We start from the raw sequence: 114372 nt of genomic DNA, 5'->3' as shown, positions 1-114372 counted from the left end.
CGGTTTAGCCATCAGTCACGCTCCTCACGGTCAGAGCGACGCTTACGGTCACGCTCGTTCTTGCGCATCATCACGCTCGGGCCATCTTCGTGCTCTTCGACACGGATGGTCATGTAACGGATGACGTCTTCGTTGATACGGGTCTGGCGCTCGAGTTCCTCAACCACCGAGCCTGGGGCGTCGATGTTGAGCATCACGAAATGTGCCTTGCGGTTGCGCTCGATTTTGTAGGCGAGGGATTTGAGGCCCCATGTTTCGGTCTTGGTGACCTTGCCTTCGTTCGCTTCGACGATCTCGGTCGCCGTGGCCGCCAGCGCGTCTACTTGGGCCTGTGAAAGGTCCTGACGCGCGAGGAAGATATGCTCGTACAGAGCCATCCTGCGTTCCTTCATATTGCATGCCGATCGCTGACTTCCTGCGGGATTGCAGGGCCCCTCCGGCTTTCTTCTTACCCACCGTGGAAACAGCGGATGCGCGCACATAGCTGTTTATGAGGGGAATGCAAGCCTTGTGCGTCGTGCAGCAGCGGGGCAGGCATTGCGCAAACACACCAACGGGGAACACACGAATGCCTTCAGGTTTAGCAGCGCTGCTGGATGATGTTGCGGTAATTGCGCGAGCAGCGGCGGCGTCCGCCGATGATATTGCTGTCGCAGCAAGCAAGGCAGGCTCCAAAACGGCCGGGGTGGTGATTGACGATGCCGCGGTGACGCCCAGCTATGTCACTGGTCTTTCACCAGCGCGCGAATTGCCGATTATCTGGGCGATCACGAAGGGCAGTTTGTTCAACAAACTGATCATCTTGCTGCCGGGCGCGATCGTGTTGTCGGAGTTCCTGCCTTCGCTAATTATCTGGATCCTCATGCTTGGCGGTGCCTTCCTTTGTTATGAAGGTGCCGAGAAAGTCATGGAAAAGCTGGGCGGGGCAAAGCACGGCAAGACCATTGATGACGAGATCAGTGATCCTGTGGCTTTTGAAAAGCAACGTATTGCCGGGGCCATCCGGACCGATTTGATCCTGTCGGCAGAGATTATGGCGATTACTCTGAGCGAGCTTGATCTGCCGACTTGGTGGGAACGCGGTTTGGCATTGGCGCTGGTCGCGTTTGTCGTGACGGTTGCGGTCTATGGCACTGTCGCTCTGATCGTGAAGATGGACGATGTCGGCCTGAAGATGCTGCGGGAGAGCGAGGTCACCAACGTGCGCCGGTTCGGGGTGTTCCTTTTGCGGTCAATGCCCAAGCTTCTTGTCGCGCTCTCTTTCATCGGCACCATCGCAATGCTTTGGGTTGGCGGCGGCATCATCGTCCACGGCACGCATGAGGTGGGCTTCGATCTGCTCTATGACATCGCACACGGAGCGGAATACGCAGTGAAGGGCGTGACAGGCGCACTTTCCGGTATCGCTGGTTGGGTGACCTATGCCGGTGTTTCAGCGATCATCGGGCTGGCCTTGGGCGCTGTCATTGCGTTCCTACTGCACAAGGTTTTCGGGTACGAAGGAGCGCATTGATGGCGCGTCCCACGCTCTACACCTGCGCGGGATCGAGGGGCTGCGCGCAACTTGGGCGGCGGAAGAAGCCGAGGTCGATCTGGACCTGAAAGTGCTGCCGTTCCCCCCACGGTTTAAAGCGCCGGAGTATCTAGAGATCAATCCGCTAGGCACTGTCCCCATGCTGGTGGATGGCGATGCGCAGATGACCGAGAGTTGCGCGATTGCGCATTACCTTGCGGCAAAAAGAGCCGAGGCCGGTCTGGTGGTCTCTCCGGAGGAGCCAGACTATGCGGCGTATCTCGACTATACATATCACGCCGACGCTACGATCACTTTCCCGCAAACGGTCTACATGCGGTTTGCCTTGTTCGAGAAGGACAAGGGTTGGGCGGATGCCGGCCACGCGTACGGCAAGTGGTTTCACAAGCGACTAGTGAAGGTCGAACAACGACTGGCCGGCCGCGAATTCTTGTGTGCTGAACGCTTCACCGTCGCTGATATCTGCGTGGGTTACGCGTTGATCCTCGCCGAGAAGGTTGGACTAGATGAGGGCGTTCCAGACAGCCTGAAAGCCTATCGTAAGCGGTTGACCAATCGAGAACCCTATCAGCGAGCTGTCAGCCGCGAAGAGGCTGGCTTGAAGGCGCTGAACGTCGCGCCCTAATCCACCGGTCGATCAAGCTGTTCGCCGCATTTGCCGCAGGTTCTGTTCGGCCACGGCACCACCAGCATACCTCGAAAGAACAGGTTTCTGCCGCAAGTCGGGCAATTGTACCTCAGCATCGGTACATTGGCGATCACCAGCCCGACCGTGGCGATACCGAACGCGATGAATGAGTGTCCGAAGAAATACTCGCTGGCCATGACAAATGTGATCGCAATCACGAGCCATGCGAGCATCCGCTGGGCATGGAGTTTCGCGATATTGTAGAGGCTGGCCTTCATGCCAGACGCTCGAACACGCTTTTTGCGAAAGTGCTCAGCGTATCGTCGCGCGCACCCATAATGACGATACGGTCGCCTGGCTGGGCAAGTTCGACCAGCCTGTCGCCGCATTTCTCACGGCGTGCGATGTGCTCGGCTTGCGGGGCGTTCTCACCACTCGCGATAAGCTCGATTATCCGCTCGCTGCCTTCGCTGCGATCTACCGTGCCGCCAAAATAGACCGGATCACACATCAGCGCGAAGTCATCCCGCTCCAATTCATCTGCGAAAGTTTCCGCCAATTCATGTCCCATTTGTCGCAAAGGACCATATCCATGCGGCTGAAAGAAGGCGATAACGCGGCCCGGCGTGCTTTTCAGTGTTCGCAAGGTTGCGGCGCATTTCTCCGGATTGTGACCAAAGTCATCGACAATCGTGATGTTGCTTGCCGTTGTGCCTACGACATCGAAGCGCCGAGCCAAGCCCTTGAAGGATCCGAGAGCGCTGACCGCCTCTTGCAGGCCAATTCCCGCAGCACTCGCGGCGGCAATCGCGGCCAGCGCGTTCGAGAGATTGTGCATGCCTGGCATTGGCAGGGTTAGCGGGGCGATTTCCCGACTGCGATTGTCGAGAACCACAGCGTTGGTCCCGAATGTGTCCATCGCGATGCTATCCGGCTCGACCGTGATGTTGGCATCCTGCGTCGTGATCCCAAAACTGACCAGCTGATTTGCACGATCAGCCAGGCCTCGTGCTTCTGCATTATCGAAGTTCACCACACCACAGCCGGATGCCGCGAGATAGTCGCCGAATAGCTGGCGCAATTCCTCAAGGCTTTTGTGGTCTAGACTGACATTCAGCAGCACACCGATGGTCGAGCGATACAGCGCAATCGTCCCGTCGCTCTCATCAACCTCGCTCACATAGATTTCAGGCCGCCCAACGCGGGCGCTGGCGAACGGATTGCCCTCGTCGATGAAATTTTTCATCACCGCGCCGTTCATCACGGTGGGGTCAGAACCGTGCTCGGCCAAAATCCAGGCAATCATTCCCGTGACGGTCGATTTGCCAGAGGTGCCGCCAATAGCGACGGAATAGCCCGCTTCGTTAAACAACGCCGCATTCAAGTCTGCACGGCTCATGCGCGGTGAGCCAAGCTCCTTGGCGCGCACGACTTCGGGCACCGTGTCCTCAACGGCGGCGGATGCTACAAGTATTTGCTCACCAGATGTTAGCCCGCTTCCGTCTTGGGGGTGCAGCGCGAAGCCGTTTTCCGCCAGCCATGCAAACTTCTCAGGTGTCCGCCCCTGATCACGGCTGCGGTCCGATCCGGCGACTGCATGACCTATGCCGTGCACAATTTGGGCAAGCGGGAGCATTCCCGAGCCACCGATCCCGCAAAAAAAGAAAGGGCGTCCCGAAATGTCGGGCGTATCAATTTCTGACATGGCCTATACGGTTATTGGCTTGCACTCGGGCTGACAAGCGACCTAGGCTGTTTGCATGACAAATATTGCCATTTGTGCACCGGCAACGCCGATCACGCGCGATCATGCTGCGGCTCTTGAAGCGCTTGTCGCGGCCGAATTCTCCGAGCATTCGGTTACCTTTCACGATCAGTGCTTTGAGCGGCAGGGGCATTTTGCTGGCGATGATCTGCGTCGGCAGACTGGCTTACTCGAATGCGCGAACGATCCCGCATTTGACGCGGTGTGGTTCGCAAAGGGCGGATATGGCTCCAACCGCATAGCCGAAAGCGCCATTGCCCAAATGAACGCCAGCGCGCGAGAGAAGACCTATGTCGGCTTTTCAGATTGCGGATATCTGCTGGCTGCACTTTACCGCAACGGCATCGGGCAGTGTGCGCATGGCTCCATGCCTGTCAGCGCTCGGTCTGAGGGTGGGCGGCAGGCGGTGCGCCGTGTGCTGAAATGGTTTAGCGGGGATAATTCAGGTCTAGAGCCGAGCGTCGACGGAACGACTCCGACGGTCGCCTTCAACCTCATCACCCTTTCTATGCTGACAGGCACGCCCATGATGCCAGATCTCACCGGCCATATCGTCATGGTCGAGGAAGTGAGCGAGCACCTTTATGCGATGGACCGCTGTTTCTTTAATCTTGCAGGGGCTTTGCCGCGCGCGGCGGGTCTCCGGCTCGGAGCCGTAACAGCCGTGCCTGAAAACTATGTCGAGTTCGGCCAGGATGAAGTCGAAATCGCGCAATATTGGTGTGCGCGTGCAGGCATTCCCTATCTCGGCCGCGCTGAGATTGGCCACACCACTGCCAACAGGGTTGTGCCGTTCGGGCTTGCGAGTCCCTTCGGCGGTAATTAACCGCGCCGCCAACAGGAGAAGTATTCATGCGAGCATTCGTATTTCCAGGGCAGGGCAGCCAGAAGGTCGGCATGGGCAGTGAGTTGGCCGAGGCCAGTCAAGTCGCTCGAGAGGTCTTTGAAGAGGTTGATGAAGCGCTGGGGCAAAAGCTCTCGTCGATCATGCGCGAGGGGCCTGAAGATCAACTCACGCTTACCGAGAATGCTCAGCCTGCAATCATGGCCAATGCGATTGCGACTTTGCGTGTGCTGGAAAGCGATTTCGGCGTCTCACTGGCTGACAAAGGCGATTGCGTAGCTGGACACTCGTTGGGTGAATACACCGCTCTATGCGCCGTGGGGGCGTTCTCGCTTGCGGATACTGCGCGACTGCTGAAGCTGCGTGGTCAAGCTATGCAGGCGGCTGTGCCAGTGGGGGAGGGCGCGATGGCTGCTCTGCTCGGCGCGGACATAGAAAAAGCGACAGCACTCGCCGCCGCAGCTGCGGATGGTGATGTGTGCGAGGTTGCCAACGACAATGATCCGGGTCAGGTCGTTATCTCAGGTCACAAGACCGCGATCGAACGCGCAGTCGCGCTCGTCAAAGACCACGGGATCAAGCGCGGCGTGCTGCTCCCTGTTTCGGCGCCGTTCCATTGTTCGCTCATGAAGCCCGCCGCAGACCGTATGGCGGAAGCACTGGCCGATACGCCTCCAGGTGCACTCACGTTGCCGCTTTTTGCCAATGTCACCGCTTCAAAGGTCACCGATCCAGAAGAAGAGCGCGCATTGCTCGTCGAGCAGGTCACCGGCCGTGTACGCTGGCGCGAAACTGTGGCAGCGATGCACGAAGACGGCGTTGGCCAATTCGTAGAACTGGGTGGCAAGGTGCTTACCCCGATGATCCGCAAGATAGCGGTAGAAGCGGAAACCGCCAGCCTGATCACGATGGAAGAGCTTGAGGAATTCGCTAAGCTCTGCACATGACGCTTATAGCCTTTCTTGCTGCCTCGGGTCTTGTTTTGTCGAATGCCGCGGAGCGTATTCCCGAGCCAGTGCGCTGTGTTGTTACTGGATTGTCCGAAGCGGATAGCAGCGCAATTGACGATTGGGCTTCGCGCTATTCCTTTCCCGACATTAGCGGACGTGATGCGGTCAACGCAATTCTGAGGCGCAAAGCGGAAGCGTGTGGCAAAGACGAAGGTTGGGCCGAGGATAAGCAGGCTGAAGCCTTAGCAGCCGCAATGACTGCGCTCGAAAGAGAGACGGCATTCGCGGCCATGCCTGAAGCAGCCGGTCGGTTGGCCCAATTTCAAGCAACGCTCGACGAAGATGAGCTTGAGCGATTCAGTAACGCAACGGCCTTGGTGTTCGGGCTCACATTGCTGGAAGCGATTGGGGATGAACGGTTGCCCAATGAGGACAAGGTTCTTCAACAGTTTATGACGCTTGGTTTGACCAATCAAATAAATACCGCAGCTCCCGAACTGACCGAACAGCAAGTCAATGCGGTTTTTCATCTGGGTCTATTGGACGGAGGGCTGCGCTTCGTTGCTGTGTCGTTTGCCAGGGCGGATGACATAGCGCCCGCTGGTTCCAAGAGTAGTGAAGAGCCGACTACGACGACACCACTGCCCTCCGGCGATTGAAGGCTACGACTATGGGAGGACGTCCATTGACTCAACTGCATTGGATTGGCGACTCCAACCGACACTTGCTTGACAATGTCGCACCCGGAACTTTCGATCATGAAATTAGCGCGGAGCGTCTCACGAAGTACCTCTCGAGCTCGGGAAATTGGATGTGTCTGGCGTTGCGCGACGGTCTTGTTGTGGGCATGTTGATGGCAGTCATCCACGATCATCCTGACAAGCCGACCGAGCTATTCCTTGACGAGATCGGCACAGGCGACGATTGGCGACGGAAGGGCATCGCTCGCGCGCTGCTCAAGGAATTGTTCAAGCGCGCAGACACCGAAGAGATAGAAGAGATTTGGTTGGGGACCGAAACCGACAACATACCCGCAAGAGGATTGTATGAGAGTTTCGGGCACGAGCGTGAGGACGCCGTGATCTATTACCTCGACTGGTGAGGAGACGTAACGAAGATGTTTTCACTTGAAGGAATGAACGCGCTGGTCACCGGTGCAAGCGGCGGCATCGGTTCGGCGATTGCGACCGCGCTGGCGAAACAAGGCGCGCGAGTGGCCCTGTCCGGCTCCAATGGCGACAAGCTGCGTGTCTTTCGCGAACAGCTGATCAGCGAAGTCGGCGGTGACCATGTAGAAATCACCTGTAACCTGTCCGACACCACGCAGGTCGAGGAGCTTATTCCTGCTACGCTCGATACGCTGGGCGGGATCGACATTCTGGTGAACAACGCCGGCATCACCCGCGATAACCTCGCCATGCGTATGAAGGATGACGAGTGGGATCAGGTCGTTTCGATCAATCTCGAAGCCGCATTTCGCCTTATGCGGGCCAGCGCTCGCCCAATGATGAAAGCGCGCTTTGGACGCATCATCAACATCACCAGCGTTGTTGGCCACACCGGCAATCCGGGGCAGATGAATTACTGCGCGGCCAAAGCTGGCCTGACCGGCATGACCAAGAGCTTCGCGCAGGAAGTCGCAAGCCGCGGCATAACCGCCAACTGCATTGCTCCGGGCTTTATCCGCACCGCCATGACTGGCGCGCTAGATGAAAAGCAGACCGAGGCGATCAACGCCCGCATCCCGATGGGTCGCATGGGCGAGGGCGACGAGATCGGTGCTGCCTGCACCTTCCTAGCCAGCCGTGAGGCGGGTTATATGACAGGTGAGACTCTGCATGTTAATGGCGGCATGGCGATGGTGGGGTGAAGCAGGTTTGATGAGGCATCATCATCGTTCTTGGGGATTTGTATGTTTAGATTTACGTCGTCTTTCGTCGCTATCGCGGCTTTCGCTGGAGCCCAACCGCTTATGGCACAGCAGCCAGAGGTGGTTAATTGCATAGGGAACTTGACGGATCCTGCCTTCGCTACTCTTTTAGGGGATGATGTTCTGAATGCGGCTGAGGGCGGGACCGGAATACCGGTGAGCACGTCCATATCAATTGGTTTCGCAGCCGCTGCCGCGACCTGTGTTGCAGAGCACAAGATATCGAGAGACAAGGTTGAGCCCGCCATACAATCGGCGATATCATTGCTGATGATTTTGGAGCTTGAGGGACGAATAGCCAAAACAGGCCTCGATCTCGGCCCGACGAAAGTCATGTTGCAACAGAAAGCCGCAAACCCCAATCTGGATACGACGGCGTACATGGATGCTAGGCCACAAGAGTTCGCTCTTCCTTTCAATAAGGCGGCGGCAAATTCTGGCAAATCCGCTGAGGCCATCGCCTCTATGGTTGGGGCCTATATGGGGGTGGTGCTGTTGAACAGGCAGGCCAATGCCGTGCTGACCGGCAGTTGACGGCTGCTTATCCCCAAGCGAATCCCTGCTCTCTCCTTCAGAAACTTGCCCGTATCCATCTTCGCGCTAAGGTTTTTGCCAATTCCCGAGCACTGCGGGCGACTCCAGCCGTCCGTGTGCTCATCACGATGAAGCAATAGGGCCAAGGTTCATGAAGGCTACGATCGAACGCGCAACACTCCTCGGGTGTTTGTCCCACGTCCAATCGGTGGTGGAGCGTCGCAACACCATCCCGATCCTCTCAAACGTGCTGATCGATGCGAGTGACGGCGGGACGGTTAAGGTTATGGCGACCGACCTCGATCTTCAGGTCGTGGAAACGATGAGTGCAGCCTCGGTCGAGACGCCCGGCGCGATTACGGTTTCGGCGCACCTGTTGTTCGATATTGCCCGTAAGCTGCCTGAAGGCTCTCAGGTGAGCCTTGAGACGGCCGAGAACCGTATGGAAATCAAAGCGGGCCGCAGCCGCTTCAAGCTGCCCACGCTGCCGCGCGATGATTTCCCTGTGATCGTCGAAGGCGATCTACCGACCAGCTTCGAGCTTCCGGCCAAAACGCTGGCTGAAATGATCGATCGCACCCGTTTTGCGATTTCGACCGAGGAAACGCGATACTACCTAAACGGCATCTTCTTGCACGTGACGGACGACGATGAGCCTGTCTTGAAGGCCGCTGCAACCGACGGTCACCGTCTTGCGCGCTTCACCCTGGCGCGACCTGATGGCGCAGAGGGCATGCCCGACGTGATCGTCCCGCGCAAAGCTGTCGCTGAGCTAAGAAAGCTGCTCGAGGAAGCTGACGGCAATGTTCTGGTCGATCTGTCCGCCAGCAAGATCCGCTTTACGCTGAGCGGTGAGGGCGGGGTCGTGCTGACCAGCAAGCTGATCGACGGAACCTTCCCTGATTACAGCCGCGTCATTCCGACCGGCAATGACAAACTCTTGAAAGTTGATCCAAAGAGCTTCTTCCAAGGCGTTGATCGCGTTGCGACAATCGCCACCGAGAAGACACGCGCTGTAAAGATGGGTCTCGATAAGGATCGCGTTACCCTTTCGGTCACATCACCGGATAACGGCACCGCGACTGAGGAGTTGGCCGCCGACTATGACTCGGATGGATTCGAGATCGGCTTCAACGCCAACTACCTCAAGGACATCCTCGACCAGATCGACAACGACACTGTCGAACTGCACCTCGCGGATGCAGGCGCGCCAACGATGATCCGCAAAGACGAGAACAGCCCTGCACTCTACGTGCTGATGCCGATGCGGGTCTGATCGCAGCTTCGCGGACTAATGCCTGACGTCCGCATCTTTGGCACGGTCATATCGACTTACACTCGCATTGTTCAGACCGCTTGCGAGGAAGCGGGATTAAGCCACGAGACTATCCCGACTCCTGCGCGATCACCGCAGAACCGGCATCCCTTTGGCAAAGTGCCTGTGGTGGAGGTTGACGGGCTTGAGTTGATCGAAAGCGTCTCCATCGCGAGCTACATCGACAATGCACATAACAGCGCAGCATTGCAGCCAAGCGATCCGGTTGCGCGCGCGACATGCGACAAGTGGATAGCACTCGGAAACAACTACCTCTTCCCGCTGTTCGAAAACGGGCTGATCATGCCGTGGATCATGCACCGCATGGGCGGCTTTCCGCTGGATCAGGACGTGATCGAGCGTGCTCTTCCGAATATCAGCCTCTCGCTCGGCCATATCGAGGGTGAGCTGGGCAAGGACGGTGCCTGGACGGCCAACGGCTTCACTATGGCGGATGTGTTCCTTTACCCCATCATGCGGGGCCTCGAACTGACGCCGCAGGGTGAAATGGGCATCGCGCAATGCGATCACATCAGTGCCTGGCTGAGGGGTTGCGAAAAACGTCCTTCTATCGCTGCAACACGGTGGGAAACCGAACCGGACTAGGCTAGGTCAATGCTTAAAGAGGAGGAGACACCCCGATGAGCCTTTCACAAGTCCACGTTCGCAAGAATGAACTCACCAGTGCAGCAATGGCCGAGGTACCGAGCAGCGATCTAGCCGACGGTGCCATTCGGCTGAAAGTCGAGAGTTTTTCGGTCACTGCCAACAACATCACCTATGCCGTGGTCGGTGACGGGTTTGGATATTGGAACTTCTTCCCGCCCAAGACCGACGAGGATGGCATGGGCATCGTGCCGATGTGGGGCCATGCGAAGGTAATCGAAAGCAATCACCCCGAATTCGCCGTGGGCGAGCGAGTCTATGGCTACTTGCCGATGGGCACGCATCTGGATGTGCGGCCAGGCAGCGTCACACCGATGAGCTTCTCCGATACGACCGATTATCGCCAGCCGATGAGCCCGGTCTATAACAACTACACCCGACTTGCCGCGGACCCGGAGCATGATCCGGCGCGTGAAAATGAGCGGATGATTTATGGACCATTGTTCAAGACGGGATTCATCATCGATTACTTCATGCGCTCGGAAGACTGGTTCGGTGCGACGCAGGTGGTGATGACCAGCGCGTCTTCGAAAACGTCGATGGGCCACGCTAGCTGTGCGAAGCTCAATTCCCCAAACATCAAACGGATTGGCCTGACCTCTGCCGGTAATGTCGACTTCGTGAAATCGACCGGTCTTTATGACGAAGTGGTCGCCTATGATGACGTGTCATCGATTGCCAACGAGCCGACGGTAAGCGTTGATTTCGCAGGCAATCCCAAGCTTTTGGCGAGCATTCACCAGCATTTTGGCGACAATCTCAAATACTCATGCCTCGTTGGCGCGACACATATCGAAGAACGCGGGGCGGGCTTTGGTGCAACGGGCGATCTGCCCGGGCCAAAACCGACATTGTTCTTCGCACCAGATCATTTTGTTGCGTTCTTCAAGGAGCATGGCCCGGTTGAAGGTGGCAAGCTCGCGGCGGCGGCGTGGCACAGTTTCCTGCAGTCGGTCGAAGGTGCGATCGAGATTGTGACGCTGCCCGGGCTGGAAGCGGCGCGGACGACCTATTTGGAGATGATCGGCGGCAGCGTTGATCCGGCCAAGGGGATCGTTATCGAGCCCTGAGCGCGATCAATTGCGTTGGACGGCGTAATCGAACAAGCCGTCCAATTGCGCTGCGTGCCTCTGAGCGATCTTGTCGGCCGTATCCGCTTCGGTCGGGACAATGCACCATCCGCCGCCTTTGGCGAGCGCAGCGTCCAGTCCTTGCTCTAATTCTTCAGGGCCTGGCTGCGCGCGCCAGTGATCGCCAATCTCATCCGGGGCTTGCCGCGCGCCTCCGAAACGCTCGGGCCGGGCTTGAGCCGCGTTCCAGATCTGGGTGTTGAGTATGCCGGGGCACAGAATTGTGACGCCAACCCCTTCCTCTGCCAATTCGGCGGTCAAAGCTTCGCCGATGGCTGCGGTCATCTGTTTCGTGGTCGCGTAGAGTGTGAACGGGCCACTGACCGGTGTGACCGATGCCGAACTGGCTGTAATGCCGACGTGCCGCGAACCGGTGTTGCCCTTGAGCGCTGGAAGCCATGCCTGTGCGGTGTGAACAGGGCCCATCACATTCACGCCCATGAGCCATTCCAACGTGCGCGCCTTCGCACCGGCCACGGTGTCTGCGGTTCCCACACCGGCGTTGATCCAGAGTAAGGATGGCTGGACACCCATTGCGATCATCTTTTCGGCGACGCGTGCGGTTTCTTTGGCATCCGAGACATCGCACCCATGGGCGAGTGATCCGTCGCCGCACAGCCGCGCGGTTTCTTCTGCCTCGTAAGCGTCGATATCGAGGGCGCAGATGCGCATACCCTTCGCCGAGAAATGCTGTGCCAGCCAGCGCCCTATGCCTCGGCCGGCTCCGGTTATGACAGCCCAGTCGCCTTGATTGGGCTCGAATGCGCTCATTCAGCAGCCTCAGCCAAAGCAGCCCGCTGTGGCCCACGGATCAGTCCGCCGGGCGTTTCACCGGTCCATTTGCCGTCTTCGAAAGTCACCACGCCACTCTTGATGGTGCAGGCATAGCCATCAGCCTTTTGCAGCAAACGCTTGCCACCTGCTGGCAGGTCAAAGGCTAACCACGGGCGGCCCAGTTTCAACCGCTCCATATCGATCACATTGATATCGGCGAGGTAGCCCGGCGCGATGACACCGCGATCTTCGAGGCCATAGAGCACTGCCGTATCGTGGCACTGGCGCTTAATCGCGTTCTCCAGAGTAATCCGCTCGCCGCGTTTGCGGTTCTTCACCCAGTGTTCGAGCATGAAGGTGGGCGAGGCCGCATCGCAAATGGTGCCACAATGTGCGCCGCCATCAGAGAGCGAGTTCACCGTATCATCGGCGTGCTGAAGCGGGTGGAGGAAATCGAGATTTCCCTCGGCATAGTTTAGGATTGGCAGGTAGATAAAGCCGGTCGCGTTTTCGCGGCACAGCATGTCGTAGGCGTATTCCTGCGGGTCGATACCAGCCGCCTGCGCGCGGGCGTTCACGCTGGCTGTTTCGTCTGGCTCGTAGTCGAAATCCGGGTCCATTTCGTATTGCAGCGCCCAGCCTTGGGTAATGACCATGACGACACCAATGATGTCCATCGGAGCCTCGGAATAGTCGTTGGCTTCGCTCAAAAGCTGTTTCTTGAACGCGGGATCGAGCAGCTTGGCTTTCTGCTCGGCCCAGGGCAGCTCAGCGATGGATTGCCAGCTGGGGCGATACAGGAACGGGTTTACCGTTCCTTGCCACGCCATAATGATGCCGTTCCCACGCAGCGCGATCTGGGCCACGATGTTGGCGCCATTGTCATTTTCGGCGCGCATGGTTTCGATCTGCTCTTTGAGCGGCATTTCCTTGGCAATGGATTCCAGCGCCGCGAAGGTAACTGGGATGCCGGCCTCGCGGCTAAGTTTGCCCATCCACTCAAACTCATTCCAGTCGCGCTGAAGGTCGCTCGCCATTTCGAACACGGCATATCCGCCAGCATCCTTGGCGCGGCCCATAGCGTGACCGATTGCTACCAATTCCTCCGGCGTCGCGGTGGTGCCGGGCACCAGCTCGCCATCGACCGATTTGTGCAGCACGGTGCGTGAAGTCGAGAAACCAAGTGCGCCCGCCCGCACGCCTTCTTCGACGATATCGGACATTGCCTTGATGTCGTCGGCGGTGGGAACAGCACCAGGCTGCTCGCGGTCTCCCAGAACATAAGCGCGAACCGCGCCATGAGGGACATGAGTTCCGACATCGACGGTGCGAGGCATCTTTTCGAGCGCATCGAGATATTCAGGGAAGGTCTCCCATTCCCACGTAATCCCTTCAGCGAGGGCTGTGCCGGGAATATCCTCGACGCCTTCCATCAGGCTGATCAGCCATTCGTGCCGGTCGGGCTTGGCAGGGGCAAAACCAACGCCGCAATTGCCCATCACCACTGTGGTAACGCCGTGCCAGCTGGACGGGGCCATCTCCTGATCCCACGTCGCCTGACCATCATAGTGGGTGTGAATGTCGACAAAGCCCGGGGCGACGACCTTTCCATTTGCGTCGATTTCCTGTTCGGCATCACCCCGAACAGTGCCAACTTGCGCAATCAGTCCATCCTTGATTGCGACGTCCCCGATGAAGCTATCCTCACCCGTTCCATCAACGATGGTTCCGCCCCTGATAATCAGGTCAAATGCCGGCATGGTCTCTCTCCCAGTTTTTCTTTGAAACCTGGTTATCACATCGCGCGGCCTGGTGCTATGCTTGGGCTATGGCTTCAGAATTCAGTTGGAACCCGCCCGCAGACAGCGGAGTTTCGGTCCGAATGGTGCAAACCGCAGGCTTACGCTTTGAAGTGGCGGAGGCAGGCGAGGGCGATCATCTCGCGCTGTGCCTTCATGGCTTTCCGGAAATCAACTATTCTTGGAGGCATCAGATCCCTTTGCTGGTGGAGAAGGGGTACCGCGTCTGGGCGCCCAACATGCGTGGATACGGTGCCACTGACCGGCCCCATGAGATGCGCGAATATGCATTGGACCGGCTTACGCAGGATGTCGCCGATCTGATTGATGCGAGCGGTGCCAAGAAAGTGACGCTGATTGCTCACGATTGGGGTGCGATTGTCGCATGGATGTTCGCGATCCTGAAGCTTCGGCCGCTGGAACAGCTTGTGATTATGAATGTGCCGCACCCTGGACCCGCGCGGCGGGAAATGCGGCGGTGGCGCCAGTTACGGAAGAGCTGGTATATCTTCTTCTTCCAGCTTCCGCGCCTGCCAGAGATTTTGCTGGGCAGGAAAGATGGTGCTGCGGTTGGTAAGCTCTTCGAGCGCACCTCCAGCAATCCCGAACGGTTCGGGCCGTCAGTGCAGCGAACTTACAATGATGCCGCAGCACGACCCGGCGCGCGGAGAGCAATGGTCAATTATTACCGCGCATTGCTTCGCCACAGAGATAGCGTTGAACCCGGTGAACTGAAGGTCGAGGTTCCGACTTTGATGGTGTGGGGTGAGGATGATGTCGCGATCAGTATCCATTGCACCGAAGGCACGGCGCAATGGGTGCCCGATCTGACGCTTAAGCGCTTACCCGGAGTCTCTCACTGGGTACAGCAAGACGCACCTGAAGAGGTGAACGCTATTCTGGAGGATTTGCTGAAGGGTGGTTAGGCCGCCTCTGCTTCGGCTTCCGTTTCAGGAGCGTCGTAGAAATCACGGATTGTGTCGACGCATTCATCCTTGTGACTGAGCAGGAACAGGTGCCCACCATCCTTGAACACGCGAAGTTCGCTGTTCGGGATCAGCATGTTCAGGAATTTGCCGTTTGTGAGCGGAACGATCGCGTCATCGTCGCCCATCATAATCAGCGTCTCCTTCTGCAGCAGGAAGGGTAGTGCAGGCGCGCTGGTCCAGCCGAGCATACAGAGCAGCTGATACATGTATCCACGTGGGGAGGGCGGCTTGAGCAGGGACATGTGTCCCTTCTTGCCCTTCGTTTTACCAAGACCTTCGCCGTAAAGCGTCTCAAAGTTCTTCAGCATGTAGTCCATGTCGACGTAGCGACGTGGATTGGCCATTTTGGTGAGCGCTTTCGGGCTCCCTGGCATCATCATCATGCCGGCGCTCGTCGCAACGAGAATGACACGCCGAGTGCGATTGGGGTGCTGCATGGCGAAATGCTGCGCCATACCGCCGCCCCAGCTGATACCCATCACATCGACTTCTTCGACACCCAGCTGATCAAGTAGCTTTGAGGCCGTCCAGCTCATCGTGAACGGATTGTACGGGATCAATGGTTCAGGTGATTCGCCCACACCAGGCATGTCGAACATGATGAAAGGGCGCTCGGGCAGCGCGTCCGCGAGCGGCGCAACCGCTTCGATATTCGCGCCGATGCCGTTGAAGAACAGAACAGGCAAATGCTGGCTGGGCTTATCCAGCCTCCACGTAGCGGTCCGTAGCGTCCGTCCGCCCACATTCATCATGGAAACGACGGCATTTTTCATTGGATCAGACACGTAGTTTTCGTCCTTTCAGGCACCCATGGAGGGCGTGTAGCCTGGGTGGGAAGCACCCTCGTTGATCCCTAACGGGGGTGCTTCCCATAAGCTTGTTATTCTCTCTTATTGCAGGCCTCTATCAGACTTCTTCGACGACGTAGAGTCCGGGGGCCGGGTCGCTTGGGGAATGTGCCTTGCTGCCCAATTCCTTGGGCGCGGCGACTTTCTTGCCCGCGCGCTTCTGGATCCATTCCATCCAGTACGGCCACCAGCTGCCTTTGACCTCTTCGGTGCCTTGCAGCCATTCGTCAGCGGTATCAGGCAGTTTGCCCTTCTTCTTCTGAACGAAGTACTTCGCCTTCGGATTGCCCGGAGGGTTCAGGATCGCCTGCATGTGGCCAGATTGGCTGAGCACATACGTCACGTCTTTGGAGCCGAACAGCTTGGTCGAACGGTACGTCGCTTTCCATGGGGTGATGTGATCGGTCACGCCGCCGAGGATGAAGAGGTCTGCTTTGACCTTTGTCAGATCGATCGTGTGATCTGCCATCTCCACAGTTCCTGCCTCAACGAACGCCATCTTCTCGAAAAGAGTCAGGAAGTCGCCCATCAGACTTGCCGAGAGGTTGGTCGCGTCCGAGTTCCAGTAGAGGACGTCGAATGCGGGCGGATCCATACCAAGCAGGTAGTTGTTGATGACGTAGCCCCAGATCAGGTCGTTGGGGCGCAGCCATGCAAAGCCGCGGGCCAAGTCATCTGCTTTGATAATCCCGGCTTTCTCCGCGCGCTTGCGAGCGAGCTTCATGCCGTTGTCGCTTACAAGTGACGCTGCTTCGATATCGGTGTTCTTAGGGTGCAGAACACACACCATCAGCGTCAGAGTGCCCAAAATGTCGTTCTTTGTCGCGGCCAGTTTAGAGGCAAGCACAGAAGCTGTCTGACCTCCAGAACAACCAGCCGAGACGTTGACCTTCTTGGAGCCGGTGATTTCGGAGACGACCGAGAGCGCTTCTTCGCAAGAGGCGATGTACTCGTCCATGCCCCATACGCCTTGTTCTTTGGACGGATTGCGCCATGAAATGACGAAAGTCTGCACGCCATTATCGACCTGCCATTTGATGATCGACTTCTCTGGCGAGAGGTCGTTGATGTACATCTTGTTGATCTGTGGCGGGATTGTCAGCTGCGGGATCTCATAGACCTCGTCAGTCGTGGGCGCATACTGGACGAGCTCAAACATCTCGGTGCGGTAGACAACGGCGCCTTTGGAGGTCGCAATGTTCTCGCCGATCTTGAACGGGCGCTTGTCGACCTGGCTGACCATGCCCTTATTTTTGGTCAGGTCATTATAGGCATTCTGCAGCCCCTTGATCAGAGAGAGGCCACCAGAATTGATGATCTGTTTCTGCGCGCTGGGATTACCTGCGAGCGTATTGGTCGGGGCGATGCCATCGAGAATGATGTTGGCTATGAAGTTAGCGCGGTTGCGCTCGAGCTCATCAAGCTCAAGCTCCTCAAGCCAGCTGCGCATGCCCTTTTGCACGGCGAGATAATACTGTGCACCAGCACGGAAGAATGGGTTGTACTGCCAAGCCGGATCCATAAAGCGCTTGTCTTTGGGATCGGGCGCAAGTTCGCTTTTACCGGTCATGATCTTGACCATGTCCTCACCCATGGATTGGGCGTGGCGAACGAAGCGGCGAGGATCGCTGGCCGTTTCACGCAGCAAAAGGGCGACCGCGCTTACGAAGTCTTCGCGCGCAACACCGATCAGTGGTCCGAGTGCATTGGTGGATTGTGATGCTTCGTTTTCAAGCTCGACCGGTCCGGTCATGTTCTCATTCTCCTTATCCCAGTCTTCTGGGCTGAAAGCAGCATTAGCGGCAATTGCAGCAAACGAAAACCGCCGATGTAGAGAACCAAAAACCGATCGCGGAGCAGTGATCGAACTCGTCCTTACGCTTTCGCAAGTATTTGCGCTTAAGGCACCATTAGCGCTTTTTCTTACCGGTGCACCTTAGGAGACTGATTGCGATGGCAAGCCTGCTGTCACGCTTTTCAAAAACGGAAAAGTCCGATGCCGCATTGCCAGACGCGTTGCCGTCGGAGGTGGCACCTATCCGTGATAATGATATCGAGCGCCGTGTCGAATTGCTGGATAGCCTTGAGGGTACCGGTGTAGGGACATTTTGGGCGAGCGACCGTGAAGGCCGTTTAATCTACGTGTCTCCTGCTGCGTTGAGAGAGCTTGATTTGACAGTTGATCAACTGTCCAAGTTCAACATCCAAGAGTTCTTTCTTGCCGACCGCGATGGCGAAGAAGGAGACATGGGTGAGAGCAGAGAACGCCCGCTGCGCTTTCGCCTTGCCGCTCGCAACTCAATCAATGCGGCCAGTGTGCAACTGGGGCTCGAGGATCGCGAGATCTGGTGGGAAATCGCGGCCAAGCCGCATTTCGATTCTGATGGAGAATTCACCGGCTATCGAGGAACGGCGCGTGATGTTTCCGATACATACGAAGAGAGGCGTGATAAGGAACGCCGGTCTCAGTTTGACACGCTGACCGGACTTGCCAATAGATATCGGATGGCTCGACAACTGGAGTCTTCCTTGAAAGCTTTCCAGGTCTCGAAGCGCACATGTGCTTTAATGATGATGGACTTGGACCGGTTCAAACAAGTCAACGATACCCTTGGCCATCCTGCTGGAGACGAACTGCTCAAACAGGTCGCAGCCCGCATTAAGCGGATCATTGGAGACCAAGGCGAGATTGGTCGATTGGGAGGCGATGAATTTCAGATCATCTTGCCAGATATCGACGACCGCGGAGATCTGGGTGATCTTGGACAGCGGATCATTCAGATGGTCTCACAACCGTATTCGATCGAAGGAAGTCGAGCGATCATCGGATCTTCGATTGGCATCGCCATCGCACCATATGATGGTGTCGAAGCCGAAGAACTGACCAAGTCGGCAGACCTTGCTCTCTATGCCGCCAAGGGCGGTGGACGCGGCCAGCATCGGTTTTACTCAACCGACCTAAAAGACAGTGTAAACCACCGCGCGGAAATTGAAGAGGACTTGCGCGATGCAATCGCTCGGGACGAGCTGTTCCTCCATTATCAGCCAATCGTATCGGCCAAGACGCATGAAATTGCTTGCATGGAAGCGCTCATGCGGTGGGAGCATTCGGAGAAGGGCAGAATCCCTCCAGGTGACTTTATTCCGGTCGCCGAGGAGGTTGGAATTATTCGTGAGATGGGTGAGTGGGCCCTTAACGAAGTCTGCAATGAAGTTTGCAATTGGCCCGGCGACTTGAAGGCAGCAGTGAACGTCTCAGCCGTTCAATTCGCCGCAGATGATTTCGTGGAAATCGTTCGCAAAGCCCTAAACAACTCTGGAGTAGAGCCAGGGCGCATTGAGCTCGAGATAACCGAAAGCGTTTTCATAGGTGATGTCGAACGTTCATTGCGGGTTTTCAGAGAGTTGAAAGATCTCGGTGTTCGCCTCTCACTGGATGACTTTGGTACTGGTTATTCGTCGCTAAGCTATTTGCGCGACGCTCCTTTTGACAAAATCAAGATCGATCAGAGTTTTGTCAGAGGGTGTTCTGCCCAAGACTCGAATAACCTAGCGATCGTCGCAGCTGTCGTTAGCCTCGCAAACGCCCTTGGCATGGAAACGGTAGCTGAAGGCGTTGAAGCAAAAGACGAGCTTAAGCTCGTGACGAGCCAAGGTGCCACGCATTTGCAGGGTGTACTCTTCTCGAGACCTGTCGCGGCACAAGAAATCATGGACGAGATTGCAAAAGGCAAACTGCAACTGACCCCGAGGGGACCAGAAAAATTCCGCGACGACAGATTTACCCAATTCCGAAAAATCAGCCTGATACACGGCGATCATCGCTACAGCGTTCGGCTCCGCAATCTCTCCAAATCAGGCGCAAAGATTGAAGGGCTGGTTGGGGTGCCTTTGGGCGAACAGGTTGTTCTCGATCTTGGCGGCGGGCAACTGGCTGTTGCTACGGTGCGCAGGAGCGAAGGAAGCAGTCAGGGCGTCGAATTCGAGACTGCATTGGTAAGCGACGGAGCGGAGGGCCTTTGCACTCGTCACCGTGTTTCGCCTTACCAGATTGAGATGGCGGGTAGGCCGCTTAGGTCGCTTGGCGAAGATCCATATGCAGCATTAATGCATGGTCAGACCAATTCATCACCTCGCGCTTTCTCGGAAGTGCAGCTGTCTCGCTAGGCGATCTATCCCTTTGCTTTAATGCGGATAAATCTAGCCGGCTTAGGCAAGCATTAACGGTCGGATAAGCTCGATCGGTAGGCAAAAAATTAACCAAAGCAGCCTAAACCTTTAGCAAGACGAAATTACTCGTCGCGCAGGTGAGGAGGGCTGGCTTAAGTGCCGCTCAGAAGTCTTTTATCGTCAAAGGGAGCCGGTCGCCAGTCGAGCGGTCCGGTGAGTGACGCCGCCACGGTTTTGTCCGATGGTGAGAAGCTCGCCATGCTCGCAGATCTTGAACAGTCCGGTCTTGGATGGTTCTGGGCGAGCGATGCTGCTGGCAAATTGACTTACGTCAGCGCTGCGATTGCAGAGCGCCTTGAAATCGAAATGGACGATTTGATCGGGCATCAACTCGCTACCCTTTTTGAACCTATCGAAGGGGACGGGCGCACAAAGTCCCTGGCGTTAAAGCTGGGAGCACATAAGTCATTCACTGCCTTCGACGTAATGGCGACGAAACGTCCAGAGGGCGCAGTTCTTCGGCTTTCAGGGCAACCGTGCTTTGATGGCGAAGACTTTGCCGGCTTCCGCGGTACCGGCAGCGATATCACCCAACAGTATTATCGCGAAGCCGAAACCATGCGGCTGGCCAAGTATGACTCGTTGACCGGGCTCTCGAACCGTCATCGCATGTCACACGTGCTGGAAAGCACTCTCACTGCGTTCAAGACAGCAAAACGCAACTGCGCTGTCATGATGCTTGACCTCGATAAATTTAAGCAAGTCAATGACACCATGGGCCATGCCGCCGGTGATGAGCTGCTCAAGCAGGTTGCTGATCGGCTCGGTCGAGCAATTGAGCGTGAGTGTGAGATAGGGCGTTTGGGCGGTGATGAATTTCAGATTATGATCCCAGATCTCGACGATCGCGGTGAGCTGGGTGAGATTGCGATGAAGATCATCACTATGCTTTCCCAGCCCTATTCGCTGGATGAAGGCAGAAGTGTGATCGGCTGTTCTGTCGGCATCGCTGTGGCGCCTCACGATGGTGTGGATCGTGAAGAGGTTGTGCGGTCAGCCGATTTGGCTCTCTATGCAGCCAAAAACGGTGGGCGAGGACAGTTCCGTTTCTATTCTGGCGATCTTGAGAATGAGGCAATTTTCCGTCGCAGGCTGGAAGAAGATCTCGGAGCGGCGGTCCGCGAAGATCAGCTGTTTCTGAAATACGAGCCAATGATCGACGCCAAAACTCAGCGGGTCCGCGCATTGGAAGCCCATGTTTGCTGGCAGCATGAACAACGCGGAGAAATCGACGAGGAAGAGTTTGCCTCGATCGTTGATGGTTCTGCTCAAGCAGTCGACGTCGGAAGATGGGCCATTTCGCAAGTCTGCGAGCACGCTGCTGACTGGCCAGAGAGCGTTCGGGTATCTGTTAATGTACCGGTTGAGCTCTTCAGGTCGCCTCAATTCATCGATGTGGTGTCGGCCGCTCTGCAGAGCGCAGAATTGCTTCCTGACAGGCTAGAGCTGGAAATCAGCGAGGCTGTATTCTTCGGCGATTCCAATGACGTTGATCGCACGCTCGCCCAACTCTTCAAACTAGGCGTACGATTGACGCTAGATGAGTTTGGCAGCGGCTATTCATCGCTTGCCTATTTGCGCCGCGCGCCTTTCGACAGCATCAAAATTGATGGGACGCTGATCGAAGAAGCGGAGCGCTCAAGTAAAGGTGATCTTGGTCTGATCAAGGCCATCGTCGCTCTTTCCAGCGCCCTTGATATGGAGACAATTGCGAACGGCATAGAAAGCTCGCAACTCTTATCATCTCTCGCGAAATGCGGTGTGCAGGTAGTCCAAGGCCCCATTTTCACAGATCCGCTTACATTGGATATTGTTGCCAAAGAGCTGACCGGTGAAGCATGGAGAATATCACCGAATGAAGGACGTGAGAGACGCGCTAAACGCCGCACGGTATTCCGTAGCATCCAGGTCATTCATGATGACCATTCATATGAAGTCACACTGCGAAATCTCTCTAAGACAGGTGCCTTGATCCAAGGCCTTACTGATGTTCCTAAGGGCACGCAGTTTGTGGTCGATTTGGGAGGTGGGCAGTTGGCCGTTGCCACTGTCATCCGGACAAATGCAGACACGCAAGGCTTAGAGTTTGAGCAGTCGCTCGTCGAAGACGGTTCAGGCGGTCTTTGTACGCGAAACCGAGTTTCACCCTATGCTCTGGCATCGGCTGGCGCTCCATTGGCCGCATTGTCTGCCGGAAGTTATAAAACTATGGAAGGAGGGACATTGGGCGAAAGCGGTAGCGTTCCGCAATTCGCCTATGTCAATAGCGCGATCAACGAAGTTTCATGAGCTACTGATCAATACCGTCAAACAAACTGTGGCGGATGTTGCGATTTTCGCGAATGACATTGGTGTGAAGCATCGCTAAATCGCGGTGCAAATGACTGACCTTTCCAAAATTCGTAACTTTTCGATCATTGCTCATATCGATCATGGCAAGTCGACGCTCGCTGATCGGTTGATCCAGTTCACGGGCGGCCTCACAGAGCGTGAGATGACCGAGCAAGTCCTTGATAACATGGACATTGAGCAAGAGCGCGGCATCACCATCAAGGCCCAGACGGTCCGGCTCGACTACACCGCCAAGGATGGCGAGACGTATCAGCTCAACCTCATGGACACGCCCGGCCACGTCGACTTCGCCTATGAGGTCTCCCGCTCCCTCGCCGCATGCGAAGGCGCGTTGCTGGTTGTAGACGCCGCACAAGGTGTCGAAGCGCAAACCCTCGCCAACGTCTACCAATCGATCGAGCACGACCACGAAATCGTCCCCGTCATCAACAAGGTCGACCTGCCCGCCGCCGAACCCGAACGCGTGCAGGAGGAGATCGAAGAGGTCATCGGCCTCGACGCATCCGAAGCCGTCATGACGTCAGCCAAAACCGGCATCGGGATCGAAGACGTGCTCGAAGCCGTCGTCGCCAAAATCCCGCCGCCGAAAGGCGAACGCGACAAACCGCTCAAAGCCTCCCTCGTTGACAGCTGGTACGACCCGTATCTCGGCGTCGTCATCCTCGTCCGCGTGGTCGAAGGCGTCCTCACCAAAGGCCAGCAGATCAAGTTCATGCAGGGCGGCACACAGCACCTTGTCGACCGCGTCGGCTGCATGCGCCCCAAGATCGAGCAATTGCCCGAACTCGGCCCCGGCGAAATCGGCTTCATCACCGCGCAGATCAAAGAGGTCGAACAGGCCCGCGTCGGTGACACCATCACCACGGTCAAGAACGGCGCCAGCGAAGCGCTCACCGGATATAAGGAAGTGCAGCCGGTGGTGTTCTGCGGCCTGTTCCCGGTCGACGCCGCCGACTTTGAAAAACTGCGCGAGAGCATCGGCAAGCTGCGCCTGAATGACGCATCGTTTAGCTTCGAAATGGAAAGCTCCGCCGCACTCGGCTTCGGCTTCCGTTGCGGCTTCCTCGGCCTGCTTCACCTCGAGATTATTCAGGAGCGCCTGTCTCGCGAATACGATCTCGACCTCATCACCACCGCGCCATCGGTCGTCTACCGCGTCCACCTCTCCAAATCGAAGACCGAGGACGCGACCACGATCGACATTCACAACCCCGCCGATTGGCCCGATATCAACCGGATCGAGACGATCGAGGAACCGTGGATCAAGGCGGTGATCTACACGCCCGATGAATATCTCGGCGCGATCCTGAAACTGTGTCAGGACCGGCGCGGCATCCAGACCGACCTTACCTATGTCGGCGGCCGCGCACAGGTGACCTACGAATTGCCGCTCAATGAAGTGGTGTTCGATTTCTACGACCGCCTGAAATCGATCAGCCGCGGCTATGCCAGCTTCGATTACGAGCAAGTGGGCCTGCGCGAAGGCGACCTTGTGAAGATGAACATCCTCGTGAACGCCGAACCCGTCGATGCGCTATCGCTGATCGTCCATCGCGGCGTGGCGGAAGAGCGGGGCAGGGGCATGTGCGAGCGCCTCAAAGACCTGATCCCGCGCCACCTGTTCAAAATCCCCGTCCAAGCCGCCATCGGCGGCAAAATCATCGCCCGCGAGACGATTGCGGCGATGCGCAAAGACGTAACTGCGAAGTGTTACGGCGGTGACATTACCCGGAAGAAGAAACTGCTCGAGAAGCAGAAGAAGGGTAAAGCCAGAATGAGGGAATACGGTAACGTCTCGATCCCTCAGGAAGCTTTCATCGCTGCGCTGCGGATGGGTGAGGAATAGCGAAGGCGCCTAACGCCGGCGCTTTCGCAGAAAGCGACAAGTTAGAAGCCGGTGCGCGCAAGCGCATTCCGGGCGAGCTCGGCGCGCAGTGTCGAGGATCGACGGCGTGGGCCTTCGGAGCATTTTGCCAAAAACAGAATGCGGAGCCGGGCCGCGGCGGCGGAGACGCAGCAACCGGCAAACCATCTCGCAACCTAATCGAACAGGAAAGAGAAGACGCCTCCCCGGGAAGGCTTCGATGGCTTGTTCGTAGACTTTGTCGCTTGCTTTTCCGAAGCGTCGAAAAAGTCGGGCTGGTCGGTTGCTGCCTGTTTGTGGGCGCCTCTGCCGGAAAAACGTGCAGCAGCTGCTTCTCGTTGCTTCTGAATCAACAGTTCGACTTCTTCCCGGTATTTTGACTTAAGGTAAACCCAGTCACGACCGAGAGCTGTACGAACCTTTGCGACAGCTCTCACGGGGTCCAAATTGAAGTGTTCTTTCTCAATATTTAGCCGTGCGAGCTTATCATGAATCTTCTTCTCGTCTTTGCGCGGGTTCCGCGAATGGAAAGCTGCCACGACGTGGAAGTTTCCTGGAACACCGGTGCCACTAATCTGCTTGGCTCTTACGAAGACATCCCCGTTGGTCATGCCAATTTTGACACCGTCAACCTGAGTATTTTTTAAGACGTATACGCAGCCTGCAAATTTGTGGAATGTCAGAAGAGGTGCTTCGCATTCTTCACAATGTGCACTCTTGATGCTGTCTGTGAGTATTAGCGTGTTCTGAATGCCACATGCTGAGCAATTCAAACCGACCTGGTATACGTTCACACCCAAACTCCCAATCAATAAACAAGTCGAAAGCGTGACTGAGTTGTGTTGAATATTTCGAGGCATCCACACGTACAAAGTCTAGACGGTCGACAGTTGATGGTTCATATGTTCATCGAAATCAAGGCGAGTTCTCAATGACCTTCGGCGTTTTCATGCACAAGGACGGGTCGATCTACGACGACATTCCCGAGGTGCATTACCAATTTCCGAAGATTTACCTTAGCCGCGCTAAGAAGATGGTGGGCGACTGGATTGTCTATCGTGAGCCGGTCAAGCTTCCCCAGTCAAAAGGCTTCTTCGCTGTCGCAAGGGTGGAGAAGATTATCGAGGACCCAAATGTATCTGACCGATTTCGAGCTCTAATCGAGCCGGGCAGCTTTTTGCCCTTTGAGCCTACCGTTCCGCATGTAGTCGATGGTCGGCCAGTCGAACGCGACCTCGCCAACGCGCAAGCCGCCGTGCGCCCGCTGTCGGATTCAGACTTTGCACGCATCATAAAACTCGGACTTACTGACGAAGACACGCTTCCGCGTGTTGACGATCCTGAAAGCGAGAACCGCGTTCGTGACGAACAGACGCCTTTCGAGATAGACCGCCCACTCGTCCAATCGCTCATGTTGCGTCCATTCCGCGACAAGGCGTTCCGCCGCGCTGTGCTCCACGCCTATGACGGGCGCTGTGCCGTTACTGGCTGGAAGCTGGTCAATGGAGGAGGGCGGCTTGAAGCCGAAGCGGCACATATTCGCCCCGTCGAGCATGGCGGGCCGGACTCGATCCGCAACGGATTGGCGCTGTCCGGTACCGCGCACTGGATGTTTGATCGTGGCTTGATCGGCGTTTCGGACGATCATGACATCTTCATCCATCGCAAGGTAAACGACCGAGAAGGTGTCGAGGCGATCATCAATCGCAGCGGCAAGTTGATAGCGCCACAGCGCGAGGCCGACCGACCTCATCCGCAGTTTCTTGGATGGCATCGCGAATTTCATGGGTTCGCTGTTTGAGACGGCTACTCCCCTCCCGCAGGCGGGAAGGGTTTTATTTCTCCCAAGATTGATCCTTGATCGAATGCCATTTCGGCCAAGTCTCCGGCTCCACCACCACAACCTTCTTCGGCGGCGGGGTGGCGTTGACGAGTTTGCGCGGACCTTGCGCTAGCCTGCGCCGTTTCTCCTCATCCGCCTTTATCGCATCGAGGTCGCGGTTGCGTAGGGTCTCGAAGTGGTCCCATGCTGCGCGGGTTTCTTCTGACAAGGTTTCCCATTCGCGCTGGCGCCGCAATTCGGCTTCGCGGCGCAGGCCTTCGATCTTGCGGTCGATGCTGGCGCGCACCTCTTGCGGCGAAACGCGCCGCTGCTCCTTTTCCCATTGCTTCCTGAACTTCTGGCGCCACTTGGCCTTGAGCCGCCGCTTCTCCATATTGCCGACCGCGTTGAGGCCTTTGAGGCTACCCCCGTTTTTGGCTCCGTTGACGCTGGCGCCGAAGCGTTCGGGGGAGCGGTTGCGGAGCATGAACATCAGCAGCCGGTCGTTGACCTTCTTTCGCACGCCGACCAGCTCGCCATAGGAATAGACCGGCTCCTCCACGCCGTTCAGCGCGCGGTCCATGGCGACATCCTCAAGCCTCTGCACGCCTAGGTCGAGCGCGGCGGCCCATGCCTTGCGAAACTCCTCGGCACCGGGCTGGCGGCGCAATTGGTATGCGCCCACGGTGCTCATATCGACCGCTTTGCACGCGGCGGCGACGGAGCCGGTGTCGGCGAGCGCTTCGATAAAGCGGCGTTGGCGCGCGGGCGTCCACCCGTCATGCCGCTGTCCCTTGCGCGGGACGGGGGTGAAGTCGGGGATCTGCGATGCGGGAACGGAGAGGCGGGTGGTATGGGGTTCTTTCTGGCGGGTCATGGGGGAGCCTAAGTCAGAAAATGTGGGTGTAGGACAGGATTTGCGTTTCTGTTCATTTTTACGTCAGGTTACATGAACAATTGTACTCGTCATCGCGGTGCAATAGAGTCGCGGCATTGGGGGAAATGTGATGAAGACGGTGGCAATCACGGGCGCTCTGGCAGGGGCCTTCGCAGCAATGGCGAGCGGTGCCTCGGCGCAGCAGATTGGTGAGAACCCGCCGGTCGAGGTGCGGAACAACAGCGATGAAACGCGCAAGATCTGCTTCCACAAGCCGAAGCGGGTGACGTTGCTGCCCAAGGGGTGCGTGACCTTGAAGGCGGGGGAGCGGATTTTCTGGGATCGCAAGCAGAGTTTCACGCCGTTCAAGGTGAAGGTCTACAAGAAGCGCAAGCTGGTCGACAAATATCTCTACTCCCGCGATCTGCCCGGTGACACGGGGAAGATCATTGTCAGCGAGGGCCAGCGCTTCGGGTGGTCGCGCTTCAAGAACATCGGGAGAAACTACACGGTCCGCGCGTGCAACACGTCGCAGCCGGTCGATGTGTGGTTCTCTCTCGGGATGGACTCGGACTACGGCATGCTCAGCGAAGGGTGGTGGAGTATCCCGCCCGGCGAATGCCGCAACATCGATGTCGGCGAACGCATGCTCAAGAACTGGAACCTCGGGATGAGGCGGCTTCCGCGCATGTATTACTACGCGCGCACATACGGCGATGATCCGAAGTTCTGGAATAAGGGCCGCTCAAGCAAGACGTTCTGCATCAACAAGAACAAACAGTTTGCAGCGAAGTTGCAGGGCCAAGCCGACTGCGAGAATAACCAGGTCAAAAGCACCTATCGGCGGCTCGGCCTGTTTACCCCGCGAACCGTCGAAACCTTGAAGGTCGCGTTCTAAGCGATAACACCGCGCGGCAATTGCCTGTGTGCATCAAGTGAAGCTTCACTTGGCGTTCACGAAAGCGGTGGCTATACGGCGAGCCATGACACGCATGTTTCGTTCAAAGATTGTTCGCTCCGCGCTGATTGGCGCCGCTGCCACCGCCACCGCCGCTTGTGGAGGTGGTTCGGCCAACGAAGACGTCGCCTATGTCGCGCGCGATGTTGAGTCGCTCTACGCAGAGGCGCAGCGCCGGATGGACCGTGGTAACATCATCCTAGCGGCCGCTTTGTTTGACGAAGTGGAGCGCCAGCACCCTTACTCGCCATGGGCGCGCCGGGCGCAGTTGATGAGCGCATTCAGCTATTACATCGCCCGCGATTACAACAAAGCGATCCAAAACGCGCAGCGCTTCCTTTCGATCCACCCGGGTAACAAGGATGCGCCTTACGCCTATTACCTGATCGCGCTCAGCTATTACGAGCAGATCAGCGACGTGAACCGCGACCAGAAGATCACCGAGCAAGCGCGCACCGCTCTGCAAGAAGTGAACCGCCGTTTCCCGCAAAGCGAATACGCCGCCGATGCGCGTCTGAAGCTTGACCTTGTCGCCGATCACCTGGCTGGCAAAGAGATGGAGATTGGCCGCCATTATCAGCGTTCGGGTCAGTGGCTTGCCGCTTCAATCCGGTTCCGCAACGTGATCGACAAGTTCGACACCACCAGCCACACGCCAGAAGCGCTTTACCGCCTGACAGAAAGCAACTTGGCGCTCGGAATTCCGAATGAAGCGGTGAAATACGCCGCCGTTCTGGGTGCTAACTATCCCGGCGATGAGTGGTATGAGAAGGCGTATAAGCTTGTGAACAAGCACGCGTCCGGCGTCACTGCAAACTAAGCTTCGGTCACTGCACCAACAACTAGGCTAACACTGCGCCGCTCTGGTGATACACCTGTGCGGACAGGGCCAGCCACGTTGTGAACATCACCATATAGGTCCATCGGCGCGGCCATTGATGGACGACAAACAGTGTCGCCGCTGCTGTTCCCATCAGGGCCACCAACGGTGCCCATGCTGCCCCGAAACCAGCCCCGACCAGCGCTGATTGCAGCGCAATGCTTGCCCATTGTGCGGGGAGAAGGGCGAGCAGCCACGCGGGCAGAGCACCCGGGTCCGCCAGCGCAGTGAGGACAATCGCCGCCTCACCCGCAACGACAAACACTGCAATCCACCAACCCTTGTTTCCGCCGCTGCGGGCAAACAATACGCCGCGCGCGGCAAAGCTGATGCTGGCGGCAATAATGGCGATTGTGAAATTTAGGACATTGGGCGTCCCTATGCTGCCCAAGACAACGGCCAAAAGGGTCAGGCATCCCCCCGTCGCCACGGCCCGCATCACGCCCTTCGGAAAACTGCCATCGATCGAGCCGGTGATCATCCCCGTTGCCATCAAACCGATCGCGAGAATGAGCGCGCCTGCGCCATCAAACGGCTTGGCATCCGGACCAAAGAACAACATCACCATCGCCACCGCAGGCGCGAGAACGCCGGTCAATAGAGCGGTTGGCCAAGCAAGTCGTGGCCAGATCGGATCAATGAGAGTGTCGGATTGCATCGCGATAGCAATGAAAGACGCGAGCGTTCTTGTCGAGGCGGAGAATGGACATCCCAAGGGTTGGCTGGAGTACGTAGCCAGCGGAAATGCGGGCGGCGGCATTCCCACGCCGCCGCCCGCATACCTTAGCTTCAGAAGCTCTTCTGTAGCCCTGCGGTCAACGTATAATCCGTTGGCATCTGCGGGCCGTTCAAGTTTTGAAGGAGAGGAATTCCGCCTTCAATTCCAAGACGCCATCCTTTGAGAGTGCCGCCGGTGACGGCGAAGTTTATCCCGCCAAATGCTGTCACGGTTTCACCACCTTGAAAATCCGGATTGGCGGTTTGCACCGGGCCAGCGATCAGAGGGTCTTGCCCATCAATCCGGCCGATGGTCTGGGCTTGGAGCCTTCCGGACACCGCCACGCCGGGGGTGATCGCCGCTTGACCCCAGATAGTCGCCATGCCGCGATTGCCGAACGAATATCCTTGATCATTGTCGCCCAAGCGCACGGTTCCTCTGATCTGTGCTCCCCAGGCAAAGCTATCGTCCTGATCGCGATAGGTGATGCCTGGTTCCAGATCCCATGTGCCACTGCCGATTTGCATCGGATAGGGCGTGCGCACTGTGGGCTGCATGCCCATTGGTGTCAGGATCTGTGCCTCTTCGGTGATGGTGCCGGTCGGGACAGAGATTCCGGCATTTATATGGACCGTATCGGTCAGGCCAATCAGTGCTGAAACCTTGGTATCGCCAAGGTCCGCTGTTGTCGTGCGGAACTCACCGAGACGCGTGCTGCCCATGCCCCCTTGGAAAGTGATGTGGTCCATTTCTTTGGTGATGTAATTGCCCATCACCATCAGCGTGACCGCGTCGCTAAGGCCGTACATGATCCCTGCCATATGCATGTCCATCCGCATGCTGGTGGGGACGATGCGCAAGGTCGGGGGCTGACCCGGCGCGCCAAAGAAGCGGTTTGGCACGGTGGTGGCGACCTGTTCCGGTGTCACATCATCACGGCCAATCTGAATGCCGGCCATGTCCATATGCATCAGACGATAACTGACCATCCATTCGCCAGCGCCATGACGATGGTCGCCCATTACGCCGATTGGGGCATGGTCAAGCGCGTTGACGCCGCCGGACGTGTCATCATGCCCTTCATCGGCATAGGTAGCGGTTGCGCCAAGCATGGCGCCGGTGAGCGCGAGCATCGAGCCCGCTTTGAAAAGCGATTTCATTAGAAACTCCAATTGATCTGAATTTTGTGGGGAAGTCAGATCAATTGAGGTGGGCCTGTCGCCTCATAAGCAGGGTAAGGAGGTCGGGTCGCGAGGGCAGCAATTTCCTCGGGTGAGGGTGGACTGCGGGGTGCATTTGTGCCGTTCAATTGTACCGGATCAGCGGGCAGGGTTGGCCCGCAAGCCGCGCAGCACGGGTTCGCTGAATTGCTGTCTCCATGATCCGAATGCTCATCGCCATGATCGGCTATGGCATGATCCATGTCATGTTGCATCGGCATTGCGCCATGCTCCATCGCCGGTGACGCTGCTTGCGCATTGTCAATACAGCACGGCGCGCCCAGCACGGTTCGCAGGCCGATGGCCAGCAAAAGAGCAACCAATAGAAAAGGACGCTTGCGATGATACACTGTCACTTGCCTTAAAGTTCCAAAGGCACAGCGCAAGCAATTGTTCCCCAGCTGTTCAAATTCTGCGTGCATTGTCGTGACCTGCGCCAATGAGTGAGTTAGAGCTTGCGGCGATGCTCACCCGTCTATCCATCCGCAACATTGTCCTGATCGAAGCGCTCGACCTTGAATTCGGGCGCGGGTTGGGTGTGCTGACGGGTGAGACGGGCGCGGGTAAATCGATCCTGCTCGATGCGCTGGGCCTGATTTTGGGCGACCGCGCCGAGACGCGTTTGGTACGTGCGGGTGAGGATAAAGCCAGCGTCACCGCCAGTTTCGAATTCGCGAATCTGCCTGCGAGCATAGCTGAGGCGCTAGATGATGCGGATATTGAGCTTGAGCCGGGAGAGCCGCTTTTGCTGCGCCGGCAGGTGAAGGCCGATGGCGGTTCCAAGGCGTTTATCAATGATCAGCCGACCAGCGTTGCGTTGCTGCGTGAGCTCGCTCCGGCATTGGTCGAACTGCACGGTCAGCACGATGATCGCGGCCTTGTGAACCCGCGTGGGCACAGGGCTTTGCTGGATCGGTATGCGGGCACCGATCTCGATGGATTGCAGCGCCGCTGGCACAGCTGGGCCAAAGCTGAGGCGCAGCTATCTGAGGCGCGCGCCGAGGTTGAGCAGGCGAAGCTGGATCAGGATTTGCTGATCGCGCATCTCGCCGAACTGACCGCGCTGGAGCCGCAGGCGGGTGAAGAGGCACGCCTCGCCGCGACGCGCTCTGACATGCAGAAGGGCGAGAGGCTGGCGGGCGACCTCGAAGAACTGCGCCATGTCTGGGAAGGGTCGGACTCGCCGCTCGCGTCACTTCGTGTGGCCGCGCGCAAGCTTGACCGGATTGCTGAAGAGCACCCTCTCCTCACCGAGGCTCTGGCGGCGCTCGACCGCGCCGTGATCGAGGCAGGCGAGGCGGAAGAAAAGCTTGAAGCCGCGGGCGAGGCTTTGGTGCACGATCCGCAGGCCTTGGACGCTGCCGAAACGCGTCTGTTTGAACTGCGCGCGCTGGCTCGCAAGCACCGCTGCGAAGTCGACCAATTGCCCGAAGTGATGCGTGATATGCGCGCGAAGCTCGATGCGATCGAAGGCGGTGAGGCGACCCTCGACGCTTTGGAAGCGGCGGCGAAGGAAGCGCGCGAAGCTTACGTCACCTTCGCCCAGAAAATACAGCAGGCACGGATCAACGCGGCGAAGAAGCTCGACAAGGCGGTTGCGACCGAACTTACCCCGCTCAAGCTTGATGCCGCGCGGTTCCAGACCAGCATCACCGAGTTGCCGGAGGACAAGTGGGGCGCGCATGGAATGGATGGGGTCGAGTTCCTGATCGCAACCAATCCCGGCGCCGACTTTGCACCGCTGGCCAAAATTGCCTCGGGCGGTGAACTTTCGCGCTTTATCCTCGCGCTTAAGGTCGCGTTGGCGGAGAAGGGCGGAGCGGCGACCATTATTTTTGACGAGATAGACCGCGGTGTCGGCGGCGCAGTCGCAAGCGCCATTGGCGAACGTCTCGCGCGCCTCGCAAGCGCCGAAGGTCAACTCCTCGCCGTCACGCACAGCCCGCAAGTCGCTGCGCGCGGCAATCAGCACTACCTGATCGCAAAATCGTCCAAAGGCACTGTTACCAAGACGGGCGTTGTTGAGCTTGATGCGTCAGGCAGGCAGGAAGAGATCGCACGCATGCTGTCTGGCGCGGAGATCACGTCCGAAGCACGCGCGCAAGCGGATCGACTGCTGGAGGGCGTGTGATGGAAGTAATTGGCGGATTGATCGCATCGTTGGTGGCGATGACGCTGCTTGCAGGCGTGGGTTTGATGACAGTGGTCGCGCTGGCGCTGATGGCGATTCTGGGTCTGGTGACCGAGCTGAGTTTTAAGCGGGTGTTCTTCATCTCGTTCGGCGTTGGCCTGCTTGCGCCCTTATTGCTCGCAATGGGCATTGGCGGCGCGGTTGCCGATGGTTCGCTTCAGGAGGAATTGGGCAGGGAACTGGCAGACGTTGTCGACATGCCCGAAGGGCTTGGCGACAGGTGGGGCGAAGCGTTGCCCAAGCTGCAAGAGATTTCGCAAGATCTTGAGGCGGGCGATATCACTGAAGAGGAAGCCGAAGCCCGCGCCAAAGCAGTGCTGAGCCAGTTTGAAGGCTTGAAAATCAGCGTTGACGTCAACGGCGAGAACTTCGTGATTGGCGATGAAAGCGGCGCGGAGGGTGACACAGAAGAGGGCAGCGGCGTTCCCTTGGAACTGCCCGAAGCGGTTGAGGCAAACAAATCCGAAGGAAACGAAGGACAATGATCGAGTATGGGCGTGGGAATAGCTGAATTACGCCCCATGCTTGCAGTTTCAGCGCTGGCATTGGTCATCGCAGGCGGTGTTTGGCTCTCAACTCGCCTTTACGAGCATCCAGAGCCCGCAAGCCCCGAAGAAGCAATCGCTGTGGCTTTGGTGGCGGATGCCGATGAATATCTTCGAATGCTCCCTCTGGTCGACGAAGAAGACGGCAGCACGATTACTGAAATTTCGACGTGTGTGAAGTCGGAGTTCCCGCTCGAATATCCCGCCCTCAACGAAGCCCTTCGCGGGAAGAAGCTGCGTGCATATCCGAAAGAAGATTGCTCCTTTGAACGCGATTACGGTCCCCATGGAATGTTCGTCTATGTCGACCACTTCTCCGATCCTGGGGGTGAGGCGGCTATGGCTGTCGATGTGACGTATTCGTGTGCCAGCAAGACGCGTTGCACCGTTCAGGTCGAATACCACGGTGGTGGGCGAAGCTACGAAGTAGCGCGTACTCCACGTGGTTGGGTGGTCGAGCGGAGCAGGACGGAGTGGGTGGTTTAGACCGCACAGGGCATGCCTTCCAATCTCCTCTCCCGTCCCGTTTGGTCGATGCTCAACAATGGGCAGGCGTCACTGGCGATTTCAACCGGCTCAGCGCTCAGGATTGATCCGCGGTATGGCCCATTTGCAGCCGCTCCTGATCACAGCGCCTCTGCGCAGTCTGATCTGGCCGAAATTGCCCGATCTTCCCCGCATCCGATCTGGATTGTGGAGCCCGAGGAATGGCCCGCGCCGCCCGGCACCACAGTCGTACGCACGGCACCGCTGGTGCAGATGGTTGCGGATGGTGCCGCATCGCTATCGGAGCCCGACCCCGAGATTGTTCCGCTGGGCGACGTAGACGTTCCCGAAATGACCGAAATCGCGCTCGCGACCAAGCCGGGGCCGTGGGGCGAGATGACGCATCGATACGGGCAGTTCTTTGGCATTCGCGATGGTGGAAAGCTGGCCGCGATGGCGGGAGAACGGATGCGCCCTGCGCCCACCTTTGCGGAGGTCAGCGGCGTGTGCACATGGCCTGAATATCGCGGCAGAGGCTATGCCCGCCGCCTGATCGCGCATGTTATTCAGGCACAGCGCGCGCGGGGCGACACGCCGTTCCTCCATTCCTACGCCCATAATGACACGGCCATTGCGCTGTATGAAAGTCTGGGCTTTCGGATCACGCGGCGCGCGATGGTGACGATATTGTCCGCTGACTAAGCCTGTCTATTGCCCGTAAATGCGTGCCGATTGGCCGAGGCGCTGCTTTGACGTGTTGGTTGGCACCGCGACGGTGTCAGCCGGGTCATAACGCTTGCCGACGGCTTCTGCTGGCACGTAGATCTCAACCTTGGTCTGGCGGTAACCCGATGGGTCAAAGCGCACCCAATACCCATCAGGATGGCGGCTCCAGCGGTTGGCGGGGATATTGGTAAGGCTGCCTTCGCCAACGGGCGCGACTCCTGCAAGCACGGCAACCCGCTCAAGATCGGAATAGCTTGAACCACCCGACAGCATGCGCCTCATATCGGCCTCTGCCTGAAGAACGGCGCGCACCGGACCCGGCGTGCCGCCGATCAGCCCCTGAACTTGGTTGTTCGTGAGGACATCGAGCGCGTTGCGATTGAGCGAGGCGAGCTGCTTTGTTGTCAGCAAGCGAGCGGCGACGGCCTTTGACTTCGCATTGAGGTTTTCAAATTTCGCCCGCGCGATGATTGCCCACAACAGCACCTGAATATCGCGCTGGGCGATATCGGGATGATCGACCGAGTTGCGCAGAATCGCGTCCACCGCCTTGCGCTGCGGGCCTTTGAGCGGCGCGTAGAGATAGCCGTCGCCGCCCTTCGGACCATAGGTGCCCGCTTTCAGGCAATAGCTTTGCGCGGTCATGGTGTAATACCCCGCGGCGAGCACGAAGCGGTTTTTCTTATCCAACGGCAGGCTGGCGAGATCCTGCGGTGTCCCCGGATCAAATCCGTCGCGGTTAGGATCGGCGTAGATCGCATCCTGAATGCTGGTGGTTATCGGCGGCTTACCCTTGAGCAAGTTGGGCAGTTTCACCTCTGGAGCCAGATCGCGGATCAAGCCGCGGAATTGCGCCTGAGCTGGTTGTATCGTCACGAGGCTTAAGCCCATAGCGGCGACAAAAAGCATCAAAATGCGTTTCATTGGATCATTCCCCCATGAATGTTTGTGAGGCCGAGCTTACACTTGGATTGAACAATATGCTTGGCGAAACCCGACACTTTCCAGATGACATCTTCCTAAGGGTCTCTGGTCGAGATCGCTTTGAGCGGGTAAGGCTATATCGATGTCGAAGAATGCGCCTGTATCCGAATTGACCGAAGCTGACGCAGCCAATGAACTGATGCGGCTCTCGCGGACGATTGCAAAACACGACAAGCTGTATCACGCGCAGGACAATCCAGAGATTTCCGATCAGGAATATGACGCGTTGGTCCGTCGTAATGCCGAATTGGAAGGGGCGTTTCCGCATCTGGTTCGCGAGGATTCTCCTTCGAAAAAGGTCGGACACGAGGTCGCCGCTTCGCCGCTGGGCAAGGTGACCCACGAACAGCGCATGATGAGCCTCGACAACGCCTTCAACCGTGAAGAGGTGGAGGAATGGGTCGCGCGGGTGCGGCGCTATCTCAATCTGCCAGAGGACGAGGCTGTCGCGATCACGGCAGAGGACAAGATTGACGGCCTGTCCTGCTCGCTGCGTTATGAGCAAGGGAAGCTGGTCCGCGCCGCGACGCGCGGGGACGGGCAGGTGGGCGAGGATGTCACCCCCAATGTCCGCCACATCAGCGATATCCCGCAAGAGCTTTCCGCCAAAGGCGACAGAGGCGTGCCCGAGGTGTTTGAAGTGCGCGGCGAGGTTTACATGTCCAAGGCCGACTTTGCCGCGCTTAATACGGCGCAAAAGGAAGCGGGCGGCAAGCTATTCGCCAACCCGCGCAACGCCGCCGCTGGGTCTTTGCGGCAAAAGGATGCGAGCGTCACCGCCAAGCGTCCGCTAAAATTCTGGGCCTATGGCTGGGGTGCGGCCTCGGACGTGCCCTGCGACACGCAGAACGCTATGATGCGAATGATCGAAAGCTGGGGCTTCCCGCTTTCGCCATTTCTCACACTGACGCAGGACACTGACGGGCTGATCGCGCACTACGAAGAGATTGGTCGGCAGCGCCCTGATTTGGGCTACGATATTGACGGCGTTGTCTACAAAGTCGATCGGCTCGATTGGCAGCAGCGGCTCGGCTATGTCGCCAAGGCTCCGCGCTGGGCCCTGGCGCACAAATTCCCTGCCGAGAGGGCGCAAACGACGCTGGAAGCGATAGACATTCAGGTCGGGCGCACGGGCAAATTGACGCCGGTGGGCAGGCTGGCGCCAGTACTGGTTGGCGGGGTGACCGTCACCAATGTGACGCTGCACAACCGGGACGAGATCGAGCGGCTCGGCGTGCGTCCGGGTGACCGCATCGTGATCCAGCGCGCGGGCGATGTGATCCCGCAAGTGGTCGAGAACCTCACCCGCGACGAAGAGCGCGAACCATTCGTGTTCCCCGAAAAATGCCCCGAATGCGACAGCGAAGCGGTGGCTGAAAAGGGCGAGGTCGATGTTCGCTGCACCGGCGGGTTGATTTGCCCTGCACAGCGCACCCAGCGGCTCGAACATTTCGTCAGTCGAAAGGCGCTGGATATCGAGGGCTTGGGCAGCAAGACCATCGCGCAGTTCTTTGCGCTGGGATGGCTCGAAAGCCCGGCGGACATCTATCGTTTGCGCAATCGCCGTGAAGACATTCTCGCGTTGGAAGGCTGGCAGGAGAAGTCGGTCGACAATCTCCTCGCTGCCATCGAGACGAAGCGCGAACCCGATGCCGCGCGGCTGCTGTTCGGACTGGGCATCCGCCATGTGGGCGAGGTGACCGCGCGCGACTTGCTGAAGCATGTCCACGAATTGCCAGCTTTGCGCGACCTTGCCGCGAAAGCGCGCGACGGCAATGAGGAGGCCGCGCAGGAGATCACATCTATCGATGGCGTGGGTGAAACGGTCGTTACCGCGCTGGGTGATTTCTTCCACGAACCGCATAACGTGACCGTGTGGGAAGACCTGCTGAGCGAAGTCAGCCCACCGCGCTACGAAGTCGAAACGCTCGACAGCCCCGTCGCGGGCAAAACGGTGGTGTTCACCGGCAAGCTCGAAACCATGAGCCGCGATGAAGCCAAGGCGCAGGCCGAACGCTTGGGTGCCAAGGCCGCAGGCAGCGTTAGCGCGAAAACCGACCTGTTGGTTGCCGGACCGGGCGCGGGCTCAAAGCTGAAAAAGGCGCAAGATCTCGGTATTGAAACCACCGACGAAGCGGGCTGGGCGGCGATTGTGGCGAAGGCGGGCTAAAACAATGGGACGCAGAATGGGCATTCTTAGAACCGGTCTTTTGGCCATTTCAGTTTCGACATTGGGTCTGGGCTTTCCGGCGCTCGCACAAGAGGCTGCGCCCGCTGAAGCGCCTGTCGAGCAGGCAGCCGAGATGCTGGTCATCCCGTTCGATCCTCCCATCGGCGCGCCGATCCGTTACGCTATGACCTTCGAGAAGAAGGGACCGCGCGGCTCTGGCCCCATTACAATGGAGCAGGAGCTACAGTTTGAGCGGGGCGAAAATGGGTTCATACTAAGACTACGAAACTACGCCATGATCGCTGGTGGTCAGCGTTATGACCTGACCGACCCGCAGATCATGCGAGCCATGCCAGTTGGCCTGCGCCCGTTTGTGATGCCGCTTAGAGTTGAATTGGACAGCACCGGCGAAATGGTCCGCATGCTCGATTGGGAGGTGGCGAAAAAGGCCATCCTCGACCTGCCCAAGACTCTCGCAGAAATCGAAGGTGAGGATCCAAATTCAGCGGCGATCAAGGCGGTCGAGCGAATCTTGGCGCCTTACCTGAATACCACTGCTGAGAACGCACCGGACCTGATGATACGCGGGTGGCCAAGTGTCTTTGGCTATGGCGGTATCGAGATGGAAGACGGAGTCTCCTATTCAGCCGAGACCGCGACCCAAAGCGATGTCGTATCCGTCACTTTGGAAGGAACGGCGGTCGTGTCGCTATCGCGTCAGGCGGACGGAACTCTCAGTTACAATCAGTCCACCTACATTGATCCCGAAAGCCTGCGTCAAATGACCGGTTCTGTCGTGGCTCTTTTTGAAGGTGAAGGAGGCGCGGGCCCATCGGACGAGGTCAAGAAAGAGTTGGCTGCAATCACGATGGTCGATGAGCTGGATTTCCAGCTGGATGGAGAAAACGGGCTCCCGATCTCGGCGAGCGTGAAACGGATAACCAGTGTGAACGGCAAAGATGTCGGCGGGCAGGAAACCACGATCAGACGGATCAGCAAGTGAGCGATTTCTTGCGAGATATACACCCGCAAGCTGTCCGCATCTCAGACGCTTTGAAGGCGCGCAGTGAGAAGATTGCGGTGGCCGATGGCGCTACGGGCGGATTGATCGGCGCCAGCCTTCTGACAGTGCCGGGTGCGCTGAAATTCTATGTCGGTGGCGGGATTGTCTATTCGTTTAAGGCGCGCGACGTTTTGTTTGATCTGCCACGCGATGCCTATGAAGGGATGCGTTCCGCGACCGAGGACTATGCGCTGCTTCAAGCACGCGCCATTCGGGATAGGCTGGGCGCGGACTGGGGCATCGCCGAAAGCGGGTCTGCCGGTTCCAGCAAACACCCGATGGGCGTCGCCTCCGGTCGCAGCGTCGCGGCGGTCGCAGGGCCGGACGGGTTCGAGCGAACTGCTGTGATCGAAACGCAAAGCGATGACCGGATCGACAATATGCACGCCTTCACCCGCAACGCTCTCGACCTGCTGGAAGAGGCCTTGGACAAATAATTTTGCGCCCATTGTAGAATCCGGGTTGCATCATCCGTCTCAAGGTCAGAGCCTCGCCATTGTGGCGCGGTCCATGACGGAGAATAGTGATGCAATACATGCTGATGATCACCGAAGATGAGAGCATCTATGAAGGTGAAGATGGCGCGGCGCTGATGGAAAAGACTTTGGCCGGTCACATGGGATTGGCCGAGAAACTCGCGGCGAAGGGTATCCCTTTTTCAGGAGAACGCCTTAAGCCCGCGGACACCGCGACAACCATCAAATGGGACCATGGCAGCCATGTGTTGCATGACGGCCCTTTTGCAGAGACGCATGAAGAGTTGGGTGGCTTCTACATTATCGATGTTTCCAGCCTTGATGAGGCACTGGAGTGGGCAAAACTGATTCCGATTCCAGGCAAAGGCGCGATCGAAGTGCGTCCGATCTGGCCGATGGAAGGGTGAGCGCAAACGCATCTCTTGCTTCGGCGATAGCCGATGCGCGGCCACGGGTGGTTGCTGCCCTGGCCGCGCAATTGCGTGATCTGGATGCGGCGGAGGATGCCTTTGCCGAAGCGAGCGCGGCGCTGATCGCCAGCGGCACGACGCCGGATCGCCCTTCTGCATGGCTGTTCACCGCCGCCAAGCGCAAGGCGATTGACGCGATCCGTAAGCGCGACGCCGAAACAAGAGCCGCAGACGGAGCGGCACTGGTGAGCGATATGGCTAATGTAATCAAACTTCCCGATCCGATCCCGGATGAGCGGCTGCGGCTGATCTTTATCTGCTGCCATCCTGCGCTGGCGCCTGAGGCGCGCGCCGGGCTGGCGCTGAAGGTCATTTGCGGCTTGCCCGTTGGCGCGATTGCCAAGGTGTTCCTGACCAGTGAGGCTACGATGTTTCAGCGCATCACACGGGCAAAGGCCAAGGTGCGCGATGCGGGCGTATCGTTCGAACTTCCACCTCGAAAGCAATGGAGCGAGCGGCTTGATGCCGTGCTGCTTACGCTCGAGCTTGCTTACACCGTTGCTTATCAGGATGCGGGCGGAGAGGTCGATCCCGAGCTTTCCGAAGAGATTGGGCGGCTGTGTGCGATGGTGGCGGAATTGATGCCGCGCGAGCCGGAGGCGCTGGGATTGGCTGCATTGGTCGCACTAGCTCGATCGCGAGAGAGGGCGAGGATCGATGCGGATGGGGCAATGGTGCCCTTATCGCAACAGGAAACGTCGCGCTGGGACATGGCGATGATCGAGCAGGCGAGGGCGTGGATGGACGATGCTGCAGCGCTCGGGCGAAGTGGTCCGTATCAGATCATGGCCGCTATCCAGCTGACCCATGCGCGGCGCGCCTTTGATGGATCAACAGATTGGCGCGCCATCCTAACGCTTTACGACGCGTTGCTGACCGTGCGCCCGAGCGTCTTGGTGGGACTCAACAGGGTTATGGCCTTGGCTCAAGTGGAAGGCGCGGAGCAGGGGCTCGCGGCGCTGGAAGAACTGCCCTCTGAAAAGCTCGCCGACACACGCCCATACCAAGCCGCGCGCGCAGAATTGCTGTCAAAGATTGGGCGGACCGGGGATGCCGTCGTAGCGCTGGAGATGGCTCTCGCGCTCGACCCTCCGCGTGCGGAAAGACTGTTCCTCACCGGAAAGCGGCGCGAACTGAACGCAGTTTAGCGCTTCAACCTCTCCTTGGCGTGCCTCAGCTTGTGCGGCGGCGGCGGAACCACAACACAGCCCAATCGCCATTCTGGATGCGACCTGCTGGGCGGCATCCGGCGCGGATATAGGCGGCGCGCACGGCGCTTTCCTGCTTTTCTGCGAGCAGTCCGGAAAGGATGATATGCCCGCCCGGTGCGGTGGCCTCGGCGAAAGCGGGGGCAAGCTCAACCAGTGGCCCGGCAAGGATATTGGCGATCAGAATGTCGTAGGGCCCGCGCATTTGCAGCAGGGGATCGTCCATCCCGTCGGCAACCACCATAGTCATCGCGCCCGGTCCTGCGCCCAGCGGGATATTGTTGAGCGCAGCGTTGTCTTCGACGGTGGGTGCGCAGACGGGATCAATATCCGAACCGGTTGCTCTGGCATGGGGCCACAAAGCAAGGGCTGCGAAGGCGAGAAGCCCGGTGCCGGTGCCGATATCAGCCACATGGCGCGCTTTCACACCCTGACGCTTCATATGCGCGAGCATGGCCAAGCACCCGGCAGTGGTTTCATGCTGACCAGTGCCGAACGCCTGTGCGGCCGGAATGACAAAGTTGATTGCGCCTTCCTCTGGCTCGAAGCCGGGGGTGTAGACGTGAAATGGCCCGGCGTGGATGGGCTGTGTGCCTTGCTGGCTGACCTCCAGCCAGTCCTCGTCCGGCAGCTTCTCGATGGCGAATTCGGGCGGTGCGTCTTCAAACAGGCCCTGCAGCGCGGCCACGTGGGACTTGTCCGGCTTCTCGGGATACCACGCTTCCAGCACCCACTCGCTGGGCCGATCCTCCGCGACTTCACGCCCTGCGATCACGAGGTTGTAATCCCACTCCTCAATTTCGTCATGCGCAAGGAGTGCGGCCTGCACGACAGGCTTGGGTGCAAAGCCGGAAAGTTTCCAACTGGTGGTCATTCCGCAGCCTGTTCCTTCGCGAGCCGCGCATCGAGCGCCTTGGTCTTGCTGTCGGCATACTCCTCACAGGTCATGCCGCCTTCCAACGTGCCGGTCGCCGCGCGTTTGACCATGCGGCTGTGCGAGGGGTGAGGGGTGAGCAGAATGTCGCATTTCAATTCGCGCAATCGGGCGATCCCCGCGCGGAATTCGGCGACATATTCGGGGTGATCGGAGAACTTGTAATTATCGCGGCTGATGGGGGAGAGGCTGTCTGCGTAGACGATGGTTTTGCAGACATTGCTCTCTCTTGGACCCTCACAGGACTCCCACTGCCAGCTCAGCGCGCCGGGAGAGTGGCCGGGTGTGGCGATCACTTTGATACGCTGAGGGCCGATTGTCATGCCAGTAGCCACCTCTCTCTCTATGCGCACCGGTGCCATTGGCTCATGCATCCCAAATTGGGGGTCATCGGGGTGATCATTCCCCGTGCGAAAAACCGATGCTGCGGCAACAGAGGAGTAAAACTCGGCATCTGGCACGAGCTGCTGTATCTTTGCATGACCGCCAACATGGTCGAAATGCTCATGGCTGTATAAAACGTGACTCACCATTGGAGGGCCCGATAAATGCGGGCGCAGAGAGGCTATGTTTGCAATCACGGTTTCAACGCCGACGGAAGTGCCGGTGTCGATCAGAGTGTTGCTGTCGATGTAGTCGGTGCCAAATTCGTTAGCGATGTAGATCGCAGAAATTCCGCATGTGCCAACGTAGTATGTGTTTCCGTAAATCCGAAACGGGGGTGCTGGTTTGTCCCACTCGTCCCACGGCTCACACGCCTCCGCAAAAGCAGCGCGATCTGCCTCGTCATCAGGCTTTGATTGGACTGCGGGGGTGCTTGCACAACATGCAAGCGTAAGGGCGGCCAGAGCTGCAAAGGATCTACCGGACATAGCTGGCTCCATTGGCGTCGATTACCGCTCCAGTCATGCTGGGTGGGGCGTCCAGCGCGCAAAAGGCGATAATGCGTGCGATTTCTTCAGGCTCGGCCACGCGGCCCAGCGGGATGTCGGCAAGCAGGCCCGCTCCGCCGCGGCTGTCGAGATAGTCATCTGCCATGCTGGTGTCGGTAAAACCCGGTGTGATGGCGTAGCTTAAGATGCCTTCACTAGCATAGGCGCGAGCTATCGTCTTGTGCATTGCCACCATCCCGCCTTTGGCTGCTGCGTAGTGCCAGTGAGCAGGCGAATCCCCGCGATAGGCGGCGCGGCTGGCGACATGGACCAGGCGTCCCTTGATCCCATTGGCACCCGTTCCCTTGGATTGCCAATGTTTGATCGCAAACCGGCTTAGCTGCGCGGCGGCGGTTAGGTTGATCCGCAAGGAATCCTCCCACGCATCCAGCCACTCGATGTCAGAGCGGTCGATCCGGTTGGCTTCGAACAGCCCGGCATTGTTCACCACCGCATCAATCTGTCCCTCGGCGCGGTCCAGTGCTTCATTCCAGAGCATCTGCGCGCCCAAGGGATTGCCAAAGCCTGCAGCAATCGTCTGATCATCCACCGCGCGGGTGGCGTGGCCGATGACTTTGACACCGCGTTCTTCGAGCGCAGCGCGCGCCGCAGCGCCAATTCCACGGCTGGATCCGGTGAGGAGAATGGTCGTCATGGCAACCTCTATCCGAAACTTTGCAAGTGCCTGTCCAGAACTTTGCAAGAAATCGTGAGCCTTCGCGTCTTGCCTCACGCGGTGCTTGCGCTAAGTGGGAGCCACAAATCTACGTGGATGGGATATTCATGAGTCAAAGACCGCTTTCGCCGCACCTCCAGATATGGCGCTGGGGGCCTCATATGCTGGTGTCGATTCTGCACCGTGCAACCGGAGACGGGATGGCACTGGTCGGGCTGGGTATCCTCGTTTGGTGGCTTGGTGCCCTTGCGAGTGGCCCGGCAGCTTACGAGACGTTCACCGGCATCATGACCTCGCCGATCGGCTATGTCGTACTCGTCGGCCTCTCTTGGGCCTTCTTCACGCATATGATGAGCGGCCTGCGCCACTTCGTATTGGACATCGGTGCAGGGTACGAGCTTGATACCAACAAGATCTGGTCGATCGCATCGCCGATCATCGCCATCGTCCTGACCATCGCCTTTTGGGCGGTGATCATGGCCAAGCAGGGGATGATCTGATGGGTAACGGCACGTCAATCGGCAAAGTCCGCGGTCTTGGTTCGGCGCATGAAGGCGCGCATCACTGGCTGGTTCAGCGGTTTACCGCCATCGGCAATCTGGTGTTGATGAGTTGGCTTCTGATCAGCTTCCTGACGTTGAGTGATCTTAGCTACACCACTGTCAGCGCGTGGATCGCAAAGCCCATTCCGGCAACGGCGATGGTCCTGTTGATCATCAGCCTGTTCTGGCACGCGCGGCTGGGGCTTCAGGTGCTGATCGAGGATTACCTCCACGAAAGCGGCACCAAATTCGCGGCACTTGCCGCTCTCAATCTTGCAGTTATCGGCGGCGGCGCCTTCGCGATCTTCAGCGTCGTGCGTCTCGCCCTTGGAGTTTCCGCGTAATGGCTTCTGAAGCTAACGGCCCAGAATTGAAGGGCGCATACAAGATCATCGACCACACCTATGACGTGGTTGTCGTGGGTGCGGGCGGCTCTGGCCTTCGCGCAACGATGGGCGCAGCCGAAGCAGGCTTGCGCACGGCGAACATCTCGAAGGTCTTCCCAACGCGTTCGCACACTGTGGCGGCGCAGGGCGGTATCGCCGCTTCGCTGGGCAACAACACGCCCGATCACTGGACTTGGCACATGTACGACACCGTGAAGGGGTCGGACTGGCTGGGCGATCAGGACGCGATCGAATATCTCGCTCGCGAAGCCCCGCAGGCGGTTTACGAGCTTGAACACGCGGGCGTCCCGTTCTCTCGCAACGAAGACGGCACGATCTACCAGCGTCCGTTTGGCGGTCACATGCAGAATATGGGCGATGGCCCTCCGGTGCAGCGCACCTGTGCTGCCGCTGACCGCACCGGCCACGCGATGCTTCACGCGCTGTATCAGCAGAGCCTCAAATACGATGCGGACTTCTTCATCGAATACTTTGCGCTCGATCTGATCATGGCTGACGTCGACGGCGTTCAGCAATGCGTTGGCGTGATGGCCATGTGCCTCGACGATGGCACGATCCACCGCTTCCGCGCGCAAAGCGTTGTGCTGGCAACCGGCGGTTATGGCCGCTGCTATTACACCGCGACTTCGGCGCACACTTGCACCGGCGATGGCGGCGGTATGGTGCTGCGCGCGGGCCTCCCGCTGCAAGACATGGAATTTGTGCAATTCCACCCGACCGGCATTTACGGCGCGGGCGTTCTCATCACCGAAGGCGCACGCGGCGAGGGCGGATACCTCACCAACTCCGAAGGCGAGCGTTTCATGGAACGCTATGCTCCGTCAGCGAAGGACTTGGCGTCGCGCGATGTGGTGTCGCGTTCGATGGCGCTCGAAATGCGCGAAGGGCGCGGTGTGGGGCCAGAAGGCGACCATATTCACCTGCACCTCGACCATATTGACCCCAACGTGCTGGCTCAGCGTCTGCCCGGTATTACCGAGAGTGGTAAGATCTTCGCAGGCGTCGACCTGACCAAGGAAGCGCTGCCGGTTACGCCGACCGTTCATTACAATATGGGCGGCATCCAGTGTAACTACCACGGGCAGGTCGTGACCATCGGCAAGGATGGCGATCCGGACACGATTGTGCCGGGCCTTTACGCTGTTGGCGAAGCTGCCTGTGTCTCGGTCCACGGTGCGAACCGCTTGGGCTCGAACTCGCTGATCGACCTTGTGGTGTTCGGCCGCGCAACCGGCATTCACTTGAAAGAGAACACCGTTGCGGGCGCAAGCCAGCCAGAACTGCCGACAGACAGCGCCGACTTCGCGCTGACCCGCCTCGACCACTTCCGCTATGCTGACGGTGGCTCGCCCACCGCCGCGATCCGTGCTGACATGCAGAAGGCGATGCAGAAACACTGCGCTGTGTTCCGTGATCAGGCGCTGATGGACGAAGGCGTGACGAAGCTGGCCGAACAGAACAAGCGAATGGAAGACATCCACGTCACCGACAAATCGCTGATCTGGAACAGTGACCTGATCGAGACGCTCGAGCTCGACAACCTGATGGCTCAGGCAAATGTCACGATGGCTTCGGCGGCCAACCGCAAGGAAAGTCGCGGCGCCCACGCGCACGAAGACTTCCCTGATCGCAATGACAAGGAATGGATGAAGCACACCGTCGCATGGTTCGATGGTTGGGGCGGACACGGCTCAAACGGCCGTATCGACTACCGCCCGGTCCACGAATACACGCTGACCGAGGATGCGGAGTACATCGAGCCTAAGGCGCGGGTGTATTGATGCGTCTTTTGGGAGCTGCATTAGCGATTTCTGCAATAGCGGCTCCCGCCAATGCCAGCGCCCTTTGGCGCGATGCACAAGCTGGTGAGACGCCTGCGCAGACCTTGCAGAAGCTGTTTGATGCCAAGAGCAATCCTGACCCTTCCAACATCAAGGGTTCGGCATGGTGCGAGGTGCACATCCCGAGGGTGCAACTGGCGCAGCGCGATTTCGAAGTCTGCTTCTATTATGAGAACAAGAAGCTAGTTCAGGTTTCGCTGGATCATCTTGGGGCGCTGGATGAAGCGGGCGCCAAGGCTGCTTTTGATGAGCTGCTCGTTTCGCTGCGTTCGCAATATGGCGCCGAAGGGCGCTTGGAACGCAAGTCAGGCTTTATCACGCGCAGTGAGGCACGTTGGTCCAAGCCAGGCCGCTCCATCAGCCTGTTCATGATGAAGCTTGGTGACACGGATGCGACCGTCAAAGTGCATTTCCGTCCTCCGGTGAGGTAGCGTTCAATCGCGGCAGCTTTGAATGCGCCTCTTGACGCGTGAGGCTATTCCACAGAAGTTGCACATCATGCTCAAACGTGTGCTTCTTTCGCTGGGTGCAGCTGCGGTGCTTGCTTCGCCAGCACCGGCGGATGATGCAGCTGTCTCGGTCACTTCAGTCGAGCCGCCTGCGCACACTTTGCCGTTTCCCAATCTCGGTATTGGCAAGACCCCGCGAGAACGGCGCGCAAGCTTTGACGCCGCGCCGCAGATGCACCGGGGGTTTAGCGCCGCGCATATTCTTGAACAGCGGCGCCGGTTGGATCGCGCCCTCGCACGGCTACAGCCGCAGCGCCCCGGTGTGGTCGATGCTTATGTACTCACCATCGCCCTTGATAGCGATAAGGTGTTCGCGCGAGAGGCGCGTGAGAGCGGGCGGGTACTCACGGAGCGTTATGATGGGGCAGGGCGCACGCTTACGCTCGCGGGCCCCGATGGAGAGCGCGATGATCTGCCGCATGGCTCGATTGATGCGCTGACGGTCAGCCTCGCGGCGATTGCCGAGAAGATGGACCCAGCTGAAGACGTCTTGGTATTGTATTCAACCAGCCACGGGCTCGATCTGGGACTGGCCTATCATTACGGGGACCAAGGATACGGTATCCTGAGTCCCTCCCATTTCCAGAAGGTGCTGGACGAGATCGGGATCAAGCGGCGCATTCTGATTATCAGTGCATGTTACTCGGGTGTGTTCGTGCCCAAGCTCGCCAGCCCTGACACAGCGATCATGACGGCGGCGGCGGGTAATCGCACATCCTTTGGCTGCGAGCCGGACAGCGAATGGACCTTTTTCGGCGATGCCCTGATCAATCGGGCGTTGCGCAAGCCGCAAACGCTGAGCAAGGCATCACTTGAAGCGAACCTCAAGGTGGCCGAGTGGGAGACACGCAAACGTCTGCTCGCATCCTTGCCGCAGACAGTCATCGGTGATGGGGTGAAGGCGTGGCTGCCAAACCTTGAAGCCCGTATGCCGACAACTGCCAGCGAACCAGTCGGGCGGTCTTCTGCAGAAGACTGAGCGCGTTTCGTCCGCTTAAGTCTCGACAGTCCACCACACTGAGTAAGCCAAGGCGCGCGAACCACACCCTGATGTTGGATCAGCCGCCTTTTGTGCCACGCTGCGCCCCTTGTTCTTGTCGCGGCATTGGCTCGTGCCCCAGCCGGACTGAATCATGCTTTTGGGCCAATAGATGCCGTCTTCCGGTGCAACGAAGACAATCTTTCCTTTTCCCGAAGCCTCGATGTACTTTCGCTCTGTGGTCTTGCGCATGAATGGGGCGGGGGCCAGACCTTCGCGGATGTAAAGGCTTACGCGTCCCGACGAGATGGTTGCATCATAATGCGCGACAAGCTTTTCGCCTCTGTTCAGGAACGCCGGGCTGTTAATCGAAAGAGGCTCAATCTTTGCTTTCGCCAAGGTCATGCCAACTTGTGAACCTGTTTGGTATCCGACAAGTGGGACAAAACCGGTCATTCTGCAGACCGTGGCGACGAACACGAATGCAAACGCCACGATAGCAAAGTTCACACCATGCTTTCTGGCAAGTTCCCAACCGATATCGCTTCCAGAAACAGAAAAGAGGTTCATTCTCACCACCCGGATCTTTTTCGTGGAACTGGTCATAGGCCGTGAGCCCCTAAAGATTGGTAATCATGTCGTTTGTCGACTGAAATCAGCGCTTCATTGATCAAATAGCCGTCTGAATATCCGTTAATCCACGCTTCATGTTTACAGACGTAGTCGTCATGCCTACAGACGTAATCGTGAACGAGCGAGGAGGACGCTTTGCCCGGTTCTGAAGACATGAAGCCCGAACGCATCTCGGAGGCCGAGCATGCAGTTATGGAGATCCTTTGGGATCGCGGGACGGTTTCCGCCACCGATGTGTGCGACGCCGTGTGCGAAAAGCGCGGATGGAGCCTTGCGACAGTAAAGACGCTTCTTTCGCGGCTTGTGCAAAAGCAAGCGATTGCGACGCGTCCCGACGGTCGCCGTTACCTCTACAGCGCATTGATCGAACGCTCCGATTATGTCGGCGGTGAATCGCGGCGTCTTGTGGATCGCCTGTTCGGTGGTCGTGCCGCTTCACTGGTTGCGCATCTCGCTGAGACTGAGGCGCTCAGCAATGACGATCTCGCGGAGATCGAAGCTCTGTTGAAGGAGTTGAAGCAATGACCGATTGGCTGTTTGATACGCTCCTATGGACAGCCGTGTTGATCGGCTTTGTTCTTCTTATCCGTCGTCCGGTCGCGCAGCATTTCGGCCCACAAATGGCCTATGCCTTGTGGGCACTGCCAATGATCCGGCTATTGCTTCCACCGATCCAACTTCCCAGCTGGCTTGCCCCTGAAAAGGTGGCACCCACTGATAGTTCGAACCCTGTTTTGAGCCCCGAACCCGCCACAATTATTGCGACTCCAGAGGCTGTGGCGGGATCAGGACCGGCGGCGCCCGATTTGGCCACATCACACCCCCCGCAAGGGCTGTTTGAGTTCATACCCTGGCTCGAGCTTGGCCTGGTGGTGTGGTTGGTGGGCGCCGCCATCTTCCTGTGGATGCGGTTTTCGAATTACTTTAGCCTGCGCGCCGACTTGCTCGAGGACGCGCGTGAAGTGGGACAGTCAGGCAATGTCCGTTTGATTGAGACCGGTGGCACCAGCGCGCCGCTTGCGTTTGGTGTGCTGGACCCAGTGATCGCCTTACCCGATGGCTTTATGGCCAACCCTGATCGCCATGCTCGTGATCTGGCTCTGGCGCATGAGATGGCGCACCATGGTGGTCGCGATTTGCTGATCAACATGCTCGTTCAGCCGCTCTTTGCTCTGCACTGGTGGAACCCGCTTGGTCGGTATGGTTGGCTCGCTCTGCGCCGCGACCAAGAGGCTGCGTGCGATGCCCGCGTGATGTCCCAACAGCCCGCCGAAAAACGCGCCGTATACGCCAATGTCATTGCCGGCTTTGCCGCCGGTTCAAACGTCGCCCCAAGAGCAAGCCTGACCGCGCCGATGGCGTGCCCCGTCTTGGGCGACAAATCGATTATTCAACGTTTGAGGAGCCTGAATATGTCTGACCAATCCCCCCGCCGTCGCATTGCTGGCCGTGCCATGCTTGGTGCCGCTGTGCTTGCCCTGCCGCTGACCGCTTCGATTAGCTACGCCGAAAGCGCAGTGCCTGTGGCGCCTGCTGCACCCGTGGCGCCTAAGGTTGCGTTTGCGCCGCCAGCACCGCCCGCTCCACCGATTCCGCCGGTTGTCGCACTGGCTCAAGAGATCGCCAAGATTGATCCCGACACCGAGGTGATCGAGAGCGAAGAGGGACGGACCGTCATCATCAAGCGTGACTACGACACTGATGGCGATGGCAAAAAGGAAAAGCGCGTCGAGAAGATCAAGATCATCAACAAGGGCGATAAGATGAGCGAGGAAGAGCTCGAAGTGATGATGAAAGAACTTCGCGCCGGGCTCGCCGAAGCTGACACGGTGATCAAAGATATCCCGAACATCGTGAAAGAGGCGATGGTCGACATCGATATGGACACTGACGGGCAGCGCACCGTGGTGAAGATGAAATGCCGCGGCAATTCCGATGAAGTCGCTTCAGTCGAAGAGGCTGAGGGCAAGATCAGGAAGGTCTATATGTGCCAGTCTCGCATTATGGCGCAGGCGCTCGAAGGCCTGAAAGAAGCCCGCAACGAGATCGCCAATGACAAGGAAATGAGCGATGAAATACGCTCCAACATCCTCGAAGCGCTCGACGAGCAGATCAAGGCTTGGAAAAAAGACGTGGGCTGATCGAAGCAACCAAACCCATCAATATGGCATGATTAGGCGGGCACCCTTGGGGTAGCCCGCCTTTTCATTGGCAGCTCTTTGGTTGGGTTCACAGGGCATTCAGTTCATCGCTCGCAATGCACGGTTCGTCGCGAGCATAGGAGGATGAAAAATGACGAGTGAGCGAAGTCCCGGAGTGAAGCTGCTGATGGTCGGATTGGTCGGCGGGGCGCTGATCATTCCCTTGGTGATGGTCTATTGGCTTGTGAGCGATCGCCAGCATCAAGCGCGGGTTGCACAAGAATCTGTAACTGCGGCGTGGGCAGGGCCACAGACGGTTTCAGGCCCATTGCTGGTTGTCCCGTATCGGACAACACGGCAAACCACCGAGCAAGTGAACGGCAAAGCCGTCACCCGAAACGTTCGAGACCGAAAGCATCTGTATATCGCGCCCAGTTCGCAGAAACTGACGAGCGATATCGATCCCGAAGTACGCACGCGCGGGGTTATCCATCGAACGGTCGTTTATGATGCCGAGATTGACGGCACAGCTCGCTTTGCCATACCCGATGATTTGGATCGTTTTGGTGTGGAGGCCAATCAGCTGATCCTGGATCAGGCATATATTCAGCTGCCTATTTCTGACCCGCGTGGCCTGCAAACCGATGCGACGATGACCTTGGACGCCAAAGACCTGGCTCTTCGCCCCGGCCTCGGCAACGATCAGACCGGAGGCGGTGTCCACGCGTTTGTCGATTGGAGCGAGGGCCAGACCCTGTCGCTCGATTTTGCCTACAGCCTGCGCGGCAGCAGCAGTTTCAGCATGATCCCGCGCGGCGCGGAGACAGAGCTTTCCGCAAAATCCAGCTGGCCGCACCCAAGCTTCGCAGGAGGGTTCCTACCCGGTGATGCGGACCGGGAAGTTTCGGCGGATGGCTTCAATGCGAAATGGTCGATCTCAAATCTTGCGTTGGGTCAGTCATTGGTGAGCACCACTGCTCCCGGACAGGCTCTGCCAGCGCAAGATACCTCGGTTGACGAATACCACTTGGCCGAGGCTGCGGGTTCAGTTGAGCAGATGGCGACCATTCGCCTCATGGAACCGGTTGATCTCTACAAACAGGTTGAGCGGGCGCTGAAATACGGTTTCCTGTTTATCGGGTTCACCTTCGTGGCATTCCTGATGTTCGACATTGTCGCGGGAGCGCGCGTTGCATCGGCAGAATATCTGCTGACCGGGGCGGGATTGATCCTGTTCTTTGTGATGCTGTTGGCCTTTGCAGAATTGATCGGCTTTGCCGCGGCATATGTCGTCGCCAGTGCAGCCATCATCGGGTTGCTCACCAGCTACAGCGCAGCAGTGCTGGGCGGGTGGAAGCGAGCCGGAATGATCGCGGCATTGCTCACCGGTCTGTATGCGGTGCTCTACGTCCTGCTTAATCTCGAAAGCTGGTCTTTGGTTATCGGCGCAATGATGCTGTTCGTGGCTCTGGCAGGTGTGATGTACGCCACCAGGAACATCGAATGGTCGGAGGTTAAGGTCGCCGAGGACTCTGGCAGCGGGTCCGAAGCCGGAAGCGGAGAAAGCGGTATTCGCGCTTGATTCAAAGACCCGATTTAAGAAGCCGGGGCGGGATCAATCCCGTCCCGGCTTCTCTATCAACTGAAGTCGAAATACACGTCGCACGATGACCCGTCGGCGCTTTGGAAACCACGGCGCAAGGCATCCATACGCTGCTCGCTGGTGCCGTGCGTGAAGGCTTCCGGATTGATCCGTTGCCCTGCGCGACGCTGGATTGTGTCGTCACCGATGGAAGCTGCTGCACGCAGGCCTTCTTCCATGTCCCCGCGTTCGATCAGGTTGCGGTTTTTGCCCGCCCATACGCCAGCGTAGCAATCGGCCATCAACTCCATGCGCACCTGAAGCTGGTTTTTCTGGCTTGGATTGCGCTGTTGCAGGCTGCGGACTTGCGTGGCGAGGCCGGTGATGTTCTGGATGTGGTGGCCGTATTCGTGGGCCATGACGTAGTAACGTGCAAAGTCGCCCGGTGCGCCCAGCTGCTGTGCCATCAAGTCATAGAAATTGACGTCAATGTAGATGCCCATGTCCGCCGGGCAGTAGAACGGGCCAGCGGCTGACGAAGCGCGGCCACACCCGCCAGTATCGACCGGACCCGGTTGATAGAGGACAAGTTCAGGCTCTTTGAATTGCGCGTTAGAACGGGCGAAGATCGGCTGCCATGTCTCATTGAGATTGGTCAGCGCGTTGCATGTTTCGGTCGCATAGCGGTGGCTGGTGCAAAGCTCGGTTTCTGACTCCGTCCCGGCTTGCTGCTGCGCTGGCGCGCCGCCGCCTTGCATCTGCCCCAACTGGCCAAGCATTTGCGCCGGATCCACGCCAAATACGACCGCACCGATGATGGCGATCACAATCGTACCGCAGCCCAATCCGCCTGCGGCACGCGCTCCGCCTCCCCGTGCTCCGCCACCGCGGACTTTTATCTTTGATGTGTCGAACCTTTTAAGCCGCACTGGCTGTCCCTCCCGAATCCCGTGCCTTTGCGTGCAAGAGTTTACGCAAAATAGCTGGACAGCAACAAACGGCACGGCAAAAGCAAAGTCCAGACAATTTACACAGCGGAGTTGGCAATGTTCCTCAAGGGAAAGCGCGCACTGGTTACCGGCTCAACCTCTGGCATTGGCCTTGCGGTTGCGCGGGCGATGAGTGCAGAAGGGGCCGATGTGATCCTTAACGGCTTTGGTGATGCCGACGAGATTGCCAAGCTGACCGAGGAACTGGGCGCGACCTACAATGGCGCGAACCTTCTGGACCCGGAGGCTATTGAGACCATGATGGAGGAGGTCGGCCCGGTCGATATCCTGGTCAACAACGCCGGCATGCAGTTTGTTTCTCCGGTAGAGGATTTCCCGACCGAGAAATGGGATGCGATCATCGGGCTGAACATATCGGCTGTCTTCCACACAACGCGCCTCGCGGTGCCAAGGATGAAAGAGAAAGGCTGGGGCCGCATCATCAACACCGCCAGCGCCCACTCTAAGACGGCATCTCCATTCAAGAGCGCATACAACGCCAGCAAGCACGCGGTGGATGGCTTTACCAAGACCATCGCATTGGAGCTTGCTCAAACCGGCGTGACGGCCAACTGCATCTCTCCCGGATATGTCTGGACCCCGCTGATCGAAGGGCAGATTCCCGATACAATGAAAGCGCGGGGCCTGAGCCGGGATGAGGTGATCAACGATGTCCTCTTGGCCAAGCAGCCGACGAAGAAGTTTGTCCAGCCCGACGAGATTGGGGCTTTGGCCGTGTTCTTGTGCCGAGAGGAAGCGGGCAATGTGACCGGCGCGAACTGGAGCATCGACGGAGGCTGGACAGCGGAATGATCCAGAGGCTTAGTTACGTAATCGTCGCTGCCGTTGCGACGCTCGGCCTGTCAGCTTGCGCCACGCTGCCGGTTGCCAGTGTCTCAGAAAGCGAACGCGCAGAGATTACGGCGCGCGTTATGGACGACATTCGTACGCTTGCGAGCGATGAATTTGGCGGTCGCAAACCCGGAACACCGGGAGAGACGCTGACCACTGACTTCATGATTAAGGAACTGCAGGCCGCGGGCTTTGTCTCGGGCACTAACGATCCCGGTAGCGATTGGCTTGCGCCGGTGCCGCTTGTGTCGACGCAGCCGGACATGTCGCGCTTGGTCTTTGTCAACGGTTCGGAGAAGACCGAGTTCGGTTCCGATTCAAAGTCCGCCGTTGTCTTCACCTCTCGCCGCCGCAATTTGGTCGAGGGGGCAGACGTCCTTTTTGCCGGCAAGCTGGGGCAGGAAGTTCCGCCCGAAGATGTCGAGGGCAAAGTGGTCGTGATGCTAGGTGAGCCGGGCGTAAGTCCCGCTCGCCGCGCGGCTTTGTTTACAAAGAACCCTGCTGCGATCCTGACCGTGATCGAGAATGACGATGCGGTGGCGAACATTCGCCGCTTCCTTGGCCGCGACCGGATCGAATTGAACAGCGATGATCCCGCGCAAATGAGCGGCTACATCACACGTGCTGCCATGGCACAGGCTGTTGGTTCCGAGGAATGGGATGCGCTGTTCTCCGCTGCCGAAACGGATGATTTCGAACCCGTCGAGCTCGACTTCAAAGCGACGGTCGAAGCGACGTCCAAACGCGAAGATTTGGCCAGCAACAATGTGATCGGAAAGCTTCCCGGCACAAAACCCAATGCTGGTGCAGTCCTGCTGCTGGGCCATTGGGACCATCTGGGCGAATGCGGTGCAGACGATGCCGAAGACCGTGTGTGCAACGGTGCGGTCGACAATGCGAGTGGCATTGCCGTTATGCTCGAACTCGCGCGCCGGTTGAACTCCGGCGGACCGTTTGAACGGGACATCTATGTTATGGGTACCAGCGCCGAGGAATCGGGTCTGTTGGGTGCGCGCGCCTTTATCGAAAACCCTGCCTTACCGCTCGACACGATCGTTGCCGCGTTCAACTTCGACACCATCGCCATTGCGCCCGCTGGATCGAAGGTCGGATTTATAGGGGAGGGCGAAACACCGCTGGATGCCATCGTGCGCGAAGTGGTGATGGAGGCGGGCCGTGAGCTGGGTGACAAGCAATACGCCAACAGCTTCCTTCGTCGACAGGATGGCTGGGCCCTGATGCAACAGGGCGTTCCAGCGGTGATGATCTCTTCGGCCTTCAGCTCCCAGGCCGTGCTGGGCCCATATCTATCCAGCGACTATCACCGGGCATCGGACGAGATCGAGAAGATCGAGTTGGGCGGCGCGATTGAAGACCTATTGCTGCACGAAGAGCTGATCCGGCGGGTCGCCAACACGACACTTTATCCCGCACCTGCGAAATAGGCGGTCGATAGTGGCACACATGCTCTAGCGTCAGGGCGAAACCCGCCCTACATGGACGTGCACGATTCGCTCCACCCTTTGATGAAAGCAGCCGCGTGCCCATGGATATTCCCCTCGGTCTTACCTTTGATGATGTTCTTCTCCGTCCGGCGGAGAGCAACGTTCTGCCCAGCATGGCGGATACACGCACGCATCTGACGAAAGATATCGCGCTTAATATTCCGGTTCTGTCTGCCGCGATGGACACTGTGACAGAGGCCGATATGGCCATCGTCATGGCGCAGATGGGCGGCATAGGCGTGCTTCACCGCAATCTTGACGTGGACGAGCAGGCGGCAGCTGTGCGCGCGGTCAAGCGTTACGAAAGCGGCATGGTGGTCAATCCGATCACTATTGATCCGGACGCTACGCTGGGCGACGCCGAAGCGATGATGGCGCAACACAAAATCAGCGGCATTCCGGTGACTGATCCTGCGGGCAAATTGGTCGGCATACTCACCAACCGCGATGTGCGCTTTGCCGAAAACCCCATGCAGCCCGTGCGCGAGTTGATGACGACGGAGGACCTCGCAACGGTGCCGCTGGGCACCAGTCAGGAAGATGCGCGTCGTCTGCTGCACCAACGCCGGATCGAGAAGCTACTGGTGGTGGACGATGCGTATAAATGCATCGGTCTTATTACGGTCAAAGACATCGAAAAGGCGGTGAACTACCCCGATGCGACCAAGGATGAAGGCGGTCGTCTTCGCGTGGCCGCAGCGACCACTGTGGGCGACAAAGGCTTCGCCCGTACCGAAGCTTTGATCGACGCAGAAGTCGACGTGGTCATCATCGACACCGCACATGGCCACAACGCTGACGTGTCCAAGGCTGTCGAGCGGGTGAAAGCGCTCAGCAACTCGGTTCAGGTCATCGCTGGTAACGTTGCAACAGCGGAGGCCACGCGCGCGTTGATCGACGCAGGCGCGGATGGCGTAAAAGTCGGCATCGGCCCGGGTTCGATCTGCACCACGCGCGTTGTCGCAGGTGTTGGCGTTCCGCAGCTAACGGCGGTTATGGAAAGCGCTGCAGAAGCGGCGAAGTCTGGTGTTCCGGTGATCGCTGACGGTGGCCTGCGCACCAGTGGTGACGTGGCAAAGGCTCTCGCGGCCGGCGCATCGTCTGTGATGGTCGGTTCTATGCTTGCCGGCACAACCGAAAGCCCCGGCGAAGTGTTCCTCTACCAAGGCCGCAGCTACAAAAGCTATCGCGGGATGGGCAGCGTCGGCGCGATGGCACGGGGCAGTGCAGACCGTTACTTCCAGCAGGACGTATCGGCGATGAAGCTGGTGCCCGAAGGCATCGAAGGTCAGGTGCCGTTCAAAGGCCCCGCCGCCGATGTTGTTCACCAACTCGTGGGCGGTGTGAAAGCGGCAATGGGCTATACTGGCTCTGAAACCATCGCCGATCTGAAACAGCGCGCGCAGTTCGTCCGCATCACCAATGCTGGCCTTTCGGAAAGCCACGTTCACGATGTCGCGATCACGCGTGAGGCTCCGAATTATCCGACGCGTTAAGGGCCTTTTGTGACCCCCTCTGCACGGGTTCAGGCGGCGATAGAGCTGCTCGACCAGATCATTGATGCTGCGCGCAGCGAAGGCTCGCCCGCGGACCGTCTGATCGCGGCCTATTTCAGAGAGCGCCGCTACGCGGGTTCCAAGGACCGACGCGCCGTGCGAGAGCTTGTCTACCGCGCGATTCGCCATTGCGGGCCAGTGCCCGAGACAGGGCGCGCGGCGATGCTGGCATTGGCCGAGACGGACGAGACGCTGCCGCCATTGTTCGACGGTTCGACCCACGGACCACCAGCAATCGGTGCGTCAGAGCAAGCCGCGCAGGCCGGATATGCGCCGCAATGGCTGACCGAAAAGCTCGGTAAGTCAGGGGTCAAAGGCGATGCGCTCGCCGGAATGCTGGATCGCGCTCCGCTCGATATTCGGGTCAATGCGCTAAAGGCCGACCGCGACGGGCTTGAGCTGCCCGAAGCGGGGGAACCGCTCGGCGCACCGCAGGGGCTGCGCTTGCCAGCAGGCACGCAGGTTGAACAATGGCCTGCCTATCGCGAGGGCATGATCGAGGTTCAGGACCACGGGAGTCAGCTCGCAAGCCTCGCCTCAGCCGCGCGGGGTGGTGAGACTGTGATTGACCTATGTGCCGGGGCAGGGGGCAAAACTCTCGCGCTCGCGGCGATGATGCAGAACCAGGGCCGCTTGATCGCCTGCGACACCGACCGCCGTCGCCTGTCCCAACTCGCTCCGCGTGCAGAGCGTGCAGGCGCGGGTATCGCCGAGCAACGCGAACTCAATCCGAACCGTGAGATGGAGGCGCTGAGCGATCTCGCCAATGCGGCAGATCTGGTGCTTGTGGATGCGCCGTGTTCTGGCACCGGCACATGGCGGCGCAAGCCAGAGGCCAAGTGGCGGCTGACGCCAAAGCGCCTCGAAAGATACGCCGCATTGCAAGACCATGTTCTCGATCTTGCTGCCAAACTTACGAAACCCGGCGGTCGTATCGCCTTCATCACCTGCTCGTTGCTCGATCAGGAGGGAACGCAGCGCGTCGATGCCTTTCTGGATCGGAACCCGGGCTGGTCAGCCGAGCCAGCTGAAATTCCGCTCGGAACACCGCACGGCAAAGGAATGCGCCTCGATCCGTTCCACCACGGCACGGACGGGTTTTTTGTCGCCATCCTGCGTTCATCATGATAGCCGTATCGATTATGGCTAAGCCCATCTTAACCCGGCTTGCTGACCTCAAGGAGCCCATTATGCGTTTCGCGCCCGCCGCTGCTGCTTTGTCTCTTTTCCTCGCTACCACTGCGAGTGTGACAAGCGCGGGCGATAGCAAGCCCGATCCGCGTGCCGAATCTTTGGTCATGCAAGGCAAGGCAGCTTTGGCTGCGGGTGAGACTCAGGCTGCGATTGACGCATTTGAAGCCGCGCTTGCGGTGGATCCGGCTTACACGCCGATCTTCGTGGCGCTGGCTGAAGCTGCCCGTCAGGATGGGCTGCAAGGCAAAGCGATCCGTTATTATCGCGAAGCTCTGGAGCGTGATCCGGGCAACTTTGCTGCCATCGCGGGCGAGGGCGAAGCGATGGTCGAGAAAGGCGCATTGGAGAAGGCCAAGCGCAACCTTTCGCGGCTTGAGAGCCTGTGCGGGGCGTCGTGTCCCGAAACGCTGGCGCTGCAATCGCGCATCGCTGCGGGTCCGCCAGCTCGCCTCGCCGCGGAAACCGCTCAGGATAAGCCTGCCAGCAACTAAATCTTGGTTTTGAATTCCTCGACCAGCGCGGCGTAGACATCGCGTTTGAACGGGACGATCAGCTCGGGCAGTTGTTCGGGCTCAACCCAGCGGTAATCGTGAAACTCGGGCGGATCATGCGCCTCCAAGTCGATATCGGCATCAGTGCCGGTAAAGCGACCGAGATACCAATGCTGCTCCTGACCGCGATACTTGCCCTTCCAGATCTTGCCGAGCAATTCGGGGGGAAGGTCGTATTTCATAGTCTCTGAGGCAGGCCCAACGACCTCGACCAAGTTCGCACCGATCCCTGTTTCCTCTTCCAACTCACGCAAGGCGGCGGTTTCGGGGTCTTCGCCCGGATCAATCCCGCCTTGAGGCATCTGCCAGAAGCCATGCGCGCGGTTGTCTATCCGCTCGCCGACAAAGACCTTGCCTTCGCTGTTCACCAGCATGAAGCCCGCGCAGGGGCGATAGGGTAGGTCACTCATCCTATGCTGCTCCAAGCTCGGTTTTCATGGCCGAGATGATGCGTTCCAGATCGGCCTGAGCGCTCGGCACCGCACCGCGCAGATTGGTGAAGCTGTGGGTGACGCCTTCGACTTCGATAAAGGTGAAACTGCGCCCGGCATCGGCCAATGCTCTGGCATAATCGCGCCCGGAATCGCGGATCGGATCAAGGCTCGCGGTAACCAGCACTGTGGGCGGCGAGGTCGAATGATCGCCATCGATGGGAAAGCCGCGCGGATCATTCCGGTCGGCTTGATACCCCGCATCGAAGAATTCGATGGCGGCTTTGGTCAGCACAAATCCATCGGCAAATTGTTCGAGGCTTGCGGAGCCTTCAACTGCGCTGGCGAGCGGGAAGATCGGCACTTGCAGCACGACTGGCACATCGGCGGGGTTCGCGGCGAGTTGCTGACCAATGACAATCGTGGCGTTGCCGCCTGCGCTGTCTCCAATGGTGATGATTCCGGTTGCCTCTCGGCCCAATTCGGGTGGGCTGCTGGCGACCCAACGGGTGGCGGCTTCGCAGTCGATTATTGCAGCGGGGAAGGGCGCTTCTGGCGCGCGGCGATAGTCGACCGCGACAACGGGCAAGTCCATCAGCGCCGCAATCTCGGTGCACAGCGCATGGTGCGTGTCGAGATCGCCAATCACAAATCCGCCGCCGTGATAGAAGGTGATAATCGGACCATTCTCGCGGGTTTCACGCGCATCATACAGGCGCAGTGGAATGTCTCCCGCAGGGCCCTTGCAAGTGAGGTCTTTGATCACCGCCAGTTCGCGCGCTGGACGGTCCGCCATCCCGTGCAGCGCGCCGTAGCTCGCGCGAGCTTCCTCCAGAGTCATATCGGCGATTGAAGGACCGTTCATGGCGGCAAGGCCATCTAAAAAGGCCTTCATATCGGGCCGAATATATGGGGTGTCGGTCATGCTCTTGTTCTCTCCCGCGAAGTGCTTTGACGGACCTATGCACGATCGTTAAACTCTTGCAAATGAACAAGCTCTCCGTGGCCTTTCTGGGTGTGATGACGATCTTGTTCGCATCGTATCCCGCGACCGCCTACGCCGAGAGTGAGCCCGACGAATCCTCTGCAAATGAGAGCTATCTGCTGGTCGAATTGCTGGGATCAGCGAAGATGATCGGTTTCCCGGCGGTGTGTCCCGGTTCTAGCCCAGAAGATGACAAATCAGAGATTATCTGCTTGGCTGAATTGTATGAAGCGCCCGCGCGGGTCATCCATCATCTGGGCGGAGTGAAGACGAAGCGGCGGCTCAACATCCGGTTTACCGCTCATTCCTTCCACGCGGTCTGGAAGAAGGATGTTCGTTTCCTGCTCAGCGTAGTCCCATTCAACGATAAGGGGCGCCGGGGCCATTTCGCATATTCATGGAATTGGGAAGACGAGAAGGGTGAATTCTGCGTCAGCGCAGATGGCCTTGAGAACGCGTCCCCACCAATCCGCGAGTTCTATTCCAAAGGGCATATCCGCAAAGCAGGTGCGCGTGATGAGAATTGGTCGCGTGGATGGGAAATCGCATGCACCAAAGGACGTCGGATCAGGGGTCGCTAGTTGGACAATCTAACACACAGCCTTGTTGGCGCGGTGCTCGGGCAAACAGGGCTTAAGAAGAAAACGGGGCTGGCTATGCCGGCACTCATCATCGGAGCGAACCTGCCCGATGTGGATGCGGCGTGTTTCATGTGGCTGGAAGGGACCGAGCATCTCGGTTTCCGGCGTGGGATCACGCATGGGCCACCTGCTTGGGTGTTGTTGCCGCTGGTGCTGGCAGGGCTGCTGTGGTGGTTTGATCGCTGGCAGACGAAACGTGGCAAGCGGCCGGAGAAACGCCTGCCGGTCAATTTCAAATGGCTCTATCTGCTCGGATTGATCGGCTGCTTGACTCACCCGGCACTCGATTGGCTCAATGTCTATGGCATCCGACTGCTGGAGCCGTTTTCCTCGCAATGGTTCTATGGCGACACGCTGTTCATTATCGATGTGTGGCTGTGGGCGCTGTTGATTGGCGCGATCTGGTGGGGCGCTCGGCGTGAGAAGGTGGGCGGGGACCAGAGGCCGATTGCGATGGGCGCGATTGCGGTGATGCTGGCGTATATCGCGGGGAACGGAGCCTTCACCGCATACACCTATGATGCGCATCAGCATCGTGAGGCCAGCCTTGATACAATTGTTAGCCCGCTCCCGCTGACCTTTTGGAAGCGCGAAGTGATAGGCAAAGAGGCACGGGGTCTTTGGAGATCATCAGAATGGCCACTCACCAATCCGACGTGGCCGACGGGCTCCAATAGCTTTTGTTTTGATGATTGCCCGGGCTATCCGAAGGAGCAGGTCTGCCAGCTGCCAGATTTATCGACAGAAAGAAGCACGAACTCACAAGTTGACGCGTTTCTCTTCTGGTCACGCGCGCCGTTTGCCGTCCGCGCAGAAGATGGTTCGATAACTCTGAGAGACGCACGCTTTGTTGACCCACTGACGGGTGATCGCTTTCTAGTTCCTCTGCCCGATGTCGAATGCGAGGAACTCACTGACGAGTAGCGCGCTTTCACTTCTATGAGTGACACACAAATCGTCTGGCTGCGACGCGATCTGCGTTTGGCCGACAATCCCGCCCTTTATGAAGCCGCCAAGCGCGGTCCGGTTATCGCGGTCTATGTACTCGATGATGAGTGTGCAAAGACTCACACTTACGGCGGCGCATCGCGGTGGTGGTTGCACTATTCGCTCGCCAATCTTGCGGAACGTTTGGAGGCTCGTGGATCAAAGCTGATCTTGCGGAGTGGGGACGCCGTCGAGCAGCTGACCAACATCGTTGCGAAAGCCGGTGCCACAACAGTTCATGCGAACCGCCATTACGAGCCATGGTGGCGCAAGGCGCAAGGAGCGCTGGCGGAGAAGCTCGACCTTCAGCTGTACGATGCGAATTACCTACTTCCCATCGGATCGGTGACCACCGGATCGGGCGGGCAGTACAAGATTTACACGCCGTTCAGCCGTGCCGTGCGCGCACAATTGCCGCCGCGCGATCTGGTGCCGGAGCCAGAGACACTGTCTTCGCCCGCAAGTTGGCCAGCCAGCGACAGCTTAGCCGACTGGAACCTGCTGCCGACAAGGCCGGACTGGTCCAGTGGAATCGAGGATTTCTGGAGTGTCGGCGAAGAGGCCGCTCATGCCCAACTCGACTGGTGGAGCGATCATGTCGATGATTACGAGGACAAGCGGAACTTCCCCAGCCTCGACAAGGTTTCGCGCCTCTCCCCCATCTGCATTTCGGAGAGATCAGTCCGGTGCAGATATGGCATCACTTCGCAGACCGTCCGGGCAAGGGGTGGAATATCTATGAAAGCGAGCTGATCTGGCGCGATTATGCCCAGACCGCCATCGCGCAATTCCCGCTCTATGCGCGCGAGAACTATCGCGAGGATTACGATAAGCTCGAATGGCGCGATCCGGAGACGGACGAAGCCGCCGCGCGCGACTTGAAGGCGTGGCAGAAGGGCGAGACCGGATACCCAATCGTCGATGCGGGCATGCGTCAGCTTTGGAAAACGGGCTGGATGCACAACCGCGTTCGGATGATCACCGCCAGCTTCCTGATCAAACATTTGCTGATTGACTGGCGGCATGGCGAACAGTGGTTCTGGGATACGTTGGTCGATGCCGATTATGCCTCCAACGCGACCAATTGGCAGTGGACTGCTGGCACGGGCGTCGATTCGAACATGTTCGTGCGGATCATGGCTCCGCTCAGCCAGTCTGAGAAGTTCGATTGCGCGCGCTATATCCGCGAATATGTGCCTGAACTGGCCGATCTTGGTGAGCCATACATCCACGATCCCGAAGAGCATGGCGTCCGACCCCAAGGCTATCCGCGCAAAATCATTGCGCACAAAGCAGCGCGCGAGCGGGCATTGGCGGCGTATAAGAAAATCAAAGTGGGATAGCATCTTGCCCCAAGCCCTTCGTCATGCGTAAGAAACTGCATGACGACGCAAAGGGTGAGAGGGGATGCTTTGCTCAGCGGCGGCGCGAAATTCGCGCCCAAGCCGGGTTTCTTCGCACGCCTGCTGACCCCCGGCTTCAACACGATCATTGACCGCATCGATGCGGGGCTAGAGCGCGGATCGATGATTGCGCATCTGCCCGGTGGAACAACGCGGATGCTGGGTGGCCGCGCGCCGGGCTTTGAGGCCGAAATCCACCTGCATGATTGGCGTTCTCTGCTTCGTCTGGCGACCAATGGCGTGATTGGCTTCTACCAAGGATACGAAGCGCGCGAGTGGGATACACCTGATCTGGTGCAGCTGTTTGCGGCGATGTCTGACAATGTCGCGACGCTTGGCAATGCGGCGCGCAGTTCCGGCCCGTTCAAATGGGCGGCCAACGTCGCGCACCGGCTGAACCAGAACGACAAGGCGGGTTCCGTGCGCAACATCTCTGCGCACTACGACCTTGGCAACGATTTCTACGCGCATTGGCTCGATGCCAGCATGACCTATTCCAGCGCGCTGGGCTGCGCGGATGATGGGCTGGAAGCGGCGCAGAGGCGCAAGATCGAGGCTCTGACTGCGCGCTTGGGCAATCCGGAGCGTGTGCTGGAGATCGGCTGTGGCTGGGGCACTCTTGCTGACCATATCTCGGAAACGGGTGCAAAGGTCACCGCGATCAGCCTGTCCGACGAGCAATTGGCCTATGCCCGTTCGCACACCGATCCCTTCATCGATTTCCGCAAGCAGGATTATCGCGATGTCGGCTTGGGTGAAGCACCACACTTCGATGCGATTGCCAGCTGCGAAATGGTTGAGGCCTTGGGGCGCGAATACTGGCCCGATTTTATGGACTGCCTCGCACGCAACCTGAAACCGGGCGGACGCGCAGCGATCCAGTACATCTCGATGCGCGATGATCTGTTTGAAGCCTATGCGGAGAACGCCGACTTCATCCAGGCGTATATCTTCCCCGGTGGATTGCTGATCAAATCATCCGAGTTTCGCGGGCTGGCTAAAGCGCGCGGGCTGCATTGGCAGGATCAGACCGATTTCGGCCTCGATTACGCGGAGACCCTGCGCGAATGGACGGTTCGGTTCGATCGTGCTGTTGAAACTGGGCAATTGCCCGCCGGATTCGATGATAGGTTTGTGCGTTTGTGGCGGTTCTATCTCGCCTATTGCGAAGCAGGGTTCAGGGTCGGAAACATCGATGTGCATCAGGTGACGCTGGTGAAGGAATAAGTGGCGGGAGAGGCCCAATGAAATTCACAACGACGATGGTGGGGAGCGCTCTGGCGCTGGCCTTGGCTGGGTGCCAGACGACGGGGCCAACACCGGAAGATGCAGCTGCCGCCACCGCGAAACCGCCCGTTAGCGGGGTTGAACTGAAGACCCCGGTGCAGCGCGACCCGTCAGAGCTTCAGGTGCTGTTCTGGAATAGCGACCAGCGCTCGGCGCGGTTCCGCGAGATGGAAAACTGGTTCGCGGGTCATGAAGTGCCGGCGGCCAACACTCCGTCCAAGCTGCCCGAAGGCGAACCGCTCAGCGCCGAATTGCAGACCGAGATCCGCGCGCTGATGAAGGAAACCAACGCTGCTGGCCTGATGGTTCTTCAGGGCGGCAATATCCGGTTCGAGGAATACGGCCTCGGCATGAAAGCTGGAGATCGCTGGACCAGCTTCTCCGTCGCCAAGAGTTTTACCTCGACGTTGCTCGGGACGGCAATCAAGGATGGCTACATCGACAGCATCGATGATCCTATCACCAAGTATATTCCGGGCCTTGCAGGTTCAGCCTATGACGGCGTGACTGTCCGCCATGTCGCGACCATGACCAGCGGCGTAAAGTGGAACGAAGATTATACCGACCCCAACAGTGATGTTGCACAGATGAACCGTTACGTGCTCGAGTACGGGCCGAATGCTATTGTCGAGCAGATGAAGCGTTTGGGCCGCGAGGCAAAGGCGGGCGAGAAGTTCGTCTACAAGACGGGTGAGACCAATCTTCTCGGATTGCTGGTAGAGAACGCTGTTGGTCTTTCGCTCGCAGAGTATTCCCAGAGCCGCCTTGTGGAACCCGCTGGTCTTGCGGGCGGATTGTTCTGGATGACAGACCCACGCAACGGCAACATTGGTGGATGCTGCCTTTCCATTACCTTGGCGGACTATGCCCGTGTCGGCGAGTTCGTGCGCACCGGCGGTAAGGGTGCCGATGGCAAATCGGTTGTGCCAGAGGGCTGGTTTGCGACCGCAGGCTCGCGCTTGGTCGACTTCCAGAACGGCGGCTTTGGTTATGGATACCAATGGTGGACCTATCCCGGCGGCAACTTCGGCGCGCAAGGAATCTTCGGTCAGGCGATCAATATCGTTCCTGAGGCCGATCTCGTTGTCGCAGTCATCAGCAATTGGCCGACCGCGACCAGCGGCGCTTACCGCGCAAAGACGGGCGCCGTGGTTGCCAAAATTGCTGAAGAAACGACCAAACCGGTCAAGGTCTGCGGAGACTGCGGCCCCAGTTAGATCGCGGTGCGGTACACGCCCGTGTTGGAATAGCGCTGCAGAATGTTGTCGTGCACGATTGGGCTAAGCAGCTCGGCAAACGCGCAACCAACGATGCAGTTGTCCCACCAGACCACCTCGGCTTGAAGCGATTCGAGACCGGGCAGGGATAGCCACACGACCTGACCTTCGTGCATCCGGTTGATCGAAGAGGCAGAGAAACCGGAGATCGAAAGGTCGTGCACCACGGTTTGGAAGGCGCGGCCTCCCGAGGCGCGCAGGGTCGCCGGGATGGTCAGTTTCGTGCGGGCAGCGCAACGATCTTCCTGCGCGGCGATCTCATATTTGTCTTGTGCAGTAGGCATCACAAATCAAACCTTGTCCAAACGCTGGTCTCATTAGCTGTCGGTCCGGTGGTCAGCCGGTTCGCACGTGATGCGCGCGCGGGAGTAACCAGCGTCTGAATCGGTTGGGTAAACCAGAAATTAGGCATGTTTGGCGTCGTGCAGGGTGCAACGCGCAGAATGGGTGGCGTCAGTCGACGCGTTCGCGATGCCCGGTCGGGAAGTCTTCGGTTGCCAAAGCGACGAGACGGTCTGCCACCACTTTGGGCTCCTTGAGCGTTTCGGGGTTCTCGCCGGGATAGGCGCGGGCGCGCATGTCAGTGCGCGTGGCTCCGGGGTCGACAATGGCGACGCGAACAGGGCTGAGTTTTTCGACCTCGGCAGCGTAGGTGTCGAGCAGGTTGTCGAATGCAGCCTTAGTAGAGCCGTATGCGCCCCAGAAAGCGCGCGGCGATGCGCCAACACTGCTTGTCAGGCCGAGGACACGGCCCGCTTTGGCGCGGCGCAGCAGCGGGTCAAAGCCAGCCAACAGAGCCTGCGTGGCGATGATATTGGTCATTACAGCTTGCGTGAACTGCTTCGGCTCAACCTGGCTAATCGGTGTGAGCTCTGGCAGATATGCCGCTGAAATACAGAGGATATCGAGAGCTTCCCAACGTCCAGCAATCGCGCTGGCAAGACGGGTGACAGCATCCGGCTCGGTCAGGTCGAGCGGGGCGATTGTGGAGGTGCCGCCCAGCGCATGAATCTGGTCCTCGATCTCTTCCAGCGGCTTCACTTTGCGTGCCACAAGAATAACGTGTGCACCTGCTTCCGCCATGGCCAAGGCCGTCGCCGCGCCAATCCCGCGGCTCGCGCCGGTGATAAGGGCTGTGCGCCCCGAAAGCGGTTTACTGTCAGACATTTGGGGCCTTCTTTGAATTCAGTGTTGTAAGCGACTTATGCGGCTTTTGGGTCAACCAATGGGAGCTGTGCAGCCTTTTGCTCGCTAAGCGAAAGGTCGGTGAGTGAAGTGGGGTACTCGCCGGTAAAACAAGCGTCGCAGAATTGCGGACAAGTGCTGTTGCGCTCCTGCGCTCCAACTGCGCGGTATAGGCCATCGATGGAAATGAATGCGAGGCTGTCTGCCTTGATGAAGTCACGCATCGGCTCGACGTCCATTTGTGCGGCAAGCAGTTTTGACCGCTCCGGCGTGTCGACGCCATAGAAGCAGCTATGGGCCGTCGGCGGGCTGGCCACGCGGAAATGCACCTCGCTGGCTCCAGCTTCGCGCATCATCTCGACGATTTTCATCGACGTCGTGCCGCGCACAATGGAGTCGTCGATCAGGACAATGCGCTTGCCTTCGACGAGACCGCGATTGGCATTGTGCTTGCGCTTCACGCCCGAATGGCGCGCACTGTCCGATGGCTGGATAAAAGTGCGCCCGACATAGTGTGAACGGATGATGCCCAGCTCGAACGGCAGGCCCGATTCTTGCGCGTAGCCAATCGCCGCCGGAACACCGCTATCAGGCACTGGGACTACCAGATCCACGTCGCACGGGTTTTCCATTGCAAGCTGCGCGCCGATGGCTTTCCGTGCCTCGTACACGCTTTGGCCGGCGAAGTAGCTGTCGGGACGGCTGAAATAGACATGCTCAAATATGCACGGGCGCGGGGCCACTTCACCGAACGGATGAACGCTCTTGATCTCACCCTTGAAATCGACCTGCAGCATTTCACCTGGCTCGACTTCTCGGATTAGCTCGGCACCGACCACGTCAAATGCGACGCTCTCGCTGGCAAAACAGATCGCATCGCCCATTTTGCCCATCACCAGCGGACGAATGCCAAGCGGATCGCGGCAGGCGATCATGCCGTCGGGCGTTGTCACGATCAAAGCGTAAGCGCCTTCAACGAGACGCAGCGCATCGATCAGGCGGTCGGCAATGGTGGGGTAGCGCGATGTTGCAACAAGGTGGATGATCACTTCGGTGTCGGAGGTCGACTGGAAGATCGAACCTTTGCGAACCAGATCATGGCGCAGCGTCTGAGCGTTCGAGATATTGCCGTTATGCGCCACAGCAAAACCGCCACTGGCAAGCTCCGCGTAAAGCGGCTGCACATTGCGCAGACCCGATCCGCCGGTGGTGGAGTATCGCACATGACCCGATGCCATATGGCCGGGAAGTTCGGCAATCGCTTCCTGGGAAGAGAAGTTTTCCGCCACATGGCCGAGCCCGCGGCGGGAGTAGAATTCCTCGCCATCAAAGCTAGTAATGCCAACCGCTTCCTGCCCGCGATGCTGCAAAGCGTGCAGGCCAAGTGCGGTGGCGGCAGAGGCATCGGCTGCGTTGATTGCGCCGAAAATGCCGCATTCCTCACGCAGCTTGTCCCCATCCTCATTGAGGTAAGGGTGGGTCAGATTTCCGAGCTGTCCGATATCGGTAGTGGCCATCGCTTGTAATCCGCTGCGCTGCTCCGGCTGAGTGCCCGCGTCAATGACGATGTTACGGGTCAATTACAAGGGTTATGGCCGTGCTTTCGTCCGCTTTTTGCGCTTACCAACAAGCGCCAGGGCGAAGTCCATTGTGCGATTGGCGCATGGCTCCTAAAGCGCTGGTTCACATAAGGCACTTCAAGCACCTGTTTTAACGATGCTCACTCCCTTTGAACGCATGATCGCGAAGCGCTACCTTTGGCCGGGCAAGGGGGAGGCGTTCATCGCACTGGTTGCCGGAATCTCCGTCGGCGTGGTGATGCTCAGCGTTGCTTTGCTGGTCGTGGTGATGAGCGTAATGAACGGCTTTCGTGGCGAGATGCTGGACAAGTTCGCAGGGCTTAATGGCCACGCTATTGTTCAAGCGTTCGATGGCAAGTTGGAAAACTGGGAAGGCGTGCTTGAGGATGTGCGCAAGACCGATGGTGTCACCGAAGCTTCTCCGCTGATCGAGCAGGCTCTGCTTTCAAGCAACAATGGCCGCGTGGTTCCAATCTTCGTGCGTGGCAACACGCAGGAAGATATCGACGAGCTTCAGGAAAAGCTGGTGTTTGGTGACCTATCGCGGCTCAAACCGGATTCGAACCAGATTGCCATCGGAAACCGTCTCGCCGCCAATCTCGGCGCCCGGGTGGGTGACACGATCACGATCATCAATCCACAAGGGCGTTCGACACCGTTCGGCACATCAATCCGTCAGGTGCCTTATGAAGTGGCGGCAATCTTTGAGATTGGCCTTTACGATTTCGACGAGACCTTCGTGATTATGCCGATGCAGGACGCGCAAACGCTCTTGCTGCTGGGTGACACGATCGGGTTGATCGAGGTGAAAGTCACCGATCCGGACAATGTCGGCGAGATCCTCGCGCCAGTTTCAGAGAAGTTGGTCGGACGCGCGCAGATCGCTGATTGGAAACAGATCAACTCGACCTTGTTCGAAGCGCTTGAGGTGGAGCGCGTCGCGATGTTCTTCGTGCTCAGCTTTATGGTTTTGGTGGCCACGTTTAACATACTCAGCAGCCTCGTGATGCTGGTCCGCGCCAAGACCCGCGACATTGCCATTATGCGCACAATGGGCGCGACGCGGCGCAGCCTGCTCAAAATTTTTGTGACCACAGGCACCACCGTTGGCGCGATCGGCACCGTGGTCGGCCTCGTGCTTGGTTTCATCATCCTCTATTTCCGCAACCCGATTGTGGACGGGATTGCTTGGGCCACCGGCGTTCAGATTTGGGACCCGCAGGTGCGTTTCCTGACCAGCCTTCCTGCCCGCGTGGATGCGTGGGAGATCATTGGCATCGCCGCGCTGGCGATGGGCCTCAGCTTCCTGTCGACGCTCTATCCGGCGCTCAAGGCGTCGGGCACCGATCCGGTGCAGGTGCTGCGTTATGAGTAATGCGGATCAGATCGTTCAATTGCGTGGCTTGACCCGCAGTTTCGAGCAAGGTGGCGAAACCATCGAGGTTCTTCGCGGCGTCGATCTCGACATCATGCCGGGCGAAATCGTCGCTCTGTTGGGCCCTTCAGGCTCGGGCAAATCGACCATGCTTCAGGCGGTCGGCTTGCTTGAAGGCGGCTTTGGCGGGACGATGAAGATCGCCGGAGAAGACGCAGCCAACCTGCCGCCAGACGGAAGGACCAGGCTGCGCCGTGAGCATCTTGGTTTTGTCTATCAGTTCCACCATCTGCTGCCCGACTTCGACGCGCGCGAAAATGTTATTATGCCGCAAATGATTGCAGGTGCCGATCGCGCGGCGGCTGAGAAACGGTCGGACAGTTTGCTCGCCAGCCTCGGCCTAGGCCATCGTCTGACCCACCGGCCAAGCCAGCTTTCGGGCGGTGAACAGCAACGTGTCGCCGTGGCGCGCGCTTTGGCGAACCAACCGACACTGGTCCTAGCTGACGAGCCAACCGGTAATCTGGACGAGACAACCTCTGACACCGTGCTGGGCCAATTTCTGGAGCTGGTGCGCGGGGAGGGCAGCGCTGCTCTGGTCGCCACCCATAACGAACGCCTCGCCAAACGTATGGACCGCGTCGTTCGCTTGCATGACGGTGTGCTTGAGTAGATAACCTCCGCAAACCGTGAGGGAGGTTATGATGCATTCCGCAGTTTTGGCATTGCTGCTGCAATCCACTTCGCCAGTAGCGGAAGAGCCCGCGTTGGCGCAGCTCGCCCCACCACCTGCGCCGTGCGACACGGAAGCCCACAAGGCGTTCGACTTCTGGATCGGCCAATGGTTTGTCTATCCGACCAAGAGCGAAAAACAGGTTGCCCGCAGCGCGATATCAAAGATGTCTGGCGGCTGCGTCGTCAGAGAGACATGGATGCCGTTTAAGCAGCCGGGCGGGACAAGCATGACGATGCTCAACGCGGACACAGGTCGGTGGGAGCAAGTCTGGATCGGGGCGGACGGCCAGCGTGTCGAATTCGAAGGCGGTATCGTTGACGGCAAGATGATCCTCACCGGATACTGGAACAATCTCGGTGGTCCCGGAAAGCACGCGCTGGTGCGGATGACGTTTTCACAGCAAGAGGACTTCAGCGTCCGCCAGTTTGGCGAGGCCTCGACCGATCATGGCCTGACATGGCAACCCAGTTTCGACTTCCTATATAGGCGCGAACCAATTCCGGTACCGAAGGATCCCTGATGACCACAATTGCCGATTTCACCGTCACCACCAATCGCGGCGAAGAGCTCGACCTTGCGACCAAGCAGGGAAAAGTTCTTCTGGTCGTCAACACCGCAAGCAAATGCGGGTTCACTCCGCAATATGACGGGCTGGAAAAGCTGTTTCAGGATTTCAAGGACAAGGACTTCGAAGTGCTTGGTTTTCCCTGCAACCAGTTTGGTGCGCAGGAGCCTGGCAATGCCGACGAGATTCAGGAGTTCTGCAAGGTCAATTTTGGCGTCACCTTCCCGCTGATGAAGAAGATTGACGTCAATGGCCCGGATGCATCGCCGCTTTACGACTGGATGAAGAGCGAGGCGAAGGGGTTGATGGGCTCGAAATCGGTGAAATGGAACTTCACCAAGTTCCTGATCAACCGGGAAGGCGAAGTCGTGAAGCGCTATGGTCCGCAAGATACCCCCGCGAGCATCGCGAAGGATATCGAGAAACTGCTTTAGGGCGCTCTACTTCCAGTGCCAGCGTAGGGGTTTCGTGGTTTCGCGCACGAGCTTACCCTTGGCCTCCAGGTCGAGCTGTACCGTCTTGGCCCACCAACCGCAGGTTTTGCCTTGCGGAAACAACTCTTCGCTAAGGTGCGGTTTCACGGCTTCTCGAGTTTCCGCCTGGGTGAAGCCCGGCGCTGTGCGGGGCAGAGCAGATTCGAAAGCGGCGAGCATGTCAGCGTATTTTGCGGCGTTCACGCGCGTGGACCGGCCCGGCGTGTTGACGTTTTCGACTTCGATCATGTCGGTCATGCTTCGCTCCCGTTTCGCGTCCACTGCTTATCCCCAATCCGGATGTTAGCCAACTTGAACATGATTACGTGAGGCCTAATCTCCAACTATGCCTTTCGCACCCTTCGTCCCGCTGCGTGTTCTCTCGTCTTATTCGATGCTCGAAGGGGCTATTGACCCAAAGGCGATTGCCAAACTGGCGAAAGAGCGCGGGTTTCCGGCCATCGCGACGTGCGACCGCAACGGGCTTTACGGCGCGGTCATGTTCGCTGGCGGCTGCAAAGGCGAAGGTGTGCAGCCGATCATCGGGACGCTGCTCGGCGTGGCGCGCGGGGATGAAAGCCAAACGATCGACTACCTCCCGCTCTACGCGCAAGACGAGGCTGGGTATGACAATCTGTGCCACCTCGTTTCCAAAGCGCATCTGGAACGCCCGCTTGAATTGGAACCGCATGTCGAATGGGCGGATCTGGAAGGCCACACCGACGGGTTAATCGCTTTGACGGGTGCGGGCGAAGGCGCGCTGACCCGTCTGCTTGCAGAAGGTCAGGCTTCGGCTGAGCAAGTGGTTGATCGGCTTCAAGCGTTGTTCCCTGATCGGCTCTATATAGAACTGGCACGCTGCGGTGATCCGGTGTGCGAAGCGGCGGAAGAGAAACTGATCGACCTCGCCTATGCGCGCGATTTGCCGCTCGTAGCGACCAACCCCGCCAACTTCGCTGAGCCGCATATGCACAAGGCGCATGATGCCATGCTGTGCATTGCGGGCTCAACCTATATCGAGAACGAGGACCGCAAGCGCACCAACCCCGATGCTTTCGTCAAATCGGCGAGCATGATGGAGGAGCTGTTCGCCGACATTCCAGAGGCGGTGCAGAACACGCTGGTTGTGGCGCAGCGCTGCGCCTACGCGCCGCCGTACCGCGATCCGATCCTGCCAAGCCTTGCGGGTGACCTCGAGGGCGAGGCGAAGATGCTCGAAGAGGAATCGCGCAAAGGCCTCGAAGCGCGGCTTGAGCCGTATGAAGATCTCACGGAAGAGCAGCGCAAAGAGTATTATGACCGGCTCGATTACGAGATCGGCATCATCGTCAAAATGGGTTTCCCCGGTTACTTCCTGATCGTTGCCGACTTCATCCAATGGGCGAAAGAGCAGGGTATTCCTGTGGGGCCGGGGCGTGGTTCTGGTGCGGGCTCGATTGTCGCTTGGGCGCTGACCATCACCGACCTTGATCCGATCCAACTTGGTCTGCTGTTCGAGCGTTTCCTCAACCCCGAACGTGTGTCGATGCCGGACTTCGATATCGACTTCTGCGAAACGCGGCGCGGCGAAGTCATCCGCTATGTGCAGCAGAAATATGGCGCAGATCACGTCGCGCAGATCATCACCTTTGGTAAGCTGAAGGCGCGCGCCGTGCTGCGCGATTGCGGTCGTATCTTGCAGATGAGCTATGGTCAGGTTGATCGCCTCACAAAAATGGTGCCCAACCATCCAACCGACCCGTGGACTCTGCCACGCGCGCTCAATGGCGCTGCCGATTTCAAGAAGGAATACGACAACGACAACGAGGTGAAGCGCCTCGTTGATCTGGCGATGCAATTGGAAGGCCTGCCGCGCAACTCCTCGACCCACGCCGCCGGTGTGGTGATTGGTGATCGACCGCTCGCACAGCTTGTCCCTCTTTATCGTGATCCGCGTTCGGATATGCCGGTGACGCAATACGACATGAAGCATGTCGAGAGCAGCGGGTTGGTGAAGTTCGACTTCCTCGGGCTCAAGACACTGTCGGTGCTGCGCAAAGCAGTCGACTTGCTCGAATTACGGGGGATCACCATCGATCTCGGCGCGCTGCCTTTGGATGATAAGGCGGTCTATGACCTTATGCAGGATGGTAACACGGTCGGTGTGTTCCAGCTGGAATCCGAAGGAATGCGGCGCACACTGAAGGCGGTGAAGCCCTCCAACTTCGGCGACATTATCGCGCTCGTCTCGCTCTATCGACCCGGTCCGATGGACAACATCCCACTGTTCGGACAGCGTAAAGCCGGCGAGGTGCCGATTGAGTATCCGCACCCCAAACTCGAAGGCATTCTGGCTGAGACCTACGGTATCTTTGTCTATCAGGAACAGGTCATGCAAGCTGCGCAGATCCTTGCCGGATACTCGCTTGGCGATGCAGACTTGCTGCGCCGCGCCATGGGCAAAAAGGTTCAGGCCGAGATGGACAAGCAGCGGGGCCGGTTTGTCGAGGGCTGTAAGGAAGTCTCCGACATCGATGCCAAGCAGGCAAACGAGCTGTTCGACTTGATCGACAAGTTTGCAGGCTATGGCTTCAACAAGTCGCACGCGGCTGCTTACGCTTTGCTCGCCTATCAAACCGGTTGGCTCAAAGCGCATTATCCCGAAGAGTTTTACGCGGCCGCCATGTGCTTCGATATGCACCAGTCGGAGAAGCTGACTGTGTTTGTTGATGATGCGCGGCGTTACCCGAATGAAGCAGACGGGGTGGTCGTACTTCCGCCCGACATCAATTCGTCCGAAGCGCGTTTTACGGTCGAGCAGACCGATCACGGCTACGCGGTGCGATATGCGCTCGCCGGAATACGCAATGTCGGTGAGAAAGCGATGGATGCGATTGTCGCCGAGCGGCAGGCGCATGGACCATTCGAAAGCCTCAAGGACCTGTGCGAACGTATCCCGCAGGGCGCGATGAACCGCCGTCAGCTCGAAGGATTGATCTGCGCCGGTGCGCTGGATGGATTGGAACCGAACCGTGCTTTACTGTTCGAGAACGCTGACCACCTGCTAGCGGTCGCGGACGCCGCGATCCGCGAGCGTTCCAGCGGGCAGGGCGGTTTGTTCGGCGGTGAGGATGCGCCGAGCGAAGACCTGCGATTGAAAGAGACCACGTCTTGGACCCCGCGCGAAGTCATGGCCAAAGAGCGCGAGAACTTTGGCTTCCGGTTCGCTGGAGACCCGCTGGCCGATTTCCGTGCGGTTGCCTCCGCCCAAGGTGCGCGAACGCACGCCAGCTTGATGCAGTCGGAAGTCGGTGCGGGCCAGCGGATCAAGGCCAAGATTGCCGTTGTGATCGAGGGCGCGAACAAGGCCAAGACGCGCAAGGGCAAGGACTTTGTCCGCATCGACTTTGACGATGGCTCTTCGCAGTTCTCCTCGGCCTGTTTCGAGGAGTCGCTCGTTTCACAATTCCTCGATTGGGCGCAGAGCAATGAAAGCGTCCTTCTGGATGTCGAGCTCGACGCTCCCAATCCGGGTGAGCCGCCGCGCCTTACCGTGCGCGGAGCGCGTCCGCTGTCTCAAATCAGCGGCACCACAGCGATGATCCTGCGTGCCGATGTCACCACCATTCAGGCCCTGCATGACCTCAAGCTGGAGCTGGCCACGGGTGATAACGCGCCGGGTGAAGTCATGCTGCGCCTATTCACCGCTGACCATGACGAGGTGCATGTCCGATTGGGCCGCAACTTCATCCTCGACGGTGAGCTCGCCGAGCGGCTTCAGGAAGTGGATGGCCTCGAGAACGTGATACTTGAGCCGCAGCGATCAAGCGCGCGCCTCAAACTCGTCGCTTAGCGCCACACTCTCACCGCTGAATCTCCGTTGCAAAGCCGCACTCACCTCGGCACAAGAGGTGCAGAGAGACATCAATTTTGTTGGAGAGAGACAGCGATGCCCGCAACCAAGCTTGGAGCAATGCAAGATCAGACCATGCGGATCACCAATGTGATCGATCACGCAGCCCGTGAAAGCGGTGAACGTGAGATCGTCACGCGGTGGTTTGACGGGACCGAGACCCGCACCAATTGGGCAGGCATCCGCACCGATGCGTTGAAGATGGCGCAGGCGCTTCAAGCTTTGGGGATTGAAAAGGGTAACCGCGTGGCCAGCCTTGCCATGAACCACTCGCGCCATTTGGTCAGCTGGTATGGCGTAGCCGGGATGGGCGGGGTGCTGCACACTGTGAACCCGCGCCTGTTCGAAGATCAGCTCGAATACATCGTAAACCACGCCGAAGACCGCGTGATGCTGTACGATGCGATGTTCCAGCCGATCATCGACAAGATGAAAGACCGCTGGACCACCGTCGAGCACTACATTTGCTTCGACTCTGGCGAGCATAGCACCGCGTTTGAAGATTGGATCGGTGCCCAAGACGGTGAATTCGAGTGGGTCATGGGCGACGAGCGCGATCCGTGCATGATCTGCTACACCAGCGGTACAACGGGCAACCCCAAGGGCGTGCAGTATGAACACCGCTCAACCGTGATGCATGCTGTCGCTGGTCTGCAGCCGGCGGCGTTCAACTTCTCCAGCGCATCGGTGATGTTGCCGGTGGTGCCGATGTTCCACGCGGCCAGCTGGGGTCTGCCCTATGCGGGCGCAATGGCGGGGATCAAATTTGTATTCTCCGCGGTGAACGATCCGGCGGTGCTGCACGAATTGATGATGCGTGAAAAGGTCACGGACAGCGCTGGTGTGCCGACCGTGTGGCTCGCGCACTTCCAATATTGCGACAAGGAAGGCATCGACCTGCCGCCGCTGAAAGCCGCGACCATTGGTGGCTCAGCCTGTCCGCGTTTTATGATCGAGCGTTTGATGAAGAACGGCACCCGCGTGCAGCACGCATGGGGCATGACCGAAACATCACCCATCGGCACCGTGGGCGGCCCGACCTGGAACTGGGACGAGCTATCGTTCGAGGAGAAGGTCGATGTGACCGCAATGCAGGGGCGCCCGATCTATGGTGTCGAGCTGCGCACGGTCGATCTCGACGACATGCTGACCGAATTGCCGCGCGACGGGAAGACTTCGGGCGCTCTCCAAATTCGCGGTCCCTGGATCATAAAACGCTACTTCAAGGCCGAACAGGACGCCGTGAACAACGAAGGCTGGTTCGACACTGGCGACGTTGGCATCATTCACCCGGATGGCACCTTGCAGCTAACCGATCGCACCAAGGATGTGATCAAATCGGGCGGCGAGTGGATCAGTTCGGTCGAGCTGGAGAACGCAGCCGTGGGCCATGATGGCGTCGCCGAGGCCGCGTGCGTCGGTATGCCGCACCCGAAATGGGATGAGCGTCCGGTTTTGTTCGTCGTCAAGAACGAGGGCGCGGATGTGTCGGCAGAAGATGTTATCGAGCATCTCAAGCCTATCGTCGCCAAATGGTGGCTGCCCGACGCGGTCGAATTTGTCGACGACATCCCCCACACCGCCACTGGCAAGATCAGCAAAAAGGACCTGCGCGACCGGTTCGCTGACTACAAGCTGGAAGGGTGAGTGTGACCTACTTCATCGACCCGTCGCCAGAAAACTTTCAGGCGTTCAAAGATCTGCCGCGCGATGAGCCGATCCATATGCTCAACCTCCTCAGGTACCGCGACCTTGCGGAGTATCCGGAAGGGCACGAGCACCATGGCAATGGTTGGACCGGGCGCCGCGCCTATCAGGAATATGGCAAGACCTCCGGCCCGATCTTCGCCCGCGTCGGTGGCAGTATCGTATGGCGCGGCGCGTTCCAGACGATGGTGACGGGGCCGGATGACAAGCAATGGCACGACGGCTTTGTCGCCCAATATCCCAATTCCGGTGCGTTTTTCGAGATGATCAAGGATCCGGACTATCAGAAGGCCGTGGTCAACCGGACGGCGGCTTTGGTCGATAGCCGCCTGATGCGGTTTGAGCCGGGCGAAGCTGGCGGGGGATTTGGGTGAGGTGCGCCGATTATTCGCGGTAACACTAGTTCTCTCAGCGGCACTTTCTGGTTGCGGCTCCGGTGGTGCAAGAGCTGACGGAAAGATTGAGCTGGATAACGGCCAGGTACTGACAGCCGTAGACCTTGCAGTACTCGAAAGAGCCGAGAACGAAAGAGTTCAGCGCGAGTATCAGAGAGAGCTCAGCCGGTTGGAAAAAGACGATTGGTTCAGCGCGCCACCAGACGACTACGGCTGGGAACAGCCTGATATCGTTCAAGAAGAGTGCTTTCCTGTTAAGAAGCCCGATATTGCTGGTGCAATTGCGCGCTTGGAAGAGCGGGCTACTATTAGACTAGATCCGACCGAGGCGGATAAGCTCTTGGCGACGAAGCCTCTCAGCCCATTGAATGAAGCTGTCCTAGTTCGTTCTTTTGGCACACCCAACAGTATTGCGATCGTTGAAATACGTGAAGATCACGCGCTTGTTAGCATTAGCGCACTCGGTTCATTCGGGGGAGGTAGATGGCCTTGTGTGGCCGACCTGCAGGCGTTGCCGGAGAGACTGTTGTTTAGTTTGTCTATTGCGGGCTGATCCTGAGTTTAGCGCAGGCGATGTTGCGCCTTATCCAGGCATTGAAGGAGCATTCAGCATACGTATGCACAGCATGGCCAACTGGTCTGAACTGACGAGCATTGGCAGTATGTCAGCATGACCCAAAAGACAGTTGCCATGCTCACTGCCGGGGGCCTTGCTCCGTGCCTTTCCTCCGCGGTTGGCGGGCTCATTGAGCAGTATACCAAGATCGCGCCCGATGTTCGGATTATCGCCTATCGCAACGGCTATGCGGGGCTGCTGACCGGCAACTGGATTGAGGCGTCGGAGAAGGTCCGCGCCGAGGCCGGTCGTTTGCATGCCTTTGGCGGCAGTCCGATTGGCAACAGCCGGGTGAAGCTCACCAATGTGGATGATTGTATCAAGCGCGGACTGGTCGAGCCGGGGCAAAACCCGCTCCATGTCGCCGCAGAGCAATTGACTCGCGACGGGGTCGACATCCTTCACACCATTGGCGGGGATGACACCAACACCGCCGCTGCCGATCTTGCCGCCTATCTGGGCGACAATGACTATCCCTTGACCGTGGTCGGCCTGCCCAAAACCATCGACAATGATGTGATCCCGATCCAGCAATCGCTGGGCGCATGGACGGCTGCGGAGCAGGGCGCGATCTTTGCCCGGAACATCATCGCCGAACACTCCGCCAATCCGCGGATGTTGATTGTGCATGAGGTGATGGGGCGCGATTGCGGATGGCTGACGGCCGCCACGGCCAAGGAACACCACGATTGGGTGAAGACCGCGCCTTTCGCCGAATGGGTCGATAACGCCGCCGCACGCTGGGATGTGCACGGCGTGTTTGTGCCCGAACGCCCGATTGATATCGCCGCCGAAGCGAAGCGCCTGCGCGCGATTATGGACGAGCAGGACGGGGTGAACCTGTTCATTTCCGAAGGGGCAGGCGCGCGCGAGATCGTGGGCGCGATGGAACAGGCGGGCGGAGAGGTTCCGCGCGACGCCTTTGGCCACGTAAAGCTCGACAAGATCAACCCTGGCGCATGGTTCGCGGAGCAGTTCGCCAAAGAACTGGGCGCTGAGAAGGTGCTGGTGCAAAAGAGCGGCTACTTCTCCCGCTCGGCCCCTGCGAACGCTGCGGACTTGGACCTGATCCAAGCCTGCACCGCACATGCCGTCGAGGCTGCGCTGGCAGGTCAGTCAGGCGTTGTTGGACAGGACGAGGACGCAGATGGCACCTTGCGCACCATCGAATTCGAGCGGATCAAAGGCGGTAAGGCGTTTGATGTGAGCGCGCCGTGGTTTCTGGAGCTGCTTGGCGAGTTAGGGCAGGGGTGATATTCTTCAATCTCTTCAGAGTAGGTATTCTCAAGATATCAAACGCTTGGTGACGCCCAATTTGGCGAAAGTTGCCATTGCTCATTGGGGAGGTGACTGAAATTGTCCGAAGCGAAAGAGAACTACGATACTGACGTGAAGTTCGTGCGCGAAGTATACAATGACGCGCTGCGTTATTGTAATCGTCTGTGGCTCGCGGCGATGTTCTTTGGGCTAATCTACCTCTCTGCCTACTACAGCGTTCGGACAGGTATCGGGTCCGAGTCGAAAATTTTCTGGTCGATGGAACCAGGCTTTGCAATTCACGCAATGCTATTTGCTCTAGCAGCTACAAACATAGTCTACTGCAATGCACACATTGTCGCTTATCGCCTAGCGCATGTTTGGAACAGCTTACCGAACAAGACTCAATTTCTGTATTTGGCACCTGGGTCTGCGTGGAACAGACTTTATCCCTCACTCGGGGGAGTTTTGCCTGGAAGCTTCTATAGCGCGGCCAAGATTGTCTTTGATACTTTGATCGGCGCATTGCCCGCAGGAATCTTGGTGTTTGGAGTCTATTCAAATTGGCAGAGCGGATATGAGATACACCCAATATTATGGCTCTCACTAATTGCTCTCTCAATTACCTCGCTTTTCTTCACGGTGCTTCTAATTAAGGAGCTTAGTCCATACGGGCTTGCGCAATCTGGCACTGATTAGGTTGCACCGAGGATCAGTCTCGCAATTGCATGCGAATTCAAAGCAACCGCATCTGCCCGCCCACTTCAGGCCGCCTGAACCGTGAGCAATCGAGTTCATACTTCACCTTCCCGATCCCTGCTTTCTTGCATGCAACCTTGAACCGCGCCCTAAACAAATCGGCCCAGACGCCGCTGGGTTTCATGCGGGTAAAGAAGTCGGGATCGTTGTCGCGGCCTCCTCGGATCGAGCGGACTATGCTCATCACTTTGCCCGCGCGTTCGGGATAATGGACGTCGAGCCATTCGCGGAACAGGGGCGCGACTTCGTGGGGTAGGCGCAGGGGTATCCAGCCGACGCTTTGCACGCCGATTTCGCCAGCGCGCGCTACGATGCCCTCCATAAACTCGTCGGTGACGGCGGGGATAATGGGCGAGACCGAGCAATGGGTGGGAACGCCCGCTGCGACCAATTTGGCTAGCGCTTCGAGCCGTTTCGCTGGCGAAGAACAGCGCGGCTCCAGCTTGCCCGACAGCACAGGGTCGAGTGTCGTTACGGACACCGCCACAGCAACCAACTTCCGCTGCGCCATCGCTTCGAGCAGGTCGAGATCGCGCACAACCCGGTCGGACTTGGTAGTGATCGTCACCGGATGACGGTAATCAAGGCAAACTTCCAAAATGTCTCGCGTAATGCGGTAGTCGCGCTCGATTGGTTGATAAGGATCGGTGTTGGTGCCCAGTGCTATGGGTTTGGGCCGATACTTCGGTTTCGCGAGGGTGTCGCGCAGTAACTCCGCTGCGTTGGGTTTGGCAAACAACTGGGTTTCAAAGTCCAGACCCGGGGAGAGATCGTGAAAGGCGTGGGTAGGGCGCGCAAAGCAATAGACACAGCCATGCTCGCACCCGCGATAGGCGTTGATCGAGCGGTCGAACGGGACATCGGGCGACTGGTTGAAGCTGAGGATGGTCTTTGGGTGTTCCTCGGTCACATTCGTGCGCAGTTTGACGGGCGGTCCGTCCAACGCCTGCATGTGATCACGCCAGTCGCTATCAACCTCGCGTTCCGCCAGCCCGAAGCGGGTGGGGACGTTGGCCGAAGCCGCACCACGCCCGCTTTCGACGTCTGGATGCGATGGGGAACGCCCGGTTCTCATAATGAGAACATATATAGAACAAACCCGAGGTTGAGAAGTCTACTTTTCTTGTAATCTCGGCATCAGCTCAACGAAATTGCAGGGCCGATTGCGGCTGTCGAGCTGCTCGGCAAGAATGCCGTCCCAGCCATCCTTAACTGCGCCGTTCGATCCCGGCAGGGCGAAGATATAGGTCCCCCGAGAGAGCACAGCATGCGCGCGGGATTGTACGGTGCTTGTGCCGATGGACTTAAAGCTGAGCCACCGGAACAGCTCCCCAAAGCCGGGAATGTTTTTCTCTTTCACGCGGTCCAACGCCTCGGGCGTCACGTCGCGACCTGTCAGGCCGGTGCCACCGGTGCTGATAATCGTATCGATTTGGCCGTCATCAATCCATGTGTTGAACTGCGCAGCCAAGAGGTCGGCATCATCGGCCACAATTGTTCGTGCGACCAGATTGTGACCTGCATCGGTAACGCGCGCAGCGAGGATATCGCCCGACGTATCGGTCTCAGGTGTTCGTGTGTCGGAAACGGTCAGGATGGCAATGTTGATGGGCGTGAATGTCTTTGCCTCATCAAACGCCATGTCCGTTCTCCCGTTAGTTGCCAAGCCTTGCGGTGCGGTTCGTAACGGGTCGAGGGAACTCTGGCCACTGGCCTTGTGCAAGCGCACGGCGGCTTGGGCTGACTTTGACGCCGGCTGCGCGCTCATACATCCAGTAATTGCGCATCACGATGGCGACATAGCCGCGGGTTTCCCAATACGGGATCGATTCCATCCATAGCAGCGCGTCACCCTGATCGTTGATCTCTGTGTTCCAACGGCTGACCGGAGAAAGGCCCGCATTGTACGCCGCCATGATCTTGGGCAGCTTGCCCTGCGTTGCGCGGCTGTCACGCAGCAGTTCAAGGTGTTGCTGGCCATAGGCGAGATTCACTTCGGGATCATTGAGGTCAGAATAGCTCGCACCGAGGTTGAGGCGGCGGTTATGGTCGCGCGCCGTGCCCGGCATGATCTGCATCAGGCCGCGCGCATTGGCGGGGCTGACGGCACTGGCGCGGAAGTTTGACTCCTGCAGCGCGTGGGCAAAGGCGAGCGACGGATCGACGCGCCATCCGGTGACCGGCTTCCAGCTTGCGACCGGATAACGAAGCGACGGCTCGCTGCGCATTCCGCGCGGCGCGTTGTGCGCCATAAAAAGCTGAGTGGAAGGCATGCCGATCTCACGAGCGAAGCGCGAAAGGGCAGGGTAATCCGCCGGATCACCAACACGCGCCTGATGGCGCAGCACTTCATCGGCCAGGCCGGAACGGCCGATCTCGGTCAGCGCCGCGGCGATTTTGACGTTGTACACATCCGAAAGTTGGTTCCAATCGTCCCCGTTGAACTGGCGGGCAACCGCATCGCTGGAAGGTTCCATGCCCAGCTGATCAATCGCCAGCATGCCATACAGCGTCTCGTCATAGCGGGCGGCGGCACGGAGGTGATCTTGCGCCTGGCCCGGCTCGCGGCAGCGCACGAGCGAGCGATGCGCCCAGTAATGCGCGGCAGCGGTCAGCTCGACATTGGTTGATGTCTGAGCGGAGCGGGCAAAAGCCTCTCCTGCAAGCGCACAGAAGCCCTGACGCCATGCGGCAAGGCCCGCTACCCACTCACCTTCCGCGACCCAAGCGCCGCCGCCTTCACGGACCTTCTCCGCCAGAGCCAACGCATTGGCGTCATCATTCTCGATATAGAAGCTCCAAGCGACGCGCTGACGCCATTCGGCGAGCGCTGCTGGGCTGAGACGGCTTTCGACACCCTGCAGCGCTTCATATGCACCCATCGGGTTGTCATTCTTGATGTTGCTTAGAATCGCTGACTTGGTGCTGCCAGGCATCGATCCGTCTTTGACCGTGCGTGGGCGGATGCGTTTGGGGGCATAGGCCTGACGCTGGAAACGCTGCGCACGGGGAAGGGCAGGAATGCTGCTTACACCGCGTTTCTTACCCATATTGGCCAGTTGCTGCGCCTGAGGCAGGTGCACGCCCATCGCAAACCAGTTCTGGATCTGCGAAGCATTGACCTTCGGACTGCGCGAATGGGTGTAGAATTCGGCATAGGCGGCCTGATGCAGCACTCCGCCATCGCGTTGGTTCAGCAGATTGCGGACTGTGTCCCACTGCTGACGGTCAATCGCGGTGAAGATCGCTTTGTAGTAATTGCGTTCATCGGCAGAGAGTACCGCAGGCACGTTCGTCTGCGGACGTGCGACATTGCTGTAGTGCGCAGCCATCGTGTTGTCGGCTTGAGCCGAAGCGGTGACGGGGAGTGTAAGGGAAGTTGCGGCAATCAGAACGGCGAAGCCGGCACGCCAATTGGAAGTCTTCACTGCATTACGGACCATTCGTTCCATCTCCGCCAGAACCTAGCTTTGAGCCGGGGCATTGCCATCAGGCTATCGAGCCCCTCGCTCACCATCAAAGGGTGTGATGAACTGTTCTGGTTGATTTCACGTAAAGATGTTTCGCCTTTTGTTACCCCGTGCTGCAAAAGCGGCAGGATGTTTGAGCCAAAGGCGATTAGTTTCTTGGGTGCGACAAGCTGCACATGCAGGGCGAGAACCGCGCCCAATCCGGCCTGATTCGCAGCACTCGTATCGGCCATTGGGGTGTGACGCGGCAGGGTGGAAGCATAGTAAACCTGATCTTCAGATAGACCCATCGCGTTAAGCATGTTGGCCAGCAATCGACCCTGTGGCCCGCTGAGCAATTGCTCACGGTCGGTTTCTTCGGGGTCAATGACCAAAACCATTACTTCGGGATTGGCATTGCCGCGCGGGGGAATACGGCCACGTGGCCCGATGGGATCGAGACCGGGCGCAGAGGTCCAGAATTCGTGGAAGTCAGCCAAAGTCGAAGGCGGCGAATCGCCAAGAAGATCGACAGGTTCACCGCGGAGAGGTTTTTCCTCTTCACCTGTGGCACTCGCGATCAATGGATCACTTGCCGCTGCGCCCTGGCTCCCCTGAGCGGCCTGCACCGCTTCAGCCTCGGCCGCGTCAATCAACCACGCCGTAGCGTCATCAGTGAAGTCACAGTCCACGCCCGCCGCACGCCACCATGCAAGGCTCGCATCAATCTCGTCGCGCAAAGGGGGGGCTGAATGGTCATGCTTTCCTTCCCAGCCCTTGACTGTCTGGAGCGGGGTTAGCAAGTGAGTTCATAGAGAAATCAGGCAATCCGTCTGGAATAACAAACCGAGGGTTAGAAGAGCGCATGAGCGAACGGGAATCAATGCCATGTGATGTCGTGATTGTGGGTGGAGGTCCGGCGGGCCTTTCTGCTGCAATCCGGCTCAAGCAGATCAATGAAGAGCTAGAGGTGGTTGTCCTCGAAAAGGGTTCTGAAATTGGCGCGCATATTCTTTCGGGCGCGGTGGTTGATCCAAAGGCGCTTGGCGAGTTGTTCCCTGACTGGCGCGACATGGATTGCCCGATGGCGGAAACGCCGGTGACTGACAACTGGCACTGGGTCCTGTCAAAGAAAGGCAAGACATCGCTGCCGCACTTCATCATGCCGCCGCTGATGAGCAATCACGGCTGCTACACTGGCTCGCTCGGCAACATGACCCGCTGGCTGGGTGAACAGGCTGAAGCCCTTGGCGTGATGGTATTCCCGGGCTTCCCCGCATCGGAAGTGATGTTTGACGATAATGGCGCCGTGCGCGGCGTTATCACGCAGGACATGGGCATTGCTGAAGATGGCTCGCAAAAGGGCGACTATCAGCCCGGCATGGAGATCGAAGCGAAATATACCCTCTTCGCAGAGGGCGCGCGTGGTCACCTTACCAAGCAGATGAAGGCGAAATACGACCTTGAGGCCAATTGCGAGCCGCAGGTCTATGGCCTCGGTATTAAGGAGCTTTGGGACATTGACCCGAGCAAGCATGTGCCCGGCCGTGTGATTCACACCCAGGGCTGGCCGCTTAGCGAGAGCCAGACTTGGGGCGGTGGTTTCTTCTATCATCAGGCGAACAATCAGGTCGCGATCGGCTTCGTCACTGCGCTTGATTACAAGAACCCTTGGGTCTCTCCGTATCAAGAATTCCAGCGTTGGAAGACGCACCCTGAAATCAAAGCGATCCTCGAAGGCGGCACCCGTGTCGCTTACGGCGCGCGTGTTATCAATGAAGGCGGCTGGCAGTCCGTGCCCAAGCTGGCATTCCCGGGCGGCGCGCTGATCGGTTGTGCGGCTGGTTTTGTGAACGTGCCCCGCATCAAGGGCAGCCATACCGCAATGAAGAGCGGCATGCTGTGTGCTGAAGCCATTGCGGAAGAGATCGCCAACCACGAGAGCCAGCCCGAGCTGCAAGGATATGAGCCTGCGGTCCGCTCAAGCTGGATCGCGGACGAGCTGAAGAAGGTACAGAACGCTGAGCCTGCCGTGGCCAAATATGGCGAGGATATTGGCGCGGTTCTGGCGGGCATTGATATGTGGATGCGCACGCTGAAAATCGGCCTGCCGATCAGCATGAAGCATCATGCGGACTACACCATGACAGGCCGCGCGGACCTTTATCCCAAGATCGACTATCCCAAGCCTGATGGCGTGATCAGTTTCGACCGGCTGACCAATGTTTCGTACAGCTTCACCAACCATGCAGAGGACCAACCGATCCACTTGCAATTGGGCGATGCCGAGCTGCAAAAGGCGAGCGAGTATGACGTGTTTGGCGGACCGTCATCGCGCTATTGCCCGGCGGGCGTCTATGAGTGGATCGAGGAAGAGGGCAAGGAGCCCAAATTCCAGATCAATTCGCAAAACTGCGTCCACTGCAAAACCTGCGACATCAAAGACCCGAACCAGAACATTAACTGGGTGACGCCTGAAGGCGGCGGCGGGCCTAACTATCCGAATATGTGATGTCTCCCAGAGCTAGAAACGCATTGCTTGGGGTTTTATTGGTCGGCGGCTCGTTCGGCCTCGGCATGCTATTTCAAAGCTCACGCCAGTCGCCATCCGAAGAAGCTTCCGAGATGGAAATTCGCAATGTCTATCGAGAGGCTAGGAGCAAAGGCTTCTATGACGCTCGGCGTAACGAAGAGCTGGAAGATGATCCTCAAGCGCTTGATGCCTTAAGGCGTTGGGCCAAGAAAAATTATGTCGCCTCATACGATCCGAAAGACTTCGCAATCGAGAAAATGTTCATTCCGACCCAGAACCAAGGTGACGGACAGAGCTGCATTTCGCTCGCGTTAAACCCACCGGCACCAAGCGGTTCTCCCGTCTATTGCTATCGTAACGATACGACGGATCTAGTTGCAGAATTCAGCAACGTCGAGTGATGTGCCAAACCGCCTACGCCAAGATCAATCTATCCCTGCATGTCCGCAGGCGGCGCGAGGATGGGTATCACGAGCTTGAGACGCTGTTCGCCTTTGTTGATGCGGGCGACACGCTTCAGCTCAAGCCGGCGTCCCAGAACGAATTGCTGATCGACGGGGAATTCGGGGCAGGGCTTTCGTTTGATGCCGACAATCTTGTGATGCAGGCAATCAACGCCTTCACAACGCATCAGAAATACCGCGTGCTCCTGACCAAAAACCTGCCTGTTGCGGCGGGAGTTGGAGGCGGCTCTGCTGATGCGGCGGCGGCGTTTCGCGCGATCGTCTCGGCCCATGCGACCGACAAGACCTTCGGATTGCCGGTGGATTACAACAAGCGTTTGGCCAAAATGGGCGCTGATGTTCCCGCCTGCGTCGAAAGCCGCACCTGCATCGGGCGCGGGACCGGCACCGAGCTGGAACCGGCCGATGACAGTCTGAAGGACACACCCGTACTGCTGATCAATCCACGCATTCCGCTCTCCACCGGGCCTGTGTTTAAGGCTTGGGACGGCCAAGATCGCGGTCCGCTGCCCACAGGCACAGCGCGCGAAATCGCCGAGCAGGGGCGGAATGACCTGTGTGCACCCGCTATCAATATCTGCCCGCAAATCGCTGATGTTCTTGAGGAACTCTGCCGCGACACCGCGTGGAAGGTTGAAATGTCGGGATCAGGCGCCACATGTTTTGCATTGTATTCAAATATTGATGAGCGAGACGATGCCGCCCGCCGGATTGCCGAAGCGCAGCCCGATTGGTGGCAGATGACAGGGCGACTTAGATGATCGATGGAATTCCATACCGCCAGATTGGTGAAATCAAGCGTGGCGGTCTGGTTTGCGTTGCTGATCATGCATCGAATTTCGTGCCTATTGAGGTGCCGCTGGGCATCCCTTCCTCACTGCTGAGCCAGCACATCGCGGTCGATATCGGCGTGGACGGCGTGGCCGAGCGTATGGCGCGCCGACATGGCATTCCTGCGCATCTCGCAATGGTTAGCCGCCTTGTGGTCGATCTTCACCGTGAAGAGGATCACCGCAATGTCGTTCCCACCGAAAGCGACGGGCATTTGATCCCAGGCAATATTGGTGCGGATGTTGAAGGACGGCTCGATGCGTATCACCGTCCGTATCACGATGCTTTGGGCAAGTGGCTTGATGAAGCGGATCCGGAGCTCATCATCTCGCTGCACAGTTTCACGCCCAAGCTGGAAACGAGCGCCGATGCGCGGCCGTGGGAAGTCGCGCTGCTCTACAACGAAGACGACCGTGCCGCGCGCCACGCTATTCGCCTATTTGGCGAGCTTGGCCTGAATGTCGGTGACAATGAACCGTATTCCGGTACCGAACTGAACGCGACGATGAACCGCCATGCCGAGGCGCATGGTAGGCATTACTGTGCGGTCGAGGTGCGTCAGGACCTGATCGGCACTCGCGCAGAGCAATCGCGTTGGGCAGCAATGATCGCCGATGTTATGGGAAGGGTTGCGCTGGCGCTCGACTAAAGGCAGGGCTTTATGTCGCGAAACCCCAGCGACAGGAAACAAAATGTCTTTCGACAAGTCCAAACTGCCAAGCCGCCACGTCTCGGTCGGTCCAGAGCGCGCGCCGCATCGTTCTTACTACTATGCGATGGGCATGACCGAGGAAGAGATTGCGCGTCCCTTCGTCGCAGTCGCGAGTGCGGGCAACGATTCCGCGCCGTGCAACACCACCTTGGACGCTCAGGCTGATATCTGCCGTGAAGGCGTGATCGCCGGAGGAGGGACCCCGCGCCGGTTTAACACCATCACCGTGACCGACGGTATCGCCATGGGCCACCAGGGCATGAAGAGCTCCTTGGTCAGCCGTGAAGTGATCGCGGACAGCGTGGAGCTGTCGGTGCGGGGGCATTGCTATGACGCCATTGTCGGCTTTGCCGGGTGCGACAAGAGCCTGCCGGGCATGATGATGGCGATGCTACGGCTGAATGTGCCGAGCATCTTCGTCTATGGCGGATCAATTCTGCCGGGTGTCTACAAAGGCGAAGATGTCACCGTCGTCGATGTGTTTGAGGCCGTCGGTCAGCACGCGGCAGGCAATTGCCCGCTGCAAGAGTTGATCGCGCTCGAAAAAGTCGCTTGCCCAGGGCATGGCGCATGCGGTGGTCAGTTCACCGCAAACACCATGGCTTGTGTGGGTGAAGCAATCGGATTGTCGCTGCCAAACAGCAATATGTCGCCGGCACCTTACAATTCGCGTGAAGAGATCGCGCGGGCCGCTGGCGCGCAGGTCATGAAGCTTTTGGAGATAAACCTGAGGCCACGCGACATCTGCACCAAGGCCGCTTTTGAGAACGCAGCGCGGGTAGTGGCGGCGACCGGCGGATCGACCAACGCCGCGCTTCACCTTCCTGCGATGGCGAGTGAATGCGGGATCGATTTCGACCTGTTCGACGTCGCCGAAATCTTCAAATCGACGCCTTACATCGCTGACCTCAAGCCGGGCGGCAAATACGTCGCCAAAGACATGCACGAGGCGGGCGGTGTCTATATGGGCATGAAGACGCTGCTCGATGGCGGTTTCCTTGATCCCGAGCCGATGACAGTCACGGGTAAAACCCTCGGCGAAAACATCGAAGAGATCACGTGGAACCCCGATCAAAAGGTTTTTTACGATGTGAAGACCCCGATCACGCCCACAGGCGGTGTGGTTGGTCTGAAGGGCTCGCTCGCTCCTGATGGCGCGATTGTGAAGGTCGCTGGCATGGAGCGCCTGCAGTTCTCAGGCGCTGCGCGCGTGTTTGACCGCGAGGAAGACGCCTTCGCGGCTGTCGAAGCACGAGACATTGCCGAGGGCAGCGTCATCATTATCCGTTACGAAGGCCCGAAGGGTGGTCCCGGCATGCGCGAAATGCTCGCGACCACCGCTGCGCTGTATGGTCAGGGCATGGGCGAGAAGGTTGCGCTGATCACCGATGGCCGCTTCTCGGGCGCAACCCGCGGTTTTTGCATCGGCCATGTGGGCCCCGAGGCGGCTGAATGCGGCCCCATCGCGCTCGTCGAAGACGGCGATACTATCAGCATCGATGCCTTAGCGGGCACTATCGAGCTAGAGGTAGACGAAGCGACCTTGGCGGCGCGCAAAGCCCAGTGGCAGCCGCGTACCAATGATTACCAGTCGGGTGCCCTTTGGCGTTATTCACAAACCGTGGGACCGGCCGTCAAAGGTGCTCTGACCCATCCTGGAGCCAAGAACGAACGTCATGTCTTTGCGGATATCTAGCCTCATCCTCGCCACGGTCCTGTTGGCGGCATGTGCAGAAGAGAGCTCGCCGCCAGAAGGCGAGATGATTGACTGCGCGATTGGCGCGGGGTCTGATTTCTCCAATGTCTGCACGCTTGAGAAGGCGGCTGACGAAGAGGCCACATTCCTGCTCCATGCGCCAGATGGGTCATTCCGGCGGCTGCTGATTGATCCGGCATCGGGCGAATTTGGCTCGGTGGACGGCGCAGATGATCTCGAGATCGTCGATCAGGATGGCGAGTTGGCCGAATTCCGGATTGCTGAAGACCGTTATCGCATCCCCCATCGGCTCGTGCGCTTGCCCGCACCAGCGGAGTGACCGAGACCCAAATCCTGACTGCTGCACAGATGCAGGCCGCCGAACAGGAGCTGTTCGACCAAGGCACCAGCGTCAGCGAGTTGATGGAGATTGCCGCAGGCGGCGCTGCAGAATGGATACGACGACTTGCAGCGGGGCGAATCGTGACCGTTCTGTGCGGACCCGGCAACAATGGCGGAGACGGCTATGTCATCGCCCGAAGGCTGCGCGAAGCTGGCAATGCGGTGAAAGTGGTTGCACCGGTTCCTCCCACGACCGACGCGGCAAAGGCGGCATGCAAGGCGTGGGGCAGTGGTGCCGCAACGTCGGGCAAGGACATTGAAGGCAGCGTATTCGTCGACTGCCTGTTCGGAACAGGCCTTTCCCGGCCATTGCAGGCTGAGCATGCGCTCTTGCTGCGAGATTTGGAGGCGCGGCATGATGTTGCAGTTGCGGTGGATTTGCCTTCGGGCGTCGCGAGCGACACCGGGGCTGTCTTGAACGACAAGCTGCCCAACTATGATGTGACACTTGCCTTGGGGGCTTGGAAGTTTGCCCATTGGGCACTTCCAGCGCGCGCTATGATGGGGACCAAACGGCTCGTCCCGATTGGGATTGATGCAGTCGCCGGCGCAGCCAGATTGATTTCAAAACCAAAGCTCTCTGCTCCTGCTTTCGACGCGCATAAATACAAGCGCGGATTTCTGGGGATCGCCGCCGGGACCATGCCGGGCGCGGCACTGCTTGCGGCAGAAGCTGCCCAGCATAGCGGGGCGGGATATGTGAAGCTGTATTCGGGCAATACAGCCGCGAATGCGGGCCCCGGTCTGGTCGTCGATGACTCTCCGATTGATAAGAGCTTGTCTGATGAGAGATTGAGCGCTCTTTTGGTAGGGCCTGGCCTTGGCAGAGATGAGCAAGCACAAGAGCGGCTCGTCGCAGCGCTTCAAAGCGGACGTCCTATCGTTCTTGATGCCGATTCTTTGTTGCTGCTGCGACCGGAAATGCTCGAGCCGAACCAACCGATTCTCGCCACGCCACACGATGGTGAGCTGGATGTGCTTTGTCGTAGCTTTTCGGTGATCGCGGAGGGTCGCCGTAGCCGCGCTCTCGCGCTCGCAAAGGCCAGTGGCATGGTTGTCTGCGCCAAGGGACCTGACACCTATGTTGCCGCGCCAGACGGGAGGCTCGCAGTTGCTCCACCCGCGACAACGTGGCTTTCGACCGCCGGTACGGGTGACGTGCTCGCAGGAATCGCCGCAAGCCGAATGGCTTGCGGCCGCGAACCGTTCTCTGCCGCATGCGAAGCCGTGTGGCTGCATGGAGCTGCGGCTCGGACGTGCGGTCCAGCTTTCGGCGCCGAACAACTTGCGAAAGCGGTACAACAGGCTGTAGCGGCCTGCTTGTGAGCGAAACCATTATCCGCATTGCCGCGCGTGGCGACGGTGTGACCGCATCCGGTATGCACGTCTCCGGAGCGCTTCCAGATGACCGCGTCGCTGACGGTGCCATTACTGAACACGGCCCGCATCACATTCGGCCAGCCTGCAAGCACTTTGGCGCGTGCGGTGGGTGTCAGCTTCAACATGCCGATGAACCTACACTCGCGCAGTTTGTGCGGGACCGCGTCTTCAACGCCGCGGAAGGGCAGGGGCTAGTCGTGAGCCAGGAATTGCAAGCGCACCTCTCACCCCCACAATCCCGCCGCCGCGCGACCCTGCACGGTTTGCGCACTGCCAAGGGTGCCGTGTTGGGCTATCGTGAAGGGCGGTCGCATAAGGTAGTCGATCTGGCCGAATGCCATGTAATCGCTCAGGAGCTGGCGGCTTTAGTCAAGCCACTGCGCCGGCTCATTGCGGAACATGGCCCCAAAGGCGCCGTCGATTGTCGATTAGCGCTGTGTGATCAGGGCGTTGATCTGGGTCTTGCGAATTTCCCGCTCGAAGGGCTTGGCCCGACCGAGGCAGTGCTTGATCTAGCCAAAGACAACGACTTAGCTCGCGTGACGGTCGATCAGGGTTACGGTGCGGAGACGGTGTGGGAGCCTGAGCCATGCACCATTGGTATGTCCGGGGTGCCCGTTCCATTTCCGTCTGGTTCATTCCTTCAGGCTACCGCAGATGCCGAAACGCAGATGATTGCCGATGCGCGCGATTGGCTGGCCGAAACCGGAACTGTGGCCGATCTGTTTGCTGGTCTGGGAACATTTGCCTTCGCCTTGGCCGATGGCAAACGGGTACTGCCGGTGGAAGCCGAGCAGGCGGCGCACTTGGCAAGTAAGGCGGCGGCTCCACGTGCAGCGGGCAGGTTGGCACCGATGCACCGCGATCTGTTCCGCAATCCCTTGCAACCTGCCGAGCTCAACCGCTTTGACGCCGTTCTGCTTGATCCTCCACGTGCGGGGGCGAAATCGCAGATCGCAGAGATTGCACAAAGTGAGTTGAAGCGCGTGGTCTATGTCAGCTGCAATCCATCAAGCTGGGCAAGGGATGCCGCGACATTGACAGCTGCGGGCTTTGAGCTGGCAAAACTGCGTCCGGTCGGTCAATTCCGTTGGTCGACCCATGTCGAGCTGATCAGCCTGTTTATCAGGCCCTGAGCGCGGCGAGAATTCTCTCATAGAGCCAGTCGCGGTGCGCAGGCTCGACATAGGCGTGGCTTGCCCCTGCGCAGCGTTCGATGCGTGGATCGCTCGCGTCCCACGCGCGCTCAAATTCTTGCGCCGTCATGTCCGTGCTCGCCAACAGGATGTGAACCTGCCCTTCAAATTCGCTCAACCCGTCGCGCATTTCCTGAGCTAGCGATGATGGTGGCGGGGCAGGACGCAATGATTTCACAACACCGCTTGCGAGCTTTTTTAAGTTTACGCCGCCCTTGAGAAGCCGTGCAATCTCGTTGGGGTCTTTTAGCTTTTCAGCATATCGCGAGCGGATAGCCGATGCGGGTGGTGACGTGTCATCTTCATCATCGTTGCTTTCGATGGTCCACGGATTAGACAGGATTAGGCCGTCAAATCCTGCACCAGAACCCAGCATCAAGGCAGAGGCTGCGTCGCAGTTTCCGAAGGCTATGACGCGCTCCATTTGCGGGCTGATTGCGCGAAAGGCCTCCAACGCGGCTTTGATATCCTTCTTGCTCTTGCGGAAACCGCGGTTCTCGCCTTCGCTGTCTCCGATGCCGCGACGGTCGAACCGGAACACGGGGAAGCCTGATTTGGCTATTCGCGCGGCCAAAAGCGATTGCCCCGAGAAAGCACCGGACCGAATCTCGTTGCCACCGCTTACGATTAGGAGGCCCGTAGTCGCAGGTGCACTGTCGAGTGTTCCGGCGAGCGTGTGCTTTGCGCAGGGGAAGGGGGTGTGAAGCCGCATCAGTTGGCAGCCTCCAGAACACTGGCGAGCATTGCGGCAAGCGTGTGTGCCTGCTCGGCGTCTTCATCCGGCTCTGCGCGCAGCCATAGTCCCGCGCCGCCAATCTCAGATTGCGTGATGACGCGCTGACCCGCTGACGCTTCGGCCTCAGCGCTTTCAAGCTGTGCAATCATATCGGACCCAATCGGCCAACCTGCCAGGGTTAGGCCTTCGATACGCCCTAGCGCCAGAAGTTGATCGCTTCTTTCGTCGATGCCCGCTTCGCGTGAGGCGATCATCCGGGCACGGATCAGCCCGCGCAGCAATTTGGGGCCAGATTGCGATGCGTAATGCCATCCGGGCAGCGCAGGCGGAGCGATCAGGCTACCGGCGCGGATCGTGAGCACATGTGTCGCCTTCACGGCGTCTGCTGCCGCTTCGGCTGCTTGCCGCCAACCCGCAATTGTTTGCTGGTCCAGTGGCGCCATACTTTCATTGCACCCCGGCAGGTCTGGCAGGAAAGAGTCAAATCCCTGGATGTGAAGCTTGCGCATCAGTTCAAGCGTGAAGCGGCGCATCCGGTTCGCTTCATCAAACCATGCAGGCAGGATCAGAATTCGGCTCTCGCGGCCCCGATCAAACGAAACCAGCATTTCCTCCGTCGCAGAACCGTCCGCATTCGGCGCTGTCCAGCTGCCGATCGCGGTGTCATGTTCTCCGGTGTCGGGGTTCAATCTTCGATGATCTTGGCTTCGGCGAAAGCGAGCAGTCCGCCATAGGTTTCGAGCATTTCGCCATCGACATCATCATCCTCGATCACGATATCAAGCCGGTCTTCCATTTCGGTCAGAAGTCCGGCGACGGCCATGGAATCTAGCTCGGGTAAGTGGCCGAAAAGGCCGCTATCGGCGGAGAGAGCTTTCGCCTGCTCCGCGTCGATGCCCAACACATCGGCGATGATCGATTTGAGCTCGCGATCAATCGCGATCCGGCTCATGCCCAGACCTGATTGCTTGGGGCTTTCAGCGTCTACCGACTCTGTGCTCATAGCTTTGTGATCCCTCGTTTGGACGGCGCGTTTAGCTAGGCATGGGGCCAGGCGCAAGTTTGAGCCATTCGTCACTGATGGTGCGGTTCCAGGCAAGCTTGACCAGATCAAGCCATGCGCGCGGTGATTTCATGTCGAGACAGTCGATCCGGTAGCGATAACGGATGTCTTCCATCCAGTCTGATTTGTAAGGCTGGGTACCGGTCCCAAAGTCGATCAGTGCGACCTTGTCCTGATCGATCGCCCATTCAAACAAACCCGCCGAAAGCGTCGTACCAGCCGAGAGGTTGCGATGCTCTTCGAGGTGCGCGAGCTTATGGATGTAAGCTGTGCCGTTCTCGACGGTCCAAAACTGCGCGGCGATGGCTTGGCCATCATGGAACGCCAACCCTAGCCTTAGTCGGCCAGCCTCACCTTCTGCTTGGGCAAAGGCGCGTAGCATCTCAGGCTTGCCTTCTTCAGGCTTCCAGCTTGCGGCGTAGATGCTCTCGTAGCGCGCCCAAGCCTCGGCATCGAAGCTGTCATATATGGCAACGTCGACCTTCTTGGCTTTGCGCTTGAAGGTGGTGCGTAAGGGGCCGGGGCGAGCCGCCCAGTATTCTGCGAAACTTCGTCCGTTCAAATAAAGTACGTGATTGGTGTCGCAGCGGGTGACCTCGACGCGCCAGCCTGCTTTGCGGAAGGCTTCGACCAGGCGACTTGCTGATCCATCTTCGTCAGGAACCGGCTCCAACGTCACACGGTGTGTCTTCGCACGTAGTTGTCTGGCGATCTCTGCCAGCGATGCGTCGCCCTTGGGGCCATCTGGAGCAAGAGGACGCCATGTGAAACCGTACCAATTGCGTAGAGGCACAACCTGACCTGCCTCTTGCATCAATGGCAAAGCGGCTTGTGTGTTGTTTTGGTTCGCGACTGCAATAAGCGGTGAGAGACCGGTTTCCTCTAGCAGAGCGTACCATTCCGCCCGATCAAAAGGAGAAGGAGCGCGCACGTTTGCATCTTGAGCAAACAGCTCTTGCACAACGTTAACGCTATCGTGATACCGAACATCGATCACGTATTGAGGCTCCACACCGTTTTCATGTCAACCAGTCCCGATCCTAAGCCCTATCCGCTGGACCACCTTGCCGAATTGGCAGGGCGGGCCGGTTATGAAAGCGCGCCGGCGCTGGTGCTTCGAAACGAGACGCTTACCCACGATGCGTTAAGCTTACGTGTTGATCAACTTGCAGGGTGGTTGGCGCGTGAGGTGCCGGACAAGGGCGCACGGGTGGCAACATGGGCGGCGAAGGGTGAGCTGACCTGTCTGATGCCATTGGCGGCGGCGAGGGCGGGACTGGTCCATGTACCTATCAACCCGCTGTTGAAGCGCGCGCAGGCGGCACACATTCTGGCCGATAGCGGCGCTGGCATGCTGATTGCCAACAAAGCGCGGATTTCTTCGCTCGAAGAGACCGATTTTTCTGGTGTGGTGCTGGATGAGCAGGCTGCGCTTGATGCGGCGTATGAAGCGGGCATTGCTCACGGCCTCTCTGACGCTGACCCGAATGATCTCACGGCAATTCTATACACAAGCGGTTCGACTGGCAGACCCAAAGGCGTGATGCTCAGCCATGCCAATCTGTGGCTTGGTGCGGTGAGTGTTGCCCATTATCTCAAGCTGGCGGGCGACGATGTGACGCTAGCCGTACTGCCGCTTTCGTTCGATTACGGGCAAAATCAGCTTCTTTCGACGTGGTATGCTGGCGGCAGTGTCGCGCCGCTCGATTTCCTGTTCCCGCGCGACGTGGCGAAGGCATGCGCCAAACATGGTGTCACGACGCTCGCAGCGGTGCCTCCGCTTTGGGTGCAACTGACCGAGATTGACTGGGGCGACGCCAGTGCATCTTTACGGCGACTAACGAACAGCGGTGGTGCGCTGACGACCGAATTGGTGAAGGACCTGCAAGGAACTTTTCCGCAAGCCGACCTTTATCCGATGTACGGTCTGACCGAGGCGTTCCGGTCGACCTATCTCGACCCATCACTGGTCGACAAGCACCCAACTTCAATGGGTAAAGCGATACCCTTCGCAGAAATTCTGGTTATCGATGATGAAGGCAATGTCGCTGCTCCTTGCGAGGACGGCGAACTTGTCCATTGTGGCCCGTTGGTTGCGCAAGGATACTGGCAGGACCCCGAGCGTACGGCTGCACGCTTCAAGCCCGCGCCCGAACAATCGGAATATGGCGGAACGGCGGTTTGGTCGGGCGACAGGGTGATCCGCGAAAAGAACGGCTTGCTCTATTTCGTCGGTCGCCGTGACGCGATGATCAAGAGCGCTGGTAACCGGATCAGCCCGCAAGAAATTGAAGAAGCGGCCATTGCCAGCGATCTGGTGCAGGAGGCAGTGGCGCTGGGCATTCCCGATGAACGGTTGGGCCACGCGGTGCATCTTGTGGTGCGCGGTGTCGAGGATGAGGCCGAGCGCGCGCTTCTTGCTAGGGCTTTGAAGGCCGAACTGCCCAACTTTATGCAGCCCCAGGTGATCCATTGGCGCGACGCCATGCCGCTTAATCCTAATGGAAAGATCGACCGCACCGCTCTATTGCGCGAGTTGACGGAGGCGGCCCAGTGACCAGTAAAATGCCGAAAACTAAGCCTGTTGGCCCAATCCCGGCCGGTTATGAAGCGATCGCCGGCGAATTGGCTGTCGGCGGACGTCGCGCCAGCGAATTGGTTGCGCAGGCTGGTCGCACCCCATTGTTCGTCTATTCACGCGATCACTTGAATCTACGCGTTTCACAGCTTCGCGCGGCTCTGCCCAAGCGGATCGGGATCAATTACGCGATCAAGGCCAACCCCCATCCTGATGTGACAACTCATATGATGGGGCTGGTGGACGGCTTCGACATCGCCTCGTCAGGCGAATTGGCGATGACTAAGCGCGCCGGTATCGATCCTGCCAAGGTCAGCTTTGCCGGACCAGGCAAGCGTGACGATGAACTTGAACCGGCAATCGCCGCTGGTGTTACGCTCAATTGCGAGATCTCACGGCGAGGCTATGCGGTCGCTGGCAATTGGCCAGCGGATCGGCAAAGCGCCGAAAATCGCCATTCGCGTGAATCCAAGCTTCGAGCTGAAAGGCTCAGGCATGAAAATGGGCGGAGGCGCCAAGCCGTTCGGCGTGGATGCGGAGAACGTACCCGAACTTGCCAGACAGGTGATTGCTGAAGGGGCTGAATGGCGCGGATTGCATATCTTTACCGGCAGTCAGGCGCTTAGCGCAGAGGCGATCATCGATGCGCAGGCCAATGTTCTGAAATTGGCGGCAGATTTGAGCGACGCGATTGGCGAAGGTTTGCCCAAACTAAATATGGGTGGCGGCTTCGGAATTCCGTATTTTCCCGGCGATGAACCGCTTGATCTGGATGCAGTGGGCTCAGCATTGCATGAACGGTTTGCTGATCTGCCCGCCGCCCTGACTGATACGGACCTGTGCCTCGAACTTGGGCGTTATCTCGTCGGTGAAGCGGGTGTGTATTTGTGCCGTGTCATCGATCGGAAGGTTAGCCACGGTGTCACATATTTGGTCACCGATGGCGGTCTGCATCACCAGCTCGCCGCCTCTGGCAACTTTGGCACCGTTGTTCGGCGCAATTACCCGGTCGCGATTGCCAGCAAATTTGGTGCTGAGGCGGACGACGTAGTTAATGTTGTGGGGTGTCTGTGCACCCCCCTGGACCGGCTCGCGGACAATGCAGATCTCCCGCGCGCCGACGTCGGAGACCTTGTCGCGGTGTTCTGTGCGGGTGCTTATGGCGCGACCTCGAGTCCGGAAAATTTCCTCGGTCACGGGCCCGCAGAGGAGCTTCTCCTCTAGGGTTTCGTTAACGCTCTGAAAACCAGTGTCCCGAAACGGGAATGACCTGTTTTTCAGGTATCAATACTAATCTTATGTTCACCATTTTCAGCGAGAAACCCCGAGTAATTCGCGGATCTCGTGTCGCAGGTCGCTCCTGCAAACCGCATCGAGGTCCGCCTGACCAGGTCAAGGAACCCTATCGATGCTTAACTCGCTGTCTGTCCTCCGCCTTACGGGAATTGGCGTAACTGCGCTCGCGCTTGGCGCGTGTGCTGGTGGACCATCAACACAGCTTCCCGCAGCCACGATCAACACCACGCAGGTTGAAGCGCCGACCGAGGATTATGTTCTCGGCCCGCTCGACAAGGTGACGATCCACGTTTGGCGTAACCCCGAACTGTCCGCCGAGGATATTCAGGTCCGCCCTGATGGCCGGATCACCATTCCTCTGGTGCGCGACATGGTTGCCGTGGGCAAGACGCCGACGCAGCTGGAAAAAGACATCGCTGTAAAGCTGAACGAGTACATCGAGCAGCCAATCGTCTCGGTCATCGTCAATGAATTCAACGGCGCTCTGCCGCAGCAGATTCGCATCACGGGCGCCGGCGCTCAGCCGACTGCGCTAGCTTACCGCGCGAACATGACCTTGCTTGACGCCATGATTGCCGTGGGCGGCTTGGGAGAATTTGCAGCGGGTAACCGCGCAACTCTGACTCGCTACGACGTGAAGACAAAGCAGAACAAGATCTATCGGGTGCGTCTCAAAGACTTGCTCAACAAGGGCGATGCGAGCGCCAATGTCGCGCTGAAGCCAGGTGACACGATCTCCATTCCAGAGAGCCGGTTCTAAGGGGCGGTTCGGCACATGAGCGATATCTTCGACGAACTGCGCATCGCGCTCTACTCAATCTGGCACCGGCGTTGGCTGGCGCTTGCGATTGCCTGGGGCATTTGTGTGCTGGGGTGGCTGGTCGTTGCCATGATCCCCAATTCCTACGAATCCAAGGCGCGCATCTATGTGGATGTGCAGGATGTTCTTTCCGAACAGCTGAAGATTGCTGGCGATGGCGAGGAAGAGATCATGCGTGTTCGCCAAACCTTGGCGAGCGCTAAGAACCTTGAGAAAGTCATCACCTCTACAAAGCTTGGCGAAAACATCACCGAGCGCACGCAGCTTGAAAGCGCAATCGCTGCTTTGGAAGAGAAGGTGCAGGTCACCAGCGAGCAGGATAACCTTTTCGAGATCACTGCGACCGTTTCCAAAGGTGGTCTGAGCGATGCCGAGAACGCGGTTCTCGCGCGTAACGTGGTTCAAAAGCTGCTCGACATCTTCCGTGAAGAGCACATTTCAGGCAACCGCGCGGACATCAACAAGGCGATTTCCGAGCTCGACGAGCAGTTGGCCGAGCGCAAGAAAGAGCTGGAGGCTGCCGAAAAGCGCCGCATCGATTTCGAGACCGAAAATCCGGATCTGGTTGGTGGCACCGAGACCCTTCTTGGACGTCTCGAGGCTGCTCGTGCAGAAATGCGCGGCATCGAAGCCGATCTTGCGGCCGCTGAAGGCTCGCTCGCTTCAGTCAACGCCCAGATCGCAACCACGCCGCAACGCATTGCTGACACCCGAGCTGGAGCACCGAGCGGACCGCGCGCTGCTTTGTCGCAGGCGCAATCGCAATTGGCGGGTCTTCGCTCGCGTGGTTTGAAAGAAAACCACCCGGACGTGCAGGCGGCGGTCAAGCAGATCGCTCTTCTTGAGCGTCAGGTTGCGGTGGCTGGTCCGGAATCCGAGAACACCATTCCCAACCCGGCCTATTCCTCGCTGATCGCGATCAAAGCCGATCGTCAGGCGTCGGTGGAAGCATTGCTCGCGCGCCGCGCTGGCCTTCAATCGTCGCTGTCTTCACTGATGGCAAGTCAGGCGAGTGAACCAGCCGTTGCGGCCGAAGCCAACAGCATCAGCCGCGACTATGACGTGCTGCGCGACAACTATGAAAAGCTGCTTCAGGACCGCGAAGCGATCCGCACGCGCGGTGAAGTAGACGACAATTCGAGCCAGTTCCGCTTCGATCTTATCGATCCGCCAGTGGTGCCTCAGAAGCCTGCTGCGCCCAACCGTCCGCTGTTGCTACTCGGCGTGCTCTTCGTGGGCCTTGCGGGCGGTGTAGGAGGCGCATGGGGCATGAGCCAGTTGCGCTCGACATACGCCACACCGCAGCGCCTTGAACGCAGTCTTGATCTGCCGGTCATCGGCTCGATCTCGCTTACCATTTCGCAGGCTGCCAAGGCACTGGAACGCCGCCGCCTTAAACAATTTGCCGGAGCCACTGCTGGGCTGTTCGGCGTCTTCGTCATCCTTCTAGCGATCGAGTTTGTCTCGATCGGGTCGGTTGCGTGACGGGGCAGGGATCAAAACGATGACCGAACATAGCAAAATCAAAAGCGCGAAAAGCCCACAGGGCAAGCCAAAGCGCGGGTCGATCTTCGAGCGCGCTGACGCGGCATTCGGACTGGAAAAGCTCAAGGCTGCGGCCATGCCGACGCGGCTGCCGGAAGTCGAAGAGCGGGTTTCGCGCACTGTGCGCCGTAAGCCAGAGGCTACGCAAATGCGCGCGGCACCGGTTGCGCCGTCTGCTCGCAAGCCTGAACCCGAAGTAGCGCAACGCCGCTTTTCCGAGCGCCGCGTTGCCCTGAATGGTCCCTATGTTGAGATCAGCCGCGAAGTTCTGCGTGAAGAAGGTCTGATCGTCCCGGAAGATTCCGTAAGCGGTCTTCTTGAAGAATTCCGCATCGTTAAGCGTGAACTGCTTGCTGATGCCCGTGCCAGTGATGAAGAGGCTGCGCGCCGCATTTTGGTGTGCTCGCCACATCCGGGTGAGGGCAAGACCTACTGCGCTGTCAATCTGGCAATTGCATTGGCGGCGGAGCGCGACATCGAGGTCGTCCTCGTTGATGCTGACATGCTTAACCCTTCGGTACCGAGTCGTCTTGGTTTCGAAACCGATCAAGGGTTCATGGATTGCCTTGCGGACGACCGGCTTCGCCCCGAAGATCTGGTTATCTCGACCGATATTGAGGGACTGTTTGTCCTTCCGGCCGGTCGCCGCAATGCGCGTGCGGCCGAATACCTCGCCAGCAACCGCACCGCGGAGGTGCTGGACCGCCTGACCAACGGCGCACCAAATCGATTTATTATCTTCGACACCCCACCAGCACTGGCTGCATCCCCCGCTGCTGAACTGGCCGCTCATGTCGGTCAATCCATGTTGGTGGTTCGTGCCGATCAAACCAACCGCGCAGCATTGGAAGATGCGCAGCAGCTTTTGTCGGCATGTCCAGACATCAAACTGCTGCTCAACGCTGCCCGGTTCAGCCCGTCGGGTCGCCAGTTCGGCGATTACGGCGCCACGGAGCAATAATCATGCGCCATTTCCCCAAACTTGCCATGACCGGACTTATCGCTGCGGTCGCCGCTTCACCTGCCATCGCGCAGGAGGAAGAAGGCCGCACCACGACGGTTCAGCCGTATATCGAGGTCAATCAGATCCTCTCTGCCGAGCTGACGCCCGGCGATGATGTCGTGACCTTCACCCAGATTGCGACCGGTGTGGATGTGAACACACAGGGCCGCAACTCCGGCGCTTCCGTCTCGATCCGTTACGAGCGCAACATCGGCTATGGTGACGATGTCGACACCAACACGATCAGCGGTGTCGCACGCGGTTCGCTCGGCCTGGGTCGTGGCGCTTCGTTTGAAGCGGGCGCGCTAGCTAGCCGCACACGTGTGGATGGCGGTGCCGGTGTTTCGAACAACCCGCTTTCTGCTGAAGATGCAGAAAGCCGCCTATACAGCGTCTTTGCCGGACCCAGCGTGAACACGCAGGTTGGCGCGGTGAATGTCGCCGGTGTGGCTCAGGTGGGTTACAACCGCTTTGAAACCGATAATGCGCTGCTCGATCAAAACGGCGACCCCGTTGACGTGTTTGACGATAGCGTGAGCTACACGGGCCAAGTCCGTGCCGGCACTCAGGCGGGTGATGTCCTGCCTGTCGGCATCGGTGCTACCGTGGGTGCGTATCAGGAAGATATCAGCAACCTCGATCAGCGCATTCGCGATGTTTACGCGCGTGCCGATGTGACCGTGCCGCTGACCGACAATTTCGCAGTTGTTGGCGGTGTTGGTTACGAAGACGTTGAGGTGTCCAGCCGCGATGTTCTTCGCGACATCAACGGTGATCCAGTGCTCGACAACACCGGTCGCTTCGTGACCGACGAAAGCGCGCCGCGCCAAATCGCCTTTGATGTCGATGGTATCATTTGGGATGTTGGTGTAACTTGGAACCCCAGTTCGCGGACTTCGCTGTCTGCTACGGTGGGGCGTCGTTACGACTCGACCACGTATTACGGCAGCTTCGCCTATGCTCCGGACAGCCGCAGCGCGCTGAACATCTCAGCTTATGACGGGCTGACCAGCTTTGGCGGTGCGCTCAACAATTCGCTTGTCGGCCTTGGCAGTGATTTTGAAGCCTTCCGTGACCCGCTTTCGGGCGATTTCACGGGTCTTGTAACCGGTGAAGAAGGCGCTGGTCTGACGAACTCAATCGGTTCGATCCGTTCGGCTACCTTCCGCAACCAAGGCGTTCGCGCCAGCTATCAGCGCCAGATCGGCCAAACCAACGCGGCAATCGCAGCGGGCTACGACCGCCGCGAATACATCGCTGCTGCGGGCACAATCCTTGAGGCGATCGATGGCATCGCGGACGAAAGCTACTACGTCCAAGGCGCATTGAGCCGCCCGGTTGGCCGCAGTGGCAGCCTTGCTGCGAACGCGTACGTCAATTGGTTCGAAAGCGGCATCGATGGCGGCGATCTGACTTCCTACGGTGCATCGGCCCAGTACACTCAGGCCATCACCAATAAGATCTCGGCCCGCGCTGCACTCGGCGTGGATTACATCGACAGCGAATTCACGGACGAAGACTTCGCTTTCGCAACAGCCCTGCTTGGCCTGCGCTACAACTTCTGACGGAGCCTTTGAGACCATGTACGAACAATTCTACGGCTTTCGTGGGCGCCCGTTTCAGCTGACCCCTGATCCGCAGTTCTACTTCGAGAGCGCGAGTCATCGCAAAGCGATGTCGTATCTCGGATACGGCCTCAATCAGGGTGAGGGCTTTATTGTCATCACCGGTGAGGTTGGTGCGGGTAAATCGACGCTGGTTGCCCATCTGATGGAGCGCGTTGATCCCGATCAGCTAACCGTGGCGCAGATTGTGACGTCGGCGCTGGATGGTGACGAGCTAATTCAACTGGTCGCGCAGAGCTTTGGCCTGGATGTTGAAGGCCATGACAAAGCGACTGCTTTGAGCGAGCTTGAGCTGTTCCTTCAGGAAGAAGCGCGCGAAGGTCGCCGCTGCTTGCTCGTTGTTGATGAGTGTCAGAACCTTGAATTCACTGCACTTGAAGAGCTTCGCATGCTCTCGAACTTCCAGCTGGGTTCGCACCCTTTGCTGCAAAGCCTGCTCCTAGGTCAGCCGGAATTCCGTCGCACTGTTGCGCATCACCCCGATCTGGAGCAGCTGCGTCAGCGGATTATCGCATCGCATCACCTCGAAGCGCTCGATGCGAACGAGGTCGAGGACTACATCCAGCACCGCCTTTCGTATGTCGGTTGGGATGGCCGTCCGCAGTTTGGCGAAGGTTTGCTTGAGGGACTTGTTGAGCACACCGGCGGCATTCCGCGGCGTGTGAACCAGGTGATGAACCGTCTGCTTCTGCTTGGCGCGATTGAAGAAAGCGAAACGCTTTCGGTTGAAATGCTGAGCGCCGTTATTGCTGAAATGTCTTCTGACCGTGAACGCGGCTCGAGCAAAGACGCCGGCCCATTGAGCATTGAGCCTCAGGCTCAGCCAGTTGCAGCAGCGCCTGCAACCGAGAGCGATATCGATGCCGTTCCTGCCACTGAAGTGGCGGCTCTGCTTGCCCAACGCGACGCACGCACGGCCGAACTGGAGGCAGCGATCAATGAACTGCAAGCGGTCAGCGCTTCAGCAGGCGCCGCCGCAGGGAATAGCGGGCCTGATGCTTCTGCAGAGGTGAACGACACATTGGTGCGCCTGGAACAGCGTCTTGAAGAGCAGGAGCAAAGCTTCCGTCATGTTCTGGCGATGCTGATCGAGTGGCTTGAGGAAGATCCGTCGCGCGAGGCCGCCTGATATGTCGGCAAGTGATGCCCCTGAGATCGTCAACGGCCTGTCCGTTGATGTTGAAGACTATTTCCAGGTCGGCGCGTTCGAGAATGTAATCGACCGCGCCGATTGGGATCTCGCACAAGACCCGTGTGGAAAGCAATGTCGACCGGATCATCAATCTGTTCGGTGCTGCAGGGGTGCGCGCGACCTTCTTCACACTGGGGTGGGTGGCGGAGCGTCATCCTGCATTGATCCGCCGTATTGCTGATGCCGGCCACGAGATTGCCAGCCACGGATATGACCACGCGCGAGTCTTCACCTTCAATCAGAAGCAGTTTGGCGAGGACATCCGCAAGGCGCAGCAGCTGCTTGAGGATTGTTCTGGTCAAAAGGTGACCGGATACCGCGCGCCCAGCTTCTCGATCGATCAGCGCACGCCGTGGGCCTATGATGAGCTAATCGCGCAAGGATATAACTACTCCTCCAGCGTCGCGCCCGTCACTCACGATCACTATGGCTGGCCAGAGGCGCCACGTTTTGCGTTCAAGCCTGTAACGGGTGCTGACTTGGTCGAAGTGCCGGTGACTACAGCAATGCTGGGTGGTCGGCGCGTTGCAGCAGGTGGGGGTGGTTTCTTCCGCGTGCTGCCCTATGCGTTTTCCCGCTGGGCCATCCGTCAGGTCAATGCGCGCGAAGAACGTCCCGCGGTGTTCTATCTCCATCCGTGGGAGATCGATCCCGATCAACCGCGTGTGCCCGGTGCGCCGCTCCGCTCTAAGCTGCGCCACTACACCAATTTAGACAAGATGGCGGCGAAGCTGACCGATCTGGTCGGTGAGTTCTCTTGGGACCGGATGGACATCGTCGTTGAGCGCGAAGCCAAACGGTTGGTCCCGTTCGAAACGTCTCCTGCGATCAAGGAGATGGCCGCGTGAATGCTCCCGTCCATGCAGGTCAGGTTGTTTCTTCCGTCGACTTTCGCGACACCGCGCAGGTTGAGCGGATCGAGGCATTCGTGGCCGAGATGGATGCAAGTCTGTTCCATCGGCCTGCATGGCTGATCGCCGTAGAGCGCGGAGCCGGCCAACAGGCTGGTGGCCTGATCGTAGAGCAAATGGGTGTGATTACCGGTTGGCTACCACTTACGCATGCTCGCTCGCTTCTTTTCCCGCCCGCGTTGGTTTCCAGCGGCTTTGGTGTAGGTGGCGGTATTTGCGCCGAAAACGAAGGGGCTATGGATGCTCTTGCCCGCGCGGTTGAGAAACTCGCGGTTCAGCACAGCTATTCCAGCGTCGAATTGCGTGGTGGTGCAGTGCCGAATGGTTGGCGCAGCTGGGATGACAAGCACTGTAACTTCGAGCGTGATCTGGCTGCCGATGATGAGTCAGAGCTGCTTGCTATCCCGCGCAAGGCCCGTGCTGAAGTGCGCAAGGGCCTGAAATTCGAGCTTCCGGTCAAGGTGGGACGTAGCGCAGATGATCTTGCCGCGCATTACTCCGTCTACAGCGAGAGCGTGCGCAACCTGGGCACTCCTGTGTTCCCGAAGAAGCTGTTTGCGGAGATGCTCGAAGCGTTTCCGGACAGCAGCGATATCCTGACCGTCTTCAAGGATGACCAGCCTATCGCCAGCGTGCTGTCATTCTATCACAACGGTGCGGTCATGCCTTTCTGGGGCGGGGGAACTTTTGCCGCGCGTGGCGCTCGTGCGAACGAGCTGATGTATTACGAGCTGATGCTCCACGCCCGCAGACGCGGAATGAAACGCTTCGACTTCGGTCGCTCCAAGACTGGCAGCGGGCCGTTCAATTTTAAGAAGAACTGGGGATTTGAGCCCAAACCGCTGACCTATTGCGAATGGACTGCACCGGGTGCCGAAGCGCGCGATGTTGATCCGACGAGCGAGCAATACAGCCGCAAGATCGATCTTTGGAAAAAGCTTCCACTGCCGTTGGCCAACACAATCGGCCCGTTCATTGCGCGCGGTCTCGCATAAGGGGCGGACAATGGGCGATATCCTCTTCCTTGCGCACCGCGTGCCATTTCCGCCCAATCGCGGTGACAAGATCCGTGCGCACCATCTGTTGCAAAAGCTGGCGAAGTTGGGACGGGTGCATGTCGGCTGTTTTGCCGAAAATGATGAAGACCGCAGCGGCAAGGTGGAGCTTGAGGCGCTGGCCGCTAGCCACGCGATCATCGACCGCAAGAAACCGCTGGTTCTAGCGGGGGTTGAGGCGATGCTCGCGGGCAAACCAGTAAGCCTGACTGCGTTTCACAGCACCCGTCTCGAAGCATGGGTGCGCGAGATGCTTGAGAAGAAGGCGATCGATACAATCGTGATCTTCTCGGGTCAGATGGGCCAATACGTTCCTGACAATTTCCGCGGACGCGTGATCGTCGATCTGTGCGATGTCGATAGCGCCAAATTTGAAAACTACGCCGAGGCGGGTGAGCGTGTGTGGCTGAACTCGCGCGAGGGTCGTATTCTGGCCCGTGAAGAAGAACGGCTCGCCCGGCGTGCTGACGCGACTATCTTGATCAGCGACGCGGAAGCAGCTTTGTTTCGCAAGCGTCTGCAATTCCCGTCGATGACGAATGTACAGGTCATCGGCAACGGCATCGATGCCGCGTTATTTGATCCAGCAAAGGTCAAACCGCATGCCGAACTGTCCGCCACCGATGGCCCGCATTTCGTCTTCACCGGACAGATGGATTACCGCCCAAATGAGCAGGCGGCGCTGTGGGTGATAGATGAAGTCATGCCTCGTGTGCTTGCGCGTTTTCCGGATGCGGTGTTCCATATTGTGGGACGCAATCCGACGGCGGTTCTCAAAGAGCATGATGGCGCGAACGGAATCAAGGTTTGGGGTGAAGTGCCAGACGTGCGGCCCTTCATTGCGGCGGCGACCTGCGTTCTTGCGCCGCTGCTGATTGCGAGAGGCGTGCAGAACAAAGTGCTCGAAGCCATGGCGATGGCGCGGCCGGTCCTGCTTACTCAGCATGCAGCGACCGGCATCGATGCTGTAGATGGCGAGCATTGGCTGGTCAGCGATCCTGATCCGCAGGCCCTGGTTGGTCGGTTTGAAAACCTGTGGGTCGACAAAGATAAGGCTGAACAAATCGCAAAATCAGCTCGCGAATTTGTACTCGCCAATCACGCGTGGGACGCGATGTTGTCGCCCCTCGAACAGCTGATTTCGGGCGAGGGAGGGGCAACCCGCGATGCAGCCTGAAGCGATCATGAAACGATCGGGCATTGGCCCCTATCTGGAGCGAATTCCGGCCGACTGGCGCATGCCTTTGGCCGCATTGGCAGCCAGCGTGCTCGCATTGGTGCTGGTGACGCTGCGCGAGTGGGGCGAGATGTTTCACCAGTGGTGGGAGATCGATACGTACAACCATATCCTCCTGATCCCGTTCATCATCATCTGGTTGGTGGTGTTGCGCAGTGAAGAGGCTGCAAAGCTATCTCCGCGCGCGTGGCTGCCCGGGTTGGGGTTGGTGGCAGCCGGGCTTGGGCTTTGGCTGGTTGGAAGAGCGACCGACATCAACCTGATCGCGCACGCAGGGGCAGTTGGGGCGGTGCAGGGTGCCATTGTTGCGGTGCTCGGATTGCGCATAGCGCTCTTCTTCGCGCTGCCGCTGTGCTTCATCGCCTTTGCCGTGCCGTTTGGTGACGAGATCATTGAACCGCTGCAAATGATCACCGCCTCGATTGCGATCACACTCACTCACGCAAGCGGTGTCGCGGCGGTAGTTGACGGCATCTACATCGAAACGCCTGTTGGCCTGTTTATCGTCGCGGAGGCGTGTTCGGGCGTGAAATTCCTGATTGCGATGGTGACGCTGGCCGTGTTGGTCTGCTTCACGCGATTCAACAGCTGGACCCGCCGGGCGATGTTTATGGCAGCCTCAATCATCATCCCGATCCTCGCCAATGGCGTGCGCGCATGGGGCACGATCTATATTGCGCAGTTCCAGGGCGTCGAATTCGCCGCTGGCTTCGATCACATTTTCTACGGTTGGATATTCTTCGCTATCGTGGTTGCAGTGCTGCTCGCTGGGGCTTGGCGCTTCTTTGAGCGAGAGCCAGAGGACTATGGCTGGAGCGCTCAGACAATCGAAAACTGGGGTTGGGTCGCGCGTTTAGAGGGCAAGCCAGCACATTCAGGTCTCGCCTTTGCTTCTATTCTCGCGCTTGCAATCACAGGCGCAGTGCTCGCCGCGATTGTTGCGCCTGCGGCAATCGGCTAGGCCGCTGCCGAACTATGTGCGGGATAGCTGGGATCTTTCATGCCGAAACACCCAAGCCGGTTGATCCGGTGCGGGTTGAACGGATGTGCGATGCGATGGTGCATCGTGGCCCCGATGGTGCGGGCGTTTGGACTGCACCGGGCGTAGGGCTGGGGCATCGCCGCCTTTCGATCATCGATCTCGAAGGCTCACCGCAGCCCATGTTATCGGCGGATGGCAGAGCAGCCATTGTCTTCAATGGCGAGGTCTATAACTTTGCTGAACTCCGCCGTGAGTTGGAGGCAGGAGGCGCAAAGTTTCGCACCAATGGTGACACTGAGACCATCCTTGCCGCATGGCAGCGCTGGGGACCTGATTGCCTGAACCGCTTGGACGGCATGTTCGTCTTTGCACTCTATGATCTGGAAAAGCGCCAGCTGTTCCTCGCCCGCGACAGGTTCGGGGTGAAGCCCCTGTTTATGGCGCAGCTTTCAGATGGCGGCTTGGCCTTCGCATCGGAACTGAAAGGGCTGCTCGCGCACCCGCTGCTGCGCCGCCGCGTCAATCCGCAGGCGCTCGATGCCTATATGACATGGGGCTATGTGCCCGATACGCATTCAATCCTGCGCGGGGTGGAGAAGCTTCCCGCTGGACACTTCATGCTGTTGGAGCAGGGCAAGCTCGTGTCTGGGTCACGCCAGTGGTGGGATATAGATTTCACTTCGCGCGAGAAGGGCAGCGAAGGCGATTTGTCGGCGCACTTGGTCCACCTGATGCGTGAAGCAGTTCAATCGCGCATGGTTGCCGATGTGCCACTGGGCGCTTTCCTGTCCGGAGGTGTCGACTCATCGAGCGTAGTTGCGCTGATGAGCGAGGCCAGCAACGAGCCGGTGCGCACTTGTTCGATTGGTTTCGACGTCGAGGCCTTGGACGAAACAAGCTACGCGAAGCAGATCGCAGAGCAGTTCGGTACCGCGCATGAGGCGCGCACCGTAGGTCAGGACGATTTCGGCGAGATCGACCGATTGGCGGCTATGTTTGATGAGCCCTTTGCAGATGCCTCTGCATTGCCCACGTGGCGTGTGTGCCAGTTGGCGCGAGAGAAGGTGACGGTCGCTCTATCGGGTGATGGGGCAGACGAGGCCTTTGCCGGTTACCGTCGCCAAGTGTTTCATCACAACGAGGAGCGCGTGCGATCATTCCTTCCAGCAGGTCTGCGCGGACCGTTGTTCGGCGCATTGGGACGCATCTGGCCCAAGGCCGACTGGGCACCGCGTCCTTTGCGAGCCAAGGCCACTTTCCTCTCCCTAGCGGAAGGTGGGGAGGAGGGATACGCACGCGGCTTGTCCGTGATGACAGCTGACCAGCGTGCAGTACTGTATTCTGATGCGTTTACACGAGAGCTTGGGGCGCACCGTGCAGAGGACGAACTGATCGCGCTTATGCGCAATGCACCGGCGCGCAGTGGCCTTGATCGCGCGCAATATGCTGATCTCAAATTTTGGATGCCGGGAGACATTCTGACAAAGGTTGATCGGACCAGCATGGCGGTGTCTCTGGAAGCCCGCGAGCCGCTGCTTGATCATCGTCTGGTCGAGTTTGCTGCGCGCTTGCCGGAGAGTCAGCGGGTGAAGGGTTCGACCGGCAAGTATCTGCTCAAGAAGTGCATGGAGCGGTACCTCCCGAACGACATTCTGTATCGCCCGAAACAAGGATTCGTCACACCGATTGCACAGTGGTTGCGGGGCCCTCTTGCGCGAGATGCACGGGCGATCGCAAAAAGCTCGGCGCTTGGCCAAACGGGATTTTTCGATCCCAAAGCGCTGGAAAAGCTGGCCGAGACACATATTGCAGGTCAGTCGGATAACTCACGGATATTATGGCAACTTTTGATGCTAGATCGCTCATTAAGACAGCTCAAGGCGACAGCGTAACCTGTGTTACAAATTGGACGCACCTCGTTACAAATGACCTGATTTGGGACTCTGGCCGTCTCAAAACCTAAAATTTAGGTTTGCCTAATTTTGTGTGAACAGGCACTCTCCAATCACAAAACAAGCCAATAAGGCTTTTGGTTCAGCGTATTGATCCCCGAAAGCGCTGGACTCCGGGTCGCAGCGGAGAAGTAGTGCATGGATAGTGGGGTGAGCAAAGCAATACCTCTGACGAGTGATGATGAATTGCTCGCTGAAAGCAGTCTCTATGCTTCAATACCTCAGGGGCTATTCGCCCTGACGGAACTTGATGTCTTGTATGAAGACAACAATGCTTCTCTCTGGACTTTCATGAATCCCGAAGGGCGACCGAGTTTTACGCCTTCAATGTTGGAAGACTTTGAAGACTGGCAACGATTGATCGCCACAGGCTTCGGCCCTGATAAGGTTCCGTTGCGGTATCTGGTCCTTGGAAGCAGAAGCCCCGATGTGTTTTGCTATGGCGGCGACCTTGCGCTTTTCCAGAAACTGATCCGAGAAAAGAACCGCGAAGGCCTTGTAAACTACGGGCACCGTTGTTGCGCCATTCTCGATCGCAACATCCGCACGCTGGGTATTCCGATGTTGACGGTTGGCCTCGTCCAAGGCGCCGCGCTTGGTGGCGGATTCGAGGCTTTGCTTTCATTCGATTACATCATCGCAGAGCGCAACGCGACATTCGGACTGCCTGAAATCATGTTTGGCTTGTATCCTGGCATGGGGGCGCACGCGCTATTGTCACGTAAGCTGGGCAGTGCGATGGCCAACCGGATTATCACGTCCAATGAGACCTACACTGCTGAGCAGATGTACGATCTGGGTATTGTGCATCAACTCGCGGAGCCGGGAGAAGGCGTGAATGACGTTCGCGACTTCATCAAGAAGTCGGAGCGTCGCCATGCCGGCTTGGTAGGATCGCGTAAGGCGACCAAGGAAGTTTGGCAGTTAGAGCTCGCTGAACTGAATCGCATCACCGAGCTTTGGGCAGACGCTGCGCTCAAGCTGCGCGAGCAGGATTTGAAGGTGATGAGCCGTCTCGTCGCCGCACAGGCTCGCGTAGCAGAGCGAACAGCTGCACCCGCAGCGGCCTAACCTTCTTCTCCGTGACCTAGCGCCAAGTATTCGTCGCTTTGCATCTCGTTCAGGCGGCTTGCCGTTCGAGCAAACTCGAACGCGCCATCTCCTTTGACGTAAAGATCATCCGGCTTTGCGGCTGCGGTGGCGAACAGCTTCACGCGGTTTTCATAGAGTGCGTCGATAAGCTTCGTGAACCGGATCGCTTCGTTGCGATTGGCGGGACTCATTTTCGGGATTCCGACGACGATGACCGTGTGATACTCCCTAGCGATGGCAAGGTAATCCGCAGCGCCTCGGTTTTCTGCGCAAAGACGTTTGAAGCTGAACACGCCCACACCCTTTAGGGCCTTGGGCACATGCATCCTCCGACCTCCGCCAAGGTCTAGTTCGCCGCTCGGCACGTTCGCCGCATCTTCCGGGGCGAAGTCGGTCAGGCGGAAGAATGCCTCACGCACTTTCTCGGTCGCTGCGTCGCTCAAGGGCGTGTGCCAAGTGGACAGCCCACCGATGCGATCAAGCCGGTAGTCTGTCGGACCATTAAGCTCGACTACATCCATCTCTTTCTCGACAAGCTCGATGAAGGGGATGAAGAGCGAGCGGTTGATGCCGTGCTTGTAGAGGTCACGGGGAGGGCGGTTTGAGGTAGTGACGATCACAACACCGCTATCCATCAGATGGGTGAAGAACCGTCCCATAATTGCTGCATCGGCGGTGTTGTTCACCACCATCTCGTCAAAGGCGAGGCAGCTCAGATCTTCGGACATTTTCAACGCGATACGTAGAAGGGGATGCTCTCGGCCTTCTTTGCGTTGCTCTGTGATCAACGCGTCAACTTCGAGCATGAATGCATGAAAGTGGACCCTTCGCTTCTTCTCGAGCTCAAGCGTCTCGACGAACATGTCCATGAGCATGGATTTCCCACGACCAACGCCGCCCCACATGTAGACGCCGCGCGGGTCGGGTGTGCTTGCAGCAGTGCTGGTGAGCCTTTGAAACCAATTGCGCTTCGGCGGGTCCCAATTCTCCAACTCATCCTGCAGCAGCTGCAATCGTTCGGCCGCCGCGCGCTGCGCCGGATCGGCCTTCAACTGGCCATCGGCGATCAGCGCCTCATACCGCGCCAGCATTCCACCCATCAGGCGTCCTTACGCGGCACAAACTTGCGGATGATTCCGCTGAACGCAGCGACGACATCATTATCCTGAACAACCTCACCGCGCACAAAGACGAGCTTTCCCGTCTCGCGCACGATCTCTGTGACGGCGTCGAGAGGACGTTTTGGATCACCGCCTCCAACAAACTGAGTCGATAACTCCAATGTCACAGACGGCCCAGCGTTGCCCGTGCCTACCACATGCATGGTGGTGAACATCGAGATGTCGATCAGGCCAAGCGTGACTGCCCCGTGGATGATGCCTTGCAGGTTCTCGTGCTTGCGCTCCGGAAACATGCGGAGGCGGCATTTGCCACCTTCGGCCCGCGTGATGAGTTTCCCCATCACCGCGGTGTTGAACAGCGTTTCGTCTTTCAGGTTCCAATGATGCCAACCCGGATTGTCCGGATCAGGCAGATGGTCAAAAACGTCGTCGGTCAAAGCCACCTTTTAGATCGCGCGTTCGGCCATCATCTTCTTGGTCTCGGCAATGGCTTTTGCCGGGCTGAGACCTTTGGGGCAGACATTCGCGCAGTTCATGATCGTGTGGCAGCGATAGAGGCGGAACGGATCTTCGAGCTGGTCAAGACGTTCGCCTGTCATCTCGTCGCGGCTGTCCGCCAGCCAGCGATAGGCTTGCAGCAAAATCGCTGGGCCAAGAAACTTGTCACTGTTCCACCAATAGCTCGGGCACGACGTCGAGCAGCACGCGCACAGGATGCACTCATACAGGCCATCCAGCTGCTCGCGCTGTTCAGGCGATTGCAGCCGCTCTTTGCCCGATGGCGTGGTCGAAACGGTTTGCAGCCAAGGACGAATGCTAGCGTACTGCGCATAGAAATGCGTGAAGTCAGGAACGAGATCTTTGATGACTTCCATATGCGGCAGCGGCGTAATGCGGACTTCGCCCTTCAGATCTTCGATCGAGGTGGTGCAGGCGAGACCATTCTTCCCGTTCATGTTCATCGCGCACGAACCGCAGATACCTTCGCGGCACGAACGGCGGAACGTCAGCGTCGGATCAACCTCGTTCTTGATCTTGAACAGCGCATCCAGAACCATCGGGCCACACTCATCGAGGTCGATCTCGAACTTGTCGTAGCGCGGGTTCTCGCCCGTATCGGGATCGTAGCGATAGACCTTGAACTTCTTGACCCGGCCGCCCGATGCAGTGTGGGTCTTGCC

General features: G+C 58.5%; 108 protein-coding genes and 3 pseudogenes (1 of these 111 only partly in view). 75 read left to right on the top strand and 36 right to left on the bottom strand.

Features of this window, described 5'->3' with window-relative positions; all coding sequences use genetic code 11:
• Both rpsR and rpsF read right to left on the bottom strand, forming a co-directional pair.
• On the bottom strand, positions 1 to 12 hold the 5' portion of the coding sequence (gene rpsR / locus AC0V6K_RS00555) for a 30S ribosomal protein S18 (protein WP_472623741.1). It extends 213 nt beyond the left edge of the window; only the first 12 of its 225 coding nucleotides appear in the window; the start codon lies at positions 10 to 12; the stop codon falls past the left edge of the window.
• Complete coding sequence (rpsF, locus tag AC0V6K_RS00550; RefSeq protein WP_472626187.1) at positions 12 to 377, bottom strand: 30S ribosomal protein S6; 366 nt, start codon at positions 375 to 377, stop codon at positions 12 to 14. The genes rpsR and rpsF overlap by 1 nt, the downstream gene beginning before the upstream one ends.
• A gap of 191 nt (positions 378 to 568) precedes the next feature.
• Between rpsF and AC0V6K_RS00545 the strand changes: the two genes are divergently transcribed.
• Together AC0V6K_RS00545 and AC0V6K_RS00540 are read left to right on the top strand one after the other, a co-directional pair.
• Positions 569 to 1513: a DUF808 domain-containing protein gene (locus AC0V6K_RS00545; RefSeq protein ID WP_472623739.1), complete on the top strand. Its 945-nt coding sequence runs from the start codon at positions 569 to 571 to the stop codon at positions 1511 to 1513.
• The gene (locus tag AC0V6K_RS00540; RefSeq protein ID WP_472623737.1) at positions 1467 to 2159 is read left to right on the top strand and encodes a glutathione S-transferase family protein; all 693 of its coding nucleotides are present in this window, start codon (positions 1467 to 1469) and stop codon (positions 2157 to 2159) included. The genes AC0V6K_RS00545 and AC0V6K_RS00540 overlap by 47 nt, the downstream gene beginning before the upstream one ends.
• Here AC0V6K_RS00540 and AC0V6K_RS00535 read toward each other — a convergent pair.
• Together AC0V6K_RS00535 and AC0V6K_RS00530 are read right to left on the bottom strand one after the other, a co-directional pair.
• Positions 2156 to 2440: a hypothetical protein gene (locus AC0V6K_RS00535; RefSeq protein ID WP_472623735.1), complete on the bottom strand. Its 285-nt coding sequence runs from the start codon at positions 2438 to 2440 to the stop codon at positions 2156 to 2158. The genes AC0V6K_RS00540 and AC0V6K_RS00535 overlap by 4 nt on opposite strands.
• Positions 2437 to 3867 carry a glutamate ligase domain-containing protein gene (locus AC0V6K_RS00530; protein WP_472623733.1) on the bottom strand — a complete coding sequence of 477 codons (1431 nt, stop codon included), beginning with the start codon at positions 3865 to 3867 and terminating at the stop codon, positions 2437 to 2439. Before AC0V6K_RS00530 ends, AC0V6K_RS00535 begins: the two co-directional genes overlap by 4 nt.
• 55 nt (positions 3868 to 3922) lie before the next feature.
• On the opposite strand from AC0V6K_RS00530, the gene AC0V6K_RS00525 reads away from it, so the two are divergent.
• The 9 genes from AC0V6K_RS00525 to AC0V6K_RS00485 all read left to right on the top strand — a co-directional run bounded on the left by AC0V6K_RS00525 (position 3923) and on the right by AC0V6K_RS00485 (position 11236).
• Positions 3923 to 4753, top strand: coding sequence for an LD-carboxypeptidase (locus AC0V6K_RS00525; protein WP_472623731.1), 831 nt, complete (start codon positions 3923 to 3925; stop codon positions 4751 to 4753).
• A gap of 26 nt (positions 4754 to 4779) precedes the next feature.
• Entirely contained in the window at positions 4780 to 5718 is a 939-nt protein-coding gene (fabD, locus tag AC0V6K_RS00520; RefSeq protein WP_472623729.1) for an ACP S-malonyltransferase, read from the top strand.
• A complete protein-coding gene (locus tag AC0V6K_RS00515) occupies positions 5715 to 6380 on the top strand; it encodes a hypothetical protein (protein WP_472623727.1) in 666 nt (221 codons plus the stop codon). The genes fabD and AC0V6K_RS00515 overlap by 4 nt, the downstream gene beginning before the upstream one ends.
• Before the next feature lie 11 nt (positions 6381 to 6391).
• Positions 6392 to 6823 (top strand): GNAT family N-acetyltransferase, encoded by a 432-nt coding sequence (locus tag AC0V6K_RS00510; RefSeq protein ID WP_472623725.1) that lies wholly within the window; start codon positions 6392 to 6394, stop codon positions 6821 to 6823.
• Positions 6824 to 6838: 15 nt separating this feature from the next.
• Complete coding sequence (gene fabG / locus AC0V6K_RS00505; protein WP_472623723.1) at positions 6839 to 7591, top strand: 3-oxoacyl-[acyl-carrier-protein] reductase; 753 nt, start codon at positions 6839 to 6841, stop codon at positions 7589 to 7591.
• A 141-nt stretch (positions 7592 to 7732) separates the two neighbouring features.
• The gene (locus AC0V6K_RS00500; protein ID WP_472623721.1) at positions 7733 to 8185 is read left to right on the top strand and encodes a hypothetical protein; all 453 of its coding nucleotides are present in this window, start codon (positions 7733 to 7735) and stop codon (positions 8183 to 8185) included.
• A 151-nt stretch (positions 8186 to 8336) separates the two neighbouring features.
• A complete protein-coding gene (gene dnaN, locus AC0V6K_RS00495; protein WP_472623719.1) occupies positions 8337 to 9461 on the top strand; it encodes a DNA polymerase III subunit beta in 1125 nt (374 codons plus the stop codon).
• Between the two features lie 18 nt (positions 9462 to 9479).
• Complete coding sequence (locus AC0V6K_RS00490; RefSeq protein ID WP_472623717.1) at positions 9480 to 10106, top strand: glutathione S-transferase family protein; 627 nt, start codon at positions 9480 to 9482, stop codon at positions 10104 to 10106.
• Between the two features lie 35 nt (positions 10107 to 10141).
• The gene (locus tag AC0V6K_RS00485; RefSeq protein WP_472623715.1) at positions 10142 to 11236 is read left to right on the top strand and encodes a DUF2855 family protein; all 1095 of its coding nucleotides are present in this window, start codon (positions 10142 to 10144) and stop codon (positions 11234 to 11236) included.
• Positions 11237 to 11242: 6 nt separating this feature from the next.
• Here the strand turns inward: AC0V6K_RS00485 and AC0V6K_RS00480 are convergent, their stop codons facing one another.
• Together AC0V6K_RS00480 and AC0V6K_RS00475 are read right to left on the bottom strand one after the other, a co-directional pair.
• Positions 11243 to 12067 (bottom strand): SDR family NAD(P)-dependent oxidoreductase, encoded by an 825-nt coding sequence (locus AC0V6K_RS00480; RefSeq protein WP_472623713.1) that lies wholly within the window; start codon positions 12065 to 12067, stop codon positions 11243 to 11245.
• A complete protein-coding gene (locus tag AC0V6K_RS00475; protein ID WP_472623711.1) occupies positions 12064 to 13830 on the bottom strand; it encodes an N-acyl-D-amino-acid deacylase family protein in 1767 nt (588 codons plus the stop codon). The genes AC0V6K_RS00480 and AC0V6K_RS00475 overlap by 4 nt, the downstream gene beginning before the upstream one ends.
• 68 nt (positions 13831 to 13898) lie before the next feature.
• Here AC0V6K_RS00475 and AC0V6K_RS00470 point away from each other — a divergent pair, with 68 nt between their 5' ends.
• Positions 13899 to 14795, top strand: a complete 897-nt coding sequence (locus AC0V6K_RS00470) for an alpha/beta fold hydrolase (protein WP_472623709.1) — start codon at positions 13899 to 13901, stop codon at positions 14793 to 14795.
• On the opposite strand, the gene AC0V6K_RS00465 is transcribed toward AC0V6K_RS00470, so the two are convergent.
• Together AC0V6K_RS00465 and AC0V6K_RS00460 are read right to left on the bottom strand one after the other, a co-directional pair.
• Entirely contained in the window at positions 14792 to 15631 is an 840-nt protein-coding gene (locus AC0V6K_RS00465; protein WP_472623707.1) for an alpha/beta fold hydrolase, read from the bottom strand. The two genes, AC0V6K_RS00470 and AC0V6K_RS00465, sit on opposite strands and share 4 nt — an antisense overlap.
• Before the next feature lie 133 nt (positions 15632 to 15764).
• Positions 15765 to 17459, bottom strand: coding sequence for a PHA/PHB synthase family protein (locus AC0V6K_RS00460; RefSeq protein ID WP_472623705.1), 1695 nt, complete (start codon positions 17457 to 17459; stop codon positions 15765 to 15767).
• A gap of 200 nt (positions 17460 to 17659) precedes the next feature.
• Between AC0V6K_RS00460 and AC0V6K_RS00455 the strand changes: the two genes are divergently transcribed.
• The 3 genes from AC0V6K_RS00455 (at position 17660) to lepA (ending at position 24134) form a co-directional block, all read left to right on the top strand.
• Positions 17660 to 19873, top strand: a complete 2214-nt coding sequence (locus AC0V6K_RS00455; RefSeq protein ID WP_472623703.1) for a putative bifunctional diguanylate cyclase/phosphodiesterase — start codon at positions 17660 to 17662, stop codon at positions 19871 to 19873.
• Positions 19874 to 20089: 216 nt separating this feature from the next.
• Entirely contained in the window at positions 20090 to 22225 is a 2136-nt protein-coding gene (locus AC0V6K_RS00450; RefSeq protein WP_472623701.1) for an EAL domain-containing protein, read from the top strand.
• A 91-nt stretch (positions 22226 to 22316) separates the two neighbouring features.
• On the top strand, positions 22317 to 24134 hold the full coding sequence (gene lepA / locus AC0V6K_RS00445) for a translation elongation factor 4 (RefSeq protein WP_472623699.1): 1818 nt from the start codon (positions 22317 to 22319) through the stop codon (positions 24132 to 24134).
• A gap of 194 nt (positions 24135 to 24328) precedes the next feature.
• Here the strand turns inward: lepA and AC0V6K_RS00440 are convergent, their stop codons facing one another.
• Positions 24329 to 25012 (bottom strand): GIY-YIG nuclease family protein, encoded by a 684-nt coding sequence (locus AC0V6K_RS00440; RefSeq protein ID WP_486172524.1) that lies wholly within the window; start codon positions 25010 to 25012, stop codon positions 24329 to 24331.
• Between the two features lie 71 nt (positions 25013 to 25083).
• On the opposite strand from AC0V6K_RS00440, the gene AC0V6K_RS00435 reads away from it, so the two are divergent.
• Entirely contained in the window at positions 25084 to 25953 is an 870-nt protein-coding gene (locus tag AC0V6K_RS00435; protein ID WP_472623695.1) for an HNH endonuclease, read from the top strand.
• A 34-nt stretch (positions 25954 to 25987) separates the two neighbouring features.
• Here AC0V6K_RS00435 and AC0V6K_RS00430 read toward each other — a convergent pair whose 3' ends face one another.
• A complete protein-coding gene (locus AC0V6K_RS00430) occupies positions 25988 to 26851 on the bottom strand; it encodes a hypothetical protein (RefSeq protein WP_472623693.1) in 864 nt (287 codons plus the stop codon).
• 130 nt (positions 26852 to 26981) lie between these two features.
• Here AC0V6K_RS00430 and AC0V6K_RS00425 point away from each other — a divergent pair, with 130 nt between their 5' ends.
• Together AC0V6K_RS00425 and AC0V6K_RS00420 are read left to right on the top strand one after the other, a co-directional pair.
• Entirely contained in the window at positions 26982 to 27749 is a 768-nt protein-coding gene (locus AC0V6K_RS00425; protein WP_472623691.1) for a DUF1036 domain-containing protein, read from the top strand.
• A 94-nt stretch (positions 27750 to 27843) separates the two neighbouring features.
• A complete protein-coding gene (locus tag AC0V6K_RS00420) occupies positions 27844 to 28629 on the top strand; it encodes an outer membrane protein assembly factor BamD (RefSeq protein ID WP_472626185.1) in 786 nt (261 codons plus the stop codon).
• Positions 28630 to 28651: 22 nt separating this feature from the next.
• On the opposite strand, the gene AC0V6K_RS00415 is transcribed toward AC0V6K_RS00420, so the two are convergent.
• From AC0V6K_RS00415 to AC0V6K_RS00405, 3 genes are all read right to left on the bottom strand, one after another.
• Positions 28652 to 29347 carry a hypothetical protein gene (locus AC0V6K_RS00415; protein ID WP_472623689.1) on the bottom strand — a complete coding sequence of 232 codons (696 nt, stop codon included), beginning with the start codon at positions 29345 to 29347 and terminating at the stop codon, positions 28652 to 28654.
• 131 nt (positions 29348 to 29478) lie between these two features.
• Entirely contained in the window at positions 29479 to 30567 is a 1089-nt protein-coding gene (locus tag AC0V6K_RS00410) for a transporter (protein ID WP_472623687.1), read from the bottom strand.
• A gap of 35 nt (positions 30568 to 30602) precedes the next feature.
• A complete protein-coding gene (locus AC0V6K_RS00405) occupies positions 30603 to 30977 on the bottom strand; it encodes a hypothetical protein (RefSeq protein WP_472623685.1) in 375 nt (124 codons plus the stop codon).
• A 113-nt stretch (positions 30978 to 31090) separates the two neighbouring features.
• Between AC0V6K_RS00405 and recN the strand changes: the two genes are divergently transcribed.
• Genes recN through AC0V6K_RS00385 form a run of 4 tightly spaced genes read left to right on the top strand, consistent with a single transcriptional unit; the run spans position 31091 to position 34551 of the window.
• Positions 31091 to 32758, top strand: a complete 1668-nt coding sequence (gene recN, locus AC0V6K_RS00400; protein ID WP_472626183.1) for a DNA repair protein RecN — start codon at positions 31091 to 31093, stop codon at positions 32756 to 32758.
• Entirely contained in the window at positions 32758 to 33303 is a 546-nt protein-coding gene (locus AC0V6K_RS00395; protein ID WP_472623683.1) for a hypothetical protein, read from the top strand. Before recN ends, AC0V6K_RS00395 begins: the two co-directional genes overlap by 1 nt.
• Before the next feature lie 36 nt (positions 33304 to 33339).
• A complete protein-coding gene (locus AC0V6K_RS00390; RefSeq protein ID WP_472623681.1) occupies positions 33340 to 33849 on the top strand; it encodes a hypothetical protein in 510 nt (169 codons plus the stop codon).
• A gap of 12 nt (positions 33850 to 33861) precedes the next feature.
• On the top strand, positions 33862 to 34551 hold the full coding sequence (locus tag AC0V6K_RS00385; protein ID WP_472623679.1) for a GNAT family N-acetyltransferase: 690 nt from the start codon (positions 33862 to 33864) through the stop codon (positions 34549 to 34551).
• Between the two features lie 6 nt (positions 34552 to 34557).
• Here AC0V6K_RS00385 and AC0V6K_RS00380 read toward each other — a convergent pair whose 3' ends face one another.
• Positions 34558 to 35499 (bottom strand): hypothetical protein, encoded by a 942-nt coding sequence (locus AC0V6K_RS00380; protein WP_472623677.1) that lies wholly within the window; start codon positions 35497 to 35499, stop codon positions 34558 to 34560.
• Positions 35500 to 35641: 142 nt separating this feature from the next.
• On the opposite strand from AC0V6K_RS00380, the gene ligA reads away from it, so the two are divergent.
• From ligA to AC0V6K_RS00355, 5 genes are all read left to right on the top strand, one after another.
• Positions 35642 to 37729, top strand: coding sequence for an NAD-dependent DNA ligase LigA (gene ligA, locus AC0V6K_RS00375; RefSeq protein ID WP_472623675.1), 2088 nt, complete (start codon positions 35642 to 35644; stop codon positions 37727 to 37729).
• A gap of 16 nt (positions 37730 to 37745) precedes the next feature.
• Positions 37746 to 38732: a hypothetical protein gene (locus tag AC0V6K_RS00370; protein WP_472623673.1), complete on the top strand. Its 987-nt coding sequence runs from the start codon at positions 37746 to 37748 to the stop codon at positions 38730 to 38732.
• Positions 38729 to 39229, top strand: coding sequence for a CinA family protein (locus tag AC0V6K_RS00365; protein ID WP_472623671.1), 501 nt, complete (start codon positions 38729 to 38731; stop codon positions 39227 to 39229). The genes AC0V6K_RS00370 and AC0V6K_RS00365 overlap by 4 nt, the downstream gene beginning before the upstream one ends.
• A gap of 89 nt (positions 39230 to 39318) precedes the next feature.
• Positions 39319 to 39675 (top strand): YciI family protein, encoded by a 357-nt coding sequence (locus AC0V6K_RS00360; protein ID WP_472623669.1) that lies wholly within the window; start codon positions 39319 to 39321, stop codon positions 39673 to 39675.
• Positions 39672 to 40886 (top strand): RNA polymerase sigma factor, encoded by a 1215-nt coding sequence (locus tag AC0V6K_RS00355; RefSeq protein WP_472623667.1) that lies wholly within the window; start codon positions 39672 to 39674, stop codon positions 40884 to 40886. The genes AC0V6K_RS00360 and AC0V6K_RS00355 overlap by 4 nt, the downstream gene beginning before the upstream one ends.
• A 25-nt stretch (positions 40887 to 40911) precedes the next feature.
• On the opposite strand, the gene AC0V6K_RS00350 is transcribed toward AC0V6K_RS00355, so the two are convergent.
• Genes AC0V6K_RS00350 through AC0V6K_RS00340 form a run of 3 tightly spaced genes read right to left on the bottom strand, consistent with a single transcriptional unit; the run spans position 40912 to position 43467 of the window.
• Positions 40912 to 41820 carry a 50S ribosomal protein L11 methyltransferase gene (locus AC0V6K_RS00350; protein WP_472623665.1) on the bottom strand — a complete coding sequence of 303 codons (909 nt, stop codon included), beginning with the start codon at positions 41818 to 41820 and terminating at the stop codon, positions 40912 to 40914.
• A complete protein-coding gene (locus tag AC0V6K_RS00345) occupies positions 41817 to 42752 on the bottom strand; it encodes an MBL fold metallo-hydrolase (RefSeq protein ID WP_472623663.1) in 936 nt (311 codons plus the stop codon). The genes AC0V6K_RS00350 and AC0V6K_RS00345 overlap by 4 nt, the downstream gene beginning before the upstream one ends.
• Positions 42742 to 43467, bottom strand: a complete 726-nt coding sequence (locus AC0V6K_RS00340; RefSeq protein ID WP_472623661.1) for an SDR family NAD(P)-dependent oxidoreductase — start codon at positions 43465 to 43467, stop codon at positions 42742 to 42744. The genes AC0V6K_RS00345 and AC0V6K_RS00340 overlap by 11 nt, the downstream gene beginning before the upstream one ends.
• A 128-nt stretch (positions 43468 to 43595) precedes the next feature.
• Here AC0V6K_RS00340 and sdhC point away from each other — a divergent pair, with 128 nt between their 5' ends.
• From sdhC to AC0V6K_RS00315, 5 genes are all read left to right on the top strand, one after another.
• Complete coding sequence (sdhC, locus tag AC0V6K_RS00335) at positions 43596 to 43988, top strand: succinate dehydrogenase, cytochrome b556 subunit (protein ID WP_486172523.1); 393 nt, start codon at positions 43596 to 43598, stop codon at positions 43986 to 43988.
• Complete coding sequence (sdhD, locus tag AC0V6K_RS00330; protein WP_472623657.1) at positions 43988 to 44374, top strand: succinate dehydrogenase, hydrophobic membrane anchor protein; 387 nt, start codon at positions 43988 to 43990, stop codon at positions 44372 to 44374. Before sdhC ends, sdhD begins: the two co-directional genes overlap by 1 nt.
• 26 nt (positions 44375 to 44400) lie before the next feature.
• Positions 44401 to 46218, top strand: a complete 1818-nt coding sequence (sdhA, locus tag AC0V6K_RS00325; RefSeq protein WP_472626181.1) for a succinate dehydrogenase flavoprotein subunit — start codon at positions 44401 to 44403, stop codon at positions 46216 to 46218.
• Positions 46218 to 46709, top strand: coding sequence for a hypothetical protein (locus AC0V6K_RS00320; RefSeq protein WP_472623655.1), 492 nt, complete (start codon positions 46218 to 46220; stop codon positions 46707 to 46709). The genes sdhA and AC0V6K_RS00320 overlap by 1 nt, the downstream gene beginning before the upstream one ends.
• A 67-nt stretch (positions 46710 to 46776) precedes the next feature.
• Complete coding sequence (locus tag AC0V6K_RS00315; RefSeq protein WP_486172522.1) at positions 46777 to 47766, top strand: C13 family peptidase; 990 nt, start codon at positions 46777 to 46779, stop codon at positions 47764 to 47766.
• A 15-nt stretch (positions 47767 to 47781) separates the two neighbouring features.
• On the opposite strand, the gene AC0V6K_RS00310 is transcribed toward AC0V6K_RS00315, so the two are convergent.
• Positions 47782 to 48336 (bottom strand): hypothetical protein, encoded by a 555-nt coding sequence (locus AC0V6K_RS00310; protein WP_486172521.1) that lies wholly within the window; start codon positions 48334 to 48336, stop codon positions 47782 to 47784.
• A 216-nt stretch (positions 48337 to 48552) separates the two neighbouring features.
• Between AC0V6K_RS00310 and AC0V6K_RS00305 the strand changes: the two genes are divergently transcribed.
• The 3 genes from AC0V6K_RS00305 to creD all read left to right on the top strand — a co-directional run bounded on the left by AC0V6K_RS00305 (position 48553) and on the right by creD (position 52122).
• Positions 48553 to 48924, top strand: coding sequence for a BlaI/MecI/CopY family transcriptional regulator (locus tag AC0V6K_RS00305; RefSeq protein ID WP_472626179.1), 372 nt, complete (start codon positions 48553 to 48555; stop codon positions 48922 to 48924).
• Entirely contained in the window at positions 48921 to 50540 is a 1620-nt protein-coding gene (locus tag AC0V6K_RS00300; protein WP_472623649.1) for a M56 family metallopeptidase, read from the top strand. The genes AC0V6K_RS00305 and AC0V6K_RS00300 overlap by 4 nt, the downstream gene beginning before the upstream one ends.
• Positions 50541 to 50691: 151 nt before the next feature.
• Positions 50692 to 52122, top strand: coding sequence for a cell envelope integrity protein CreD (creD, locus tag AC0V6K_RS00295; RefSeq protein ID WP_472623647.1), 1431 nt, complete (start codon positions 50692 to 50694; stop codon positions 52120 to 52122).
• Positions 52123 to 52178: 56 nt separating this feature from the next.
• On the opposite strand, the gene ypfJ is transcribed toward creD, so the two are convergent.
• Positions 52179 to 53051: a KPN_02809 family neutral zinc metallopeptidase gene (gene ypfJ, locus AC0V6K_RS00290; protein ID WP_472623645.1), complete on the bottom strand. Its 873-nt coding sequence runs from the start codon at positions 53049 to 53051 to the stop codon at positions 52179 to 52181.
• A gap of 117 nt (positions 53052 to 53168) precedes the next feature.
• Between ypfJ and AC0V6K_RS00285 the strand changes: the two genes are divergently transcribed.
• From AC0V6K_RS00285 to AC0V6K_RS00265, 5 genes are all read left to right on the top strand, one after another.
• Entirely contained in the window at positions 53169 to 53924 is a 756-nt protein-coding gene (locus AC0V6K_RS00285; protein ID WP_472623643.1) for a 3-hydroxybutyrate dehydrogenase, read from the top strand.
• The gene (locus tag AC0V6K_RS00280) at positions 53921 to 55408 is read left to right on the top strand and encodes a M20/M25/M40 family metallo-hydrolase (protein ID WP_472623641.1); all 1488 of its coding nucleotides are present in this window, start codon (positions 53921 to 53923) and stop codon (positions 55406 to 55408) included. The genes AC0V6K_RS00285 and AC0V6K_RS00280 overlap by 4 nt, the downstream gene beginning before the upstream one ends.
• 101 nt (positions 55409 to 55509) lie before the next feature.
• Entirely contained in the window at positions 55510 to 56964 is a 1455-nt protein-coding gene (gene guaB, locus AC0V6K_RS00275; protein WP_472623639.1) for an IMP dehydrogenase, read from the top strand.
• Positions 56965 to 56973: 9 nt separating this feature from the next.
• Entirely contained in the window at positions 56974 to 58152 is a 1179-nt protein-coding gene (locus AC0V6K_RS00270) for an RsmB/NOP family class I SAM-dependent RNA methyltransferase (RefSeq protein ID WP_472623637.1), read from the top strand.
• A 62-nt stretch (positions 58153 to 58214) separates the two neighbouring features.
• A complete protein-coding gene (locus tag AC0V6K_RS00265) occupies positions 58215 to 58709 on the top strand; it encodes a tetratricopeptide repeat protein (RefSeq protein WP_486172520.1) in 495 nt (164 codons plus the stop codon).
• On the opposite strand, the gene AC0V6K_RS00260 is transcribed toward AC0V6K_RS00265, so the two are convergent.
• Both AC0V6K_RS00260 and AC0V6K_RS00255 read right to left on the bottom strand, forming a co-directional pair.
• A complete protein-coding gene (locus AC0V6K_RS00260) occupies positions 58706 to 59179 on the bottom strand; it encodes an RNA pyrophosphohydrolase (protein WP_472623633.1) in 474 nt (157 codons plus the stop codon). The genes AC0V6K_RS00265 and AC0V6K_RS00260 overlap by 4 nt on opposite strands.
• 1 nt (position 59180) lies before the next feature.
• The gene (locus AC0V6K_RS00255; RefSeq protein WP_472623631.1) at positions 59181 to 60125 is read right to left on the bottom strand and encodes an alpha/beta hydrolase; all 945 of its coding nucleotides are present in this window, start codon (positions 60123 to 60125) and stop codon (positions 59181 to 59183) included.
• 62 nt (positions 60126 to 60187) lie between these two features.
• Here AC0V6K_RS00255 and AC0V6K_RS00250 point away from each other — a divergent pair, with 62 nt between their 5' ends.
• The 5 genes and pseudogenes from AC0V6K_RS00250 (at position 60188) to AC0V6K_RS00230 (ending at position 65720) form a co-directional block, all read left to right on the top strand.
• A complete protein-coding gene (locus tag AC0V6K_RS00250; protein WP_472623629.1) occupies positions 60188 to 60766 on the top strand; it encodes a hypothetical protein in 579 nt (192 codons plus the stop codon).
• Positions 60767 to 61750, top strand: coding sequence for a metal-dependent hydrolase (locus AC0V6K_RS00245; protein WP_472623627.1), 984 nt, complete (start codon positions 60767 to 60769; stop codon positions 61748 to 61750).
• Between the two features lie 15 nt (positions 61751 to 61765).
• A pseudogene (locus AC0V6K_RS00240) lies at positions 61766 to 63156 on the top strand (cryptochrome/photolyase family protein).
• Positions 63157 to 63195: 39 nt separating this feature from the next.
• Positions 63196 to 64443, top strand: coding sequence for a class I SAM-dependent methyltransferase (locus AC0V6K_RS00235; protein WP_472623625.1), 1248 nt, complete (start codon positions 63196 to 63198; stop codon positions 64441 to 64443).
• A 17-nt stretch (positions 64444 to 64460) separates the two neighbouring features.
• A complete protein-coding gene (locus AC0V6K_RS00230; RefSeq protein WP_472623623.1) occupies positions 64461 to 65720 on the top strand; it encodes a serine hydrolase domain-containing protein in 1260 nt (419 codons plus the stop codon).
• Here AC0V6K_RS00230 and AC0V6K_RS00225 read toward each other — a convergent pair.
• The 3 genes from AC0V6K_RS00225 to purF form a co-directional block, all read right to left on the bottom strand.
• Positions 65717 to 66064 carry a PilZ domain-containing protein gene (locus tag AC0V6K_RS00225; protein ID WP_472623621.1) on the bottom strand — a complete coding sequence of 116 codons (348 nt, stop codon included), beginning with the start codon at positions 66062 to 66064 and terminating at the stop codon, positions 65717 to 65719. The two genes, AC0V6K_RS00230 and AC0V6K_RS00225, sit on opposite strands and share 4 nt — an antisense overlap.
• Positions 66065 to 66233: 169 nt before the next feature.
• Positions 66234 to 66947, bottom strand: coding sequence for an SDR family NAD(P)-dependent oxidoreductase (locus AC0V6K_RS00220; RefSeq protein ID WP_472623619.1), 714 nt, complete (start codon positions 66945 to 66947; stop codon positions 66234 to 66236).
• Positions 66948 to 66982: 35 nt separating this feature from the next.
• Positions 66983 to 68482 carry an amidophosphoribosyltransferase gene (purF, locus tag AC0V6K_RS00215; protein WP_472626177.1) on the bottom strand — a complete coding sequence of 500 codons (1500 nt, stop codon included), beginning with the start codon at positions 68480 to 68482 and terminating at the stop codon, positions 66983 to 66985.
• Between the two features lie 199 nt (positions 68483 to 68681).
• On the opposite strand from purF, the gene AC0V6K_RS00210 reads away from it, so the two are divergent.
• The 4 genes from AC0V6K_RS00210 to AC0V6K_RS00195 are packed head-to-tail and all read left to right on the top strand — an operon-like array spanning position 68682 to position 71655.
• Positions 68682 to 69920, top strand: a complete 1239-nt coding sequence (locus AC0V6K_RS00210) for a lipoprotein-releasing ABC transporter permease subunit (protein ID WP_472623617.1) — start codon at positions 68682 to 68684, stop codon at positions 69918 to 69920.
• Complete coding sequence (locus AC0V6K_RS00205; RefSeq protein WP_472623615.1) at positions 69913 to 70593, top strand: ABC transporter ATP-binding protein; 681 nt, start codon at positions 69913 to 69915, stop codon at positions 70591 to 70593. Before AC0V6K_RS00210 ends, AC0V6K_RS00205 begins: the two co-directional genes overlap by 8 nt.
• A 28-nt stretch (positions 70594 to 70621) precedes the next feature.
• On the top strand, positions 70622 to 71176 hold the full coding sequence (locus AC0V6K_RS00200; protein ID WP_472623613.1) for a hypothetical protein: 555 nt from the start codon (positions 70622 to 70624) through the stop codon (positions 71174 to 71176).
• Positions 71176 to 71655 (top strand): glutathione peroxidase, encoded by a 480-nt coding sequence (locus tag AC0V6K_RS00195; RefSeq protein WP_472623611.1) that lies wholly within the window; start codon positions 71176 to 71178, stop codon positions 71653 to 71655. Before AC0V6K_RS00200 ends, AC0V6K_RS00195 begins: the two co-directional genes overlap by 1 nt.
• 6 nt (positions 71656 to 71661) lie before the next feature.
• Here the strand turns inward: AC0V6K_RS00195 and AC0V6K_RS00190 are convergent, their stop codons facing one another.
• A complete protein-coding gene (locus AC0V6K_RS00190; protein ID WP_472623609.1) occupies positions 71662 to 71952 on the bottom strand; it encodes a DUF6958 family protein in 291 nt (96 codons plus the stop codon).
• 88 nt (positions 71953 to 72040) lie between these two features.
• Between AC0V6K_RS00190 and dnaE the strand changes: the two genes are divergently transcribed.
• The 5 genes from dnaE (at position 72041) to AC0V6K_RS00165 (ending at position 79558) form a co-directional block, all read left to right on the top strand.
• Positions 72041 to 75526, top strand: coding sequence for a DNA polymerase III subunit alpha (dnaE, locus tag AC0V6K_RS00185; protein WP_472623607.1), 3486 nt, complete (start codon positions 72041 to 72043; stop codon positions 75524 to 75526).
• A 120-nt stretch (positions 75527 to 75646) separates the two neighbouring features.
• On the top strand, positions 75647 to 77233 hold the full coding sequence (locus AC0V6K_RS00180; RefSeq protein ID WP_486172519.1) for a long-chain fatty acid--CoA ligase: 1587 nt from the start codon (positions 75647 to 75649) through the stop codon (positions 77231 to 77233).
• A 2-nt stretch (positions 77234 to 77235) separates the two neighbouring features.
• Positions 77236 to 77667 (top strand): DUF1330 domain-containing protein, encoded by a 432-nt coding sequence (locus AC0V6K_RS00175; RefSeq protein WP_472623603.1) that lies wholly within the window; start codon positions 77236 to 77238, stop codon positions 77665 to 77667.
• Entirely contained in the window at positions 77660 to 78241 is a 582-nt protein-coding gene (locus AC0V6K_RS00170; protein ID WP_486172518.1) for a hypothetical protein, read from the top strand. Before AC0V6K_RS00175 ends, AC0V6K_RS00170 begins: the two co-directional genes overlap by 8 nt.
• A gap of 117 nt (positions 78242 to 78358) precedes the next feature.
• Complete coding sequence (locus AC0V6K_RS00165; protein ID WP_472623599.1) at positions 78359 to 79558, top strand: pyrophosphate--fructose-6-phosphate 1-phosphotransferase; 1200 nt, start codon at positions 78359 to 78361, stop codon at positions 79556 to 79558.
• A gap of 739 nt (positions 79559 to 80297) precedes the next feature.
• Here the strand turns inward: AC0V6K_RS00165 and AC0V6K_RS00160 are convergent.
• From AC0V6K_RS00160 to AC0V6K_RS00145, 4 genes are read right to left on the bottom strand one after another with little or no spacing between them, the layout of a single operon-like run.
• Positions 80298 to 81395, bottom strand: a complete 1098-nt coding sequence (locus AC0V6K_RS00160; RefSeq protein WP_472623597.1) for a PA0069 family radical SAM protein — start codon at positions 81393 to 81395, stop codon at positions 80298 to 80300.
• A 39-nt stretch (positions 81396 to 81434) separates the two neighbouring features.
• Entirely contained in the window at positions 81435 to 81962 is a 528-nt protein-coding gene (gene moaB, locus AC0V6K_RS00155) for a molybdenum cofactor biosynthesis protein B (RefSeq protein ID WP_472623595.1), read from the bottom strand.
• A 13-nt stretch (positions 81963 to 81975) separates the two neighbouring features.
• Complete coding sequence (locus AC0V6K_RS00150; RefSeq protein ID WP_472623593.1) at positions 81976 to 83763, bottom strand: lytic transglycosylase domain-containing protein; 1788 nt, start codon at positions 83761 to 83763, stop codon at positions 81976 to 81978.
• On the bottom strand, positions 83745 to 84509 hold the full coding sequence (locus AC0V6K_RS00145; RefSeq protein ID WP_472623591.1) for a uracil-DNA glycosylase family protein: 765 nt from the start codon (positions 84507 to 84509) through the stop codon (positions 83745 to 83747). Before AC0V6K_RS00145 ends, AC0V6K_RS00150 begins: the two co-directional genes overlap by 19 nt.
• Positions 84510 to 84634: 125 nt before the next feature.
• Between AC0V6K_RS00145 and AC0V6K_RS00140 the strand changes: the two genes are divergently transcribed.
• The 8 genes from AC0V6K_RS00140 to AC0V6K_RS00105 all read left to right on the top strand — a co-directional run bounded on the left by AC0V6K_RS00140 (position 84635) and on the right by AC0V6K_RS00105 (position 92923).
• Positions 84635 to 86281 carry an electron transfer flavoprotein-ubiquinone oxidoreductase gene (locus AC0V6K_RS00140; protein WP_472623589.1) on the top strand — a complete coding sequence of 549 codons (1647 nt, stop codon included), beginning with the start codon at positions 84635 to 84637 and terminating at the stop codon, positions 86279 to 86281.
• A 65-nt stretch (positions 86282 to 86346) separates the two neighbouring features.
• The gene (locus AC0V6K_RS00135; RefSeq protein ID WP_486172517.1) at positions 86347 to 86703 is read left to right on the top strand and encodes a hypothetical protein; all 357 of its coding nucleotides are present in this window, start codon (positions 86347 to 86349) and stop codon (positions 86701 to 86703) included.
• Positions 86703 to 87527, top strand: a complete 825-nt coding sequence (locus tag AC0V6K_RS00130) for a 4-(cytidine 5'-diphospho)-2-C-methyl-D-erythritol kinase (protein WP_472623585.1) — start codon at positions 86703 to 86705, stop codon at positions 87525 to 87527. Before AC0V6K_RS00135 ends, AC0V6K_RS00130 begins: the two co-directional genes overlap by 1 nt.
• Entirely contained in the window at positions 87524 to 88246 is a 723-nt protein-coding gene (locus AC0V6K_RS00125) for an N-formylglutamate amidohydrolase (protein WP_472623583.1), read from the top strand. Before AC0V6K_RS00130 ends, AC0V6K_RS00125 begins: the two co-directional genes overlap by 4 nt.
• Before the next feature lie 43 nt (positions 88247 to 88289).
• Positions 88290 to 90005: a dihydroxy-acid dehydratase gene (ilvD, locus tag AC0V6K_RS00120; RefSeq protein WP_472623581.1), complete on the top strand. Its 1716-nt coding sequence runs from the start codon at positions 88290 to 88292 to the stop codon at positions 90003 to 90005.
• Between the two features lie 22 nt (positions 90006 to 90027).
• Positions 90028 to 90345: a hypothetical protein gene (locus AC0V6K_RS00115; protein ID WP_486172516.1), complete on the top strand. Its 318-nt coding sequence runs from the start codon at positions 90028 to 90030 to the stop codon at positions 90343 to 90345.
• Positions 90342 to 91733: an NAD(P)H-hydrate dehydratase gene (locus AC0V6K_RS00110; RefSeq protein ID WP_472623577.1), complete on the top strand. Its 1392-nt coding sequence runs from the start codon at positions 90342 to 90344 to the stop codon at positions 91731 to 91733. Before AC0V6K_RS00115 ends, AC0V6K_RS00110 begins: the two co-directional genes overlap by 4 nt.
• On the top strand, positions 91730 to 92923 hold the full coding sequence (locus AC0V6K_RS00105; protein ID WP_472623575.1) for a class I SAM-dependent RNA methyltransferase: 1194 nt from the start codon (positions 91730 to 91732) through the stop codon (positions 92921 to 92923). Before AC0V6K_RS00110 ends, AC0V6K_RS00105 begins: the two co-directional genes overlap by 4 nt.
• Here the strand turns inward: AC0V6K_RS00105 and AC0V6K_RS00100 are convergent.
• From AC0V6K_RS00100 to AC0V6K_RS00085, 4 genes are all read right to left on the bottom strand, one after another.
• Positions 92913 to 93698: a hydrolase 1, exosortase A system-associated gene (locus tag AC0V6K_RS00100; protein WP_472626175.1), complete on the bottom strand. Its 786-nt coding sequence runs from the start codon at positions 93696 to 93698 to the stop codon at positions 92913 to 92915. The genes AC0V6K_RS00105 and AC0V6K_RS00100 overlap by 11 nt on opposite strands.
• Entirely contained in the window at positions 93695 to 94408 is a 714-nt protein-coding gene (locus AC0V6K_RS00095) for a hypothetical protein (RefSeq protein WP_472623573.1), read from the bottom strand. The genes AC0V6K_RS00100 and AC0V6K_RS00095 overlap by 4 nt, the downstream gene beginning before the upstream one ends.
• Entirely contained in the window at positions 94405 to 94671 is a 267-nt protein-coding gene (locus AC0V6K_RS00090; protein WP_472626173.1) for an acyl carrier protein, read from the bottom strand. The genes AC0V6K_RS00095 and AC0V6K_RS00090 overlap by 4 nt, the downstream gene beginning before the upstream one ends.
• An 82-nt stretch (positions 94672 to 94753) precedes the next feature.
• The gene (locus AC0V6K_RS00085) at positions 94754 to 95779 is read right to left on the bottom strand and encodes a GNAT family N-acetyltransferase (protein ID WP_472623571.1); all 1026 of its coding nucleotides are present in this window, start codon (positions 95777 to 95779) and stop codon (positions 94754 to 94756) included.
• A gap of 24 nt (positions 95780 to 95803) precedes the next feature.
• Between AC0V6K_RS00085 and AC0V6K_RS00080 the strand changes: the two genes are divergently transcribed.
• The 13 genes and pseudogenes from AC0V6K_RS00080 (at position 95804) to AC0V6K_RS00020 (ending at position 112049) form a co-directional block, all read left to right on the top strand.
• Entirely contained in the window at positions 95804 to 97339 is a 1536-nt protein-coding gene (locus tag AC0V6K_RS00080; protein WP_472623569.1) for an acyl-CoA ligase (AMP-forming), exosortase A system-associated, read from the top strand.
• 8 nt (positions 97340 to 97347) lie between these two features.
• Positions 97348 to 98584, top strand: a pseudogene (locus AC0V6K_RS00075) (pyridoxal-dependent decarboxylase, exosortase A system-associated).
• A 184-nt stretch (positions 98585 to 98768) separates the two neighbouring features.
• The gene (locus AC0V6K_RS00070) at positions 98769 to 99416 is read left to right on the top strand and encodes an XrtA/PEP-CTERM system exopolysaccharide export protein (protein ID WP_472623567.1); all 648 of its coding nucleotides are present in this window, start codon (positions 98769 to 98771) and stop codon (positions 99414 to 99416) included.
• 15 nt (positions 99417 to 99431) lie between these two features.
• Positions 99432 to 100961, top strand: a complete 1530-nt coding sequence (locus tag AC0V6K_RS00065; protein WP_472623565.1) for an XrtA system polysaccharide chain length determinant — start codon at positions 99432 to 99434, stop codon at positions 100959 to 100961.
• 19 nt (positions 100962 to 100980) lie between these two features.
• The gene (locus tag AC0V6K_RS00060; protein ID WP_472623563.1) at positions 100981 to 101982 is read left to right on the top strand and encodes an AAA family ATPase; all 1002 of its coding nucleotides are present in this window, start codon (positions 100981 to 100983) and stop codon (positions 101980 to 101982) included.
• A 2-nt stretch (positions 101983 to 101984) separates the two neighbouring features.
• Complete coding sequence (locus AC0V6K_RS00055; protein ID WP_486172515.1) at positions 101985 to 103589, top strand: TonB-dependent receptor; 1605 nt, start codon at positions 101985 to 101987, stop codon at positions 103587 to 103589.
• 16 nt (positions 103590 to 103605) lie between these two features.
• Positions 103606 to 104778 carry an XrtA/PEP-CTERM system-associated ATPase gene (locus AC0V6K_RS00050; RefSeq protein WP_472623559.1) on the top strand — a complete coding sequence of 391 codons (1173 nt, stop codon included), beginning with the start codon at positions 103606 to 103608 and terminating at the stop codon, positions 104776 to 104778.
• 1 nt (position 104779) lies between these two features.
• Positions 104780 to 105689 (top strand): annotated as a pseudogene (locus AC0V6K_RS00045) (XrtA system polysaccharide deacetylase).
• A complete protein-coding gene (locus tag AC0V6K_RS00040) occupies positions 105686 to 106747 on the top strand; it encodes a FemAB family XrtA/PEP-CTERM system-associated protein (protein WP_472623557.1) in 1062 nt (353 codons plus the stop codon). Before AC0V6K_RS00045 ends, AC0V6K_RS00040 begins: the two are co-directional and overlap by 4 nt.
• A 10-nt stretch (positions 106748 to 106757) precedes the next feature.
• The gene (locus tag AC0V6K_RS00035) at positions 106758 to 107984 is read left to right on the top strand and encodes a TIGR03087 family PEP-CTERM/XrtA system glycosyltransferase (protein ID WP_472623555.1); all 1227 of its coding nucleotides are present in this window, start codon (positions 106758 to 106760) and stop codon (positions 107982 to 107984) included.
• Positions 107974 to 109005 (top strand): exosortase A, encoded by a 1032-nt coding sequence (gene xrtA, locus AC0V6K_RS00030; RefSeq protein WP_472623553.1) that lies wholly within the window; start codon positions 107974 to 107976, stop codon positions 109003 to 109005. Before AC0V6K_RS00035 ends, xrtA begins: the two co-directional genes overlap by 11 nt.
• A gap of 14 nt (positions 109006 to 109019) precedes the next feature.
• Entirely contained in the window at positions 109020 to 110918 is a 1899-nt protein-coding gene (locus tag AC0V6K_RS00025; RefSeq protein WP_472623551.1) for an XrtA/PEP-CTERM system amidotransferase, read from the top strand.
• Positions 110919 to 111164: 246 nt separating this feature from the next.
• On the top strand, positions 111165 to 112049 hold the full coding sequence (locus tag AC0V6K_RS00020; protein WP_472626171.1) for a crotonase/enoyl-CoA hydratase family protein: 885 nt from the start codon (positions 111165 to 111167) through the stop codon (positions 112047 to 112049).
• On the opposite strand, the gene zapE is transcribed toward AC0V6K_RS00020, so the two are convergent.
• The 3 genes from zapE to AC0V6K_RS00005 all read right to left on the bottom strand — a co-directional run.
• Positions 112046 to 113170: a cell division protein ZapE gene (zapE, locus tag AC0V6K_RS00015; RefSeq protein WP_472623549.1), complete on the bottom strand. Its 1125-nt coding sequence runs from the start codon at positions 113168 to 113170 to the stop codon at positions 112046 to 112048. The two genes, AC0V6K_RS00020 and zapE, sit on opposite strands and share 4 nt — an antisense overlap.
• A complete protein-coding gene (locus AC0V6K_RS00010) occupies positions 113170 to 113634 on the bottom strand; it encodes a PaaI family thioesterase (protein WP_472623547.1) in 465 nt (154 codons plus the stop codon). The genes zapE and AC0V6K_RS00010 overlap by 1 nt, the downstream gene beginning before the upstream one ends.
• Positions 113635 to 113637: 3 nt before the next feature.
• Positions 113638 to 114372, bottom strand: a 735-nt coding sequence (locus AC0V6K_RS00005; protein ID WP_486172514.1) for a succinate dehydrogenase iron-sulfur subunit, incomplete at its 5' end; no start/stop codon positions are given.

The sequence above is a fragment of the Erythrobacter sp. S43 genome (genome assembly GCF_057364955.1).
The sequence above is the reverse complement of the archived record's forward strand: the minus strand, read 5'-3'. Positions and strand labels throughout refer to the sequence as shown.

Coding starts and splice junctions, on each gene's coding strand:
- AC0V6K_RS00090 (WP_472626173.1), bottom strand. CDS start 94,671: ATGAGCCGGATCGCGATTGATCGCGAGCTCAAATCGATCATCGCCGAT.
- AC0V6K_RS00160 (WP_472623597.1), bottom strand. CDS start 81,395: ATGAGAACCGGGCGTTCCCCATCGCATCCAGACGTCGAAAGCGGGCGT.
- AC0V6K_RS00320 (WP_472623655.1), top strand. CDS start 46,218: ATGCGTCTTTTGGGAGCTGCATTAGCGATTTCTGCAATAGCGGCTCCC.
- sdhC (WP_486172523.1), top strand. CDS start 43,596: ATGAGTCAAAGACCGCTTTCGCCGCACCTCCAGATATGGCGCTGGGGG.
- AC0V6K_RS00545 (WP_472623739.1), top strand. CDS start 569: ATGCCTTCAGGTTTAGCAGCGCTGCTGGATGATGTTGCGGTAATTGCG.
- creD (WP_472623647.1), top strand. CDS start 50,692: ATGACGAGTGAGCGAAGTCCCGGAGTGAAGCTGCTGATGGTCGGATTG.
- AC0V6K_RS00370 (WP_472623673.1), top strand. CDS start 37,746: ATGGGCATTCTTAGAACCGGTCTTTTGGCCATTTCAGTTTCGACATTG.
- AC0V6K_RS00350 (WP_472623665.1), bottom strand. CDS start 41,820: ATGACCACCAGTTGGAAACTTTCCGGCTTTGCACCCAAGCCTGTCGTG.
- AC0V6K_RS00080 (WP_472623569.1), top strand. CDS start 95,804: ATGTCAACCAGTCCCGATCCTAAGCCCTATCCGCTGGACCACCTTGCC.
- AC0V6K_RS00345 (WP_472623663.1), bottom strand. CDS start 42,752: ATGTCCGGTAGATCCTTTGCAGCTCTGGCCGCCCTTACGCTTGCATGT.
- AC0V6K_RS00525 (WP_472623731.1), top strand. CDS start 3,923: ATGACAAATATTGCCATTTGTGCACCGGCAACGCCGATCACGCGCGAT.
- AC0V6K_RS00300 (WP_472623649.1), top strand. CDS start 48,921: ATGACCGATTGGCTGTTTGATACGCTCCTATGGACAGCCGTGTTGATC.
- moaB (WP_472623595.1), bottom strand. CDS start 81,962: ATGGCGTTTGATGAGGCAAAGACATTCACGCCCATCAACATTGCCATC.
- AC0V6K_RS00315 (WP_486172522.1), top strand. CDS start 46,777: ATGCTCAAACGTGTGCTTCTTTCGCTGGGTGCAGCTGCGGTGCTTGCT.
- AC0V6K_RS00340 (WP_472623661.1), bottom strand. CDS start 43,467: ATGACGACCATTCTCCTCACCGGATCCAGCCGTGGAATTGGCGCTGCG.
- AC0V6K_RS00285 (WP_472623643.1), top strand. CDS start 53,169: ATGTTCCTCAAGGGAAAGCGCGCACTGGTTACCGGCTCAACCTCTGGC.
- AC0V6K_RS00125 (WP_472623583.1), top strand. CDS start 87,524: ATGATCGATGGAATTCCATACCGCCAGATTGGTGAAATCAAGCGTGGC.
- AC0V6K_RS00410 (WP_472623687.1), bottom strand. CDS start 30,567: ATGAAATCGCTTTTCAAAGCGGGCTCGATGCTCGCGCTCACCGGCGCC.
- AC0V6K_RS00415 (WP_472623689.1), bottom strand. CDS start 29,347: ATGCAATCCGACACTCTCATTGATCCGATCTGGCCACGACTTGCTTGG.
- dnaN (WP_472623719.1), top strand. CDS start 8,337: ATGAAGGCTACGATCGAACGCGCAACACTCCTCGGGTGTTTGTCCCAC.
- AC0V6K_RS00530 (WP_472623733.1), bottom strand. CDS start 3,867: ATGTCAGAAATTGATACGCCCGACATTTCGGGACGCCCTTTCTTTTTT.
- AC0V6K_RS00195 (WP_472623611.1), top strand. CDS start 71,176: ATGACCACAATTGCCGATTTCACCGTCACCACCAATCGCGGCGAAGAG.
- AC0V6K_RS00385 (WP_472623679.1), top strand. CDS start 33,862: ATGCCTTCCAATCTCCTCTCCCGTCCCGTTTGGTCGATGCTCAACAAT.
- AC0V6K_RS00475 (WP_472623711.1), bottom strand. CDS start 13,830: ATGCCGGCATTTGACCTGATTATCAGGGGCGGAACCATCGTTGATGGA.
- sdhD (WP_472623657.1), top strand. CDS start 43,988: ATGGGTAACGGCACGTCAATCGGCAAAGTCCGCGGTCTTGGTTCGGCG.
- AC0V6K_RS00395 (WP_472623683.1), top strand. CDS start 32,758: ATGGAAGTAATTGGCGGATTGATCGCATCGTTGGTGGCGATGACGCTG.
- AC0V6K_RS00260 (WP_472623633.1), bottom strand. CDS start 59,179: ATGAGTGACCTACCCTATCGCCCCTGCGCGGGCTTCATGCTGGTGAAC.
- AC0V6K_RS00535 (WP_472623735.1), bottom strand. CDS start 2,440: ATGAAGGCCAGCCTCTACAATATCGCGAAACTCCATGCCCAGCGGATG.
- AC0V6K_RS00430 (WP_472623693.1), bottom strand. CDS start 26,851: ATGACCCGCCAGAAAGAACCCCATACCACCCGCCTCTCCGTTCCCGCA.
- lepA (WP_472623699.1), top strand. CDS start 22,317: ATGACTGACCTTTCCAAAATTCGTAACTTTTCGATCATTGCTCATATC.
- xrtA (WP_472623553.1), top strand. CDS start 107,974: ATGCAGCCTGAAGCGATCATGAAACGATCGGGCATTGGCCCCTATCTG.
- AC0V6K_RS00490 (WP_472623717.1), top strand. CDS start 9,480: ATGCCTGACGTCCGCATCTTTGGCACGGTCATATCGACTTACACTCGC.
- AC0V6K_RS00190 (WP_472623609.1), bottom strand. CDS start 71,952: ATGACCGACATGATCGAAGTCGAAAACGTCAACACGCCGGGCCGGTCC.
- AC0V6K_RS00255 (WP_472623631.1), bottom strand. CDS start 60,125: ATGACCGACACCCCATATATTCGGCCCGATATGAAGGCCTTTTTAGAT.
- AC0V6K_RS00440 (WP_486172524.1), bottom strand. CDS start 25,012: ATGCCTCGAAATATTCAACACAACTCAGTCACGCTTTCGACTTGTTTA.
- dnaE (WP_472623607.1), top strand. CDS start 72,041: ATGCCTTTCGCACCCTTCGTCCCGCTGCGTGTTCTCTCGTCTTATTCG.
- AC0V6K_RS00280 (WP_472623641.1), top strand. CDS start 53,921: ATGATCCAGAGGCTTAGTTACGTAATCGTCGCTGCCGTTGCGACGCTC.
- AC0V6K_RS00455 (WP_472623703.1), top strand. CDS start 17,660: ATGGCAAGCCTGCTGTCACGCTTTTCAAAAACGGAAAAGTCCGATGCC.
- AC0V6K_RS00060 (WP_472623563.1), top strand. CDS start 100,981: ATGACCGAACATAGCAAAATCAAAAGCGCGAAAAGCCCACAGGGCAAG.
- ligA (WP_472623675.1), top strand. CDS start 35,642: ATGTCGAAGAATGCGCCTGTATCCGAATTGACCGAAGCTGACGCAGCC.
- ilvD (WP_472623581.1), top strand. CDS start 88,290: ATGTCTTTCGACAAGTCCAAACTGCCAAGCCGCCACGTCTCGGTCGGT.
- AC0V6K_RS00265 (WP_486172520.1), top strand. CDS start 58,215: ATGCGTTTCGCGCCCGCCGCTGCTGCTTTGTCTCTTTTCCTCGCTACC.
- purF (WP_472626177.1), bottom strand. CDS start 68,482: ATGGCCACTACCGATATCGGACAGCTCGGAAATCTGACCCACCCTTAC.
- AC0V6K_RS00140 (WP_472623589.1), top strand. CDS start 84,635: ATGAGCGAACGGGAATCAATGCCATGTGATGTCGTGATTGTGGGTGGA.
- AC0V6K_RS00425 (WP_472623691.1), top strand. CDS start 26,982: ATGAAGACGGTGGCAATCACGGGCGCTCTGGCAGGGGCCTTCGCAGCA.
- AC0V6K_RS00130 (WP_472623585.1), top strand. CDS start 86,703: ATGTGCCAAACCGCCTACGCCAAGATCAATCTATCCCTGCATGTCCGC.
- AC0V6K_RS00025 (WP_472623551.1), top strand. CDS start 109,020: ATGTGCGGGATAGCTGGGATCTTTCATGCCGAAACACCCAAGCCGGTT.
- AC0V6K_RS00200 (WP_472623613.1), top strand. CDS start 70,622: ATGATGCATTCCGCAGTTTTGGCATTGCTGCTGCAATCCACTTCGCCA.
- fabD (WP_472623729.1), top strand. CDS start 4,780: ATGCGAGCATTCGTATTTCCAGGGCAGGGCAGCCAGAAGGTCGGCATG.
- zapE (WP_472623549.1), bottom strand. CDS start 113,170: ATGGGTGGAATGCTGGCGCGGTATGAGGCGCTGATCGCCGATGGCCAG.
- AC0V6K_RS00360 (WP_472623669.1), top strand. CDS start 39,319: ATGCAATACATGCTGATGATCACCGAAGATGAGAGCATCTATGAAGGT.
- AC0V6K_RS00310 (WP_486172521.1), bottom strand. CDS start 48,336: ATGAACCTCTTTTCTGTTTCTGGAAGCGATATCGGTTGGGAACTTGCC.
- AC0V6K_RS00235 (WP_472623625.1), top strand. CDS start 63,196: ATGACGACGCAAAGGGTGAGAGGGGATGCTTTGCTCAGCGGCGGCGCG.
- AC0V6K_RS00050 (WP_472623559.1), top strand. CDS start 103,606: ATGTACGAACAATTCTACGGCTTTCGTGGGCGCCCGTTTCAGCTGACC.
- AC0V6K_RS00150 (WP_472623593.1), bottom strand. CDS start 83,763: ATGGTCCGTAATGCAGTGAAGACTTCCAATTGGCGTGCCGGCTTCGCC.
- AC0V6K_RS00055 (WP_486172515.1), top strand. CDS start 101,985: ATGCGCCATTTCCCCAAACTTGCCATGACCGGACTTATCGCTGCGGTC.
- AC0V6K_RS00065 (WP_472623565.1), top strand. CDS start 99,432: ATGAGCGATATCTTCGACGAACTGCGCATCGCGCTCTACTCAATCTGG.
- rpsF (WP_472626187.1), bottom strand. CDS start 377: ATGGCTCTGTACGAGCATATCTTCCTCGCGCGTCAGGACCTTTCACAG.
- AC0V6K_RS00460 (WP_472623705.1), bottom strand. CDS start 17,459: ATGACCGGACCGGTCGAGCTTGAAAACGAAGCATCACAATCCACCAAT.
- AC0V6K_RS00420 (WP_472626185.1), top strand. CDS start 27,844: ATGTTTCGTTCAAAGATTGTTCGCTCCGCGCTGATTGGCGCCGCTGCC.
- recN (WP_472626183.1), top strand. CDS start 31,091: ATGCTCACCCGTCTATCCATCCGCAACATTGTCCTGATCGAAGCGCTC.
- AC0V6K_RS00230 (WP_472623623.1), top strand. CDS start 64,461: ATGAAATTCACAACGACGATGGTGGGGAGCGCTCTGGCGCTGGCCTTG.
- AC0V6K_RS00180 (WP_486172519.1), top strand. CDS start 75,647: ATGCAAGATCAGACCATGCGGATCACCAATGTGATCGATCACGCAGCC.
- AC0V6K_RS00510 (WP_472623725.1), top strand. CDS start 6,392: ATGGGAGGACGTCCATTGACTCAACTGCATTGGATTGGCGACTCCAAC.
- AC0V6K_RS00035 (WP_472623555.1), top strand. CDS start 106,758: ATGGGCGATATCCTCTTCCTTGCGCACCGCGTGCCATTTCCGCCCAAT.
- AC0V6K_RS00380 (WP_472623677.1), bottom strand. CDS start 35,499: ATGAAACGCATTTTGATGCTTTTTGTCGCCGCTATGGGCTTAAGCCTC.
- AC0V6K_RS00210 (WP_472623617.1), top strand. CDS start 68,682: ATGCTCACTCCCTTTGAACGCATGATCGCGAAGCGCTACCTTTGGCCG.
- AC0V6K_RS00135 (WP_486172517.1), top strand. CDS start 86,347: ATGCTATTTCAAAGCTCACGCCAGTCGCCATCCGAAGAAGCTTCCGAG.
- AC0V6K_RS00480 (WP_472623713.1), bottom strand. CDS start 12,067: ATGAGCGCATTCGAGCCCAATCAAGGCGACTGGGCTGTCATAACCGGA.
- AC0V6K_RS00485 (WP_472623715.1), top strand. CDS start 10,142: ATGAGCCTTTCACAAGTCCACGTTCGCAAGAATGAACTCACCAGTGCA.
- AC0V6K_RS00225 (WP_472623621.1), bottom strand. CDS start 66,064: ATGCCTACTGCACAAGACAAATATGAGATCGCCGCGCAGGAAGATCGT.
- fabG (WP_472623723.1), top strand. CDS start 6,839: ATGTTTTCACTTGAAGGAATGAACGCGCTGGTCACCGGTGCAAGCGGC.
- AC0V6K_RS00515 (WP_472623727.1), top strand. CDS start 5,715: ATGACGCTTATAGCCTTTCTTGCTGCCTCGGGTCTTGTTTTGTCGAAT.
- AC0V6K_RS00465 (WP_472623707.1), bottom strand. CDS start 15,631: ATGAAAAATGCCGTCGTTTCCATGATGAATGTGGGCGGACGGACGCTA.
- AC0V6K_RS00205 (WP_472623615.1), top strand. CDS start 69,913: ATGAGTAATGCGGATCAGATCGTTCAATTGCGTGGCTTGACCCGCAGT.
- AC0V6K_RS00470 (WP_472623709.1), top strand. CDS start 13,899: ATGGCTTCAGAATTCAGTTGGAACCCGCCCGCAGACAGCGGAGTTTCG.
- AC0V6K_RS00435 (WP_472623695.1), top strand. CDS start 25,084: ATGACCTTCGGCGTTTTCATGCACAAGGACGGGTCGATCTACGACGAC.
- AC0V6K_RS00220 (WP_472623619.1), bottom strand. CDS start 66,947: ATGTCTGACAGTAAACCGCTTTCGGGGCGCACAGCCCTTATCACCGGC.
- guaB (WP_472623639.1), top strand. CDS start 55,510: ATGGATATTCCCCTCGGTCTTACCTTTGATGATGTTCTTCTCCGTCCG.
- AC0V6K_RS00165 (WP_472623599.1), top strand. CDS start 78,359: ATGACCCAAAAGACAGTTGCCATGCTCACTGCCGGGGGCCTTGCTCCG.
- AC0V6K_RS00070 (WP_472623567.1), top strand. CDS start 98,769: ATGCTTAACTCGCTGTCTGTCCTCCGCCTTACGGGAATTGGCGTAACT.
- AC0V6K_RS00305 (WP_472626179.1), top strand. CDS start 48,553: ATGAAGCCCGAACGCATCTCGGAGGCCGAGCATGCAGTTATGGAGATC.
- AC0V6K_RS00390 (WP_472623681.1), top strand. CDS start 33,340: ATGCTTGCAGTTTCAGCGCTGGCATTGGTCATCGCAGGCGGTGTTTGG.
- AC0V6K_RS00250 (WP_472623629.1), top strand. CDS start 60,188: ATGAACAAGCTCTCCGTGGCCTTTCTGGGTGTGATGACGATCTTGTTC.